Annotated in this window: 108 protein-coding genes and 2 pseudogenes (2 of these 110 cut by a window edge); 64 read left to right on the top strand and 46 right to left on the bottom strand. The window is 67.5% G+C overall.

What is annotated here, in order from left to right; all coding sequences use genetic code 11:
• Together NLF94_RS16200 and NLF94_RS16195 are read left to right on the top strand one after the other, a co-directional pair.
• Positions 1-757 carry the 3' portion of a glycosyltransferase family 2 protein gene (locus tag NLF94_RS16200; protein ID WP_254838671.1) on the top strand. 398 nt of this gene lie to the left of the window's left edge, so the window shows 757 of its 1,155 coding nt (coding positions 399-1,155); its start codon lies beyond the left edge, outside the window; its stop codon occupies positions 755-757.
• 131 nt (positions 758-888) lie between these two features.
• Complete coding sequence (locus NLF94_RS16195) at positions 889-2,091, top strand: glycoside hydrolase family 55 protein (RefSeq protein ID WP_254838670.1); 1,203 nt, start codon at positions 889-891, stop codon at positions 2,089-2,091.
• Here NLF94_RS16195 and tnpC read toward each other — a convergent pair.
• From tnpC to nreA, 3 genes are all read right to left on the bottom strand, one after another.
• On the bottom strand, positions 2,080-3,465 hold the full coding sequence (gene tnpC, locus NLF94_RS16190; protein WP_434085400.1) for an IS66 family transposase: 1,386 nt from the start codon (positions 3,463-3,465) through the stop codon (positions 2,080-2,082). The genes NLF94_RS16195 and tnpC overlap by 12 nt on opposite strands.
• Before the next feature lie 461 nt (positions 3,466-3,926).
• Complete coding sequence (locus NLF94_RS16185) at positions 3,927-4,076, bottom strand: hypothetical protein (protein ID WP_254838668.1); 150 nt, start codon at positions 4,074-4,076, stop codon at positions 3,927-3,929.
• A gap of 45 nt (positions 4,077-4,121) precedes the next feature.
• Positions 4,122-5,405 carry a DNA repair protein NreA gene (gene nreA, locus NLF94_RS16180; RefSeq protein WP_254838667.1) on the bottom strand — a complete coding sequence of 428 codons (1,284 nt, stop codon included), beginning with the start codon at positions 5,403-5,405 and terminating at the stop codon, positions 4,122-4,124.
• A gap of 127 nt (positions 5,406-5,532) precedes the next feature.
• Here nreA and NLF94_RS16175 point away from each other — a divergent pair, with 127 nt between their 5' ends.
• Entirely contained in the window at positions 5,533-5,952 is a 420-nt protein-coding gene (locus tag NLF94_RS16175) for a DUF5518 domain-containing protein (RefSeq protein ID WP_254838666.1), read from the top strand.
• Positions 5,953-5,971: 19 nt separating this feature from the next.
• Here NLF94_RS16175 and NLF94_RS16170 read toward each other — a convergent pair whose 3' ends face one another.
• Positions 5,972-6,937, bottom strand: a complete 966-nt coding sequence (locus tag NLF94_RS16170; protein ID WP_254838665.1) for a transcription initiation factor IIB — start codon at positions 6,935-6,937, stop codon at positions 5,972-5,974.
• 161 nt (positions 6,938-7,098) lie between these two features.
• Here NLF94_RS16170 and rnhA point away from each other — a divergent pair, with 161 nt between their 5' ends.
• Positions 7,099-7,689, top strand: a complete 591-nt coding sequence (gene rnhA, locus NLF94_RS16165) for a ribonuclease HI (RefSeq protein WP_254838664.1) — start codon at positions 7,099-7,101, stop codon at positions 7,687-7,689.
• On the top strand, positions 7,682-8,230 hold the full coding sequence (locus tag NLF94_RS16160) for a DUF7108 family protein (protein ID WP_254838663.1): 549 nt from the start codon (positions 7,682-7,684) through the stop codon (positions 8,228-8,230). The genes rnhA and NLF94_RS16160 overlap by 8 nt, the downstream gene beginning before the upstream one ends.
• On the opposite strand, the gene NLF94_RS16155 is transcribed toward NLF94_RS16160, so the two are convergent.
• Entirely contained in the window at positions 8,231-8,590 is a 360-nt protein-coding gene (locus NLF94_RS16155) for a PadR family transcriptional regulator (RefSeq protein ID WP_254838662.1), read from the bottom strand. It lies immediately after the preceding gene.
• Between the two features lie 133 nt (positions 8,591-8,723).
• Here NLF94_RS16155 and NLF94_RS16150 point away from each other — a divergent pair, with 133 nt between their 5' ends.
• On the top strand, positions 8,724-9,263 hold the full coding sequence (locus NLF94_RS16150; protein WP_254838661.1) for an inorganic diphosphatase: 540 nt from the start codon (positions 8,724-8,726) through the stop codon (positions 9,261-9,263).
• Between the two features lie 205 nt (positions 9,264-9,468).
• Here NLF94_RS16150 and NLF94_RS16145 read toward each other — a convergent pair whose 3' ends face one another.
• On the bottom strand, positions 9,469-9,885 hold the full coding sequence (locus NLF94_RS16145; RefSeq protein ID WP_254838660.1) for a DUF4260 domain-containing protein: 417 nt from the start codon (positions 9,883-9,885) through the stop codon (positions 9,469-9,471).
• A 155-nt stretch (positions 9,886-10,040) separates the two neighbouring features.
• Between NLF94_RS16145 and NLF94_RS16140 the strand changes: the two genes are divergently transcribed.
• From NLF94_RS16140 to NLF94_RS16125, 4 genes are all read left to right on the top strand, one after another.
• Complete coding sequence (locus NLF94_RS16140) at positions 10,041-10,793, top strand: metallophosphoesterase family protein (RefSeq protein ID WP_254838659.1); 753 nt, start codon at positions 10,041-10,043, stop codon at positions 10,791-10,793.
• Complete coding sequence (gene ppk1 / locus NLF94_RS16135) at positions 10,790-13,036, top strand: polyphosphate kinase 1 (protein ID WP_254838658.1); 2,247 nt, start codon at positions 10,790-10,792, stop codon at positions 13,034-13,036. The genes NLF94_RS16140 and ppk1 overlap by 4 nt, the downstream gene beginning before the upstream one ends.
• Positions 13,037-13,439: 403 nt before the next feature.
• Positions 13,440-14,783: an alkaline phosphatase family protein gene (locus NLF94_RS16130; RefSeq protein ID WP_254838657.1), complete on the top strand. Its 1,344-nt coding sequence runs from the start codon at positions 13,440-13,442 to the stop codon at positions 14,781-14,783.
• A gap of 84 nt (positions 14,784-14,867) precedes the next feature.
• Positions 14,868-15,656 carry a CPBP family intramembrane glutamic endopeptidase gene (locus NLF94_RS16125; protein ID WP_254838656.1) on the top strand — a complete coding sequence of 263 codons (789 nt, stop codon included), beginning with the start codon at positions 14,868-14,870 and terminating at the stop codon, positions 15,654-15,656.
• Between the two features lie 379 nt (positions 15,657-16,035).
• Here NLF94_RS16125 and NLF94_RS16120 read toward each other — a convergent pair.
• The 4 genes and pseudogenes from NLF94_RS16120 to NLF94_RS16105 form a co-directional block, all read right to left on the bottom strand.
• Positions 16,036-16,731, bottom strand: a pseudogene (locus NLF94_RS16120) (RNA-guided endonuclease TnpB family protein); the annotation flags it as partial.
• 5 nt (positions 16,732-16,736) lie between these two features.
• The gene (locus NLF94_RS16115; protein WP_254837548.1) at positions 16,737-17,843 is read right to left on the bottom strand and encodes an IS630 family transposase; all 1,107 of its coding nucleotides are present in this window, start codon (positions 17,841-17,843) and stop codon (positions 16,737-16,739) included.
• 37 nt (positions 17,844-17,880) lie between these two features.
• Positions 17,881-18,243 (bottom strand): annotated as a pseudogene (locus NLF94_RS16110) (transposase); the annotation flags it as partial.
• Positions 18,244-18,417: 174 nt separating this feature from the next.
• Positions 18,418-18,750: an AbrB/MazE/SpoVT family DNA-binding domain-containing protein gene (locus NLF94_RS16105; RefSeq protein ID WP_254838655.1), complete on the bottom strand. Its 333-nt coding sequence runs from the start codon at positions 18,748-18,750 to the stop codon at positions 18,418-18,420.
• A gap of 192 nt (positions 18,751-18,942) precedes the next feature.
• Here NLF94_RS16105 and NLF94_RS16100 point away from each other — a divergent pair, with 192 nt between their 5' ends.
• A complete protein-coding gene (locus NLF94_RS16100; protein ID WP_254841439.1) occupies positions 18,943-19,494 on the top strand; it encodes a MaoC family dehydratase in 552 nt (183 codons plus the stop codon).
• Here NLF94_RS16100 and NLF94_RS16095 read toward each other — a convergent pair.
• The 3 genes from NLF94_RS16095 to NLF94_RS16085 form a co-directional block, all read right to left on the bottom strand.
• Positions 19,491-20,351, bottom strand: a complete 861-nt coding sequence (locus NLF94_RS16095) for an alpha/beta fold hydrolase (protein WP_254838654.1) — start codon at positions 20,349-20,351, stop codon at positions 19,491-19,493. The two genes, NLF94_RS16100 and NLF94_RS16095, sit on opposite strands and share 4 nt — an antisense overlap.
• Before the next feature lie 69 nt (positions 20,352-20,420).
• Complete coding sequence (gene cgi121, locus NLF94_RS16090; RefSeq protein WP_254838653.1) at positions 20,421-20,933, bottom strand: KEOPS complex subunit Cgi121; 513 nt, start codon at positions 20,931-20,933, stop codon at positions 20,421-20,423.
• Positions 20,933-23,185 carry an ATP-dependent DNA helicase gene (locus tag NLF94_RS16085; RefSeq protein WP_254838652.1) on the bottom strand — a complete coding sequence of 751 codons (2,253 nt, stop codon included), beginning with the start codon at positions 23,183-23,185 and terminating at the stop codon, positions 20,933-20,935. The genes cgi121 and NLF94_RS16085 overlap by 1 nt, the downstream gene beginning before the upstream one ends.
• A gap of 150 nt (positions 23,186-23,335) precedes the next feature.
• On the opposite strand from NLF94_RS16085, the gene NLF94_RS16080 reads away from it, so the two are divergent.
• On the top strand, positions 23,336-25,639 hold the full coding sequence (locus NLF94_RS16080; protein WP_254838651.1) for a hybrid sensor histidine kinase/response regulator: 2,304 nt from the start codon (positions 23,336-23,338) through the stop codon (positions 25,637-25,639).
• A gap of 28 nt (positions 25,640-25,667) precedes the next feature.
• On the opposite strand, the gene NLF94_RS16075 is transcribed toward NLF94_RS16080, so the two are convergent.
• The 3 genes from NLF94_RS16075 to NLF94_RS16065 all read right to left on the bottom strand — a co-directional run bounded on the left by NLF94_RS16075 (position 25,668) and on the right by NLF94_RS16065 (position 29,339).
• Positions 25,668-26,399 (bottom strand): DUF547 domain-containing protein, encoded by a 732-nt coding sequence (locus NLF94_RS16075; protein WP_254838650.1) that lies wholly within the window; start codon positions 26,397-26,399, stop codon positions 25,668-25,670.
• Positions 26,400-26,574: 175 nt separating this feature from the next.
• Positions 26,575-26,949 carry a hypothetical protein gene (locus NLF94_RS16070; RefSeq protein WP_254838649.1) on the bottom strand — a complete coding sequence of 125 codons (375 nt, stop codon included), beginning with the start codon at positions 26,947-26,949 and terminating at the stop codon, positions 26,575-26,577.
• Positions 26,946-29,339 carry a penicillin acylase family protein gene (locus tag NLF94_RS16065; RefSeq protein ID WP_254838648.1) on the bottom strand — a complete coding sequence of 798 codons (2,394 nt, stop codon included), beginning with the start codon at positions 29,337-29,339 and terminating at the stop codon, positions 26,946-26,948. Before NLF94_RS16065 ends, NLF94_RS16070 begins: the two co-directional genes overlap by 4 nt.
• 161 nt (positions 29,340-29,500) lie before the next feature.
• On the opposite strand from NLF94_RS16065, the gene NLF94_RS16060 reads away from it, so the two are divergent.
• Positions 29,501-29,743 (top strand): ferredoxin, encoded by a 243-nt coding sequence (locus NLF94_RS16060; RefSeq protein ID WP_254838647.1) that lies wholly within the window; start codon positions 29,501-29,503, stop codon positions 29,741-29,743.
• Positions 29,744-29,915: 172 nt separating this feature from the next.
• On the opposite strand, the gene mdh is transcribed toward NLF94_RS16060, so the two are convergent.
• Positions 29,916-30,830 carry a malate dehydrogenase gene (gene mdh / locus NLF94_RS16055; protein ID WP_254838646.1) on the bottom strand — a complete coding sequence of 305 codons (915 nt, stop codon included), beginning with the start codon at positions 30,828-30,830 and terminating at the stop codon, positions 29,916-29,918.
• A gap of 196 nt (positions 30,831-31,026) precedes the next feature.
• On the opposite strand from mdh, the gene NLF94_RS16050 reads away from it, so the two are divergent.
• The 6 genes from NLF94_RS16050 to NLF94_RS16025 all read left to right on the top strand — a co-directional run bounded on the left by NLF94_RS16050 (position 31,027) and on the right by NLF94_RS16025 (position 38,297).
• Positions 31,027-32,340, top strand: coding sequence for an MFS transporter (locus NLF94_RS16050; protein WP_254838645.1), 1,314 nt, complete (start codon positions 31,027-31,029; stop codon positions 32,338-32,340).
• 26 nt (positions 32,341-32,366) lie between these two features.
• Positions 32,367-34,250, top strand: coding sequence for an excinuclease ABC subunit C (locus NLF94_RS16045; protein ID WP_254838644.1), 1,884 nt, complete (start codon positions 32,367-32,369; stop codon positions 34,248-34,250).
• Between the two features lie 159 nt (positions 34,251-34,409).
• Positions 34,410-35,495, top strand: a complete 1,086-nt coding sequence (locus NLF94_RS16040) for an SPFH domain-containing protein (protein ID WP_350355884.1) — start codon at positions 34,410-34,412, stop codon at positions 35,493-35,495.
• A gap of 96 nt (positions 35,496-35,591) precedes the next feature.
• Entirely contained in the window at positions 35,592-35,906 is a 315-nt protein-coding gene (locus NLF94_RS16035; RefSeq protein WP_254838642.1) for an HVO_A0114 family putative DNA-binding protein, read from the top strand.
• A 58-nt stretch (positions 35,907-35,964) separates the two neighbouring features.
• Positions 35,965-37,005 (top strand): nicotinate-nucleotide--dimethylbenzimidazole phosphoribosyltransferase, encoded by a 1,041-nt coding sequence (locus NLF94_RS16030; RefSeq protein ID WP_254838641.1) that lies wholly within the window; start codon positions 35,965-35,967, stop codon positions 37,003-37,005.
• Positions 37,002-38,297, top strand: coding sequence for a cobyrinic acid a,c-diamide synthase (locus NLF94_RS16025; RefSeq protein ID WP_254838640.1), 1,296 nt, complete (start codon positions 37,002-37,004; stop codon positions 38,295-38,297). The genes NLF94_RS16030 and NLF94_RS16025 overlap by 4 nt, the downstream gene beginning before the upstream one ends.
• Before the next feature lie 5 nt (positions 38,298-38,302).
• Here NLF94_RS16025 and NLF94_RS16020 read toward each other — a convergent pair whose 3' ends face one another.
• Together NLF94_RS16020 and uvrB are read right to left on the bottom strand one after the other, a co-directional pair.
• On the bottom strand, positions 38,303-39,028 hold the full coding sequence (locus NLF94_RS16020; protein ID WP_254838639.1) for a hypothetical protein: 726 nt from the start codon (positions 39,026-39,028) through the stop codon (positions 38,303-38,305).
• 38 nt (positions 39,029-39,066) lie between these two features.
• Entirely contained in the window at positions 39,067-41,121 is a 2,055-nt protein-coding gene (uvrB, locus tag NLF94_RS16015) for an excinuclease ABC subunit UvrB (RefSeq protein WP_254838638.1), read from the bottom strand.
• Between the two features lie 130 nt (positions 41,122-41,251).
• On the opposite strand from uvrB, the gene hjc reads away from it, so the two are divergent.
• Entirely contained in the window at positions 41,252-41,764 is a 513-nt protein-coding gene (gene hjc, locus NLF94_RS16010; RefSeq protein WP_254838637.1) for a Holliday junction resolvase Hjc, read from the top strand.
• Between the two features lie 180 nt (positions 41,765-41,944).
• Here the strand turns inward: hjc and NLF94_RS16005 are convergent, their stop codons facing one another.
• The gene (locus NLF94_RS16005; RefSeq protein WP_254838636.1) at positions 41,945-43,204 is read right to left on the bottom strand and encodes a DNA cytosine methyltransferase; all 1,260 of its coding nucleotides are present in this window, start codon (positions 43,202-43,204) and stop codon (positions 41,945-41,947) included.
• A 226-nt stretch (positions 43,205-43,430) separates the two neighbouring features.
• Here NLF94_RS16005 and NLF94_RS16000 point away from each other — a divergent pair, with 226 nt between their 5' ends.
• Positions 43,431-44,303 (top strand): helix-turn-helix domain-containing protein, encoded by an 873-nt coding sequence (locus tag NLF94_RS16000; RefSeq protein WP_254838635.1) that lies wholly within the window; start codon positions 43,431-43,433, stop codon positions 44,301-44,303.
• A gap of 225 nt (positions 44,304-44,528) precedes the next feature.
• Here the strand turns inward: NLF94_RS16000 and NLF94_RS15995 are convergent, their stop codons facing one another.
• From NLF94_RS15995 to NLF94_RS15985, 3 genes are all read right to left on the bottom strand, one after another.
• Positions 44,529-45,329 (bottom strand): DUF4396 domain-containing protein, encoded by an 801-nt coding sequence (locus NLF94_RS15995; protein ID WP_254838634.1) that lies wholly within the window; start codon positions 45,327-45,329, stop codon positions 44,529-44,531.
• 311 nt (positions 45,330-45,640) lie between these two features.
• Positions 45,641-45,934 (bottom strand): type II toxin-antitoxin system RelE family toxin, encoded by a 294-nt coding sequence (locus NLF94_RS15990; RefSeq protein ID WP_254838633.1) that lies wholly within the window; start codon positions 45,932-45,934, stop codon positions 45,641-45,643.
• On the bottom strand, positions 45,915-46,190 hold the full coding sequence (locus NLF94_RS15985; RefSeq protein WP_254838632.1) for a ribbon-helix-helix domain-containing protein: 276 nt from the start codon (positions 46,188-46,190) through the stop codon (positions 45,915-45,917). Before NLF94_RS15985 ends, NLF94_RS15990 begins: the two co-directional genes overlap by 20 nt.
• A 170-nt stretch (positions 46,191-46,360) precedes the next feature.
• Between NLF94_RS15985 and NLF94_RS15980 the strand changes: the two genes are divergently transcribed.
• Positions 46,361-47,119, top strand: coding sequence for a 23S rRNA (uridine(2552)-2'-O)-methyltransferase (locus NLF94_RS15980; RefSeq protein ID WP_254838631.1), 759 nt, complete (start codon positions 46,361-46,363; stop codon positions 47,117-47,119).
• On the opposite strand, the gene NLF94_RS15975 is transcribed toward NLF94_RS15980, so the two are convergent.
• Genes NLF94_RS15975 through NLF94_RS15965 form a run of 3 tightly spaced genes read right to left on the bottom strand, consistent with a single transcriptional unit; the run spans position 47,116 to position 48,289 of the window.
• A complete protein-coding gene (locus tag NLF94_RS15975; protein ID WP_254838630.1) occupies positions 47,116-47,352 on the bottom strand; it encodes a preprotein translocase subunit TatA in 237 nt (78 codons plus the stop codon). The genes NLF94_RS15980 and NLF94_RS15975 overlap by 4 nt on opposite strands.
• Before the next feature lie 39 nt (positions 47,353-47,391).
• Entirely contained in the window at positions 47,392-48,120 is a 729-nt protein-coding gene (locus NLF94_RS15970) for a queuosine precursor transporter (protein WP_254838629.1), read from the bottom strand.
• Entirely contained in the window at positions 48,107-48,289 is a 183-nt protein-coding gene (locus NLF94_RS15965; protein ID WP_254838628.1) for a ribbon-helix-helix domain-containing protein, read from the bottom strand. Before NLF94_RS15965 ends, NLF94_RS15970 begins: the two co-directional genes overlap by 14 nt.
• Positions 48,290-48,446: 157 nt before the next feature.
• Between NLF94_RS15965 and NLF94_RS15960 the strand changes: the two genes are divergently transcribed.
• Positions 48,447-49,094: a hypothetical protein gene (locus NLF94_RS15960; protein WP_254838627.1), complete on the top strand. Its 648-nt coding sequence runs from the start codon at positions 48,447-48,449 to the stop codon at positions 49,092-49,094.
• A 75-nt stretch (positions 49,095-49,169) separates the two neighbouring features.
• Here NLF94_RS15960 and NLF94_RS15955 read toward each other — a convergent pair whose 3' ends face one another.
• On the bottom strand, positions 49,170-51,383 hold the full coding sequence (locus NLF94_RS15955) for a twin-arginine translocase subunit TatC (RefSeq protein ID WP_254838626.1): 2,214 nt from the start codon (positions 51,381-51,383) through the stop codon (positions 49,170-49,172).
• Positions 51,384-51,484: 101 nt separating this feature from the next.
• Between NLF94_RS15955 and tatC the strand changes: the two genes are divergently transcribed.
• Both tatC and lipA read left to right on the top strand, forming a co-directional pair.
• Positions 51,485-52,246 (top strand): twin-arginine translocase subunit TatC, encoded by a 762-nt coding sequence (gene tatC, locus NLF94_RS15950; protein ID WP_254838625.1) that lies wholly within the window; start codon positions 51,485-51,487, stop codon positions 52,244-52,246.
• Positions 52,247-52,449: 203 nt separating this feature from the next.
• Complete coding sequence (gene lipA / locus NLF94_RS15945; RefSeq protein WP_254838624.1) at positions 52,450-53,394, top strand: lipoyl synthase; 945 nt, start codon at positions 52,450-52,452, stop codon at positions 53,392-53,394.
• 159 nt (positions 53,395-53,553) lie between these two features.
• Here the strand turns inward: lipA and NLF94_RS15940 are convergent, their stop codons facing one another.
• Both NLF94_RS15940 and NLF94_RS15935 read right to left on the bottom strand, forming a co-directional pair.
• Positions 53,554-54,489 (bottom strand): sodium:calcium antiporter, encoded by a 936-nt coding sequence (locus NLF94_RS15940; RefSeq protein WP_254838623.1) that lies wholly within the window; start codon positions 54,487-54,489, stop codon positions 53,554-53,556.
• Position 54,490: 1 nt separating this feature from the next.
• Positions 54,491-54,664 (bottom strand): hypothetical protein, encoded by a 174-nt coding sequence (locus tag NLF94_RS15935; RefSeq protein ID WP_254838622.1) that lies wholly within the window; start codon positions 54,662-54,664, stop codon positions 54,491-54,493.
• 180 nt (positions 54,665-54,844) lie between these two features.
• Between NLF94_RS15935 and NLF94_RS15930 the strand changes: the two genes are divergently transcribed.
• From NLF94_RS15930 to NLF94_RS15900, 7 genes are all read left to right on the top strand, one after another.
• Positions 54,845-55,735, top strand: a complete 891-nt coding sequence (locus tag NLF94_RS15930) for a mechanosensitive ion channel family protein (RefSeq protein WP_254838621.1) — start codon at positions 54,845-54,847, stop codon at positions 55,733-55,735.
• A gap of 158 nt (positions 55,736-55,893) precedes the next feature.
• Positions 55,894-57,336 carry a DUF8147 domain-containing protein gene (locus NLF94_RS15925; protein ID WP_254838620.1) on the top strand — a complete coding sequence of 481 codons (1,443 nt, stop codon included), beginning with the start codon at positions 55,894-55,896 and terminating at the stop codon, positions 57,334-57,336.
• 132 nt (positions 57,337-57,468) lie between these two features.
• Entirely contained in the window at positions 57,469-58,275 is an 807-nt protein-coding gene (locus NLF94_RS15920) for an alpha/beta fold hydrolase (RefSeq protein ID WP_254838619.1), read from the top strand.
• A 179-nt stretch (positions 58,276-58,454) separates the two neighbouring features.
• The gene (locus tag NLF94_RS15915; protein ID WP_254838618.1) at positions 58,455-58,664 is read left to right on the top strand and encodes a hypothetical protein; all 210 of its coding nucleotides are present in this window, start codon (positions 58,455-58,457) and stop codon (positions 58,662-58,664) included.
• Positions 58,665-58,743: 79 nt separating this feature from the next.
• A complete protein-coding gene (locus NLF94_RS15910) occupies positions 58,744-59,169 on the top strand; it encodes a DUF5791 family protein (protein WP_254838617.1) in 426 nt (141 codons plus the stop codon).
• Positions 59,170-59,171: 2 nt separating this feature from the next.
• Positions 59,172-60,044: an SDR family oxidoreductase gene (locus NLF94_RS15905; protein WP_254838616.1), complete on the top strand. Its 873-nt coding sequence runs from the start codon at positions 59,172-59,174 to the stop codon at positions 60,042-60,044.
• Between the two features lie 45 nt (positions 60,045-60,089).
• Positions 60,090-61,256, top strand: coding sequence for a DHH family phosphoesterase (locus NLF94_RS15900; RefSeq protein ID WP_254838615.1), 1,167 nt, complete (start codon positions 60,090-60,092; stop codon positions 61,254-61,256).
• An 818-nt stretch (positions 61,257-62,074) separates the two neighbouring features.
• Here NLF94_RS15900 and NLF94_RS15895 read toward each other — a convergent pair.
• Entirely contained in the window at positions 62,075-63,094 is a 1,020-nt protein-coding gene (locus NLF94_RS15895) for an NAD(P)/FAD-dependent oxidoreductase (RefSeq protein WP_254838614.1), read from the bottom strand.
• A 212-nt stretch (positions 63,095-63,306) separates the two neighbouring features.
• Between NLF94_RS15895 and NLF94_RS15890 the strand changes: the two genes are divergently transcribed.
• Complete coding sequence (locus tag NLF94_RS15890) at positions 63,307-63,732, top strand: hypothetical protein (protein ID WP_254838613.1); 426 nt, start codon at positions 63,307-63,309, stop codon at positions 63,730-63,732.
• Between the two features lie 67 nt (positions 63,733-63,799).
• Here NLF94_RS15890 and NLF94_RS15885 read toward each other — a convergent pair whose 3' ends face one another.
• The 8 genes from NLF94_RS15885 to NLF94_RS15850 all read right to left on the bottom strand — a co-directional run bounded on the left by NLF94_RS15885 (position 63,800) and on the right by NLF94_RS15850 (position 70,109).
• On the bottom strand, positions 63,800-64,879 hold the full coding sequence (locus NLF94_RS15885; RefSeq protein ID WP_254838612.1) for a PAS domain-containing sensor histidine kinase: 1,080 nt from the start codon (positions 64,877-64,879) through the stop codon (positions 63,800-63,802).
• Positions 64,880-65,005: 126 nt separating this feature from the next.
• Positions 65,006-65,344 carry a DUF8112 family protein gene (locus NLF94_RS15880; protein ID WP_254838611.1) on the bottom strand — a complete coding sequence of 113 codons (339 nt, stop codon included), beginning with the start codon at positions 65,342-65,344 and terminating at the stop codon, positions 65,006-65,008.
• Between the two features lie 99 nt (positions 65,345-65,443).
• Positions 65,444-66,037: a helix-turn-helix domain-containing protein gene (locus NLF94_RS15875; protein ID WP_254838610.1), complete on the bottom strand. Its 594-nt coding sequence runs from the start codon at positions 66,035-66,037 to the stop codon at positions 65,444-65,446.
• Between the two features lie 59 nt (positions 66,038-66,096).
• Entirely contained in the window at positions 66,097-66,381 is a 285-nt protein-coding gene (locus tag NLF94_RS15870; protein ID WP_254838609.1) for a helix-turn-helix domain-containing protein, read from the bottom strand.
• 158 nt (positions 66,382-66,539) lie between these two features.
• Positions 66,540-66,998, bottom strand: a complete 459-nt coding sequence (locus tag NLF94_RS15865; protein WP_254838608.1) for a hypothetical protein — start codon at positions 66,996-66,998, stop codon at positions 66,540-66,542.
• A gap of 127 nt (positions 66,999-67,125) precedes the next feature.
• A complete protein-coding gene (locus tag NLF94_RS15860) occupies positions 67,126-68,562 on the bottom strand; it encodes a PAS domain-containing sensor histidine kinase (RefSeq protein ID WP_254838607.1) in 1,437 nt (478 codons plus the stop codon).
• Between the two features lie 159 nt (positions 68,563-68,721).
• On the bottom strand, positions 68,722-69,099 hold the full coding sequence (locus NLF94_RS15855) for a hypothetical protein (protein WP_254838606.1): 378 nt from the start codon (positions 69,097-69,099) through the stop codon (positions 68,722-68,724).
• A gap of 179 nt (positions 69,100-69,278) precedes the next feature.
• Positions 69,279-70,109: a DUF6159 family protein gene (locus NLF94_RS15850; RefSeq protein ID WP_254838605.1), complete on the bottom strand. Its 831-nt coding sequence runs from the start codon at positions 70,107-70,109 to the stop codon at positions 69,279-69,281.
• Between the two features lie 176 nt (positions 70,110-70,285).
• Between NLF94_RS15850 and NLF94_RS20815 the strand changes: the two genes are divergently transcribed.
• A complete protein-coding gene (locus tag NLF94_RS20815) occupies positions 70,286-70,414 on the top strand; it encodes a hypothetical protein (protein ID WP_256558638.1) in 129 nt (42 codons plus the stop codon).
• Positions 70,415-70,439: 25 nt separating this feature from the next.
• Here NLF94_RS20815 and NLF94_RS15845 read toward each other — a convergent pair whose 3' ends face one another.
• Positions 70,440-70,862, bottom strand: coding sequence for a hypothetical protein (locus NLF94_RS15845; RefSeq protein ID WP_254838604.1), 423 nt, complete (start codon positions 70,860-70,862; stop codon positions 70,440-70,442).
• On the bottom strand, positions 70,859-71,491 hold the full coding sequence (locus NLF94_RS15840) for a hypothetical protein (protein WP_254838603.1): 633 nt from the start codon (positions 71,489-71,491) through the stop codon (positions 70,859-70,861). The genes NLF94_RS15845 and NLF94_RS15840 overlap by 4 nt, the downstream gene beginning before the upstream one ends.
• Before the next feature lie 156 nt (positions 71,492-71,647).
• On the opposite strand from NLF94_RS15840, the gene NLF94_RS15835 reads away from it, so the two are divergent.
• The 11 genes from NLF94_RS15835 (at position 71,648) to NLF94_RS15785 (ending at position 84,835) form a co-directional block, all read left to right on the top strand.
• Positions 71,648-72,739 (top strand): aldo/keto reductase, encoded by a 1,092-nt coding sequence (locus NLF94_RS15835; protein WP_254838602.1) that lies wholly within the window; start codon positions 71,648-71,650, stop codon positions 72,737-72,739.
• Positions 72,740-73,008: 269 nt separating this feature from the next.
• Positions 73,009-75,387: a heavy metal translocating P-type ATPase gene (locus NLF94_RS15830; RefSeq protein WP_434085365.1), complete on the top strand. Its 2,379-nt coding sequence runs from the start codon at positions 73,009-73,011 to the stop codon at positions 75,385-75,387.
• A gap of 147 nt (positions 75,388-75,534) precedes the next feature.
• Positions 75,535-76,725, top strand: a complete 1,191-nt coding sequence (locus NLF94_RS15825) for an MFS transporter (RefSeq protein ID WP_350355832.1) — start codon at positions 75,535-75,537, stop codon at positions 76,723-76,725.
• A 61-nt stretch (positions 76,726-76,786) separates the two neighbouring features.
• Positions 76,787-77,911: a glycosyltransferase family protein gene (locus NLF94_RS15820; protein WP_254838601.1), complete on the top strand. Its 1,125-nt coding sequence runs from the start codon at positions 76,787-76,789 to the stop codon at positions 77,909-77,911.
• Positions 77,912-77,990: 79 nt separating this feature from the next.
• Positions 77,991-78,341 (top strand): DUF8109 family protein, encoded by a 351-nt coding sequence (locus tag NLF94_RS15815; protein ID WP_254838600.1) that lies wholly within the window; start codon positions 77,991-77,993, stop codon positions 78,339-78,341.
• A gap of 875 nt (positions 78,342-79,216) precedes the next feature.
• Entirely contained in the window at positions 79,217-79,975 is a 759-nt protein-coding gene (locus NLF94_RS15810; RefSeq protein WP_254838599.1) for an IclR family transcriptional regulator, read from the top strand.
• A gap of 79 nt (positions 79,976-80,054) precedes the next feature.
• The gene (locus NLF94_RS15805; RefSeq protein ID WP_254838598.1) at positions 80,055-81,053 is read left to right on the top strand and encodes a TIGR03617 family F420-dependent LLM class oxidoreductase; all 999 of its coding nucleotides are present in this window, start codon (positions 80,055-80,057) and stop codon (positions 81,051-81,053) included.
• Between the two features lie 63 nt (positions 81,054-81,116).
• The gene (locus NLF94_RS15800) at positions 81,117-81,569 is read left to right on the top strand and encodes a MaoC/PaaZ C-terminal domain-containing protein (RefSeq protein WP_254838597.1); all 453 of its coding nucleotides are present in this window, start codon (positions 81,117-81,119) and stop codon (positions 81,567-81,569) included.
• A gap of 394 nt (positions 81,570-81,963) precedes the next feature.
• A complete protein-coding gene (locus NLF94_RS15795) occupies positions 81,964-83,055 on the top strand; it encodes a thiolase family protein (protein ID WP_254838596.1) in 1,092 nt (363 codons plus the stop codon).
• Entirely contained in the window at positions 83,055-84,221 is a 1,167-nt protein-coding gene (locus NLF94_RS15790) for a thiolase family protein (RefSeq protein WP_254838595.1), read from the top strand. Before NLF94_RS15795 ends, NLF94_RS15790 begins: the two co-directional genes overlap by 1 nt.
• 149 nt (positions 84,222-84,370) lie before the next feature.
• Positions 84,371-84,835 carry a Zn-ribbon domain-containing OB-fold protein gene (locus NLF94_RS15785; protein ID WP_254838594.1) on the top strand — a complete coding sequence of 155 codons (465 nt, stop codon included), beginning with the start codon at positions 84,371-84,373 and terminating at the stop codon, positions 84,833-84,835.
• Positions 84,836-84,847: 12 nt separating this feature from the next.
• Here NLF94_RS15785 and NLF94_RS15780 read toward each other — a convergent pair whose 3' ends face one another.
• Positions 84,848-85,624: an enoyl-CoA hydratase/isomerase family protein gene (locus NLF94_RS15780; protein ID WP_254838593.1), complete on the bottom strand. Its 777-nt coding sequence runs from the start codon at positions 85,622-85,624 to the stop codon at positions 84,848-84,850.
• Positions 85,625-85,745: 121 nt separating this feature from the next.
• On the opposite strand from NLF94_RS15780, the gene NLF94_RS15775 reads away from it, so the two are divergent.
• The 7 genes from NLF94_RS15775 to NLF94_RS15745 all read left to right on the top strand — a co-directional run bounded on the left by NLF94_RS15775 (position 85,746) and on the right by NLF94_RS15745 (position 95,335).
• Positions 85,746-86,729 carry a DUF7064 domain-containing protein gene (locus NLF94_RS15775; RefSeq protein ID WP_254838592.1) on the top strand — a complete coding sequence of 328 codons (984 nt, stop codon included), beginning with the start codon at positions 85,746-85,748 and terminating at the stop codon, positions 86,727-86,729.
• Positions 86,730-86,843: 114 nt separating this feature from the next.
• Complete coding sequence (locus tag NLF94_RS15770) at positions 86,844-88,502, top strand: class I adenylate-forming enzyme family protein (protein WP_254838591.1); 1,659 nt, start codon at positions 86,844-86,846, stop codon at positions 88,500-88,502.
• Positions 88,503-88,673: 171 nt separating this feature from the next.
• A complete protein-coding gene (locus NLF94_RS15765) occupies positions 88,674-90,785 on the top strand; it encodes a hydantoinase/oxoprolinase family protein (protein WP_254838590.1) in 2,112 nt (703 codons plus the stop codon).
• Positions 90,775-92,778, top strand: a complete 2,004-nt coding sequence (locus NLF94_RS15760) for a hydantoinase B/oxoprolinase family protein (RefSeq protein ID WP_254838589.1) — start codon at positions 90,775-90,777, stop codon at positions 92,776-92,778. The genes NLF94_RS15765 and NLF94_RS15760 overlap by 11 nt, the downstream gene beginning before the upstream one ends.
• Positions 92,779-92,818: 40 nt before the next feature.
• A complete protein-coding gene (locus tag NLF94_RS15755) occupies positions 92,819-93,157 on the top strand; it encodes an acetone carboxylase subunit gamma (RefSeq protein WP_254838588.1) in 339 nt (112 codons plus the stop codon).
• A 15-nt stretch (positions 93,158-93,172) separates the two neighbouring features.
• A complete protein-coding gene (locus NLF94_RS15750) occupies positions 93,173-94,777 on the top strand; it encodes an AMP-binding protein (protein WP_254838587.1) in 1,605 nt (534 codons plus the stop codon).
• Positions 94,778-94,873: 96 nt separating this feature from the next.
• Positions 94,874-95,335, top strand: a complete 462-nt coding sequence (locus NLF94_RS15745) for a MaoC family dehydratase (protein ID WP_254838586.1) — start codon at positions 94,874-94,876, stop codon at positions 95,333-95,335.
• Between the two features lie 30 nt (positions 95,336-95,365).
• On the opposite strand, the gene NLF94_RS15740 is transcribed toward NLF94_RS15745, so the two are convergent.
• A complete protein-coding gene (locus NLF94_RS15740) occupies positions 95,366-95,761 on the bottom strand; it encodes an acyl-CoA thioesterase (protein ID WP_254838585.1) in 396 nt (131 codons plus the stop codon).
• Between the two features lie 32 nt (positions 95,762-95,793).
• Positions 95,794-96,813, bottom strand: coding sequence for a zinc-binding dehydrogenase (locus NLF94_RS15735; RefSeq protein WP_254838584.1), 1,020 nt, complete (start codon positions 96,811-96,813; stop codon positions 95,794-95,796).
• Between the two features lie 146 nt (positions 96,814-96,959).
• Here NLF94_RS15735 and NLF94_RS15730 point away from each other — a divergent pair, with 146 nt between their 5' ends.
• Complete coding sequence (locus NLF94_RS15730; protein WP_254838583.1) at positions 96,960-97,409, top strand: VOC family protein; 450 nt, start codon at positions 96,960-96,962, stop codon at positions 97,407-97,409.
• A gap of 13 nt (positions 97,410-97,422) precedes the next feature.
• Here the strand turns inward: NLF94_RS15730 and NLF94_RS15725 are convergent, their stop codons facing one another.
• Positions 97,423-98,376: an MBL fold metallo-hydrolase gene (locus NLF94_RS15725; protein WP_254838582.1), complete on the bottom strand. Its 954-nt coding sequence runs from the start codon at positions 98,374-98,376 to the stop codon at positions 97,423-97,425.
• A gap of 159 nt (positions 98,377-98,535) precedes the next feature.
• Between NLF94_RS15725 and NLF94_RS15720 the strand changes: the two genes are divergently transcribed.
• The 11 genes from NLF94_RS15720 to NLF94_RS15670 all read left to right on the top strand — a co-directional run bounded on the left by NLF94_RS15720 (position 98,536) and on the right by NLF94_RS15670 (position 110,804).
• Positions 98,536-99,843 (top strand): ABC transporter substrate-binding protein, encoded by a 1,308-nt coding sequence (locus NLF94_RS15720; protein ID WP_254838581.1) that lies wholly within the window; start codon positions 98,536-98,538, stop codon positions 99,841-99,843.
• 3 nt (positions 99,844-99,846) lie between these two features.
• Positions 99,847-100,665 carry an ABC transporter ATP-binding protein gene (locus NLF94_RS15715; RefSeq protein WP_254838580.1) on the top strand — a complete coding sequence of 273 codons (819 nt, stop codon included), beginning with the start codon at positions 99,847-99,849 and terminating at the stop codon, positions 100,663-100,665.
• A gap of 1 nt (position 100,666) precedes the next feature.
• Complete coding sequence (locus NLF94_RS15710; protein ID WP_254838579.1) at positions 100,667-101,422, top strand: ABC transporter ATP-binding protein; 756 nt, start codon at positions 100,667-100,669, stop codon at positions 101,420-101,422.
• Positions 101,419-103,428 (top strand): AMP-binding protein, encoded by a 2,010-nt coding sequence (locus NLF94_RS15705; RefSeq protein ID WP_254838578.1) that lies wholly within the window; start codon positions 101,419-101,421, stop codon positions 103,426-103,428. Before NLF94_RS15710 ends, NLF94_RS15705 begins: the two co-directional genes overlap by 4 nt.
• Positions 103,421-104,788, top strand: a complete 1,368-nt coding sequence (locus NLF94_RS15700; protein ID WP_254838577.1) for a branched-chain amino acid ABC transporter permease — start codon at positions 103,421-103,423, stop codon at positions 104,786-104,788. The genes NLF94_RS15705 and NLF94_RS15700 overlap by 8 nt, the downstream gene beginning before the upstream one ends.
• Positions 104,789-104,885: 97 nt before the next feature.
• A complete protein-coding gene (locus tag NLF94_RS15695; RefSeq protein WP_254838576.1) occupies positions 104,886-105,947 on the top strand; it encodes a branched-chain amino acid ABC transporter permease in 1,062 nt (353 codons plus the stop codon).
• Positions 105,948-106,052: 105 nt separating this feature from the next.
• Positions 106,053-106,979 (top strand): MBL fold metallo-hydrolase, encoded by a 927-nt coding sequence (locus tag NLF94_RS15690; protein WP_254838575.1) that lies wholly within the window; start codon positions 106,053-106,055, stop codon positions 106,977-106,979.
• A gap of 142 nt (positions 106,980-107,121) precedes the next feature.
• Positions 107,122-107,892 carry an SDR family NAD(P)-dependent oxidoreductase gene (locus NLF94_RS15685; RefSeq protein ID WP_254838574.1) on the top strand — a complete coding sequence of 257 codons (771 nt, stop codon included), beginning with the start codon at positions 107,122-107,124 and terminating at the stop codon, positions 107,890-107,892.
• A 128-nt stretch (positions 107,893-108,020) separates the two neighbouring features.
• Positions 108,021-108,476 carry a nuclear transport factor 2 family protein gene (locus NLF94_RS15680; RefSeq protein WP_254838573.1) on the top strand — a complete coding sequence of 152 codons (456 nt, stop codon included), beginning with the start codon at positions 108,021-108,023 and terminating at the stop codon, positions 108,474-108,476.
• 130 nt (positions 108,477-108,606) lie between these two features.
• Positions 108,607-109,080 (top strand): MaoC/PaaZ C-terminal domain-containing protein, encoded by a 474-nt coding sequence (locus tag NLF94_RS15675; protein ID WP_254838572.1) that lies wholly within the window; start codon positions 108,607-108,609, stop codon positions 109,078-109,080.
• Positions 109,081-109,133: 53 nt separating this feature from the next.
• Positions 109,134-110,804, top strand: coding sequence for an acetate--CoA ligase (locus NLF94_RS15670; RefSeq protein ID WP_254838571.1), 1,671 nt, complete (start codon positions 109,134-109,136; stop codon positions 110,802-110,804).
• 175 nt (positions 110,805-110,979) lie between these two features.
• Here the strand turns inward: NLF94_RS15670 and NLF94_RS15665 are convergent, their stop codons facing one another.
• Together NLF94_RS15665 and NLF94_RS15660 are read right to left on the bottom strand one after the other, a co-directional pair.
• Positions 110,980-112,575, bottom strand: coding sequence for a sodium:solute symporter family transporter (locus NLF94_RS15665; protein ID WP_254838570.1), 1,596 nt, complete (start codon positions 112,573-112,575; stop codon positions 110,980-110,982).
• A protein-coding gene (locus NLF94_RS15660) for a hypothetical protein (protein ID WP_254838569.1) crosses the window boundary here: on the bottom strand, positions 112,568-112,722 show its 3' portion. 1 nt of this gene lie beyond the right edge of the window; 155 of the gene's 156 nt are visible here — the last part of the coding sequence; the start codon is cut by the window's right edge — 2 of its three bases fall inside, at positions 112,721-112,722; the stop codon is at positions 112,568-112,570. Before NLF94_RS15660 ends, NLF94_RS15665 begins: the two co-directional genes overlap by 8 nt.

The following is a 112,722-nucleotide window of genomic DNA, read 5'->3' as shown; positions in this document are numbered from 1 at the left end:
CTGGTACGGGTTCATCGACGACGACAACCGCGTCCTCGACGACGCGTTCCTCTACGAGATTCCCCACTACGAGGAGCGCGGCTACCGGGCGATGAACCCCGTTCTCCTCCCGCGCCGGGGCCGGTCGGTGACGACGTTCATGGCCGACCACATCCGCTTCGTCGACGACCTGTCCATCTACCGTCTGTTCACCGGCGTCCTCGGAAAACCCTACCTCGGGTTCCACGGCGAGTTGCTCTGTGCCCGCGGCGACGTCCTCGCGGAGATCGGCTTCGATCGGGAGACGATCGTCGAGGACTTCGCCTTCGCGCTCGAGTTGGTGAAACGGGACGTCCCGGTCTGGCAGAGCGCGACCCGCGTGAGCATTCTCAGCCCGCACGACGTCACGTCGTTCCTGAAGCAACGGTCGCGCTGGTATCTCGGTATCGCCCGGTACCTCCCGAAGGCACCGGTCGCGAGCCGGGTCGTCGTCGGTGCTCGCATCCTTACCTGGACCGTCGCCGTCGCGTCCAGCTGGGTGTTCCTCCCGCTGTGGCTCCTCGGGTACGGGCTCGCGTTTCCGACGTGGGTCGTCGGCCTGCTCGCGGCGGGCAGTCTCATCTACGTCAGCACCATCGGACTGGGCGCACGGCGAGTCGGCGGTCTCGAAGGCGCGGGCCTGCTGCTACTCACGCCGGTCTACGCGACGCTCGAACACGTCGTGCCCCTGTATGCGCTCTGGACCCGCGACAGCGAGTTCGTCGTCATCGACAAGTGAGACATGCGCGCGCTCGGACACCGGATCGGTCGGAAACGACCCGATCGGCACGGATGGCGGGACCCGAGCGGACCGGTCGCCGGTAGAACCACGGTACCCCCGGTCGAACGGTACGACACCGGACAGACCACATGGTTCGAGAGGGTATCGACCGTCGGCGACGAGCGACGCTCCGAGCGGTCGCCGCCGGAATCGGCGTCCTCCCGGTCGGGCGGGGCGCCCGATCCCTCCGGACGGACGAGGAACCCGAGTGGAGGGCGTCGATGAGAGGGACCGTGAAACCGACCGGCGCCGATTTCCTCGTCACCCGGGACGACGGAACGTCGTACGTCTTCCGACGGGGGACCGACGATCCCGCGTTCGGTGGCTCCGGCAGCGACGCCATCCAGTACGCGATCGACGCCGGTGAGGCGACCGGAACGGGCACCGCCATCGAAGTCGCACCGGGAACCTACGAGCTCGATCGGCCGGTGACGCTGGCGGGGGCGACGTGGGTCGCCGGAAGCGGCCCCGCGACGACCCTCCGTGCTGCCGACGGGCTGAACGCGGACCTCCTGACGATCCCGTCGGGTGCCGAACACGTCCGCGTTTCCGACCTCCGGATCGACGGCAACCGGTCCGGCAACGAGCGGGGGGACTGTCTGGTCGTGGTCGGGTACACATGGCGACCGGTCGTCGAACACCTCGTCGTCCGGAACGGAGCGGGCGACGGCGTCCGGTTCGAGGGCGGGCCCAACGGGGAGTACTCCTACGAACCGACGCTCACGGACGTCGACGTGGCACGCTGTGCCGGCGACGGGTTCGTCTTCGGGTACACCGGGGACCTGTTCGGCGTGAACCTGTACGCCGAAAGCTGCGAGAGCTACGGGTTCACGATGGCGGACGCCGGCGGGACGCTGATCCACCCCCACGCGTACGACACGAGGGGCGAGGCAGGTATCCGAATGATAGAGAGCGCGAAGGACGCCACGCTCGTAGGGGCCCACAGCGAGCGCAACCGGCGACACGGCGTGCTGATCAAGGGCGACCGGGTCACCCTCCGGAACGCGTTCGTCGCCAACAATTCGCGCGACGACCCCGGTTCCTACAGCGGGGTCGTCCTCGACGGGGCACACCGCAGTAGGGTCGTCGAGTCCGCACTGCTCAACGACGACGATTACGACCGTACGCAAGGACACGGCCTCGTCGAAACGTCGGACAGTCGTGACAACCTGATCTCGTTCAACCTCCTTCACGGCAACGCCGCCGCGGCCGTCGACCGGCCGTCACGGTCGACCGGGTCCACGTACCGGTTCAATCGGGGATACCGGACCGGTACGTGTTTAGCCCGATGACTCAACGACCGGCACAGCCTGATCTCGTGAAACCATCTCGTTGTTTCGAGAGACTCGCTTGAGTTCGTCGTAGGGATTGCGTCCCTGCTGGCGCCACGTCGCCAGCAGGGACAGCACCGTCTCATGAACGAACATCCCGCGGTCGTTGCGGAGTGTTCCGATAAGTTTCCGGAGAACCACTGGTTCACGGAGCGCGTTTTCGGCGGCATTGTTGGTCGGAGAGACCGCTGGCTCACCGACGAAGGTGAGCCAGTGGTCGAGGCCACCTTCGATCTTTCCGAGCAGTGTTGCCACTGGTCCGTCGGGAACTGACCGCTCAATCAGCGATTCAAGCTCTCTTCGTGCAACACACTGGAGCTCTGCTCGCTCACGAATGGACAAGTCGCTCTCCAGCCGCGTCTGGAGAGCGACGTACAACTGCTTGAGAGACTCGTAGATCGGTTTGCCTTCGGGGTGCTTCTCGGCGGCATCTTTAGCCTCCCGCAGAATATGAGCCCAACACCGCTGTAGATTGTCGCTGAAGGCCGGATAGGCCGTCCACCCATCACAGATGACCGTTCCCGCGAAGTCCTCGCCGAGGACTTCCGCGGGAACATCGCTTCCACGACTCTCTCTAACAGCGTAGAGCGTGTGGTTCTCGGTGGTGAACGTCCAGATCCATGCTTGCTCACCATCCCGCTTGATGCCTGTTTCGTCGATGTGGACAACGTCGGCCTGCCAGATCTGGCGGCGGATCTGCTCGTATTCACAGCGACCGGCGCGCGCAGCGCGCTCGGTCGCGTGCCATGCGGACGCGCCCGACAACTCCAGTTCATGTAGCTGCTCGAAACGGTCTGCAATCTTCCGATAGGGGAGGCGGTAATCGTACCTCGACAGTGCAGATTGGGCGATAACGTTCACCCCGAACTGCCCCTCATCGGGGCAGTCGGGGTGTGTAGCGACTGTCTCAGTCCCACAGGAGTCGCACTGGTAGCAGTGGCGGTTGTATTGCGTGACTTCTGGTGGCTGTGGGTCCGGTATCTCCTCGACGAGTCGGGGGCTGACGCCCACCGACTCGTCGAAGTGTTGGCCACACTCTGGACAGCAGTCACAGGTAACCTCAACTTCTTCGTCCGGATCAGCCGTAGAGCGCCACTCCGGGTCGTGACCGTCCTTTCGTCCGGGAGCGCCGCCATCAGTTCTAACATCGTCGTCTTCGTCATCTTGCGAGGTCGGGGACTCGTCAGTCCCCGACCGTCGCTTACTCGGCGGTGTATGTGGATTCTCGTATTTGCGAAGCCGTGTTTCGAGTTCTTCGATTCGCTCTTGCTGCTCTTCGATCCGTTCGTCCTTTTGCTCAAGTTTCTCCTCCAGCTCGTCAATTCGCTCTTCCATCTGGAGAAACCGTGAGAGAAGTTCGTCTTTGCTGAGGTCATCCCACTCCACTATGACCACCTCAGCGTTACCTCAGCAGGGTCACCGGGATGGTCTCCGAGCGGAGACCATCCCTGGAGAAATTCAATTAGCCCTTGCTGAGGGTGCATATCCCCCCGATTGGTCGCCTGTTACGAGATAGTGGCGAAATTCATCGGGGCTAAACACGTACCCGGACCGAAAACGGCGGTCGAACGACCGTCGGCGACGGCGACTCGATCACCCACGGCCTGGCCGACCGGCCGCGGCAGTACTGGATCAACTCGACGGAGCCGGGAACGTACGCGCACGTCGTCGACGCCACTCGAACGTATCTCGTCGTCGAGGCGGTACGGATACGGACGGGAGAGCCGTCGCAGGGCGACGTCGACGTCGTCTGGGGTGCATCGACGACGTGACGTACTTGTGCCGAAGCGACCCGCTCACCGCCCGAGCAGCCGCCGGAAGACGCCCCGCTCTGAGAGCGCCCGGTAGAGGTAGAAGCACGGAAAGACGAGGAAGACGACCGATAGCAGGACGACGAACAGCGCCGGCCCCGAGAGCAGCGCCGCGTGCGTGGAGGCGGGGAGCATACCCGACGGATACGCCGACGGCGGCTTAATCGCTTCGAGAACGGGTCAGGGCCGGTCGGTCCCGCCGGCGCCGAACGCCGAGAGGTCGGCCTGGACGCCGGCGGCCATCGTCGACTTCCGGCGGAGGTCGGCCATCGAGACGGGCAGTTGCGGCACCAGCTTTCGGACGGCGTCGTGGAACGTCTCCGCGACGGCCGGTTCGTTGTCGAAGGCGTTGCGGACCGACTCGCGTATCTGCCAGACGCCGACCGGCGCCCAGTACTCGTTGGTGGCGTGCCGCACCACGAACACCTTCGCCTGCCGGTCGCGGTCGGCGAAGTGCTCCAGGACCCCGAGGCGGGCGGCGTAGTAGGCGCCGGAGGTCTCGTCGACGTACCCCGTGCGACCCTCGTAGCCCTCGCGGTCGGCGGCCATATACAGTTGGCCGTCTGGGTCGGGGTTCCAGATGGAGCCGGGCGCCTTCAGTTCCAGCAACTCGAACTCCCAGTCGCCCGGCGCCGCGATTATCCAGTAGTCGTTGCCCACGTAGCGGTTGTGCCACACCTTCGTCTCGCCGATGGTCGGGGCGTTGCGGATCGTACCCCGCAGGTACTGCCCGACGGTGTCGTCGACGGCGGTGATGGACCACCGCGTCGGGACCAGCCGCCGGTTCTCGCCGACCCCGAGCGCGCCGACCGACAGCACGTTGTTGACGTCGTAGACGTCGAATCCCCGGCGGTAGAGGTAGGTGATGGCGCCCTCCGCGCGCCAGTCGTCGTCCGAGAGGGTCTTCTCGACGGCCCGGGGAACCGAGGGGTTCTCGGTCAGTCGGGCGGCCTCGGCGCTGGCGCGGGGGCCCCGCGGTGCGGCGATGTCCTCGAGGCTGCCGTCGAGGTCGAAGCCCGGCGACTCCGCCAGACCGAGTTCGACGTCGACGGGGCGGTCGGCGATGGCGACCTCCCTCTGGGTGCCGACGAAGCCGTCCCAGACATCCTCGACGTCGACGGTCGCCCGCCGCGTGGAGTTCAGAAGGCCCGTTCGCTTTGCGAAGACGTCCTCGATGGAGAAGTCCTGCCGGTACCACTCGCCGTCGGTCACGTAGGCGTCGGCGTCGTCCTCGTCGCCGACGGGCGCCAGCAGGCCCGTCGAGACGTTCGGATACGACGACCGGCCGACGAACACCGATGGCGCCGTCGAACCGACCACCGCGTCGTCGGTCAGCGTCTCGTCGAACCGGGCCCGTGCGGCGTCGAGGTGATCCGTGATGGCGTATGACTTCTCCTCGGCGAGTTTCCGCAACTCGACGGACTCCTCGCGGTCGAGTCCGTCGACGTACTCGTCGAGGCGCATGGCGGGGCTTCGTCGGGGACGGACAAAGGCTGTTCGGCGGCGCCGCGGTGCCGCGTTCGCCGCCCCGGACGCCGCCCGGTTCGCTGGCACCACAACGTCCAAGTGATGAGGTTCGAAAATTACCCGCATGGACCTCCGAAACGCGTTCGCGGAGGACGCCTGGCGCTACCCCGTCGCCGCCGGACTCGGTTCGGTTCCGTTCACGGTGCTGTGTGTCCGGGTCACCGAACTGCCGTCGATACTCCCCGTGTTTCTCGCCGGCGGTGTGGTCGGGTACGTGTTCGGCGGTCGGGGCGTCCCGGGTCGGCGGGTCGGGTGGCGAACGGGGCTGGTCGGTTCGGTCGCCGTACTTCCGAAATCGGTTCGGTTCGTCTCGACGATACCGGACTACTCGTGGTCACTTCCGTTCTCGCTCCTCGCGGGGTTGCTCGCGGTTCTGTTCGTGGGCATCTTCGTGACCGTCTTCGGCGGGTTCGGAGCCCTCGGCGGGCACGTCGGCGGCTGGTTGGACGGCAGTTCCGACGCGGCGAACGCCTCGCTCGGTTGAGTTTCGCGCCGGCCGGGCCTCAGGAGTGAATGCCCATCGCTTCGATCTGTTCCTGGTAGCGGTTCCGGATGGTGACCTCGGTCACCTGGGCGACGTCGGCGACCTCGCGCTGGGTCTTCTTCTCGTTGCAGAGCAGGGAGGCAGCGTAGATGGCCGCAGCGGCGTAGCCGGTCGGCGACTTGCCGGAGAGTAGGCCCTTCTCGGCGGTCGTCTCGATTATCTCGTTGGCCTTCGTCTGGACCTCCTCGGAGAGTTCCAGTTCCGAGCAGAAGCGGGGGACGTACTTCTTGGGGTCGACGGGTTCCATCTCGAGGCCGAGTTCCTGGGAGATGTAGCGGTAGGTGCGGCCGATCTCCTTGCGCTCGACGCGGGAGACCTCGCTGATCTCCTCCAGGGAGCGCGGGATGCCCTCCTTGCGGCAGGCGGCGTACAGCGCGGCGGTGGCGACGCCCTCGATGGAGCGGCCGCGGATGAGATCGTCGTCGAGCGCCCGCCGGTAGATGACGGAGGCGACCTCCCTGACGGAGCGGGGGACGCCGAGTGCGGAGGACATCCGGTCGATCTCCGAGAGGGCGAACTGGAGGTTCCGCTCGCCGGCGTCCTTGGTGCGGATGCGTTCCTGCCACTTGCGGAGGCGGTGCATCTGGGAGCGCTTCTTCGAGGAGATCGAACGGCCGTAGGCGTCCTTGTCCTTCCAGTCGATGGTCGTCGTCAGCCCCTTGTCGTGCATCGTCTGGGTCGTCGGCGCCCCGACGCGGGATTTTTCCTGTCGCTCGGAGTGGTTGAACGCCCGCCACTCCGGCCCGGGGTCGATGTGGTCCTCCTCGACGACGAGCCCACAGTCGTCACAGACCAACTCGCCCCGGTCGGCGTCCTTGACGATGTTATCCGAGGAACACTCCGGACAGACCGTCGCTTCGTCCTGATCGACACCCTCGCCCTCCTCCTCTCGCTCGCGCTCCCGTTGACGGGTGGGCCGTGTCATCGCGTTTTTATACTCACTCGATGAACTGCCTTAAACCCTCGCAAACACGTCATAATATCTGACACTAATCGCACTACTGGGGCGGGGCGGTTTCGGCGGAGTAGGCGGATACTAAACGGATATCGGAAAGGATAACACTCGGAAGCCGCCAGCGCAGAACGATGCCCGTCGTCGACTGCGACCCCGAGGTCGCCCGCGAACGGCTCGAAGACGCCGGTGTCGACGTCGAGGCCGGCAACACGGAGCACGAACTGTGGCGGGCGAGTCACGCGGGCGCGACGGCCGTCGCCTACGAGGACAAGGTCGTCGTCCAGGGTGGGGACCCCGCACGGCTCGTCGGACTGCTCCGGGAGGGCGGCGGGCGGGCCCACCTCTACTTCGACGGCGGCTCCCGCGGCAACCCCGGTCCGGCGGCGGTCGGGTGGGTCATCGTCACGAGCGACGGCATCGTCGCCGAGGGGTCCGAGCGCATCGGCCGGGCGACGAACAACCAGGCCGAGTACGAGGCACTCGTCCGTGGGCTTGCGGCGGCCGACGACTACGGCTTCGAGGAGGCCGTCGTCAGGGGCGACTCCGAACTGGTCGTCAGGCAGGTCCGCGGCGAGTGGGACACGAACGACCCGACGCTGCGCGAAAAACGGGTCCGGGCACGGGAGCTACTCGAGCGGTTCGGCGAGTGGTCCATCGAACACGTACCGCGGGAGATAAACAGCCGCGCGGACGAACTGGTCAACGACGCACTCGATGGCTGACGAGACGCCACTCCCCCAGGAGGTCGTGAACCGCGCGCTGACGCTCACCCGCCGGATGCGGGCGGCCGTCGACGACAACGAGCGGGCGGCCTACCGCACCGAACGGGACCGACTGCTCGGCGAGCACGACTACGTCCCCCGGGTCCGCGAGGACGACCCCGGCGAGACGCTGGTGCTGTACCCCGACGAGTGGGTCGAGGAGGGCGTCGTCCGGGTCGACCGCATCGAGGACACCGACCGCGCCGTCGAGCGGTCGCTGTCCGGGGTCGGCAGCGGCGACTGGGAGACCGTCGAGGAACACAATCGGAGCGTCGCCGAGCGGGTCCGCGAGGAGTACGGCGACCCTCACGGCGAAAACGCCCACGCCTTCGCCGACTTCATGAGCAACCACTACGCCAAGCGGGTCGAGGAGGCGACGCCGGCCGAACGCGAGGAGTTCCGCGAGGAGTACTTCCGGCGGAACGCCTGGCCGACCGAGGCCCAACGCGAGGCTGTCGAGGAGTCGCTTCGGCTGCTCGAAGAAATCGCGGTCTCGGGGTAGTTACTCGAACTGCTCGACCAGGTCGTGGAGTCGCGCGGCCCGTTCCCCGTCCGTCGCGACGTTCGAGAAGACCCACTCCAGCTGGCCGAGGACCGCCTCCAGCCCCTCGTCGGTCAGGGCGTACTCGTTGGTCCGCTTGTCGAGTTCGCTCTTCTCGACGAGCCCCATCTCGACGAGGTCGTCGAGGTTCGGGTAGAGCCGGCCGTGGTTGACCTCGCTGTCGTAGTAGTTCTCGAGTTCGCGCTTGATCGCGAGCCCGTATCTCGCGTCCTCGGCCAGGATGGTGAGGATGTTCTGCTGGAACGCCGTCAGGTCCCGTGCGATGCCCGGATCCGGGGTGGCTGTCTGTGCCTCTGACATACGAAAAAACACGTTCGCAACACACTTAACATTTATCAAACATCTATAAGTGCCTGGGTGTTCAACTGCAGGGTCGTTCCCGGGACGGGCGCGTGTCGAAAGCTCTTTGCGGCCGTCACGCGCAGGCCGACACATGGCTGGAGCGAACCTGTGGGAAGACCTCGAGACGGGGCCGAACGCGCCCGAGGAGATCTACGCGGTCGTCGAGTGCCTGAAGGGCGAGCGCAACAAGTACGAGTACGACAAGGACATCCCCGGCGTCGTTCTCGACCGGGTGTTGCACTCGAACGTCCACTACCCCTCGGACTACGGTTTCATCCCGCAGTCGTACTACGACGACGAGGACCCCTTCGACGTTCTGGTGCTCGTCGAAGACCAGACGTTCCCCGGCTGCGTCATCGAAGCCCGTCCGGTCGCGCTGATGAAGATGGACGACGACGGCGAGCAGGACGACAAGGTCATCGCGGTTCCCAGCGAGGACCCCCGCTGGGACCACATCGAGGACGTCGACGACATCCCCCAGCAGACGCTCGACGAGATAGACGAGTTCTTCGCAACGTACAAGAACTTAGAGGAGGGCAAGGAGGTCGAGACGCTGGGCTGGGAGGACCGACAGGCCGCCTACGACGCCATCGAACACGCCCAGGACCTCTACGAGGAGCACTTCGGATAGGCCGGCCAGCGGACTGCCGGTTCTCGCCGCCGCGAGCGACGAACCGACCACCGGCAGGTATCCGGAGCGGTCCGGAGCGGTCGGGATCGCTCGGTAGGCCTCCCCCGCGTCGCCGAGGTGGAGATGTCCCGGCGAGGACGGGTTCGTCCGGGACCCGGTGGCGACGGCCGACGGACGCTACGCCCTCGCGGGCGGGCCGGGACGGTCAGTCGTCGCCGGTGACGGCGCTGGCGACCGGGTCGTCGGGAACGTCGGCCCCGGGACGGCGGTCGGCGTCGGCCGACAGGTGCGTGTCCCCGAACCCGGTGGGGTACTTGAGGCCGTAGCCGACCGCGCGGTCGACACCGATGTGGGCGGCCCACACGAGCGCGATCCACTGGAGCGGCGGCACGGCGAGTCCCACGCCGACGGCGCCGAGTGCCAGCGGGCCGAGGTAGGTGTGGACGGCGTTGTAGAGTCGGCTTCCGGCGTGAGCGCCCGCGAGGTACCCGACCATCGAGAGGTCCGGCGCCAGCGCCAGCACCGCGAACAGCCACAGCGGGCCGCCGGCCGCGTAGTACGCCGCGATTGCGGCGAGAGCGACCGCGAGACCCTCGGCACGGAGCAGTAATCTCGGTTCCATGCCGGATAGACGACGGCCGAGGAGAAGAACTCGTAGTGAGCCGTGATAGCAGCGCGGGAGAGCGACCGCCCCGTCGCTATACTCCCCCCAACCGGTATATATCGGTACACAGCAATCATAGCAACCCACTTTCCGGCTACTGTCTCACTGACCGTATGCGACCAGCAAGTGCCGACGGGACGGCCGTCGCGGGCACCGACGGTGCCGGGGAGACGGCGCCGGCCGGCGCGACGTTCGCCGACCCGCTCGCGGGACTCCACCGACGGTTCGACGCCGCCCGCTTCGACGACATCTACGTCGTCGGCGACGTTCACGGCTGTATCGACGAACTCCGCGACCTCCTCGACCCCCTCGACGTGGATTCCGACGACCTCGTCGTGTTCGTCGGCGACCTCGTCCGGAAGGGGCCGGACAGCGAGGCGGTACTGGAGTTGGTCGGCGCCTCGCCGAACATGGTGAGCGTCCGTGGCAACAACGAACAGAAGTTCATCGACGGCGAGGAACCGCCCGAGCGACTCGGTGACGGTATCGACCGCGTGGCGTCGATGCCGGCCGCCGTCTCCTTCGACGAGGCACTCGTCGTCCACGGCGGCGTCGACCCGCGTCGGCCGCTGGCCGAGCACGCGCTCGTCGACCTGCTGGAGACGCGTGCTATCCCGCCCGAGAACGGCTACGAGGGGCCATTCTGGTTCGAACTCCACGAGGGACCGCCGCGGGTATTCTTCGGCCACACCGTCCTCGAGGCGCCACTCGACCGCGAGTGGGCGGTCGGCCTCGACACCGGCTGCGTCTACGGCGGCGAACTGACGGCCTACGACTACCGCGCCGGGGAGTTCGTGAGCGTCCCGGCCCGGGAGACCTACCGGCACCGCGACTCGGACAGCATCGTCGACCCGCCCGGACGATGAGCGACGGGGGGCAGGGGGACGGAGCCGCCGACGGAACCGCCGCGGGCACCGGGGAGCCCGCCGACGCGACGGAGCCGGACGGCAACGAACCCGGGGACGACGCGAGCGAGCCGACCGTCGACCTCTCGGACCCGGCGCTGTACCTGAACCGGGAGCTGAGCGAACTGGCGTTCCAGCGGCGGGTGCTCCGGGAGGCCGAAGACGAGCGAAATCCGCCCCTCGAGCGGGCGAAGTTCCTCGCCATCCTCACGAAGAACCTCGACGAGTTCTTCATGAAGCGAGTGGGAGGCCTCAAACAGCAGATGGCTGCCGGGGTGACCGAGCGGACGCCGGACGGGATGACGCCGGCAGAACAGTGGACGGCGGCCTTCGAGACGGCGGTGCCGATGTTCGAACGGCAGGACGAGTGCTGGCGGGATGCGGTGCGGCCGGCGCTGGCGGAGGCGGGCGTCGAGGTGGTCGACATCGAGGCGCTGACCGACGCGGAGCGAGCGAACCTCCGGGAGCGGTTCGAGGAGTCGGTGCTGCCGACGCTGACTCCGCTGACGTTCGACCCCGCCCACCCATTCCCGTTCATCTCGAACCTCAGCCTCTCGATGGCGGTGCTGACTCGCCGGTCGGACGAGGAAGAGCCGACCTTCTCGCGGGTGAAGATACCCGAGAACCGGCCGCGGTTCCTCCGGGTGGACGAGGGGCGGTTCGTCCCCATCGAGGCCGTCGTCGCCGCCAACCTCGAGTTGCTCTTCCCGGACGTCGAGGTGGTCGACCACGCGATGTTTCGGGTGACGCGCAACGCCGAGGTCCGGCGCAACGAGGAGGTCGCCGAGGACCTCATCGAGGCCATCGAGGGGGTCCTCCGGGACCGCCGGTTCGCGACGGTCGTGCGGCTGGAGGTCGCCGCCGGCATGAGCGACCGCGCCCGGGCGGTCCTCGTCGAGCAACTCGACCTCGACGCCGAGGAGGTGGTCGAACGCGAGGGACTGCTCGACCACGAGGACCTGTTCGACCTCGTCGAGTTGGACCGCCCCGAACTGAAGATCGATCCGTGGACGCCACAGCCGCACCCCCGGCTCGTCGACGTTGAGGACGAGGGCGAGGTCTTCGCCGAGATACGCCGGGGCGACCTGCTGGTCCACCACCCGTATCACTCCTTCGAGGGGACCGTCCAGCGGTTCCTGCAGGCGGCCGCCCACGACCCCGACGTGCTCGCAATCAAGGCGGCCATCTACCGGACGGCCGACGACTCGAAGGTCATCGAGGCGCTCATCGACGCCGCCAAGAACGGCAAACAGGTCGCCGTGATGGTCGAGTTGAAGGCCCGCTTCGACGAGGCGAACAACCTCCGGTGGGTCCGCCGCCTCGAGGAGGAGGGCATCCACGTCGCCTACGGCACCATCGGCCTAAAGACACACACGAAGACATCGCTCGTGGTCCGGGAGGACGACGACGGCGTCCGGCAGTACGCCCACGTCGGTACCGGCAACTACCACTCCGAGACCGCAAAGACCTACGAGGATCTGGGCGTGCTGACCGCCGACCCCAGCATCGGGCACGACCTGGTGAAGCTGTTCAACTTCTTCACGGGCCACGCGATGCACGACTCCTACCGGAAACTGCTCGTCGCCCCGGAGAACATGCGCGAGCGGTTCACGGAACTCGTTCGGCGGGAGGCCGCCCACGCCCGCGACGGCGACGGCGGTCGCATCGTCGCCAAGGTCAACCGCCTGGAGGACCCCGACATCGTCGAGGAGCTGTACCGCGCCTCGATGGCCGGCGTCGAGGTCGACCTCGTGGTGCGGGACATCTGCCGGCTCCGCCCCGGCGTCGAGGGCGTCAGCGAGACCGTCACGGTTCGCAGCATCGTCGGGCGGTTCCTCGAACACTCTCGGGTCTTCTACTTCGAGAACGCCGGCGACGAACGGTTCTACATCGGTAGCGCCGACTGGATGGAACGGAACCTCGACAACCGCGTCGAAGCGGTGACGCCCGTCGAGGACGACGACCTCCGCGAGCGCCTGCGGGCCATCCTCCGTCTGAACCTCCAGGACAACCGACGGGCCTGGGAGATGGCACCCGACGGCAGCTACACCCGGTGTCGGCCCGGCGACGAGGCGGTCGTCGACACCCACGCCCGGCTGATGCGGGAGGCCCGCGACGCCGCCGAGCGGGCCAGAACCGACGACGGCGTCGTGTTGGACCTGGTGGACTCGCTGGCGCCCGAGGAGTTCGAGGGGCCGCCCTGAGTCGGCCCCGCCGACGACGTGTCCGGGGATTCCCCGGAGACATACGAAGGCAGATGAAATAATTGAAAGTAATCCTTCCTCGAATCCGCTACGTAACTTGGTTTTCGACTGCTTGATTCCCTACAGTAATACACAGAATTACGACGATACATTATGTTTATAGTGTGATATATGGGGCTGGAGGACCAACCGTCGGGCATGAGCGCCGAAGGGCAGTCCCCAATGGGGATGCGTCACATGACCGTCGTGCCCGAGAACTTCGACACCGTCGAGGAGCCGGACGTCGAGAACGACGGCGAATAGCCGACTCGCGGTCGCCGACGCGTTTGCCGCGTTCGCCGACAACCGACCCTTCTGGCAGCAGAAACGAAAGTTCTTGTAGGCGCCTGCCCCAGACGCCGGTATGGGACTGTTCGATCGACTTCGCGGCGGCGAGGGGCCACGAGTCGCCTTCTTCGGTATCGATGGGGTGCCGTACAGCCTCGTCGCGGACAACGAGGAGACCTTCGAGAACCTCAACGCCATCGAGGACGCGGGCGCCGGCGGCGCCATCGACTCCATCGTCCCGCCGGAGTCGTCGGCCTGCTGGCCGGCGCTGACGACCGGCGTCAACCCCGGCGAGACCGGCGTCTACGGCTTTCAGGATCGGGAAGTGGGTAGCTACGACACCTACGTTCCGATGGGCCGGGACGTCCAGGCGACGCGGCTGTGGAGTCGGGTCGGCGACGCCGGCCGCGAGGCGACCGTGATGAACGTGCCCGTGACCTTCCCGCCGGATCGGGACGTCCAGCGGATGGTCAGCGGCTTCCTCTCGCCCGGCGTCGACAAGGCGGCCTACCCCGACGAACTCCGCGAGACGCTGGAGGGACTCGACTACAAGATCGACGTCAACGCCAAACTCGGCCACGACGACGACAAGAGCGACTTCATCGAGGACGCCCACGAGACGCTGGACGCCCGGTTCGAGGCGTTCAAACACTACATCACGGAGGACGACTGGGACCTCTTCTTCGGCGTCTTCATGACGACCGACCGGGTCAACCACTTCCTGTTCAAACACTACGCCGAGGACGGCGAGTACAAGCAGGAGTTCCTCGAGTTCTACGAGAAGGTCGACCGCTACCTGGGCGAGTTACGCGGGATGCTCGACGACGATACCACGATGGTCGTCGCCTCCGACCACGGCTTCACGCCGCTTGACTGGGAGGTCAAGTGCAACGTCTGGCTCGAGGAGAACGGCTGGCTATCCTACGAGGACGACGACCACGACAGTCTCGAGGACATCGGCGACGACACGAAGGCGTACTCGCTGATCCCCGGCCGGTTCTACGTCAACCTCGAGGGCCGCGAGCCCCGTGGGTCCGTTCCCCAGGAGGAGTACGAGCAGGTCCGCAGCGAACTCAAGGCCGAACTCGAGATGATGGAGGGACCGGACGGCACCCCCGTCGCCGACCGCGTCGTCACGAAGGAGCAGGCCTTCCGCGGCGACCACGACGACATCGCGCCGGACCTCGTCGTCGTTCCGAACCACGGCTTCGACCTGAAGTCCGGGTTCAAGGGCGGCGCCGACGTCTTCGACACCGGTCCCCGCAACGGCATGCACAGCTTCGACAACGCCTGTCTGTTCGTCGACGACGACGACGCCCGCATCGACGACGCCGACCTCTACGACATCGCGCCGACGCTCCTGGAACTCCTCGATTTGGAGGTCGACCGCGGCGAGTTCGACGGCGCGAGCCTGGTGTAGGGGCAGCCGGGCTCGTCGCCCTGCGGCCCCGACCGGCCCGCCGACTCCGTGCCCTATTTACAGCCCTGCGCCCACAGTTCCGGCATGGAATCCCCTCCAGCGGACGGCCGGGCAACGGAGTCACCGCTGCGAACTGTCGGCGCCGCGGTCGGTCTCGGCGTCGCGGGTATCGTCGCTCTCGCCGTCGTCTCGATACCGGTCGGCCTCCTCGGCGGAGCCGCCGGCCTCGCGTTCGGGACGGTGTTCGTCGTCTCGATCGTCCTCGGGCAGTACGTCGGCTTCGTCGGTCTCGGGCTGGCGTACCTCCGGGGCCGCGGCCTCGAGTGGCCGGCCGTCCGCTCGTATCTCGGCATCAGACGGCCGTCACTGCGGGACCTCGGCGTCGTCGTCGCCGGCTATCTGGCCATCATCGGGGTTCTGGTAGCCGTCCTGGCGGCCGTCCTGCAGTTCCTCCCCGAACCCGCGGAGAACCAGGGGGCGGCGGTGTTCGCGGACAATCCCGAGCTGATACCGGTCGGGATCGTCGTGATGTTCCTCGTCGTCGGTCCCTCCGAGGAGCTACTCTACCGGGGTATCGTCCAGAACCGGCTCCGCGAACGGCTGTCGGCCGTGCCCGCGGTCGCCATCGCCGGGAGCATCTTCGCCGTCGTCCACGTCGCCGCCCTCGCCGGCAGCCCCTCGGCGGTCGCGGTGACCGTGCTGGTGTTGCTCGTCCCCGGCCTCGTGCTCGGGGCCGTCTACGAGTACACCGGCAACCTCGTCGTTCCCTGGCTGCTGCACAGCACGCACAACTCCGTCCTGCTCACGCTGCTGCTGGTGGGCGACGTCACGAACGCGCCGACCGGCCTCCTCGCGGCCGCCGTCGCGTTCTGAGCCCGAACGGGCGTTCCCGGCGACCTCGAAGCCGGGGCGGATGTGGTGTTCTCGGCTCGCAAGCGCCGGTCTCGGACGGCGTCGCACGGACTGCTACGACCCGTCTCGGCCTCACTCCACCTCGGTCCCGGTGCGTTGACATCCTCCCCGCCCTAAAGGGCGAGGATTCCCCGAAGGGGATATTCAGGTTGCGCGTGTCCTCGGGCCTCAAGTACGCTTTCGCGTGGGCCGTCAACGGTCGCCACCGAGTTGTGACCAACAGTGTGCTTTCCAGCGCGTACAGCCCTGTCAATGGGGCCTTCCTCCCCGCATACAGCGGGCGTCAACGACGGCTGGCTATTCAACCAGCGAGGCCGCACGGTTCGCCTCACCCGAAGTGTTAGGCCGTGCATGGTTCACCCTCCCGTTGAGCGATATTCTCCGAAGCGTTCAGGTCGGCGTGCCGTCCACGACCACACTCCGAACACGAAAAGTGGTTGCCATCACGCGTCCCCACCGAACCGCACTCCGAACACTCCTGACTGGTATGGTACGCATCAACCTTCTCAACGCGAATCCCAGCACGTTCGGCCTTGTACGTGATGAACTGTTGGAGTTGGTGGAAATGCCACGAGTGAACGCCCGACCACGAACTGTTCTCACGGATACCTTCGAGGTCTTCCATCCTGATAACCGGATTCTCGAACTGTTCCGCGAATGTGATGAGGCGACGGGAGAGTTTGTGGTTCAAGTCAGTGATTCGACGCTGTTCTTTATCACCCACACGGTTGCGCGCGCGAAGCGCACCCGCTTCCTGTAGCGAATCGCGCAGGGAACGATATTTGCGTCGAACGTACTTCGCCTCACCACCAGACACCAGCATCGACTCACCCTCACCGTAGGCCGTCGCTGCGAGGATGTCTCGTTCGCCAATATCAACACCGATGGGCGTCTCACCAGTCGGCTCCGTCTCGTACTCGATATTGAACGTACAGTACCAGTCCTCGCCACGACGGTACACTTGTAGTCGGGTCTTCTTAGCGTCCCCCTCAACCAGTCGGTCTACGGGGTCGGAAATGTCGTCGTACACCCCTATAGTGATTAGCGGATCTTATTGAGGAATCCACTGAGGTGATTGTCAATCCACGATGCAGCGAAGCTCAGTTGCTCGGTCAGTTCTTCGAACAGATCGTCAAGGAGTGTTCGGTACTCGTCTTCATCTTCGACAATCAGCGGTGATGACTCCCACTTGAGACTTTTCCAGACTGGCTCGATTGGATTGAGATGCGGCGATCCAACCGGAAGGAATACGAGATCAATTCCTAGTTCGTGGGCACGCTTGCGAGTGTACTTGCAAATGTGAGATGAGAAGTTATCTAAAACGAGCAGAATCCGGGTACGCGGATTCTGCTCGCGGATCGTCTCGAAGCACTCACAGATCTGTTCTTTCTCCTGGTTCGGCGGAAACGACAGTACACTCTCACCGTTGAGTGCATAGAACCCGGCCGCTGGTGTGTCGATTTTCACCAGCGGCCGGGTGATGTGTGGGTCATCAACTGTGTACATCCGCTGAGAATTGTCCCACGGCTGTGGATGTGACAGGTCGAAAAACCCGATGACTGTGCCACCATCTGTTCGAATATCCTCGTCACGGTCCCAGTCTTCGTCGTCTTGATCTTTCTCTCGTTTGTTGTGAGGCTGATCGTCGGCATCCTCGTCGAACGCGTACTCGACGCGTTCGTCGAGAATCCCTTCGGCGTCGTCTGGTCGATCAGGACGTTTCGTCCGTGGAATAGCGTACGAGAGGCCGAGGTTGTCCAGAAACGTCGGTAGATAGTGTGGATGATACTCGATATTGAATTCCTCGTTGAGGAGATGCTGAATCTCCTGTTTTTTCCAGGGCTGGCCCTCACGGAGTCGCTCGATCAGTCGCTGCTGTTCGGCCTCGCCGAGCTTCGGGGGCCTGCCGCCCCCGAAGTTCGGCGTGAGTTTGCCCAGTCCTCCTTCATTCCAGCGTTCGACCCAGTTGTCAGCTGTCCCCTCTGATCGCCCAACGTCATCAGCGGCTTCAGCGAGCGTCGCTCCCTTGTATAGCCGTTTGATGAACACGAGCCGTTCGTGTTGCTTCACGTCGTCAGTTTCCGTGAGCAGTCTATCCAGGTCTTCCTCGCTCAGGTGGCGTACAACTTCTTTCTCACGGCCAGTCATTACATCGAAAAGACGGTTTTCCTCAATAACTTCCCCGAATGACTATCGGGGTGTACCACCATTGGGAGACACACGGGAAGCCAACGACGACCGTGCCGTTCTCGGTCGTTTCAAGTTCCCAATTCTGGTTGTTGACGGCGAACGGTTGACTCTCTCGGTAGCGAACCTCTCCGTCCTTGTTGTGGTCGGATTTCGCCTCTCGGATGGCTTGGTTCTGGATAGCCGAGTAGAGGTTGTTGTCGATGCTGGCCGTGGTCACGGACTTGTCAAAGTCGCCGTTCTCCCATCCATCGATGCAGAACTGCTTGGTATCACGGTAGAGGCGAGTGGCGTGTTGCCACTCTTTCCGCCGTGAGAGGGATGGGTTGTGGAACTTCGCGGTGACAGTCACCGTGACCATTACAACTGTAAATGTATGCGCTGTTTTAAGAATTTGTTGGAATATCAGGCCGTGCTATCGTCGGTGGGTTGTGTCATCGGCTGTCGGATTCATCCCCGCCCTGAACGACGGGGCTTTCTCCTCGCACTTCCGTAACTGACGGACCGCTGGCGGTACCACCCCCGGCGGTCAGGATCAGTCCTCGTCGCGGTTCCGCTTGACCGGCACGACGACGGTCTGGACGATGTCGCCCTCCTGGATGTCCAGCGCCTCCCGCTCGGCGTCGGGAATCGAGATTCGTCCGCCGCTCTGGATGCGGGTCTTGAACGTCGCCATCTGTGTCATGGCGCCCATCTGATCGGAGAGGTCGCCGAGATCGGGGGTCCCGCCGCCGGCGCCGGCGCCGAGCAGCAACTGCTGGAGCGCCTCCTGCTGTTGGCGAGTCGCCGTCTCCGAGACGTCTTGGATGTTCTTCAGGAGGTTCGGGGGCCACATGAGCCCGTCCCTGTCGTCGTCCTCGTCGGTCATCGTTGTCCGCTGTCGGGGCTCCAAACAGATAAGCATTCCTATAGGAACCACATGAAGACGTAGAGTACCATCTGTTGACACTCACTCCCCGTAACAACAGCACCCTTTAGTAGAGGTGGCCTGTAGTTCGGGCACATGAGTCACGGTTCGCCCTCGTCGGTGTTCGAGATGTGGTCGGAGACGTCGGCCCGGATGTTCGACAGCGCGATGCGGGCCAACCGGGCGGCAATCGAGGCGTTCAGCCCGCCGGCCGACGGATCAGACGAGGCGACCCCACCCGCCGCCGACGCCGAGGACCGTATCGATCCCGGCGAGGACCTCGCCGAGTGGACCTCCGAGGTCCACGTCGACGGGGAGCCGACCGTCGGCGACACCGTCCGGTTCAGCAAGACCCTCTCGGAGGACGATGTCGACCGCTTCGCCGCCGCCTCCGGCGACACGAACCCCCTCCACCTCGACGAGGAGTGGGCCGAGGAGACCCGCTTCGAGGGCCGAATCGTCCACGGGACCCTGGTTGCCGGTCTCATCAGCGCCGCCCTGGCGCGGTTCCCCGGCAACGTCGTCTACCTCTCGCAGGACCTCGAGTTCCGCGCGCCGGTCCGCATCGGCGACCGGGTCACCGCCGAGGTCACCATCGTCGAGGCGCTCGGCGACGACCGCTACCGGCTCCGGACGGTCGTCGACGGCGGCGACACCCGCATCATCGACGGCGAAGCGGTCGTCCTCATCGACTCGTCCGCCTAGAGGAACGACCGGACCCGCCGGTTGAACCGCTCGGGGGTCTCCCTGGAGGGCCAGTGCCCACAGCCCTCGAAGGCCGCGAGCGTTCCGCCCGTTCTGGCTGCCGCCCGCTCGGACCACGACGCCGGCAACAGCGGGTCCGCCGTCCCGTGGACGAAGAGCGCCGGCGCCGACAGCTCCGAGAGCCGGTCCAGATAGCAGGTCCGCAGCCCGTCGTAGCGGAACTCGCTTCGCTGCCAGCTCGCCATCGCCCGCCCGACGGAGGCGTCCTGAATCGCCTCGTAGACGTCCTCGACGTGCTCGTCGCTCGGACCGCCGCCGCCGGTCAGCGCCTGCAGGTGAGCCCGGACCGAGGCGCGGGTCGCGCCCACGGTCCGCCACAGGCCGCTCGCGGCGCCCGGCACCCGCAGGAAGGTACTCGCCGCCGGGCGCCAGGGGGCGTCCCGCCCGAGCCCGTAGCCGTCCGCCAGCACCAGCCGCTCGACGTCGTGCTCGATGGCGTAGCCCAGGGCGACGCCGCCGCCCATCGACGCCCCGACGAGCGGCGCCCCCTCGATGTCCAGCGACGCGAGAAACGACTCCAGCACCTCGAGGAAGAACTCGTGGGTGTACCGGACGCTCGGCCGGTCGCTGTCGCCGTGGCCCGGGAAGTCCGGCGCGTAGACGCGGTACTCCTCGGCCAGCGCCGGCAGCGTGTGCCGCCACGACACTTCCGCCGCGTCGAGGCCGATGCCGTGCAACAGCACGACCGGCGCCCCTTCGCCGGCGACCCGGTAGTGAACGTCCGTCTCGACTCGCCCCCGGCGACCGTCCGTCACCTCGACGCTGACGACCCCCGAATCGGTGCTCCCCTGCTGCATACGGCCGGTAACGGGCCGGGCCTGAAACGGTTGTCTACTCCGGCGATTCGTCGGGGCGACGGCGGCCGCTCATCGGTCGACGACCAGGAGTGCGACCCGCTCGAGGACGAGCGCCTCCAGTCCGCGGTCGGTCGCATCGAGTTCCGACGCGCCGACCTCGAAGAACTCCCTGACAGTCGCCTCGTCGTACTCGCCGAGCGTCTCCGCAGGTTCCAGCGTCCCGCGGACGGCCTCGGCGGCGGCCGCCTCGTCGCCGCTATCGACGAGGACGACGACCGGCGTCTCGCCCTCGTCGACACCCATCTCCAGCGCACGATTTATCTGGCGGCGGCCGGCCGCGTACAGCAGGATTTCGACGCTCCGCTCACGGGCGATACCCTCGCCGCGTCCTCGCTCCCGGTCGGCCAACTCGACGGCCCGCTCGAGGTGGCGCTCGGAGACGACGTAGCGGGCGTCGAACGCCTGGACGGTCGCCCCGTGCTCGTCGGCGACCGCATCGAGGCGGTCGACGAACGCCTCGACGTCGGGGAACGGCTCGCCGCTCTCGTCGCCGATCTCGACGATACCCTCGACGAGGCGCATCAGAAGTCACCCAGGTTGGCCTGTCCCCGGCCGTCCTCGGCCGCCGACTCGTCTTCCTCGGGGGCGGCCGAGGCGTCCGGCACGACGCCGTCCATCTCCGGGTGCTGGTGGCCCGCCGCCTCGAGGACGTTCTCGGCGGTCTTCTCGCGTCCCCGGAGCGCGCCGAGGACGACCGACTTGTCGGCCTCCCGGAGGTCCGCCCGGGTCTCGATGCCGGCCTCGAAGAGCCGCCGGGCCCGCTTGCGGCCGACGCCCCGGACGCCCGCCAGGTCGATGAGTTCCTCGCCGACGCCGTGCTGGACGCGCTTGCGGGCCTCGCGGATAGCCGGGACGCTGGCGAGGTCGAGTTCGCCCGCCAGCGACTCGGCGGCCCCGAGCAGCCACTCGGCGGTGTCGACCTTTCCGCGGATGTCGCCCGGGCCGACGCCGTACTCCTCGGCGATCTCGTCCTCGTCGACCTCGCTGGCCCAGTCCTCCAGCATACGGGCGGTCTTCAGCGCCGACAGCCAGTCCTCGAAGCGCTCCTCCTCGAACTCGCTGGGCAGGTCGCCGCAGAACTCCGATTCCCGCTCGTAGGCCACCATCGTGTACTCCTCGTCGTCGCCCGACCGGAGGTACAGTTCGTACATGTCCGGCGTCCGGGAGACGAGGTGGTACAGCCCCAGCGCGGTCGGCTCGGCGGTCGCCTCCAGGCCGTCGATTATCTCGGCGGCGCTCATCGGGTCGAGGTAGAGCCGCGAGACGGTGTGCCCCAGGTTCGTCGCCTCCAGGCGCTCGTCGCCGCCGCCCTCGACGAACCCGTTGGCCTCGAGGTACTCGAGCGTCGTGTCGACGACCCGCTCTAAGTTGTCCGTCCCGCCGCCATCGCGGTACTGGGTGGCGTACAGCGTCTGGTCGAGGAACTCCAGCAGCGCCGCCCGCGAGTCGGCGAACCCCGAAGCGACCGTCGCCAGCAGGTGCGTCCGCATCGACGGCTCGCGGGCCAGTTTCGACTCGACCGGCTCGGGGTCGGCCCACACGTACCGGTCGAGCAACTCGTCGAGTTCGTCGTGGCTGTTGGCCAGCAGCAGCGCCTCGCCGTAGGGATCCCGTCCCGGCCGGCCGGCCCGGCCCATCATCTGGTGGACCTCCAGCACCGACAGCGGTTGCATCCCGCCGGCCTCCCCGGAGTAGCGCCGCCAGTCCCGGACGACGACCCGCCGCGAGGGGGTGTTGACGCCGGCGGCCAGCGTCGGCGTCGCCGCAATCACCTTGATGAGCCGCTCGCGGAAGGCGTCCTCGACGATGGAGCGGTGCTCGGAGGCACAGCCGGCGTGGTGGAAGGCGGCGCCCGCCTCGACGCAGTCGGCGAGGTCCTCGCTCGTCTCGGTGTCGGAGACGCCGCGCAGTTCCTCGGCCAGTTCCGCGAGCCGCTGGCGCTCCTCACGGTCCAGCCGGCCCTTCGTCGTGTTCGCCAGCCGCTTTGCGGCGCTCTCGGCGTTCCGCCGGGAGTTGACGAACACGAGCGTCGAGCCGTCGTCGGCGAGCGTGTCCCGGACGATGGCGGCGGTCGGTTTCTCGCCCGACTCGACGCGGAGCTCCTGCTGGGAGCCGTCGCCGTAGTGGACCGCCTGCCCGTAGTGGACGCCCTTCCGGAGTTCGATGGGTCGCCACGTCGAGTCGACCAACTCGGCGTCGAGCCACTCGGCGACGTCGGCGGCGTTGCCGACCGTCGCCGACAGCGCGACCACCTGCAGCGCGGGGTTGATGCGGCGGAGTTTCGCAAGCGTTACCTCGAGCGTCGGTCCCCGGCCGGGGTCGTCGACGAGGTGGACCTCGTCGGCGACGACGCAGTCGAGGTCGTCGACCCACGGCGCGCCGTTCCGAACGAGGGAGTCGACCTTCTCGCTGGTTGCGACGATGACGTCTTTGTCGGCCAGCCACTCGCCGGTGTCCTCGTAGTCGCCGGTGGCGACGCCGACGGAGACGCCGTGCTCCTCGAAGATCGAGAACTCCTCGCGCTTCTCGCTGGCCAGCGCCCGCAGTGGGACGATGTACAGCGCCTTGCCGCCCCGCTCGACCGCCGACAGCATCGCTAGCTGGGCGACGAGCGTCTTGCCGCTGGCGGTCGGCACGGAGGCGACGAGGCTCTCGCCGTCGGTCACGCCGGATTCGACGGCCTCGGCCTGCGGCGGGTACAGCGACTCGATGCCCTCCGCCCGGAGGTGGTCGGCGAACCACGGGGGAACGCCCGACACGTCGGCGACGTCCATTGCTGTCGGGTAATGCGTCGTCGGGTTTAAATCATCGCTCCTCGGTTCGGGCGTCGGCTCCCGTCCGTTCGGATTCGGTTCTCGCGTCCGCGGATTCGACTTTCGTTCTCGCTTTCAGGTTTATACCGCGGCGGGCCGAACGCCCGGGTCATGAGTGGTTGGGACGGCTCCATCGACGTCCTCCACGTCGACGACGACCCCGGTCTCACCGAGGTGGCGGCCAGGTTCCTCGAGCGGGAGGATTCGCGGCTCGACGTCGAGACCACCACGGGGGCGCGGGAGGCGCTCGATCGTCTCGCCGATCGGGAGTTCGATTGCGTCGTCTCCGACTACGACATGCCGCGGATGGACGGACTTGAACTCTTCGAGAGCGTCCGCGAGACCCATCCCGACCTCCCCTTCATCCTCTTCACCGGGAAGGGAAGCGAGGCGGTCGCGGGCGAGGCGGTGTCGGTCGGCGTCACCGACTACCTCCAGAAGGGCGCCGGCACCGAACAGTACGGTCTGCTGGCCAACCGCATCACGAACGCGGTGAGCCAGTTCCGCGCAGAGCGGCGGCTCGAGGCGGAGCACCGCCGATTCCACGTCCTGTTCGAGCGGCTCACCCAGCCGACCGTCGAGGTGGAACTCGACGGCGAAACCCCGGTCGTCCGGCGGGTCAACCCCGCCTTCGAGGAGGTGTTCGGCTACTCGGCCGACGAGATCGTCGGCGAGTCGCTGGACGAGTACATCGTCCCCGACGACCGCGAGGAGGAGGCCCGACGAATCAACAGGCGAGTCCGGGATGGCGGCCGGATATTCTCGAAGGAGGTGACGCGGGTGACCGCCGACGGCGAGCGGGAGTTCCTCCTGCAGAACGCCGTCTACCGGGAGGGGTCCGCGGGGTTCGCCATCTACACCGACGTCACCGGCCGGGCGGCCAGAAAGCGGGAACTCGAACGGAAGAACACCCGGCTCGCGGCGCTGTTCGAGAACTTCCCCGAGCCGACGGTCGCCTACCGCTACGAGGACGACGAGCCACACGTCGTCGACGTCAACGAGGCGTTCGTCGAGACGTTCGGCTACGACGAGGAGCGGGCCGTCGGCGAGCCGATAGACGATCTCCTCGTCCCGCCGGACCGTCACGAGACGGCCGAACGCATCGACGAGCGGGTGCGGGCCGGCGAGACCGTCGACGAGCACCTCCGTCGCCGGACCGCCGACGGGGTCCGGGAGTTCCGCTTCCGCAACGTCCGGCTGGTCGACGACGAGACCATCGACGGCTACGCCATCTACGCCGACGTCACCGAACGAGCGGAGGAACTGACGACGCTCCGACAGCTCCAGCACCGCGCCCAGGGAGTCATCCGGGCGAACGACCGGACACGCGTCGCCGAAATCGCGGTCGACGTAGCCAAAGGGACGCTGGACCTGCCCTTCGCCGGCGTCCACTTCGTCGACGACGAGGGGGCGGTGCTCGAACCGGTCGCGGTCACCGACGAGGGCCGTGACCGTGCGGGGGAGGCGCCCGCCTACGAGCGGACCGACCCCGACCGGACCATCGACCGGGTCAACTGGGGTGTCTTCGAATCGGGCGACCCGGCCGTGGTGGACGACCTCCGGGAGTACGAGGCGGTCGACGAGACCGAAACGCCGACCCGGAGCGGGGTGATTCTCCCCCTCGACGACCACGGCATCCTGTTTGCGGCGTCCCCGGAACCGAACGCGCTGACCGAGTCCGACAGGCATCTCGCGGACATTCTTGCGACGATACTCACGGCGGTGCTGGACCGCGCCGAGCGCGAACGGGCGCTCCACGAGCAGAAACGGCTCCTCGAGGACCGGACCGACCGCCTCGACGAACTCGTGAGCGTCATCAGCCACGACCTCCGGAGCCCGCTGAACGTCGCCAAGGGTCGTCTCGACCTCGCGCGGAACGACTGCGAGAGCGCACACCTCGAGGACGCCGCCGGCGCGGTCGAGCGGAGTCGGGCCATCGTCGAGGACCTGCTTGCGCTCGCCCGCGAGGGCGACCGCGCCACCGAGACGGGGGCGGTGAGCCTGGCGCCGCTCGTCGAGGACTGCTGGCAGAACGTCCCGACCGGTCGGGCGACGCTCTCGGTCGAGACCGACCGGACCGTCGAGGCCGACCGGAGCCGGCTCCGGCAACTGCTCGAAAACCTCGTCGGGAACAGCGTGGAGCACGGCTCGGCGGGCGAGGACGGGGGCGTGACCGTCACGGTCGGCGCCGTCGAGGACGGGTTCTTCGTCGCCGACGACGGTCCCGGCATCCCACCCGACGACCGGGCGGACGTCTTCGAGAGCGGCTACTCCACCGGCGAGGACGGGACCGGCCTGGGCCTGAGCATCGTCGAACAGGTCGCCCGCGAGCACGGCTGGGAGGTCGCCCTGACGGAGAGCGACGACGGCGGCGTCCACTTCGAGTTCACCGGCGTCGAGTTCGTCGACGACTGAGGGACCCGTCGCCGGACGGCCGAGCCCGCTACGCGAACTTCCCCTTCGCCCGCTCCCAGCTCCACGAATCGTACCGAAGGGTCGGGTCGGCGTCGCCCGGCACCGCCCCGTACTCCCGGAGGAACGCCCGGATGCCGCTCGCCCCGCCGAAGTCGCCCCGGTACCACAGGAAGAGTCGGGGGACGCGCGCGACGCCGGCCTCGGGGTCGTACTCGACGCCGGCGTCGAGGTACGTCTCCGTCGCCAGATCCAGTTGGTCGTCGACCCGCGCGGGTTCGTAGGCACGAATCGCCGGACAGCTCTCGGCCCCGCAGTTCAGCGCGAAATGGATGCGCGGGTCGCAGTCGATCCGGTAGCGACGCTCGAAGGGCCACGGGACCCGCGGCAGGTAGCCGAGACCGTACTTCGAGCGGCCGCCCCGGAGGATGCCCTGCTCGATAGCGTCCAGTCCCAGTCCCCGGCCGGCGACGGTGACGGCGTCGGCCCGGAAGAACCGCAGGCCACGGAGCGGGCTCTCGTACAGGCCCGGTCGGCGCTCCAGGAGGAGTTGCGTCCCGGCGTTGTAGAGGTTCGTCCAGAAGGCGAGCGCCGTCCGCCGGTCGGTCCGGACCGGCGCCAGGTCGTCGTGATCGTAGCCGGCCAGCGCCGCGAGGTGTGGGTCGGGGTCGTCGCCGGTTCTGGTTGCGACGAGCAGGTCGGCCGCGACCGTCGTCGGCGACGCCTCCGCGGCGTCGCGTTCGTCGACGGCGGAATCTGCCATGTGGGTCGGTCGGCCGAGAGCCGCAAAAGGCTGCCGCGGGCTGGCGCGGCCCGTGCCCGACGGCTCATAGTGATTACTGCGAGTCCTTACCACCGCGATGGTCCGCTTCCGTGACGATGGACGCTAAGTCGGCGTCTTTCGACACTGTTGCTGAAACTATTCGGAGTAACCACTATCAGACGACGCCGCGGAGCAGCGACCCCCAGGCGGGTGCGAGGAGGCCCGCCCCGATGGTGACGTAGACGGGCGGGCGCAACGCGAGGAACTCCCCGACCCCGGTCGGGTGCGTGAGGACGGTGACGGCGACGGCGAGGGCGCCGACGACGAGGCCCCATGCCACCGCGCGCGGCAGCGACCGACTGACGAGTCCAACCAGCGCGCCGGCGACGAACAGCCCCAGCCAGTGGACCCAGGCGACGGCGAGGCCGACGACGGCGGCGACGACCAGCGCGACGGCGCGCTTCCGCGGGTCGGTCCGGACCGCCGTCAGTGCCGCTGGCGTCCACGAGGGGTCGCTCGCGGTCCCCGCTTCGCCGTCCGGGCGGGTCATTCCTCGCCCTCCCGGAACTCGACCGTTCGGCCGTCGTCGGGCGTCTCGAAGGCCATCGACTTGTACTCGCCGTCGGCCCACATCCGGAGCTGGTCGTCGTAGTGCTCCGAGAAGTACGACCCGCTCTGGCCGCCGGGGACGACCGACAGCGACGGCCCGTCCATCGGCGAGATCTGTCGCCAGCTACTGCCCGCCCCCGCGCCGTCGTGGACGTTGAACACGGTGAATGCGGTGCCGTCGGTCGGGTATCGCGGGTAATTCAGCGCGGACACCTGGCCGCCGAAGGGGTGGTCGATCTCGGTCCGGTGGCGGTCGCCGTAGACCTCCCAGCCCTCGGAATCTATCTCCTCGACGGCGGCGGCGGCCGCCTCCGCGATGACGCCGGCGCGGTCGCCGTCGAAGAACGGGTCGTCGGCCGGCAGGGTCACGAGCGTCCACTCCTGGGGCCACCAGCCGTCGTCGAGACCGAGGTCCTCGAAGTCGTCGCCCCACGTCGCCTCCCGGAACTGCTCGTAGAAGCGGTCGAAGAAGAGCGCGGCCGCCGAGTCGCGTTCCATCCGGTAGTCCCAGTCGGCCAGCGCGTCCAGCCACGGGTCGGCGCCGTCGTCCACGCGGTCGCGGGCGTCCAGTATCGCCGGCACCAGTCGCCGCGCGCGGTCGTCGAGGGTGTCGTTCTGGAGCGACCGCATGAACTCGGTGTCGACGGGGTCGCCGCTCTCGATGCGGCGGTCCAGTCGCTCGTAGATGCGCAGTCCCCGGAAGCCGGAGGCGTACTCCTGGCCGATGGGGTAGGTCGGGTCGTCGACGACCCGCTGGTTGGCCGTCCCGACGTAGTCGGGGTCGCGGACGCCGGGCTTGTCCTCGAAGGGGACGAAGCCGCCGGCGTCCCAGTCGCTCTGCCCGAACGGCTCGAAGCCGCTCCACTCGGCTTCGCCGGCCGACCCGTCGAAGACGCGGTCGCCGTCGACGACTTCGCCGTCGACCCGGCGGATCGGGATGCGGCCCGTCACCTGGTAGTACACCTCCTCGTCGTCGACGTACAGCGCGTTCTGGGTCGGGACCTCCATCTTCCGGAGCGCCTCGCGGTACTCGTCGACGTTCGTCGTCTTCGAGAACTCGTAGATGGCCGCCGACTCGCGGGTGCTTGACATGCCGGTCCAGGCGACGCCGACGTGGTGGGTCTCGCCGTCTATCTCGCGGTCGAGGAAGGCGCCGTGGACGGTCTTTTTGACCTCGACCTCGCGGTCCTCGCCGCCGGCGACCTCGATGGTCCGCGTCTCGGCGTCGAACTCGCGCCACTCGCCGCGGTAGCGGTACTGATCGCCGTCGGTCTCGTAGGTGTAGTGGTCGACGACGTCGGCGCCGACGTTGGTGAATCCCCAGGCGCCGTGGTCGTTCTCGCCGACGATGACGAACGGGATGCCGGGGAACGTCGCGCCGCGAACGTCGACGTCGGCGTCCGCGACGGTGATCCGCTGTTCGTACCACACCGGCGGCGCCATCAGCGACAGGTGGGGGTCGTACGCCAGGATGGGCGACCCGCTCTCGGTGTGTTCGCCGCCGACGGCCCAGTGGTTCGACCCCCACCGCGGCGGCGGTTCGTGGGCCGACAGCCACTCGGCCGTCGCGGGGTCGACGCGCCGGCGCGACCGACTCGCCGCCCGGTCGCCGGTCCCGCTGACCGTTCCCGCCGTCCCCTCCCGGAGTATCGGTGCGCCGTGCTCGAAGGGTCGTCCGTAGAGCCGGCGGTAGTCGTCGGCACTCAACCGCTCTCTGAGCACCTCGCGCCGCAGCGCCCGGAAGCTACCCGTCAGCCCCCAGGAGATCTGCGTCCCGACGAGCAGGCTGTCGAGGGGTTCCCACTCGCGGGAGTCGTAGCCGGCCAGCGCGAACTCCAGCGGGTCGGGACCCGCATCCATGTAGGCGTTGACGCCGTCGGTGAACGCCTCGGTGAGCGCCTCCGTCCGGGTGCCCGAAAGGGCCTCCATCGAGGCCTCGGCGGCCCCCCGGAAGTCCATCTTGGCGTGAAAGCGGTCCGACTCGACGGCACGCTCGCCGACCGCCGCCGCGAGCCGACCGTCCATCAGCCGCCGGACGAGGTCCATCTCGAAGAGCCGGTCGGCCGCCTGGACGTAGCCGACGGCGAAGTACGCCGCCGGTTCGGTGTCGGCCTCGACGTGCGGGACGCCGTACTCGTCGTAGGTGACCGTCGCCTCGCCGTGGGGACTGGCGACGGTTCCGGGGACCTCGCCGCGGGTGTCGCGCCAGGCGCGGCCGCTCGGCGGTGCGAACGAATCGAGCAGGTCGCCGGCGGACGAGAGGGCGGTGCCGCCGGCGCCGGCCCCGACGATGGCACCGAGGAGGGCCCGGCGGGTTACGTCGCGGTTCATGGCTCTCACTCACCCGGCGCGGTGAAAAACGGTTGGGGTATCACGGGTGGGTACCCCCGGCGTCTGCGGGTCGTCCGTCCCTCGACGGGTGGACGGCCCCGTCGTCGTCCCCGACCCTGGCGGGCGCCACGCCTTTGGCCGTCTCGGTCCAACGGGGGGGTATGAAGGTCAGATTCGACCGCGACACCTGCATCGGGATGTTCCAGTGTACCGCCGAGTGGGACGCCTTCGAGAAGGACACCGACGCCGGCAAGGCCGACCTCGACGGAAGCGAGGAGGTCGAACCGGACGTCTTCGAGCGGGAGGTCCCCGAGGGCGCGGAACTCGACGCGAAGTTCGCCGCCCGCTCGTGCCCCGTCGACGCCATCGAAATCTACGACGAGGACGGCGAGCAACTCGTCTGACCGTTCCCGCGCCTGACACAATCCTTAACAACTGGGATGGAGATTATTTCGGGTAGAGCACAGCCATGACCGGCAGCACCCGTAGCCGCGATCCGGAGCGCCTCTGCGAGTGGGCGTCGCTCACCGGCGACCGGCTGCCCGAGGAGTACCCCTGCGCCCCCGAATCCGAGGACTAGGCGATCTCGTCGTACTGGTCGGAGAGCTTCTCGGCGGCGTCGTCCATCAGCTCGGTCTCGTAGTCGTCCAGTTCCCACTCGACGACCTCCTCGATGCCGTCGGAACCGAGCCTGACGGGCACGCCGAAGGCGGTGTCCTCGTAGCCGTACTCGCCGTCGAGCACCAGCGACCCGGGCAGCACCTCGCCGGTGTCCCGGAGGACGGCCTCGACCATGTGGGCGACGCCGGTGGCCGGGCCCCACTGGGTGGCGCCCTTCCGCTCGATGACGTCCATCGCGGACTGCTGGAGGTCCTCGAGGATCTCTTCGCGCTCGTCGGCGGAGAACTCGGGGTCGGTGCCGTCGACGCGCACCTTCGAGAAGACGGGGACCTGGGCGTCGCCGTGCTCGCCGAGGATGGTCGCCTCGACGTTCCGGACGGGCGCGTCGAACCGCTCGGAGAGGACGTACCGGAACCGCGCCGAGTCGAGTCGGCCGCCGAAGCCGATGACCTTCTGCCGGTCGCGGTCGCCGGATTCGTAGAGGTGCCGGTTCAGCAGGTCGACCGGGTTCGAGGTGGTGATGGAGACGTAGTCGTCGTTGTACTCGTCGAGCGACGAGCCGATGTCCTCCATGATGGGCGCGTTGTCGCCCGCCAGGTCGATGCGGGTCTGTCCCGGCTGACGGGGGATGCCGGCGGTGATGACGACGACGTCGGAGCCGGCGGTATCCTCGTACTCGCCCTGCCGGACGGTGGTGTTGGAGTCGTAGGCGATGCCGTGGTTGGTGTCGGCCGCCTGGCCGACGGTCGTCTCCCGCTGGTCGGGGATGTCGACGAAGACCAGTTCGTCCGCGATGTCCCTGAGTGCGATGTTGTACCCCGCGGCGGCGCCGACGGTGCCGGCCGCGCCGATGACGCTAACCTTTGTCATAATCGTTCGGAGTGGGTCACGGGAACCGATTAACTCTTGTCTTTCGCGCCGAGGAGCGAACGGCCGTATGCCCGCAGTCGTCGCGGTCGCTGCGTTCGTCGTGGCGGCCGACGGCGCCTCACGGACGCCGCTCGTCGACCGCGGTCGACCGACGGCATCCGACACGCCTTAGGGTCGACCCCTGCGAGTACGGACAGTGGTCGACCGACGCCTCCGGCGCCTCTGGACCGTCCCGGAACGACGGCGCTGGCTCGCCTTCGCCGCACTCGCGGCGGCGTACGCGCTCGTGTCGGTCTACCGGCTCTCGACGGCCGTCCTGGCCGACGAACTGACCCGCGCCTTCTCGGTGACGGGGACACAGCTCGGGACCCTGCACGCCGCCTTCTTCTACGTCTACGCGGCGATGCAGCTTCCGGCGGGCGTCTTCGCCGACCGGCTCGGCGCTCGCCGGACCGTCGCCGTCGGGACGGTCGTGATGTCCGCCGGCGGGCTGGCATTCGCGGCCGCCGACTCCTATCTCGCCGCCTTCGCCGGCCGCGCGATCGTGGGACTCGGCGGAAGCGTCCTCTTCATCGCGATCCTCCGGTTCTGTGCCAACTGGTATCGGCCGGGGGAGTTCGGCCGCATGAGCGGACTCACCGTCGCGGTCGCGGGCCTCGGCGGTGTGGTGGCGACGACGCCGCTCGCCGTCGCCGTCGACGCGATCGGGTGGCGACGGACGATAACGGCGCTGTCGGCGGTCGGCGTCGTCCTCGCCGCGACCGCCTTCGTCCTCGCCCGCGACTCGCCCACCGACGCCGGACTCGCCCCCGTCGGCGGCGTCGAGACACCCGGGGCGCCTTCGCTGGCCGACGTGCTCCGGAACGCCAGGGACGTCCTCGCCGAACCCGAGACGTGGCTCGGTGGCGTGGTGCTCTTCGCCGGCACCGGCGTCAACATCACCGTCTTCGGCCTGTGGGGCATCCCGTATCTGGTCCAGATGTACGACGTCTCGGCGACCGTCGCCTCGACGTTCACCCTGCTTGGGAGCGCGGGGATTTTGGTCGGGCCGCCGGCCGTCGGGACCGTCTCCGACCGCCTCGGCTCCCGGACCGGGCTCGTCGTCGCCGGGATGTCGCTGTACACCGCCGCCTTCGCCGTCCTCGCCGTCGCCGGTCGGCCCCCGCTGTTCGTCGTCGGTGGTGTCTTCTTCGCGGGGGGTGCGCTGTCGGGGTCGTACGTGCTCACCTACGCCGTCGTCAAGGAGCGGCACGCGACGGCCGCCTCGGGTGTCTCGACCGGCACGGTCAACACCATGGCGTTCGGCGGTGCCGCGGTCCTGCCGACCCTGATGGGGCTCGCGCTCGACGCCTACTGGACGGGAGAGACCATCGGCGGGGCACGCGTCTACACCGAGTTCGGCTACCGGGTCGCCTTCGGACTGGCCGCGCTGACCGGTCTCGTCGCGGTCCTCGCCGCCGTCGGCCTCCACCGTCGAGCGACCCGGGGCGGTCCCGACGCGTCACCCTGATACCGCTCGACGCCAACGTACCGACGATGGACGCCGAGGCGGTCCGCGAGCGCGCTGGCGAACTCCCGCGAGAGCCCGGCGTCTACCTCTTCGAGGGCGGCGACACGGTGCTGTACGTCGGGAAGGCGGTCGACCTGTGCGACCGGGTGCGCTCGTATGCCACCCCCCGGAGCGAGCGGGTCCGCCGGATGGTCGAGGCGGCCGACGGAATCGACTTCGCCGTCACCGACACCGAGACGCAGGCCCTGTTGCTGGAGGCCAACCTCATCAAGCGCCACCGGCCGCGGTACAACGTCCGGCTGAAGGACGACAAGTCCTACCCGCTGGTGCAGTTGACCGACCACGAGTTCCCCCGCATCGAGGTGACCCGCGACCCCGACGACGGGGCGATGGCCTTCGGTCCCTACACCGAGAAGGGCCGCGTCGAGACAGTCGTGAAGGCGCTCCGCTCGGTCTACGGCGTCCGGGGCTGTTCGGACCACAAGTACTCGGGGCGCGACCGGCCCTGCCTGGACCACGAGATGGGGCTGTGTACGGCGCCCTGTACCGACGAGATAGACGCCGCGAGTTACGGCGAGGACGTCGAGTCCGTCGTCCGGTTCCTGGAGGGCGAGACGGGTGCCCTGGCGGAACCGCTCCGCCGGGAGATGGAGGCGGCGGCCGAATCGCAGGCCTTCGAGCGGGCGGCGGCCCTCCGGGACCGGCTGGACGCCGTCGAGTCGTTCCACGAGGGCGGCGGCGAGGCCGTCGCCGACCGGACCGAGGCGACCGTCGACGTCCTCGGGGTCGCCACGGAGGGGGGGTCGGCGACCGTCGCCCGACTCCACAGCGAGGACGGCAAACTGGTCGACCGCGAGCGGCACCGGGTCGAGCGCGAGGCCGACCAGCGGGAGGCCTCGGAAGTGGCGAGCGGGGAGCGCCAGCGACCCGCGAGCGGCGAGGACGAGCGACGCGAGTCCTCGAAGAGTGCGAGCGGTGACGGAGGAGCCGCGAGCGGCGAGGCCGACCAGCGGGAGGCCTCGGAAGTGGCGAGCGGGGAGACGGATGTCCCGGCCGTACTCGCGGCGTTCGTCCCGCAGTTCTACGCCGACCGGCCGCTGCCGGACGCGCTGTTGCTCCCGGAACCTCACGGCGACGAGGAACTGGCCCGCTGGCTGGAGAGCGAGGGCGTCGACGTCCGCGTCCCCGGCGCGGGTCGGGAGGCCAAACTCGTCGAGTTGGCGCTGAAGAACGCCCGCAGACGTGGGGGTCAGGCCGACGGCGCGGCGGCGCTGGCCCGGCGACTCGGTCTCGACCGGCCCGAGCGAATCGAGGGGTTCGACGTCAGCCACGCCGGGGGGAAAGCGGTCGTCGGCAGCGACGTCGCCTTCGTCGACGGCGCCCCCGAAAAGCGCGACTATCGGCGCAAGAAACTGACCGAACGGAACGACGACTACGCCAACATGCGCGAACTGGTCGCCTGGCGCGCCCGGCGGTCGGTGGAGGGCCGCGACGACCGGCCGGTCCCGGACCTGCTGTGCATCGACGGCGGCGAGGGGCAACTCGGGGCGGCCCGGGACGCGCTGGCCGAAACGGGGTGGGACGTCCCGGTCGTCGCGCTGGCGAAAGACGAGGAACTCGTCGTCACCGCCGACGGCGTCCACGACTGGGACGACGACGACCCGGCGCTGCACCTGCTGCAGCGGGTCCGCGACGAGGCTCACCGCTTCGCCGTCCAGTACCACGGGACGGTCCGCGACGAAGTGTCGACGCCGCTCGACGAGGTGCCGGGCGTCGGTCCCGAACTCCGAAAGCGGCTCCTCCGGCGGTTCGGCAGCGTCGACGGCGTCCGGGCGGCCACCCGCGAGGAACTGGTCGACGTCGAGGGCGTCGGCGACGACACCGCGGCGGCCATCGACCGGGCGCTGTAGTATCCCCGCTATCCCGGGGTCGCGTCCGTCTCGGTCGCTGGAGCGGCCCCGCCAGCGCCCCCGGCGCAGGGGTTGAAGTGCGAACGGCCCCAACGTAACCGTATGTCCGACAGCGTGGCCCGCGAACTCGGCCGACGGAGCGTGGGCATCTCGACCCGTGTGGTCGTCTCGGTGCTCGCCCTGCTCGCGGTCGGCGCCGCCGTCGCCCTCGGCGTCGTCGAGTTCGATCCCCTCCTGGTCGCGGGCGTCGCGCTGTTGCTCGTCGCAATCGCCGCCATCACGAGCGCGGTCGAGATCGTCGAGGCCTACGAGAAGCGGGCGCTGACGGTGCTGGGCGACTACCGGAAGCTGCTGGAGCCGGGCATCCACGTCGTCCCGCCGTTCGTCTCCCGGACCTATCGCTACGACATGCGGACCCAGACGTTCGACGTGCCGCGCCAGGAGGCCATCACCCGCGACAACTCGCCGGTGACGGCCGACGCCGTCGTCTACATCAAGGTGATGGACGCGAAACGCGCGTTCCTCGAGGTCGAGGACTACAAGCGCGCGACGTCGAACCTCGCCCAGACCACGCTCCGGGCCGCCATCGGCGACATGGAACTCGACGAGACCCTCTCCCAGCGCACCCGCATCAACGGGAAGATCCGGCGGGATCTGGAGGGCCCGACCGACGAGTGGGGTATCCGCGTCGAGGCCGTCGAGGTCCGCGAGGTCACCCCCTCCCAGGGCGTCAAGTCCGCGATGGAACAGCAGACCGCCGCCGAGCGGAAGCGGCGGGCGATGATCCTGGAGGCCCAGGGCGAGCGGCGCAGCGCCATCGAGCGCGCCGAGGGCGACAAGCAGTCCAACATCATCCGCGCCCAGGGCGAAAAGCAGAGCCAGATCCTCGAGGCGCAGGGCGACGCCGTCTCGACGGTGTTGCGCGCCAAATCCGCCGAGTCGATGGGTGAACGCGCCGTCATCGAGCGGGGCATGGAGACGCTGGAGGAAATCGGCAAGGGCGAGTCGACGACGTTCGTCCTCCCGCAGGAACTCACCTCGCTGCTCGGCCGCTACGGCCGGCATCTCACCGGCGGCGACGCCGACGGCGCCGGACCGACCCTCGACTCGCTGGAGTTCGACGCCGAGACCCGCGAGATGCTCGGACTCGACGACATCGCGGAACTGGCGGCTGGCAACGGCGACGCCGACGCCGACCTCGCGGTGGAGACCGGCGACGCCGAGCGGGACGGGGACGAGGAGTGAGCACGCCGCGGTCTACGGTCGCGTATCCCCGACGGCCGCTGGCCGACCGCTGTCTCGAACCACAACGTTTTGTCGGCGGGCCGTGGGAGCCGAAGCATGACCGTCGAGGTTCGTCTGGTCGGCCCGGAGGGCGTGGAGACGGAGACGTTCGATCCCGAAGAGGCCGACGCCCTCACCCGCCCGACGACCGTCGAGTTGCTGCGAGCCGTCGCACGCGAGGAACCGGCGAGCATCCGCGAGACCGCCCGGCTCGTGGACCGCGACGTCCGACAGGTCCACGACAACCTCTGGGAACTCGGCCAGCTCGGGCTGGTCGAGTTCGACCGGAGCGGTCGCGCGCACCGCCCGGTCGTCGACTACGACCGGATCGAGATCGAGGTGACGCTCCGAGACCGCCCGGAACCGCCGTAGCGAGTCGTCCCGGTCGCCACCCGCAGACTCAAGTTCGCCCCCACGAACACGGACGGTAGTGACCCGTCTCGTGCTCTGTGCGGGGGCGACCCGGACGGCGGAAATCGACGGTATCAGCGCCGCCGGCGCCGAGCCGGACCTGCTCGCGCACACGCCGAGCGCCGACGCCGAAATCCTGGTCTACGGGCGGCCGGTCCGGGCACCGGTCGTCCCCGTCTCGCCGACCGGCTGTCCGACGCCGGCGGTCGTGACCCGGGCCGTCGTCGAACGACTCGGCGTCGACACCACCGTCGTCGACGCCGGTCTCCTCGAACCCACGGGCGCGCCCACGGTGACCGTCGGTGCGCGCGCCGGCGCGGACCTCCGCGAGACGGACCCCGTTCCGACCGCACCCGGCGCCTTCGCCGCCGCCCGGCAGTTCGGCCGGAAGCTCCCCGACGACGAAATCATCCTCGCCGAAACCGTTCCGGGCGGGACCACGACCGCTCTCGGCGTCCTGCGTGCGCTCGGCGAGGCGGACGTCCTGGGTCGGGGAGACGACACCAGAGCCGTCTCCTCGTCGCTTTCCGACAATCCGCTGGCGCTGAAGCGCCGGGTCGTCGCCGAGGGGCTGGACGCCTCGGGCCTCGAACCGGGCGGGGCCGCCGGCGACCCGCTCGCGGCGCTCCGGCGGATGGGCGACCCCGTGCTGGCGGTCGTCTGCGGCCTCGCGGCGGGCGCTCGCGAGACGGACACGGCCGTCACGCTCGCGGGCGGGACGCAACTGGTGGCCGCCGCGGCCTGTCTCCGGCACCGCGGCTACGAGGGGCCGCTCGCGCTCGCCACCACTTCCTTCGTCGACGCCGATCCGGCGGTCGACCTCGACCGGGCTGCCGACCGCCTGGACCTCCGGCTGACCGTCACCGACCCTGGGTTCACCGACGACCACCCCGCGATGGCCGCCTACGAGCGCGGCGAGGCCAAGGAGGGCGTCGGGATGGGCGGCGCCCTGGCGCTCGCCGACCGGGCGGGCCTGCCGATGGCCGAGGTCCGGGCCGGCGTCCGCGAGGGCTACGACCGCCTGCTGGCCGACGGCGAGCGGGAGGCGCCCGGGCGGTGAAGGGAATCGTCCTCGCGGGCACCGCCTCCGGCGTCGGCAAGACCGTCGCCACGCTCGCGGTCTGTCGGGCGCTCCGGGCGGCCGGCCGCGACCCCCAGCCGGCCAAGACCGGCCCGGACTTCATCGACCCGAGCCACCACGCCGCCGTCTGCGAGCGGCCGTCCCGCTCGCTGGACCCGTGGCTGGCTGGCGCGGAGGGCTGCCGGCGCAACTACTGGCGCGGATCGGGCGACGTCTGCGTCGTCGAGGGGATGATGGGGCTGTACGACGGGACGCACTCGACGGCCCGCGTCGCCGAGACGCTCGGCTTGCCGGTCGTCCTCGTCGTCGACGCCGCGGCGGGCATGGAGAGCGTCGCCGCCGAGGCGCTCGGCTTCCGGGCGTACGCCGCCGAGGCCGGCCGCGACGTCGACGTGGTGGGCGTCCTCGCCCAGCGGGCCCACGGCGGCCGCCACGCCGACGGCATCCGCGAGGCGCTGCTGGACGACCTCGCGTACTTCGGCCGGGTGCCGCCGCTCGAGGGCCTGGAGGTACCCGAACGGCACCTCGGCCTCCACACGGCGAGGGAGGCCCCCGTCGACGAGGCGGCGCTCGCGGCGGCCGCCGAGCACGTCCGTGTCGACCGGTTGCTCGACGCCGCGGCGGTGCCGCCGCGTCCCGACCCCGCGGACTCCGGCCCCGCCGTCGACGCGACGGTCGCCGTCGCCGACGACGCCGCCTTCGCCTTCACCTACCCGGCCACCGTCGAGCGCCTCCGGAAGCGCGCGACCGTCGAACCGTTCTCGCCGGTTGCCGGCGACCCCCTGCCGGACTGCGACGGGGTCTACCTCCCCGGCGGGTACCCGGAACTGTACGGCGCCGACCTGGCGGCCAGCGACGTCCTCGACACGCTCGCCGCCAGGGCCGCCGACGGGCTCCCCGTCCTCGGCGAGTGCGGCGGCCTGATGGCGCTCTCGGAGACGCTGACCGACGCCGACGGCGAGACCCACGAGATGGCGGGCGTCCTCCCCGCCGAGGTGCGGATGTGCGACCGCTATCGGGCGCTGGACCACGTCGAACTGGTCGCCGACCGCCCGACGCTCGTCGCCGACGCGGGCGAGGCCGTGCGGGGCCAGGAGTTCCACTACTCCGAAACCGACGTCGCGGCCGACGCCACGCTCGCATTCGACGTCCGGCGGGGCGACGGCGTCGCCGACGGTCGGGACGGCCTCACCGAGTACCGGACGCTCGGCACGCACGCGCACTTCCACGCGGCGTCCGGCGTCTTCGATAGCTTCCTCGAGGCGCTCTGAGGGCGCTACCGGCGGAACCCCTCGTCGAGGTCCTGGGAGGCGTAGGTCTCGGCACGCCAGGCCGCGTCCAGCGCCGCCGTGACGGCGAGGCCGACCGCCAGGACGGCGACGGCCAGTGCCGTGGGAGTGATCCCGAGGTCGGCGAGGGCGCCGCCGACGTAGCCGCCGCCCGTCGCCAGCAGCGTCGCCCCCAGCGCCCCGGCCCACAGCCGTTCCCGGCCGGGCCGGGGGGTCACCCGGTTGGCGCGGTCGACGGCCCGCGCGAGCCCGGTCGGCGAATCGAGGACGACCGCCGGCACGACGTACGGCTCACAGCCGGTCACCACCTCGGTCGGCGCCACGTCCTCCTCGGTCAGGACGTACTCGGCGAGGCCGGGCACGGCGACCCTGGTCTTCACCCAGCGGGCCAGCGCGGCGGCACCGTCCAGCACCGCCGTCACCGACGCGCGGAAGGCGGCGGGCTGGTCGCGGGTGCGCCGTCCGACGGCGTAGGCGACGCCCGCACCGAACGGCAGCCACGCGACCGCGACGAGGGCCGCCAGGACGAAGACGACGACGAGATAGAGGAGGTCGCCGAGACCGATCAGGAAGCCGGGACCGGCCGCGGCGGCCCGGGCGCGGACGAACGAGGCAGCCAGCCAGCCGGCGACGGCGAGGCCGCCGACGACCGCGGCGCCGAGGAGCGTCCACGCGAGGGCGACCGACGAGCGCAGGTAGACGCCGAGAGCCATACCGGAACCACGCGCCGTCAGGGACTAAAAGACACGGCTCACGACTCCTCGTCCGGCGCCGGGACGCCCGCCTCCTCGGGCGCGTCGAGTTCGTCGAACGTCTCCCGCAACTCGCGGATGCGGTCGCGGATGTCGGCGGCGAGTTCGAACTCCAGGTTGTCGGCGGCCTCCGACATCCGCCGTTCGAGCCGTTCGACGAGTTCCTCGGCCTCCTCGACGGAGTCGGCCTCGACGCCGGAGACGCCGCCGGTGTCCGTCTTCGCGCCCGGCAGGTTCGTCTCGCCGACCGCCTTGTCGATGGTTCGGGGCTCGTGACCGTGTTCCTCGTTGAACTCCCGCTGGATGCGGCGCCGGCGGCGCGTCTCCTCGATTGCCGACGCCATGGCGTCGGTCGTCCCCTCGGCGTAGAGGACGACCCGGCCCTCGACGTTGCGGGCGGCCCGCCCCATCGTCTGGACCAGCGTCGTCTCCGACCGGAGGAAGCCCTCCTGGTCGGCGTCGAGGATGGCGACCAGCGACACCTCGGGGATGTCCAGCCCCTCCCGGAGCAGGTTGATGCCGACGAGCACCTGAATCTCGCCGAGTCGCAGCGACCGGACGAGTTCGTGTCGCTCCAGGGTATCGGTCTCGTCGTGCATGTAGGCGACGTCGACGCCGGCACCCTCCAGGTACTCCGTGAGGTCCTCGGCCATCCGCTTGGTCAGCGTCGTCACGAGGACGCGCTCGTCGTCGCCCGTCGCCTCGATGCGCTCGAGGAGGTCCTCGATTTGCCCCTCGGCGTCGGCCACCTCGATTTCGGGGTCGACGAGGTGGGTCGGCCGGACGATCTGCTCGACGACCTGCTCGCTGTGTTCGCGCTCGTAGTCGCCGGGCGTCGCCGAGACGTACAGCGTCCGGTCGGTCTTCGCCTCGAACTCCTCGAAAGTCAGCGGCCGGTTGTCGTAGGCGGTCGGCAACCGGAAGCCGTTCTCGACCAGCGACTCTTTCCGCGAGCGGTCGCCCTCGTACTGGCCCTTGATCTGCGGGATGGTCTGGTGTGACTCGTCGACGACGGTGAGGAAATCGTCGGGGAAGTAGTCGAGCAGGGTGTAGGGCGGTTCGCCGCTCTCGCGGTCGGACATGTGCACCGAGTAGTTCTCGATGCCCGAGCAGTAGCCCGTCTCCCGCAGCATCTCGACGTCGAAGGTGGTCCGCTCCTCGATGCGCTGGGCGGCCACGAGGTCGCCCTGCCGCTCGAAGTAGCTCACCCGCTTTTCCTTCAGGTCCTCTATCTCCTCGATGGCCCGTTCGAGTCGTTCCTCGGGGATGGAGTAGTGCTCGGCGGGGTGAACCAGGGCGGCGGGTTCCTCCGAGACCGCCTCGCCGTTCAGCACGTCGACCTTCGTGATGCGGTCGATTTCGTCGCCCCACAGTTCGATGCGGAGGGCGTGGCGGCCGTACATCGGGTACACCTCGACGGTGTCGCCGCGAACCCGGAAGGTGCCCTGCTGGAAGTCGACGTCGTTGCGCTCGTAGTTTCGGTCGACCAGTTCCGCGAGCAGGCCCTCGCGGCCGACCTCCTGGCCTACCTCGACCCGCAGCGCCATCCCCTCGTAGTTGCCCGGGTCGCCCAGCCCGTAGATGGCCGACACCGAGGCGACGACGATGACGTCGTCGCGGGTAAGCAGCGACCGCGTCGCGGAGTGTCGCAGGCGGTCGATTTCCTCGTTGATGGACATGTCCTTGTCGATGTAGGTGTCGGTCTGCTCGACGTACGCCTCGGGCTGGTAGTAGTCGTAGTAGGAGACGAAGTACTCGACGGCGTTGTTCGGAAAGAGGTTCCGGAACTCCTCGTACAGTTGCGCCGCGAGGGTCTTGTTGTGGGCCAGCACGAGCGTCGGCTGCTGGAGCTGTTCGACGACCCACGAGACGGTGTTGGTCTTCCCGGAGCCGGTGACGCCCAGCAGGGTCTGCTTCTCGGCGCCCGACTCGAAGCCCTCGACCAGTTGCCGGATGGCCTCCGGCTGGTCGCCGGCGGGGTCGAACGGGGCGTCGACCTCCAGCGGGCGGTCGAGGTCGGGTCGGTCCGGCTGCAGCGGCCCGGTGTCGCTCATTGTGGGTCCCAGGGCGTCGGCGCACTTGAGGCGCACGCTCGGGGGCGATGTCGGGGAACGGGCGGCCGTCGTCTCCAGTTCCGCCGCGTCGTCGGCCCCTTTATTGCGGTCCGCTCCCCAACTCCCGCCGATGTCGAACTCGAACGCGAAGGGCGACCGCCGCGAGCGGGAACTCGTCAACGAACTCGACGGGGCCGGCTTCGCGGTGATGCGGGCGCCCGCCTCCGGCAGCGCCACCGAGCGCGAACTGCCGGACGTGCTGGCCGGCGACGGCGAGCGGTTCTACGCCATCGAGGCCAAATCCTCCGCCGGCGACCCCATCTACCTGACCGGCGAGGAGATAGAGGCGCTCGTCTACTTCGCGCGGAACTTCGGCGCGAAACCCCGCGTCGGCGTCCGGTTCGACCGCGAGGACTGGTACTTCTTCCACCCCGGTGACCTCTACACGACCGACGGGGGCAACTACCGCGTCAAGAAGGAGACGGCGCTGGCCGAGGGCACCGACTTCGCGGAGTTCGTCGGCGACTCCGAGAAGGTCACTCTCGAGGAGATAGCGGTCGACGACGGCGGTCCCGACCGGGAGGTACTGGCGGCGCTGGCACGCGGTGACCTCTCCGTCGAGGACGCCGCCGAGATGCTCTGAATCGCGGTCGTGAATGCCAACGGTCATCTCCTCGGTGATTTCCGTTGGCCGTCGTCAAGTCCTTCGACGACCGCACCAAGCAGTTCCTCGTTTCGAGGGGATGTCGGGCGAGAAAGCACGGGAAGCGTTCGGTTCGTTCGAGGGAAACGTACTGCGACCCGCTCGGTCTGATAACGCGAATCAGGTTTGGATGGTCTGTTCTGGCGCTGCTCCGATCACGCAGGCTTCGTAGTCCGTTTCGTACGACTCATCGTACATTCCGAGAACATGCTCGGCGAGGACACGTCCGAGGAGCGGCGGGACTGCGTTCCCTATTTGTTCGACGATGTCACTTCGGCTGCCGGAGAACTCGAAAGAGTCGGGGAAACTTTGGATTCGAGCCCCCTCACGAGGGGTAAGGGCGCGGTTCTGGTAGGGGTGGATGCATTTGTTGGAAGCGGGATGGACGAAGTTCACTGTCATCGTCACCGACGGAAGATTCGGATCGAGACGCGAGTAGCTGGAACTGTACCCGCTAGTGATGTAGTCTTCAACGTTATCGACTGTATCGGAAGCTTCGAGGTTCTCGATGGTTGTCTGTTTGTTCGGGCCGCTGTTCTTGATAATCGTCATCATTTTCTCGCCGTGGTTGGTTGCCTTGTGGAGCCGTAATTCGCCCGAACCTCGGCGCATCGATTCCTGATACTGGTTTTCCGGTGGCTTCGTATATCCGGTAGCTTCCCCACCGGCTTCGAGTTCCGGGAGGTCGCCAATAGCGTCCATAATCGTCCGCGCTTCAGGGAGTGACTCGCTGTCGCGGAAGTTTTCCAGCGTAGGTTGCGTGGTGATGACCTTCGACTTGTCCCGATACCCGATCGTTCTCCCGTCTGCTTGGTGGGTCGGGCTGGGGAATTGGATATTGCGCTCGTCCGCTGCCCCAATCATAATTAGCCGCTCTCGTCTCTGTGGGAGGCCGAAGTTGGCTCCGTTCAGGATTCGCCAGTCAGTACTGTATCCGACCTCACGAGCATCATCGAGGATTCGTGCGATGGTCTCTCCATCGTCATGTGTTGCGAGTCCGACGACGTTCTCCATGATGAAGAAGTCGGGTTCGTAGTGGGCGACGTACTCTATGAAGTCAGTGTAGAGGCCGTTCCGGTGGTCTCGTACGTCGTCGCCCCGATCAGGACGGATGGATGAGAACCCTTGACACGGAGGGCCACCAACGATGATCTGTACGTCCTCAGGAGTCACTCCCGTTTCGGCCTCGGTTTCGTCGGCCGGCCATTCCCGTATATCCTCGTTTACAACTTCGGCCCTGGGATGATTCTGCTTGAACGTCTCTGTAGCGACGTTCTTCTTATCAAAACCGAGGAGAACGTCGAACTGGCTCGATGGATGTGTCTCGAACCCGTACGTGAACCCACCCGTACCGCAGAACAGGTCGATGACTCCTCTCATGGGTCACAGTGAGACGATTGTCTCAACATAGTTTAAACGTTTAGGACTCGGTCGAGCATGCGGGCACTCCATTAACTGAACGTCTGTTTGCACTCTCTTAATACTCTTCATGGTCGAGTCCTCGACTGTTGCTCGACTCTCCTTAATGTAGAAATTGACTGATTGCGGCGCGAATGAGACAATCGTCTCAAGTATTTTTAACGAGTATCGGCCCGCCTCGGTGTGTATGAGTGAGGATTTTAAGTCAGGATTCGGACGCAGAGTGAAGGAACTTCGGGAACTGCATGGTGGTTCTCTGGAGGAAATCGCTGAGGACGCGGGTATCCATCGGACGATGCTCGGCAAAATAGAGCGTGGTGAGCGTGAGCCGAGCATTTCTATCGCTATGGGTATCGCCGATGCTCTGAACGTCACCATCACCGAGCTGACGAACCCCGAGTCTTTCAGGACACCCGAAAAAGAGCAGGTGATCGAGGATGCGGAAATCATGGACGAGCTCCCGATTGACGGTTCGGCGATTCTCACCGGTGTCGAGCAGACGTACGAGAACTTGGACACCATCGATTTCGCACTGCAACGTCGGGGTCTCGACCCACTGGCCGAGCAGTTCGACGAGTATGCAGCACTGTCTACTGTGATTGGAGAGTTCTTCGCGTCTGGTGTCGCGGAAGCATCGGATGGGTTGTACGAGGTCAATGCGGGCGACTTCCCCGACCTCATCAGCACGGGGAAGCGGAGTGGTGTTCCCGGTATCGAGGTGAAGGTGGCGATGGAGACGAACCAGCCGAAGGGCCATCTGCCCAAGCCGGGGATGTACGTCGTCGTTCGGTACGTCCTTGCCGAGCGTGACAAGACCTATGAGCGTGATGAGCGGAAGGATACAGCTTGGATTTGGGAGGTTCGCATGGGTCGGATGGATGAAGAGCAGTTCAACGAGAGTGACACAGAAGGTGACTCGGGGAAGACAGCGACGTTCTCTGCTGCGGCTCTGTGGAACTTCGACTGTGTCTATCTCGATCCCGACTTGATTCCGTACGCGCGGTATGAGAGCAAAGATGCCGAGGCACTTCGAGCTGTTCAGGGGCAAGAAACGCTCTAATACGTCTTTTCGAGTATTGGTACAACGCCGAGACTATGTCGCCTCACCGAATTCGATTGCCCCCAACACACCGTCTACGGCGGGTGCGGCCATATCACGCATAATCGAGCGAAGCGTGCCGGATTGTCGGTGCCCACAGCTGACCCGTCCCGAAGTGCGCCGTTTCCCACAGAACGTTGTGAAGAATCCGGTACGGGACGAATGGCACTGAATGACGACCGGCGTTCAGTCGCCACGCGAGGCCCGCCCGCTCGACCCCTCGCCGGCGCTCGGAGTACCGTCCATCTCGGCGGGGTTGCCCATCCCATCCTTGACGCCCACGGCGATGAGCGCGACGTTGACCGGGTACGCGGCGGCGAAACCGATCGTGAGCGAGAACAGCAGCGCCGTCCAGAACAGCGGACGCGTCCATCCCGCGCTGCCGGCCACCAGCAGGTCCGTCCCGATGGCGACGATCTCCATGACGGTGATGCTGGGCGTCTCGGTCCAGAGCGCGTCCTCCACGGCCTCGCCGAAGCCGACGCCCTCCTGCATCAGCGGGCCGACCGTGAGACCGAAGCCGGCGAGATACGCCAGCGCGAACGTCGTCACCACCACCCAGAACGTCGGGAAGCTGAGGATGATGGTGGCGGCGGTGATGCCGACCACCTCGCCCATCCCACAGCCGGAGTAGCAGTGCGACGTCGAGCGGAAGCCCTGTTTCCACAGCGAGTCGCCGTCCAGTTGCGTCCGTCCCGTGTACCAGTAGACGACCAGTCCCACCGGCCCAGAGTAGAGGACGACCAGCGACCAGACGAACTTCATCAGGGACGGGAGGTTCCGGTTTCGCGTCCAAACGTCCCGCCACAGCACCCCCAGCGAGAGGACGTTGACCGCGAGCCAGACCGCGAGCGTCCACCAACTGGAGAGGACCGGCCGGACCACGTCCCGGGCGGGCGCCAGTGCGTGCTCTACCTGTATGCCCCAGCGGACGAGCCACTCGGGTACCGGCGAACTCGCCAGCGCCACCGTGGTCTGTTCGAACACGGCCGTGTGTAGTAGCCGGACGTTTTTTTCCTTCTGGCTTGCGAAGCGAAGGCTCGGCCGGAGTAAAATTTACGATCGAAACCGGACGGTGCGGCCGACCGCCCGCTCCGACCCTGGCGAGCGCCACGACCGACTCGACCGTCGGGCACCCGGTCCCATCCGATGTGGCTTTCCGGGTCGACAGCGTTCCTCCGTGTATGAACGACAGTTCGTCCGCGGTTCCGGCGCCGATCGTATCGAGCAACCGGGTGACGGGTCGATGACCGGCAAAGACGAGTACTACAACTACCCATAACGGCCTGTTTTGCCTCCTAATCGTCGCCTTTGTACGCTCCTTCTCGCTGCCGAATACTCTCGACGCGGAGTGTTCGTTCTTCTCGAAGGCGCCGACACCCGAGTCGGTAATCCCCGACTCGTAACTTCTGGAACGGCGAGTTCGTCAGCGGTTCGAGAAAATCAGCTGGCTCTCGCCACTCGGAGGACACTACCTCGTCTAACTTCGACGTAATTCGCTGCTTGGATTCGGAATCCAGTTGTGCGAACTGGTCGTCCGCTCGTGGGGAGAACGCCCAGTCCCACTCCTCGTCATTCGCCGTCGATCCCATGCTTCTGTTTGACCTCGTCGCTCGAAAGGCCCTCTCCCGCGTCGAACTGCGCCTCACTGATGGCGAGGTCTTTCCAGAAGCCCGCACCTTCGGGGTGGTTCACCGCATCGCGGAGAGCGTACCGAATATACTCGCTTCGACTGTTGAAGCCACGCTCCCGCCACGCCTCGTCCACGACTTCGAGGAACGAATGCGAAATCCGGAGATTGATCCGGTCGATCTCGGGATCGGCGTCGTCCGACTCCGTGTCTGACATACGCCTGTACGTCTATCGTACGTACACTAAACGGTGTTGCCGGGACGCGAGTCACCGGACACGCGTTTTCGTCCCGTCAATCCGGCACCCCTTTCAGCGTCGACGGCCTGTCTAGGGTATGACCGATATTTCGTGCGGTTACCGCGGCAGAGACGCGACAGGAGGCACCCATGGCGGGTAAAGACGAATACTACAACCGGGCCAAACAGGAGGGCTACCGGTCGCGGTCGGCCTACAAACTGCAGCAACTGGACCGGACGGCCGACCTGCTGAGCGAGGGCGACACCGTCGTCGATTTGGGCGCCGCGCCCGGCGGGTGGCTCCAGGTCGCCGCCGAGCGCGTCGGCGAGTCGGGCACCGTCGTCGGGGTCGACCGCCAGCGCATCGACCCGGTCGACGGCGTCGAGACGGTCCGGGGCGACATGACCGAGGAATCCACCCGCGAGGACGTCGTCGACCTCGTCGGGGAGGCCGACGTGGTCGTCTCGGACATGGCGCCGAACATGACCGGCGAGTACGAACTCGACCACGCTCGGTCGGTCCACCTCGCGCGGACGGCCTTCGAGACGGCGCTGGAACTCCTGGCGCCGGGCGGCGACTTCGTGGCGAAGGTGTTCGAGGGGCCCGACACCGACGACCTCCGGGCCGACGTCGACGCGGAGTTCGAGTACGTCCGCACCGTCCACCCCGACGCGTCGCGGGACTCCTCCTCGGAGCTGTATCTGGTCGGGAAGGGTCGCATCACCGCCCCGGTCGCCGAGGGGGACGAACTCGCCGTCGACGTCGAGGACGTCGGCGACGAGGGCGACGGCATTGCGAAAGTCGAGGGGTACACGCTGTTCGTCGGCGGGACCGACGCCGGCGAGACCGTCGAGGTCCGCGTGACCGACGTCAAGCCGCGGTTCGGGTTCGCGGAGCGACTCGACTAGTTCTCGCCGGGGTCGTCGCCGGTGTGGTCGCTACCGTCTTCGTCTTCCAGGCGGTCGACTCTGGCCTCGAGACGACCGACCCGTCGCTCCAGTTCCGCCCGTCGGTCCGAGTCGCCGCCCGCCCGGGACAGAAGCAGGACGACGAGCAGCACCGGGAGTGCGAGCACGACCAGTATCAGGAGGATGACAACTATTTCGGGACCGCCGGGGATGCCGAGTTGCAGTGGGACCATATCGAGGAGGTCCGCTCGGCTGTGACAAACGCCTTTCCCCTACTGCAGGACGCCCGTGCCGGGTTCCTCCGACCGGCGAACGAGGGCGGTGATGAGGTAGACCAGCGGCGTGTCCGCGAGTGCGATGAGGAGTTTCAGGAGGTACTGGCCGACCGCGAGCGAGACGACGACGCTGGCCGGGAGTTCCGGCCCGATGCCGACGTACCGCGGCAGGACCCAGAATGCGAGGCCGACGAAGATGACGGTGTCGATGGCCTGACTCGTCCCCGTCGAGACGATGTTGCGGAGCCAGAGGTGCCGGCCGTCGGTGTAGTCGGCCAGCGCCGAGAAGACGACGACGTCGTAGTTCTGGCTGACGAGGTAGGCCACGAGGCTGCCGGCGACGATGTTCGTGGCGGCGCCGAGGACCGTCCGGAAGGCGGCGGGGTCGATGCTGGAGGGGGCGGCCGGCGCCAGGATGGTGCTCCACACCAGCGCGAGCACGAGGAAGTTCATCAGGAAGCCGACGTTGACGAGCACCTGGGCGGCCCGGCGGCCGTACAGTTCGGTGTAGCAGTCCGACGCGAGGAACGTCAGGGCGTACGCCAGCGCCGCGCCCGGCAGCGCCAACTCGGCGCCCGTCACGGGCAGCGAGACGGGCAACTCGAAGGCCAGCACCTTCGCGGCGGTCACCTGTGCGGTCACGAGCGCGGCCACGAACAGCGCCGACAGCGCGACGGCACCGGCCGGAATCGCCGGCGCGGCGCCGTACCGGTTACTCGTCGTCATCGTCCTCCAGGCGGCCGTGTCGGGCGTCTATCTCGTCGAGGATGTCGAGGTTCTTCCGTATCGAGGCGCGGATGGCGTCGCTCCGGTTGACGTACTTGCCGTCCTCGCCGACGTGGTCGTCTAGGTCCGCGAGCAGTTCCCCCGGAATCTCGACGCTTATCTTGGGCATATCTGTGGAGTGTGTGGAGAGTACTCTTTATTTTCTCGGTCGAGCCGCGTTCCCGCTCTTTCGGGCGTTGGTGGATGTTCGACCCCCCGAACCGGGCGCGACGAGCGCCCGTTCGTTTCCGACAGACGTAATCGTCCGCCGTGGGGATCCGTTCGTGATGCCCTCCACGGAGGATGTCGAACGGCCACCGGCGGTTCTCGCCGTCGTCGGGCGATACCTGAGACGCGAGCGGCCGCTGAGCGCGCTCCTCGCGGTCGTCGTCGTGTCCGTATTCGTCGGGACGTACCTCGTGACCTCGCTACTGGCTGCGGTCGTCGTCGGCGCGATGCTGGCGGTGGCCGTGCGTGTCCCGCTCCTTCGGCCGCACGGAACCGTTCGCCTCGAAACCGACGCCGACCCGGAGACGGTCGTCGATTCGTTCGCGGCCCCGACGCCGCCGGTGCTCCCCTTCCAGTGGGGCGTCGCCGACGAGGTGACCGCGGACGGGGAGGCAGTCACGTATCACGTCTCGTACCTGTTCGGCCTGCGGTCCGTCGACATGACGCTCCGGACGCGGACGGAGGCCACCGCGGCGGGAGCGCGTCGAGTCGAACTGGAACTGACGGCCGACGGCCGGCCCTGGTCGACGTACGACGCGACGATTCGTCGGGACGGCGACCGGACCGTCGTCGACGTCGAGTACGCGGCCGACCGGCGTTTCGGTCCTCGACGCCTCCCACAGCGGATCGTTGCGGATCGATACCGCGACGAGGCACTCGCGGTCCAGGGGTACTCCGTCGTCGAACGCGACGAGGGGTACGTCTGAACGGATCGGTCGTCCGCCGTCGCCGTTCCCGAACTCGACGTGACCCCTCGGTGTACCGAACCCGCACGCCCCTCGTCAGTCCGCCGGTTCGGCCGGCCCCGGGGTCCGTCTGCCGCCCAGCGTGACCAGCCACAGGACGCCCAGACCGACCATGTAGGCGGCGACGAGTGGGATACCGAGCAGGAACATCGTGAAGACGCCGCGGGGCGAGAGGAACGCGGCGGCGCCGAGGACCCCGAGCGTGACCTCCCGCCAGCGGCCCCGCATGAACCGATAGGGGACGAGGTTGCCCTGGTGGAACAGCAGCATCGAGACGGGTATCATCGCCAGGATGCCGATACCGACGGTGAGGAAGAAGATGAGCCAGCCGTAGTTGTTGATGCGGTAGGAGATTATCATGCCGGCGTCGAGGACGTCGGCGGCGAGCCACGAGATGACCGCCGGGGCGACGTAGAGGAAGCCGAAGAGGCTGCCGGCGACGAGGCCGGCCAGCAGCGTCCCGCCCCACACGAGCAGGACGCGGCGGTCGCCGCGGGCGAAGCCGCGCTCCTTCAGGGCGGGCCACGCGTAGTACAGAAGCAGCGGCAGGGTGGCGGCGGCGCCGAAGATGACCGACACCTTGATCATGAAGATGAGCGCCTCGACGGGGTGCAGCGTGACGATGTCGACCTGTGCGGCCGCCTCGGGGCTCATGCGTGCGGTGAACTGCTCCTGGAGGATGCCGATGCCGCCGCGGTAGAGTCCGACGAACGTCGCCGCCATGACGATCATGAAGAGCCCGACGAGGCGGAACGACTTCGAGGTGAGACTCTCGGCGATGAACGCGAGGTCGTAGGCGTAGCCGCCGATGTCGTCCTCGTCGATGTCGTCCTCGCTGAAGGCGTCGAGCATGCCCGCGCCACGGCGGGCGAGGATGCCGGCCTCCTCGTCGTCGTCCGTCTCGTCGGCAGCAGGGGTCGCGGCCGCCCCCGCATCGGACGGCTCGCCGTCCTCGAAGTCCGAGGGGGCGGCGTCGCCGTCGGGATTGACGTTGTCGAAGCGGTCGAGGATGGCCTGTGCCAGTTCGGGGTCGTCGTCCTCCATCGCGTCGCTGGCGAGTTCAAGGGCCTCCTCCTCCTCGAGGCGGGCGAACGCCGCCGCCGGAGCCGCCCGGATGCCCGCCTCGTCGAGTATCGAGAGGTCGATGTCGGCCGGGTCGCCCTGGGAACCGCCGGGGAGACCGTAGTCGTCGGGTTCGAGGTCCTCGAGGCCGTCGTAGATCAGGTACGCCAGTCCGACGACGGTAAAGAGGACGCCGTAGACGAGGCCGCTGACGACGAGGTAGGTGGTCTCGGCGAGACCGTAGGCCTCGCCCGCGGGGAGGAACCGGTAGCTGGAGTCGACCGCCGCCAGCCCGCTGTTGACGAACCGGTAGCCGCCGGCGTCGTAGAAGACGTAGACGACGGCGGCACCGACGACGAACAGCCCGGCGAGCAGGTTCCAGTTGGTTCGCGCCGTGGCGGGCACGTCGATGGCGTCGCTGGACCGTTTGGCGGTGACGATGACCTTCGTCAGGTACAGCGAGATGCCGTACAGCGTCACGAGCGGGACGGCCCACATGATTTGCGTGAACGGGTCCGGCGGCGAGAACAGCGCGCCGAAGACGAAGATGGCGACGACGGCGTACTTCCACCGGTCGCGGAACGTCTCGTAGGGGACGATGCCGCTGTAGGCGAGCGAACTCATCGCCAGGGGTAGCTGGGCGGCCAGCCCGAAGGACAGCGACAACAGGAAGATGAACTGCGCCCACATCGAGATGGAGTACTTCGGCTCGAAGCCCGCCGCGTCGGCGTTGCTGGCCAGGAAGTCCAGCATGAGCGGGAAGAAGAGATTGTACGCGTAGGCGATGCCGCCCGCGAACAGCAGGCCGCTGACGAGTCCGAAGCCGGCCACCTTCCAGCGGGCGACGTTTTCGGGCCACCGTCCCCGGCGCCGGAGGGCGTCCCGCGAGTAGTAGATCAGCGGCGGAATCGTCAGTATGATGCCGACGACGAGGCCGATCTTCACCTGCAGGAGGATGACCTCGAAGGGGTTGATGGCGACGATCTCGATGTTCGGGTTGGCGTTCAGATCGGCCTTCAGGCGCTGCCAGACGAACGCACGGAGGAGATAGATGGTTCCGACGAGGCCGATGACGAAGAGGATGAACACCTTCTGGAGATGCGTCTGTGCGGTCGACAGCATCGTCCCGACGTGCTGGCGTCCCTCGGCGACCGTCTCGGCGACGTCGTCGTCAACGGCGCTGGACACGACGGGAGGTAGTCAACTCGGAGTTATCAACCTTTTCGATACGTCGCGGGGGCCGGCGGGCGACGAGAAGGCTTACAAACGACGGGTGCCGACGGCCCCGTATGGCAGAGACCGTCGAGGGCGGCGAGGGGTTCGCCAGCGACGGCCCCGCGTCCGACGAGGAGATGCCGCTCGCGGACCACATAGAGGAGATGGTCCGCCGTCTCGGCTACGTCATCGTCGTGATGGCGGCCGTCTCCGGGGTCGTCTTCCCCTTCGGCGAGACCATCATCAACTTCCTGTGGTACTCGGTGCTCCCCGGCGGTGACGTCGCCGCACCCCGCGTGTACCACCCGCTGGCGCTGATTCTCGCACGCCTGAAGGTCGCTACCCTCGCGGGCTTCATCGTCGCGCTGCCCGTGTTCGTCTACCAGACGTACCTCTTCATGCGCCCCGGCCTCTACGAACACGAGCGCCGGTATTACCTCGCGTCCGTCCCGACCAGCCTCGTTCTGGCGGGCATCGGCGTCCTCTTTGCGTACTTTCTCATCCTGCCGGCCCTCTTTACGTACTTCCTGACCTACTCCCAGAGTGCGGCCACCATCGCCTTCGCGCTGACGGATACGTTCGACCTCATCGTCATGATGCTGGGGCTGTTCGCCGCCATCTTCCAGATCCCGCTTTTCGTCATGCTCGCGGTCATGATGGGGCTGACGACGCGGGCGTGGCTGGTCGACAAGCGGCTCTACTTCTGGGGGGCGTTCCTCGGCATCGCGTTCCTCTTCAACCCCGACGTGACCGGCATGGCGCCCATCCTGGTCACGGCGACGATGATCGCGCTCTTCGAGTCGACGCTACTCCTGCTCCGGTGGGTCGGTCGCTGACCCGCCGGTCCGCGTGAGCCACCGGTGGGCGCCTCCGCGGCGGGTCAGCCGGACGGGTGGATGGGATTCCGGACGCCGAGTGACCCATCGAACCCGACGCTGATCGACCACCGCAGATCGGTTTGGCCCGGAACACACGCCCGGTACGGTACGGAAGGCCAACACAACCGCACGCTTTTGTCGCCGGAGGCGAACGGTAGCGTATGAGCAGTCGGCGCCGCAAGCCGGAGTGGCTCACGTCCCGTCCGCCCAGCGGCGAGCGGTTCGCCGAGATCAAGGAGACGCTGCGGGAGCGGGACCTCCACACCGTCTGTGAGGAGGCCAACTGTCCGAACCTGGGGGACTGCTGGAGCGGCCGCAACGGCCCCGGCACGGCGACGTTCATGCTGATGGGCGACCGCTGTTCGCGGGGCTGTAACTTCTGTGACGTCGAGACGGGCGGGATGGAGGCACTGGACCCCGACGAGCCGGCGAACGTCGCCGAGGCCGTCGCCGAAATCGGCCTGGAGTACGTCGTTCTCACGTCGGTCGACCGCGACGACCTCGCGGACGGCGGCGCGGGCCACTTCGCGGAGACGATCCGGGAGATAAAACGCCGGGACGCCTCCATCCTCGTCGAGGCGCTCGTCCCGGACTTCCAGGGCGACGCCGGCGACGTGCGGAAGATCATCGACGCCGGCCCGGACGTCGTCGCGCACAACGTCGAGACGGTCGAACGGCTCCAGTGGCCGGTCCGGGACCGCCGGGCCGGCTACGAGCAGTCGCTGTCGGTGCTCGAAGTGGTCGCCGACGCGCCGGATGTCTACGCCAAGACCAGCCTCATGCTCGGCGTCGGCGAGTACGACCACGAGGTCTACCGGACGCTCGGTGACCTCCGGGAGGTGGGCGTCGACATCGTCACGTTCGGGCAGTACCTCCAGCCCTCCCGGTCGCACCTGGAGGTGTTCGACTACGTCCACCCCGACAAGTTCGATGTCTGGAAGACGGTCGCCGAGGGGGAGTTCGACTTCCTCTACTGTGCCTCGGGGCCGATGGTCCGGTCGTCGTTCAAGGCTGGCGAGTTCTTCGTCGAGGCGCTCGTTCGGGACGGGAAGAGCGTGGAGGAGGCTCGCGTTGCGGCCGAGCAGCGCGAGGCCGCAACGGACTGAGCGAGCGGGAGGAGCGAGAGCGGGACGCGACGGGAGGGAGCGTCCCGGAAAGACGAGCGGTGAGCGTAGCGAGCCGCGAGTCGAGCGACGACTCGGCCGGAGCAGTCGCCCTCGAATGGGGCGCCCGGGCGTCGGAACCCACCGACGCGGTACGGGTCGCTACTGTCCGGGAAACAGCAGCAGCCGGCCGGTCACGAACACGAAGTACAGACCCAGAAGGTACGCGCCCTCCCGTCGGCCGAGTTCCCCGTCGCGGTAGTACAGCGTCCAGCCGAGCAGTCCGGCGCCGGCGAGAAGCTTGAACGGGAGGTCCCAGAGGATGACGGCGGGCGGCACGTAGTACGTCGAGACCGCACCGCCCAGCCCGATGCCGACGAGCGGATTGACGATGTTGCTCCCGACCAGCGTTCCGAGCGCGACGTTCGGGGCGCGCCGACGGATGGCGTCGATCACGGCGGTCAACTCCGGGAGCGCGGCGACGATCACCTCCACGACCGAGAGCACGAGGGTCGCAGCGAGGAAGACGACGACGAGCAGGCCCGCGGCGACGGCGGCGTCGTGGCGGGGGTTCCGACTCGGCGGTTCCCGGAGGCTCGGGGGTTGCCGCCGCCGGGACACCCGCAGGCCAACGTACCCGAGATACAGCGCGAACAGGACCGCGCCGTCCAGCCGGCTGATCGAGCCGTCCCACGCCACGACGAGGGTCACGAGAAACGTCGCCAGCATCGGGACGTAGCTGTCGCGGACGAACGTTCGGTCGATCCGGATACTCCCGTATCCGACGAGGAAGACGCCGACGAGCAGGAACTGCTGGATGGTCGAGGAGCCGGTGTTGCCGCCGATGACGACCGCGGAGGTCACCCGGTAGTCGAGCGTCCCCGAGAGGATGCCCAGCGACGCGACCAGATGAGAGCTCAGTTCCGGTAGGCTCGTCCCCACCGCGAGGACGGTCACTCCGATCAGAACCTCGTCGATGTCGTAGTACTCGGCGAGTGCCAGCAGTCGATCGATCGCCCGGCTCGCGGCCGTGACGAGGGCGTAGAGGGCGACCGCACCGACGGAGATCTGGGCCAACAGCCCGCTCGGAACCGGCATATCAGCGTTCGGAGAGCCAGGTGTCGTCCCAGGACAGTTCGTGGTCGGGATCGAACGGTTCGGCGGTCCAGACCGGGCATCGCTCGCACTCCCATATCCGACGGACCGCACCCTGGCGAGAGACGACGCCGAGGGACGCCCAGACGTGTGTCTCGCAGATCTCCTCTCCGGACATTGATGCCGGGGACGGCCGTCGCCGACAAAAACCTAGTCGACCCGTCGAGCCTCCGACCGGGCACCGGCGGCCGTCGTCGTCGGGTTCCGTGCCGTCCCGACGTGGGACCGCCACCGAACGGTCGGCGCCCGGCGGGACCCCCACCGGGTTTGACTATCGACCCGTTCGAACACCCGTGGCATGATCGGTCAGGTTTCTTCACCGAATTGGCTGACGGACGTACTGTCGGCGTACGACCAGGTGCTGTCGGAGCTGTTCTGGTTCGTCGTGGGCTTCGGCGTCGTCTACCTCGTGGGCCGACTCGTTCTCGTCCCGCTGGTCACCCGACTCGTCAGGGCGCGCAACCGAAACAACCCCACCATCGAGTCCGCGACCGAGACGTATCTGCGGGTGGCACTGATCGGGTTTGCGACCCTCACGGGCACGATAGCCGCCGGCTACGGGGGCGTGCTCTCGGAGTCGGCGGTCATCATCGCCGCCATCACGTTCGCCCTCGGCATCGCCGGCCAGCAGGTGTTCGGGTCGCTCATCAGCGGGATGTTTCTCGTCGCCGACCCCGACTTCAACGTCGGCGACTGGATCTCCTGGCCGGGCGGCGAGGGAACCGTCGAGGCCGTCGACTTCCGCGTCACGCGGGTCCGGACGCCGGACAACGAGACCGTCTCGGTCCCCAACACCGAACTCACGAACAACGCGCTCACCCGGCCCTACGGCCGGGATCGGTTTCGGGTCACCGAGCAGGTCTACGTCGCCTACTACGAGGACACCGAACGCGCCCTGATGGAGCTACAGCGACTCGCCGCCGACGACGAGTCGGTACTCGACGACCCCGCGCCGAACGCGCGCATCCTCGAACTCGGGGCGAACGCCATCACGGTGCAGGCCGAGTTCTGGATCGACGACCCGATCAACCGGGACGTCCTGACGGTCCGCTCGGACTTCCGCCGGCAGGTGAAACGCCGGTTCGACGAGGCGGACATCACGCTCGCGCCCCCCTCCGCACAGCAGCTCTCGGGGGAGCTCACGGTGAGAGACCCCTCGGTCGGATCTTCGACCTCGAACGGCGGGTGAACGTCGAGTCCGTCGTCACGCCAATGGGGGCTCCAGCGGTCCTCCGGGTCGACGACCGGATCCCGACCCCGCCGGCCGGAAACGGGTCCCTACGATCGGTTCGGCACGTCCTATCGGGTGACTACTGATGTGTCGCGCCGGTGTATCGGGCCGCGTCCATGCTCTCTCGTCGGACGATTCGCAACGGCGCGGTCGGGGCGGTGGTCGGGAGCGTGCTGGGGTTCGTCCCGCTGGTGCTTTTGGTCGCGCCGTTGCTCGGCGGCGGCGTCGCCGGGTATCTCGAACGCGACGGCGCGAGGGGCGGTGCGGTCGCCGGAATCGTCGCCGGGGCTCTGATGGCCGCGTTCACGGCCCTCGTCACGGCCGTCGTCACCGCCGTCCGGTTCGGCGCCCTGCCACTCCCGTCGCCGGGCGTTCCCCTGGCGGGGCTGGCGGTGGCGGCCGCCCTGTCGCTGTTCGCGTCGCTCGGCCAGGTCCTCGTCGCGGCGGTCGGCGGCGGACTGGGCGGCATCCTCGAAGCCGACCGTCGGCGGACCGCTGCCCGCGAACCGCTCGCTGGCGACGGGCGCTCGCGCTCGTGGGCGCGGGTCGCCGGCAGCCTCCTCGTCGGCCTGGTCACGTTCGGCGTCGTCGCCGTCGCGCTGACCGCCGCCCTCGACCCGCTTATCTGGCCGTCGCTGCTCGTGAGTCTCCCGGTCGGGTTCGTCGCCGGCGTCGCCGTCGCGGTCCTCACCAACCACTACCTCGCCCGGGCGGCCGCGGGCCGCCTCGACTGGCGACCGGTCGCAGCCGGCGCGGTCGCCGTGGTGGTCGTGTTCGGCCTCCTCGTCGGTGGGCTGTCGCTGCTCGGCGAGCAGCGCCGGCTGGAGTCGGCCGAGAGCACCTACCAGTACGAGGTAACCGTCGCGGCCGACGAGACGCTGGAAAACGCGACCTTCTACGTCCCCGTACCGACCGAGAACGGTAGTTCCCGGCTGGGCGAGCGGTTCGTCGAGAACCCCCAGTACGACAGGTACACGCCGGCCGTGCGGGGGTACGACCCCGACCCCGACTCGGTGAACTTCTCGTACGAACTGGTCGACACCGAGCGCGGACGAATGTTGGCCATCTCCGCCGACCGGATCGCCGTCGAGAAGGTCTACTACCGCGAGGCCGGAAACGAGACGATGGGCTGGTACGAGCGGATTCCCGCCGCCGAGTACGACCCCGACGACCCGGACATGGGCGTCCAGAACGACGGCAGCTTCACGTTTACCGTCACGCTCGTCGCCGACGAGTCGGTCGACACCGCCGATCCGTTCGACGACGAACCGCTGCTCGCTCCGGGGGCCGACCGGACGGCGGTCGACTGCCGCACCGGTAGGTCGGCCACGCACCGCTGTTTCGAGTACGACGGGCAGGTGTACGCCGACTACGAGGCGAACGAGACGGCGACGGTCTACGTCTCGGCGCAACTCGACGGCCGCAACGAGTGGTTCTCCGGGGGCTGGTCCGGCAACGAGTACCGCGAGTGGTCCCGGGTCGAACTCCGCGGCCCGCAGTCGGGGTGGGTCCTCACGGACGGCGAACTCGAGGTCGGCAGCGGCAACTACCGCAACTGACGACCGACGACCGACGATCGGGCGAACGATGATCGGACGAACGATGATCGGACGAACGATGATCGGACGAACGGTGACGAAACGAACGGTGACCGGACGCGAACTCCTCGACGACGCGGGGGCGGTCGGTCGGTGATCGACGTCGTCGAGGACTCCGTCTACGTCGGCGGACCGGTGGACGGCCGTCCGATCGCGTTCGTTCACGGTGCCGGCCTCTCCTGGCGGATGTGGCTGCCCCAGCTCCGGGCGCTCGAAGCGGAGTACCGCGTGATCGCGCCGGACCTGCCGGGACACGGCCGTCGGGCCGACGAGCGGTTCACCTTCGAGGCCGCGGTCGGCATCCTCGAGGACCTCCTGGGGACACACGCGGCGGAGCCGGCGCTGGTCGTCGGCCAGTCGCTGGGCGGGTACGTCGCCGCCGAGTACGCTGCCGGGCGGCCGGGTCGGGTCGCCGGCCTGGTGCTTTCGGGTGCCAGCGCGGACTACCGGGGCGCCCTCGGAGCGACGACGTGGCTCGCCGGGCTGTTCAACCGGGTCCGGGCGGCGGTCGACCCGCTCGAACGCCGGTTCCGCGAGGGCGTCGCGGCCGACCTCGAGGACGGCCCGCTCCCGCCGGAGGTCGTCGTCGCTATCCTCGAAGGCGGCGTCTCGCTGGCCGGCTACGGACAGGGAGCGATGGCGCTCGCCGGTCTCGACCTGGCGGCGAAACTGCGCGCCTTCGACGGTCCGATGCTGCTGTTGAACGGGACCGAGGACCGTCTCAACCCCGACGCCGCGAGGACGCTTGCGAGGTCGCTGTCCGCAGCGGAGGCCCGGGAGATTCCCGCGGCGGGACACACCTGCAGCGTCGAGCGCCCCGACGAGTACACCGCCGCAGTCCGCGAGTTCGCGGCCGAGACGGTCTGGAACCCCGACGCGAGATGGGGGTCCCGAGGGTGACCGTCGTCGCGCCGCTGCGTCCCCCGTCCCGCCGCCGAGACGGGGAAGGAAAGCGAACGCCGTCCGAAAGGGTTGATAATCATTCAATTCTATTGAAGATATAGACGGTATTATGAACAGTCATCGCAACGACCGGGGAAAATTTGAAGAGCTTCCAGAGGGTTGTGGTACGTGGTAGCATGGATACGAGCGTAACGATGCGGCCGGTCGACGCGGTTTCGGCGGATTCGCGGGTCCGACACGTCGACGAACTCGACTGGCCCGCCAAATCCCACCTCTCGCAGTTCGAACCGGACGAACCGGTCGACGTCGACGAGTCCGTCGCCGATACGTTCCGTCGCTGTGACGTCGTGAAGTTCACCGAGTACTACGAAGTGACGGTCGACTGAAAATCCCGGAAGTGGCAGGTCTGCGGCGTCGAAAACCGGGAGTCTTACGAGCCGAGCGTGCGAACTTCCCCGTACTCGAATGTTTCACGACATCGTCGACGATCCCGGTTCGCTCACGCCGGCGGAGCTCCGGGAACTGTACGAGGCCGAACTGCTCGCCGTCCTCGAGAGCCACGGCGTCGCCGAGGTGGCCGCACGCTCGGGCGTCGACGAGTCGACACTGCGGGCCCTCGAGGCGGACGACTCCCCCGAGTTGACCCTCGAGGAGGCCGCGGCGGTGCTCGCGGTGCTGGAGGAGACGCCGGACGCAGAAACTATTGCGACGACCTCCCGGGACGCGTTGCTGATGGGGATGACGACCGCGGTGCTGGACGTCGAGGCCGTCGAGTCCGGCCTCGGCGGGCGACTGGAGGCCCGCGAGATCCAGTCGAAGGTGGAGGGTCGGTTCCCCATCACCCTCGAGGAGTTCGCGCTCCTCCAGCAGTACATCGAGAGCAAGACGTAGCCATGCGCGTCGGAATACTCGGCTGCGGCTACGTCGGCCTGGAACTCGCCCGACAGCTCCGGGGCGACCACGACGTCGTCGGCGTCCGCCGGTCGGACGAGGGGATGGCGGCCGTCGAGTCGACCGGCGCCGAGGCGGTTCGTGCCGACGTGACGAACGCCGACGACCTGGCTGCGGTGCCCGACGTCGACGCCCTGGTCTTCGCGGCCTCCTCGGGCGGCCGCGGCCCCGAGGCCGCAGAGCGGGTCTACGTCGAGGGGCTGCGGACCGTGATCGAGACCTTCGGCGCGCGCGAGTCGCCGCCCGAACGGCTGGTGTACACCTCCAGTACGGGCGTCTACGGCGACCACGGCGGCGACTGGGTCGACGAGACGACGCCGCTGGACCCGACGACCGAGAAGACGCGCGTGCTCGCCGAGGCCGAACGGATCGCCCGCGAGGTCGCGCCCGAGTTCGGCATCGACGGCGCCGTCGCCAGGTTCGCCGGCCTGTACGGCCCGGATCGCTACCGACTGGATCGGTACCTCGATGGCCCGGTCACCGAGGGCTACCTGAACATGATCCACCGCGACGACGCGGCCGGCGTCGTCCGGTTCATGCTGGAGTCGACCGACGAGGACCTGCTACTCGCGGTCGACGACGAACCGGTCGAGAAGTGGGCCTTCGCCGACTGGCTGGCCGACGAGTGCGGCGTCGAGCGGCCGCCGAAGCGGACGAAGGCCGAGCGGCTGGAGGACGACCTCTCGGAGCCGGCCCGCCGTCGCATCCTGACGAGCAAGCGCTGCTCGAACGCCCGACTCCGCGAACTCGGCTACGAGTTCTCGTATCCGACCTACCGGGAGGGCTACCGGGCGGCCATCGACGCCCGCCGGTAGCCGTCGCCCGAAGAAACTTATTCCAGGGGCGGTCAACCCTGAGGTATGCAGAACCGGGTCGCCGACGAAGCGACAGCCGTCGGCAGTCGGTTGCTCGAGGCGGCCCTCCAGCGGCCGGAACTCGCTGCTGCCGTGGTCGTCGCCGCGCTCCTGACCCTGGTCGCTGGTCTCTACCTGTGGCGGCGCCTCTCCCGGACGAAGGGCGACCGGTTCGTCGCCGCCCTCGCCGACTCCGATTCGGTGTCCGTCCTCATGCACCCGAACCCGGACCCGGACGCGATGGCCTCGGCGCTGGCGGTCGCCGCCCTCGCCCGGTCGGTCGACACCGGCGCCACGATACAGTACGCCGGTCAGATCCGCCACCCGGAGAACCGCGCCTTCGAGACGGTACTGGAGTGTGAGTTCGACCACATCGAGACCGACATCGACCTCGCGGCCGACGACGTCGTCCTCGTCGACCACAACGAGCCACGCGGCTTCGCCGGCGCGGAGGGACTCGACCCCTACGCCGTCGTCGATCACCACCCCGGCAACGGCGAGGGGCAGGCGTTCACCGACGTCCGTTCGGACCGCGGTTCGTGTGCGAGCATCCTCACCGAGTACCTCCGCGAGCAGGGGTACGAACGCGCCGGCGGCGAGACGGGGCTGCCCTCGAAACTGGCGACCGGCCTGCTGTACGGCATCCAGGCGGACACGACGTCGTTCACTCGCGGCTGTACCCCGGCGGAGTTCGACGCCGCCGCCTTCCTCTTTCCGGCCGCCGACGCGGACGCGCTCGATCGGATCGCCAACCCGCAGGTCGACGGCGAGACGCTCGACGTGAAGGCGACGGCGATCCAGCGACGCCGGGTGGACGGCTCCTTCCTCGTCAGCCACGTCGGCCGCGTCGACAACACCGACGCGCTCCCCACCGCCGTCGAGGAACTCGTCAGACTCGAGGGCGTCACCGCCGCCGTCGTCACCGGCGAGCGGAACGGCACGCTCCACGCCTCCGGCCGGTCGCGCGACGACCGGGTCCACATGGGGAAGGCGCTGGACGCCGCCTTCGAGAGCTTCCCGGAGGCCGACGCCGGCGGCCACGCCCGCATGGGTGGCGGCCAGATACCGCTGCCAGACGGCGGGAAGGTGGCGCTGCCCGAGACGGCCGCCGCCGAGGACGCCCCGCGAGAGCTGGAAGCGCGGCTGTTCGCCGCGATGAACGGCGAGCTGTGAGCGGTGGGCGTGTACGGATCGCGGTAAACCGGCCGGATGCGGGGACGCCTACGCCTCTCCGGGCTCGGTGGTTGGCAGGTTCCGCTCGACGGACTCGATGCCGTCTCGGGTGCCGCGCCCGTCGTCGTACCCCTCGGCACAGTCCCGCGGGATGTTCCCGTTGCGGTGCTGGGGCTGCCGGGAGTGGTCACCGGCGCTGTCCCCGTAGAGTTCGAAGGCGACGTGGCCGATGTCGAGGACGTCCGCCTCGGGTGCGTACTCCCGACCTCGCTCGATACACTTCCAGCTACCCTCGGAGCAGGTTCATCACCTCGTCGTTGACTCCGGGCTCGACGGCGACGGGGTACCGATTGCCCACCTCCGGGACGGTATCGGTCGCGCTGACTCGGTTCCCCTCTGTCTCGGGAATTATCAGGCTCCCGCGGAGACGGGTGACAGTATTTAGGTCACGACCGGCGGCCGGCGACCCGGATGCGACCTCGATTTCGAGTATCTCGAGCGCTCCGGCAACATCTCGCTCAACCAGGAACTGAAATTCATAGAGCGCGTCAACGAGCGGGGGCGAAGAGGGTCACCTTCCCGCCGACGAGTTCTCGAAGACGTCCGTCCACCGCATCTGAATGGGCGAGCGGTTCCACTGTTCGACGAAGGTCGACCGCGACTCCGAATTCCTCGAAACCTGATGGAACTGGGCCAGGAGCGGGCAACCGAATCCCTCGACGAGCAGCCCTGAGAACGGACGAGGGGAGGCGGTGAGTGCCTCGACCGGTTCGGTCGGAACGTACCACCGGAACGGGGCGCCATCGAACGGTTACCGGTCACTCGTACGTGTGGAAGTCGACTGCCTGTTCGAGGAGTTCGTCCGGAATGCCGGGGACTGCCTCGGCCCGGACCGGGCCCTCCTCCTCGAGCAGATCGGGGTCGCGGGGGAAGTCCCGCAACTGAAAGTGGATGTCGATGCCGGCCTTCGCGCCCTGTCCGAGCGCGACCGGCACCTGGTTGTGGCCGGGCGTACAGTCCCCGACGGCGTAGATGTCCTCGACCGAGGTTCGCCCGTGGTCGTCGACCTCGATGGTACCGTCGTCGTTGATGTCACAGCCGAGTTCCCGGGCGAGACCGTTGTTGTAGTCGGCGCCGTACATCGCAAAGCCGCCCTTGTACTCGCGGACGGTTCCGTCCTCGAATTCCAGGGCCTTCAGCCAGCCGTCCTCGCCGTTCCGGACGCCGGTAACGTCGTCGTGGACGACGTCGATGGGGTGGCCCTCGAGCATCGCGGCAGTCTCATCGCCCCACTCGGGGTCGTCGCCGCGGGTGAGCAGGTCGACCTCGTCGGTGAAGTTCAACATCAGCGCGGCAACGTGGGCGGCGCTCTCGCCGTAGCCCATCACGTACACCGACTGGTCGACGAACATGTGTGCATCACAGTGCAGGCAGTAGTGGAGCCCTCGCCCCGTCCGGGGTAGCGGCGGGTCGGGCCGGATGTCGTTGAACCCGGTCGCCAGGACGACACGGTCGGCCGCGTAGGTGGCGTCGTTGCCCGACAGCCGGATGCCGTCGGCGTCGTCCCGCGAGCAGGTGGTGACCATGTCGCGGTGGACGTCACAGCCGTACGCCTCCAGTTGCTTCCGGCCGGTACCGAGAAACTCCCCGCCGCTGGTCTCCTCGGTGACGCCGAGGAGGTTGTGGACCTCCTGCATCATCGCCGCCCGCCCGCCTCCCCGGTCGACGACGGCCGTATCGTGGCCCAGTCTCGTGCTGTACAGCGCCGCGGTCATTCCGGCGGGGCCGCCGCCGACCACCACTACCTCGTGGTCGTAATCGTTCGTGGACTCGCTCATACGTCGGTCGGTTACGGCCGCGCACAGCAAATAGCTGTGCCCGGGGTCCGGACGAACTGCCTTCGGCGTCGAAACGACCCCGACGCGAGCGGGTGGTTCCTCCGGGATCGGAACGAACGTCTGCTGCCCCCCACGGGCTTCGTCGGTGTGTACGCTCGTTGCACGTTCGAATCGCGGATTAATACCACTCCCGTCCGGTTCGAACCGAACACATGGCATCAGTTATCGCCGGTCTCGCTGGCGGACTCGTCGCAACGATAGTGATGACAGTCGTGATGATGGTGATGGGTGACGGCGGCCCGCCGCCGACGGCGAGTCTGGTCGCGAAGTTCGCGGGCGGGGACCCGGAGGATTACGCCATGCCGGGCATGGTGTTGCACCTGGTGTACGGCGTCGTGGCCGGCGCCGTCTTCGCCGTCGGGGTCCCGCTGGCCGGGCTGGCGCTGGACTCCATCGCCGTCGCCGCCGGCCTCGGCCTCGCCTACGGTATCGTTCTCATGGTCGTCGGGATGGCCTTCTGGATGCGGGCGGTCATCGGGATGGAGCCCGACCGCGACATGATGACGATGTTCGGGACGGTCCACGTCGTCTACGGCGTGGTCCTGGGGGCGTTCCTCGGCGCCGGCGTCCTCGCGTAGCGGCGGTCGTTCCGGACCCGCTCGGCCGTCCATCTCTATCGGTCGCCGGGCGACGCCGAACCCGTCTTCAGGCCCCGTCGACGACGATCTCGAACCGAGCGCCACCCGTCTCGGCATCGTCGACGCGTATCTCCCACCCGTGAGCGTCCACGATCTCGTCGACGATGGCGAGGCCGAACCCGGTTCCGTCCTCGGTCGTGGTGTGACCCCACTCGAGGACGGTTCCCCGTTCGTCCGGCGGGATTCCAGGCCCGTCGTCTTCGACGTAGAACCCCGCCTCGCCCGCGGTTTCGAGCGGTCCGACGCGGACCGTCACCGACGATCCGCCGTGGGCGTGAGCGTTCTCGAAGAGGTTCGCGAGGAGTTCGCGCAGCCTGTCCCGATCCGCGCGAACGTTCATCGACGATTCGACCTCGAGCGTCGCCGGGTCGAGTTCGCAGTCGTTCCAGACGTCGCGCGCGAGGCGTTCCAGATCGATTTCGGTTCGCTCCCCGACCAGGTCGCCCTCTCTCGTCAGTTGCAGGAGTTCCGTCAACATCTCGTCCATCCGGTCGACTGCTCCCTCGATGGCGTCGAAGTGCTCCGCGTCTCCCGTTTCCCGTGCGAGCTTCGCGTGCCCCTCGATGACCGTGAGAGGGGTCTTCAGGTCGTGTGAGACGATGCTGGCGAAGCGGTCCAGCCGCTCTATCTTCTCTTCGAGTTCCTGCCGGTGTCGGACGCGGTCGGAGACGTCCCGAAGCATCGCTATCATCCGCTTCGGCTCGCGTCCGTCCGCGGGAGGGTTCAGGGCCGCTCCGGATATCTGGGTCGGAATCTCGCGACCGTCCTTCGTCAGGCAGGTCAGATCGTCGGTGAACCCGCTTCCCTGCTCGGTGACCTGCGAGATGAACTCCTCGCGAACCCGGTCGATGTCGTCCGGGTGGATGTCGTCGGGAGCCATCGACAGCAGTTCGCGCCGGCTGTATCCCAGCATCTCACACGCCGCCGGGTTGACGTCGACGAACGCTTCGGTCTCGATGTCGACCAGCATGACGGCGTCGTTGCTGTGTTCGAAGACCTTCCGGTACCGCTCGTCGGCGGCCGCCCGACTCCTGGCATCCTCCGACTCGGTCGTGACCTCCCGCGTTCTGTCTTCCTCGTCGTGCATGACCTGAAACCGTTCGCTGCGTGTCGACGGAGTCCAACCGTTCCGTCCTCGGCCGTTCTAGAGCGAACGTCGGAACGTAACTATTTCGCCCTCCTCACGGCGTGTGACCGAACGCTCGGACGGCTCTCACGCATCCGCCTTCGGCGAGCGGTCGATCAGACGGGCGCTCTCGGCGTCGAGGACGAGCGCCATCGGGGCCGGCACGGCCTCGATGGAGACCAGTATCTGCTCGGCACCGGCTCGTCGTTCGTCCTCGGTGAACGAACGGCGGCCACACCCGGCACAGACGACCGACGGGACGTCCCAGCCCGCCGCTTCGGAGCTCCGTTCGATCCGAACGACGAGGCGGTCGCCGGGTGCGTACTCCCGTCCACAGCTCGGACAGGCGTCGCCAAACCCCCGACCGACGTCGTAGCCGTCCAGTACCCGCCCCGCGCTCGCCGGAATCCTGTCTTCCGCTACCATCCGTTAGACGAGAGGGGGCACGACACGAAAGCGCGCCGCGTCCGTGCGGTGCCGTCGAACATGCAGTCGGTCCCACACGTTACCGCGGTTCTGAAGGACTTACTCGTCGGCGAACGATTCCCAGAACACGTCCGGCAGCTCCCTGTCGGGGTTCTCCTCGAGGTAGTCCTGTTTGGTCAGGTTCGCCTCCTCGATCAGCGACGCCGCCTCGCCGGCCCACACGTAAAAACCGACGAGCGTCTCCCGGCGCATCCGCTCGAGGTCGACCGAGTGGTACGCCTTGACGATGCCGCCGTCCTCGCGGTTCAGCTCCGAGCGCCGCAGTAGCCCCAGCTCGACCAGCTTGTTCAGGTAGCGCGTGACGGTGCTGCGGTCGTAGCCGAGCGTGTCGGCGACCTCGCTCGCCGAGAGGGGACCGTCGCCGATGACGCACAGACAGATGTCCAGTCCGGTCTTCGGGAGACCGAAGGCGTCGAGCAGCACCTGCCGGACCTCGGGCGGTTTGACCCGCATCTCGACGTCGGTCACCGGCTCCATCGGCCGGTCGTGACACGACATCGGCGGGTCGTCGCGCCCGAGCGCGAGTACGGTGTTGTCACAGTCCGGACACTCGAAGATCGTGTACTGGCTCGAAGACGGATCGTACTGGACGTGCTCGGAGTCACCGCCGGTGCCGTCCGCGGCGTCTGACATCGGATCACAGGCCCCCGTTCGGTATGTCGTTCGGAGGGGCTCAGTATAATTGCCGGGGGTCACTCGCCCCCGTCCCCGCCGGCGTCGTCCGGCGAGGGGGGAACGACAACCACGCTCTCGGCGCCCAGTTCGAGCAGCTCCTCGCCGGTCACGGTAACACGGACGCCCGCATCGGGCGCCCGGACGGCAAGATCGCCGGCAGCCAGTCGGGTGACGTGCTCGGCGACGGTCGCCTCGTTCGCATCGAGGGCGGCGGAGAGCGCCGCGACGGTCGTGGTCCGGCCGGTTTCGGCGTCGCTCATCGCGGCCAGACACGCGAGCACGTCGCGTCTGCGTACGGTCATTCGGTGTCCTCGTAGGGAGCCCGGGCCCCAGCTCCGGCGTCTCGTTTCGGCGACGTGGGCGAGCGGCGCCGACGCGGGTCCACCCCTCGCTCGCGTGGGTACGGCCGATGGGGGTCGCGTACCGTCGAGGTCGATGGACGGGTGGCGGGCCTGCGTGGTCAGTCGTCGGCGGGCGAGGCGTCGCCGCCGGAGGCCGCTGCGGTCTCCTGGGCGCGCTGCATCTCGTAGCTCAGCCGGTGCGGCATCAGGCTGAGGACGCGGACGATGGCCGCCAGGGCGACGAAGATGCCGACGAGGATGTGGCCGATGCCGCCGAGTTTGAGCCACAGCAGCATCGACGGGAAACTGTGAATCGCGGCCAGCTGGGAGTTGAGCGCACCGTCACCCGCCCGGTCGGGGCCGCCGCCAGCGAGACTGTGCTGGGTCTGTTCGCCGAAGAACGCGTCCAGCAGCGGGTGGAACTCCGTCAGCTCGAGGAACAGCGCGAAACCGATGAGCAGGTACCCCACGACCGCGAAGACGGCGCCGACCATCAGCATCTTCTTGACCGAACTGATGGTGGATTCTATCTCCGCGGCGGGGAGTCGTTCGATGTTTTCGACTGTGTCGCTTGCCATGATTGCACGTGATTCTTCGACAGCTACGGTATAGAAGGCGACTGAAGCGTGCAACGTGGCTCCAACGAACCAAAAATTATAAATACCAGTTCCCAGTCGCGAACCGGCGTTCCGGACCCGGGGTCGGCTACGCCGATTCCACGGCGGTGAACGTGGCGCTCTCCGCACGGGGGAGGCGCAGCCTCACCACGGTTCCCTGCGGCTCCCGGTCGTCGATGGTTATCTCGCCGCCGAGGTCCGCGACGACCCAGCGGGCGAGCCAGAGTCCGAGGCCGCTGGAGTGTTGCAGCGGCGTCTCCGAGTTCGTCTCGAACACCTCCCGTTCCATCTCGGGGAGGCCCGGCCCGTCATCGGCAATCTCGAGCGTGACGAACCGGCCTCCGGCGTCGCGGTCCCCGGCGTCGTCGGCGATGGTGACCCGGACCATGGGGTCGGCCGCGTCGTTGTGCTCGACGGCGTTCTCGAGCAGTTCGTCGATGGCCATCCCCAGGGCGTTCGACCCACGCACCGTGGCCTCTCGCAGGTCGGCCTCGACCGTCGCGCCGTCGAGGTCCGCGAGCTCGCGTTCGACCACGGTAGCGAGATCGAGGGACCGTCGCTCGGTGCTATCCCCGAGGGCATCCTCGACCCGTCGGGCGGTCGACCCGCGCTCGGCCATCGCCAGCGCGCGCTCGCGGATGGTCTCGGCCTCCGGCGAATCCGACAGCAGGTCGGCGTGTCCCGAAATGATGGCCGCGTCAGTCCGGAGGTCGTGTCGAAGCACCCGGTTGAGCACCTCGAGGCGCCGCAACTGGAGCTTCCGGTCGGTCACGTCGATCCATATCGAGAACCCTTCGGAACCATCGTAGGGAACGGTGATGACCTGGAAATCGCGGAGCCCGTTCGCGGTCACCCGTTGCGCCTCGGACGTGGCGGCCGCCCCGTCGGGCGGGTCGTGGCTCCGCCGGCCGGCTTCCGAGGCCGCTCCTCCGGGCGCGACGAGCGCTCCGAGCGACCGCCCGCGTGCCGTCGCCTCGTCGACGCCGAAGACCTCCGCGAAGGCTCCGTTCGTATCGAGGACGACCGCCGAGTCGCCTTCGAGACGGTAGTGGGCCGCCGGGTTCGGCAGGTTGTCGAACAGGCTGGCGAACCGGTCCCGTTCCTCGTTCATCGCCGCCCGGTACCGTCGCCCTCGGGCGTCGTACTGGCCGACGAGAAAGCCGACCGCGGCGCCGACCGTGACCAGGTCCGCGACGAGTGGACCGCCGTCGAACCCCGCGAGCACGAAGTCCAGATGCAACGAGACGAGCACCCCGATGGTGCCGAAGGCGGCCGTCATGAGGAGGACCCAGCCGCCGGTCCGGACCGCCGTCTCGGGGGCGACCGAACCGAGCGAGAGCCACCCACCCGCCACGATCAACAGCAACGAGACGACAAGCAGGACGACCGTCCCGAGAAGGGCCACGGCCGGGGCTCCCATCGAGCCCACCAGCACGGTCGCGTGCCACCAGCTCAGCACGACGCCGACCGAGGACACCACTGCCGTGGCTGCCGGCCCGCTGGAGGGCCCGCTCAGGCGAGCCACGAGCCGCCGCGTGACCGACGGTCGAGGCTGTCCCCCGACCCGTCCACCCCGTTCGTCAGGTCGTGTGATACTCGAACTGGAGCGTCCAGCAGCATAAGTATCAGGCGGTCGTGTGGAACGCGCCATATCCTCCCCGTCCGATTCGGGCGTTCCCGGTGGCTACCTGAAGTCGACGCACTCGCTTGCGACCTCGACGCTGCCGTCGGTGAGCCTGACCCGTCCGTCGAATAGCGCACAGGTTCCGGCGTCCCAGGCCACTTGGCCCTCCCAGTCGTCCCCGGTGACGGTCGCCTCGTGGCGGCCGTCCGTGCCGCCGACCACCTCGAAGGCGCGCGCCACTCCGCCCTCGACCCGGTCGGAGGTGTCCTCGTAGGTCGTCCCGTCGTCGTCGACGACCACCACCCGGACGATGATCGGCTCCGTCCCCTCGTTCTGGACGGTGAGGTCCAGCCGGCTACGCTGCTCGCTGCCGAACAGTCCCGTACACCCGGCCACCGAGGTCGCCGCTGCAGCCGCTACGAAATGCCGACGGTTCATGATCCGTTCACGCCCGCCGGCTATTTGAACCACGTCGACATCGACCGTCGCTGTGCGTCTGCAGTGGCGACGTTCCCGCGTCGCCGGCGTACGATCGCCCGGTAGCTCGGATCGGGGTCGACGGAACACCTCTCTCGTCGAACGTCCTCCGATCGACGTTCGACACCGACGCGGCGGCGTCACGGCCTGCTTAGCTCGGTGAAGTCCATATCGTCGAAGTACTCGGGGGCGGTACGTTCGGTCGCGTAGACGTACAGCGCAGTCTTGGCGACACCGGTGAGCGCCTTCCCGACCAGCAACCCGACCACGACGGCAGCGCCCCCGATCAGGACGGTCGAAACGAGCTGGAGCGCCCCCGTTCCGGACGTAACGACGAACGTCACGCCGCCGAGTGCGACGCCGCCGAGCACCAACAACAGCGTCACGACGTCGATGGTTCCCATCGCACCGATAGACTCGCCCCATGTGTCTTTGAACGTCCTCGCGCTCTCTTCGAACATCTCCGTCGGCGAGGGGTCGCGGAAGACGATCACCGGGACGACGAAGTACGTCATTACGCTCCACGCCACGGCGAAGACGGCCGCGGCGATCTGGGCAACGAGGTTGTCCTGGCCCTCGATCATCCGGAGAACCACGCCGATAACCGCCGCCGCGAGCGACCAGACCAGCAACGGTAGCTTTCGCTGCCAGGCGGCGGCCAACGCGTCACGTATCGACGGCTCCTCGCCGTGGAAGACCGTCCGGGTGGCCGACACCAACGCGGCGGTGAAGAACGAGGCGAGGAACGTCTCGACGAGATACGCGACGAACAGCGCCGCATAAATCGCCGGACCGGGTTCTTCGAAGAGCGGGCCGGCGACGAGGAGGCTTCCGAACAGCGTAATCAGAAAGGCGATTCCCGACAGTCCGCCGAGGAGCGGAAACACGAACAGCTTCGGGTGGGCTCGCAACACGCGGCCGCTCCGTCGTGCCATGCCGAACCCGATCCTGAGACGGTCGATTATGCCCATGCTATTCTCGATTCGCTCGTCATCGTAATAAAACGCTCCGTTGGTCGCCCGGTGCCGGGTGTGTACGACAGCGTTCCGAGGCGAATATCGACCCGTTCGCCGGCGCACGCTCGAGCCGGAGAACGGGCGGTTTCGCGCACAAAGACATAATTGTCCCCGAGTGGAACGGACCCGACATGCACGGACCGGAACACTGGTTCGGCCTCGTCCGGGCCTGGATCATCGTCGGGGTTCTGATATACTGTTTCTGGACCCTGCTCGAACTCGTCCACAGAGGAGCACGGCGGATGGGGCTCGCCCCGTGACCGGCTGGCGTCCGGGGTCGTGCGGTCAGGTGATCCAGGTCAGCCGTATCCAGACGCCGAGGCCGAGCCCGTAGACCAGGTGGTAGACGAGGGGTGCGACGAGCCGCGAGCGATCCGGCGAGGGCCCGACCCGGGCGAAGAGAACCCGGACGGCGAACAGGAGTGCGCTCCAGGCGACCGCCATCCCGAACGCCTCCCCGACCGTCGGCGGCACGGCGAGTACTCCGAGCACGTACAGTTCGAGCGCGACGAGAGCACCGCCGCCGACGCCGCCGTAGGCGACCCGGGTTGCGCCGTCCAGCCACCGGGCTGCCACCGTTCGGACCCCCAGTGCGTCCGTCGTCCGGGCCGCCCACGCGGACGGTTCCGTATCGACGGATCGGGTCACGGTTGCGGCGAGGACCCCGACCAGGAGGCCGCCGAGCAGCCCGTTGAGTACCGTCGTCATCCGCCGTCGACCCCGACGGTGACGTCGTCGACGTAGTGGGTCGCGTCGCCCTCCCAGATGACGGCGGTCCCGAGGGCGAGGTACAGTCGGTCGGTCGGGAGTTCGGGCGTCGTCCACTCGAAGGCGTACTCCCGCCAGCCGTCGGCCAGCCACAGCGGCTCACGGAGGCCGCCGTAGGGCGTCTCCCCGAGCGCCGTCGTGTTCACGCCCGGGTTGGGGAAGTCCGCCTCGACTTCGGGCCGCTCGGGACCGAGCCGCACCACGGCGTCCCGGAGCGTGTTGAACGACTCCGACTCGCTCCAGAACCGTGCGGTGACCGCGATCACGTCGCCCCGGTCGGCCTCGACCGACACCGGGTGGACGCCCCAGGTCACGCCGTCGTCGTGGTCGCCCTCGTTCCAGATGCGAAGGGAGCGCTCGCCCGAAGCGGCCTCGGCGTCGGAGACGCCGAGTTCCCACTCGAACGCCGCGAGGTCGACCTCGGGGCCGATGGCGGCACCGCTCTCCCAGTCGCCGAGGCCGTTCTCGAACCTCTCCTCGAAGGCCGGCCCGCCGGACCGATCCGTACAGCCGACGAGGGCAATCGCCCCGGCCGCTGCCCCCGACCGGAGTACGTCGCGTCGTCGCATGGCTCGTCCTGACGACCGTGCGGATATAGTTACGGAAGACATATCGGGCGGACCGTCCTCCGGTCTCCCGTCGCTCGCCCGGCGCCGACGGACCGTCCCTGCCCGTCGGCCGCATCCGTGCGGGGTGTTTTTGTCGTACACTCGCCAAGGGGTGGTATGGCAACGGAATCGGCGACGTGGGCCTACCGCGACCGCTTCCACGAGCGGTTCGCCCGGACGTACTTCCGGCGGTTCGCGGACTGTCTCGTCTCCTCGGTCGGGGTCGGCACGTACCTGGGCGAGGCGACCGACGCCGCCGACGAGCGCTACCACGAGGCGCTCGTCGAGGCCTTCGAGAGCGGCGTCAACGTCGTCGACACGGCCGTCAACTACCGCCACCAGCGCTCCGAGCGGGTCGTCGGCCGGGCCGTCGAGACCGCCGACGTCGACCGCGAGGCGCTCCTCGTCGCCACCAAGGGCGGGTTCGTCCCCTTCGATGGCGAGCGGCCCCGCGACGCGGCCGCCTACATCGAATCGGAGTACGTCGCCCCCGGAATCGTCGACGCCGACGACCTCGTGATGGGCAACGCCATCGCGCCCGACTTCCTCGAGTGGAGTCTCGAGCGGTCGCTGTCGAACCTCGACCTCGACGCCGTCGATCTCTACTACGTCCACAACCCCGAGGCACAACTGGCCCGGTTCGACCGCGAGAGGGTCTACGACCGCCTCGAGGACGCCTTCACGCGACTGGAGGAGCGGGCCGCCGCCGGCGACCTCCGGCACTACGGCGTCGCCACCTGGGAGGCCTTCCGGGTGCCGCCGGACCACGAGAAGTACCTCTCGCTGCCCGAGGTCGTCGCCCGCGCCCGCCGCGCCTCGGACCGTGCGGGGACGGCCGCCACGCACTTCCGGGCCGTCCAGTTGCCGTTCAACGTCCACATGGCCGACGCGTTCACGCTCGAGGCCCACGAGGGGGCCGACGGCGCCCGGAGCGCGCTGCAGTTTGCGATGGACGCCGGCCTGGACGTGTTCACCTCGGCGTCGATCCTCCAGGGCGACCTCGCCTCGGCGGGCGAGATTCCGGAGGCGGTCGACGCCAGACTGGCCGGCGACACGCCGGCACAGCGGGCGATCAACTTCGCCCGCAGCGCCCCCGGCGTGACGAGCGCGCTCGTCGGAACCGGCTCCCCGGAGCACGTCGCCGAGAACGTGGCCGCCGGGAGCTTCTCGCCGCTCGGCGCCGACGCCTTCGACGAGGTCTTCCAGTAGCGGTCGTCGAGACCGGTCCGCCGCCGGGACGCTTCTTCGATGGGGCTGGCGAGGGTGCGTCCCGACGCCTCTCCGGGACCCGCCCTCGTCGGCCGCCGGGCGATCTGTCGGCAACGTGGCTCGACAGTTCCGGTGCTGACCGTCGCCGCCCCGGAGGACCGACGACGCCGTATTTGTTAACTAAATTTAAGTATATTAATAACTCTTATTCCAAATCCCCGGGTTATTAGCAGCTATATTAATAAATCCGGGACGACTACTTCGACTCGATGAACGGTACCGACGCGGACCGCGACGAGGGGCGTCGTGGACGCGCCCACGGGGATTCGGCGGACGCGATGGGCGAGGACGCGACGGTCCGGCTCTCGGTTCCCGATATGGACTGTGCCTCCTGTGCGGGGAAAGTGGGGAGCGGCCTGGACCGGGTCGACGGCATCACCGGCTACGAGACCCACCCCACCACGGGTCGAGTCGTCGTCTCCTACGACGCCGAAACCGTCTCCGAGGCCGACCTCGTCGCCGCCATCGAGAGCGCGGGCTACGAGGTCGCCGACAGCGACGGCGGCGGGACCGACGAGAACGGCGGCCACGATCACGGGAGTGCCGACGGGGTCTGGCGGAGCAGGCGGGCGAAGAAGACGGGCGTAGGCGCGGCCTTTCTGGCGGGCGGGCTCGTACTGGAGTTCTTCCTCGCGGGAGTCGACCCCGAACTGGCGAGCGTCCTCGGCGAACCGCTCTCGGTTGCGGACGCGCTGTTTCTGGTCGCCGTCGGGGTCGCCGGACAGTCCATCGTCCGGAGCGGCTACTTCTCGGCGAGGAACCTGAACCTGGACATCGACTTCCTGATGACCGTCGCCATCCTGGGGGCGCTCGCGGCCAGCCTGGCCTTCGGTGAGGCCCTCTACTTCGAGGCCGCGACGCTGGCAGTGCTTTTCAGCTTCGCGGAACTCCTCGAACGGGCCTCGATGGACCGGGCGCGGGACTCGCTGCAGGAACTGATGGATCTCTCCCCCGACGAGGCGACGGTCAAACGCGGCGAGGATACCGAGACGGTCCCCGTCGAGGACGTCGCCGTCGGCGACGTGGTCGCGGTCAGGCCGGGCGAGAAGATCCCGATGGACGGCGACGTGGTCGCGGGCGACAGCGCGGTCAACCAGGCCCCCATCACCGGCGAGTCGGTGCCGGTGGACAAGACGACCGGCGACGAGGTGTACGCCGGCACGATAAACGAGGGGGGATACCTCGAAATCGAGGTCACGTCGGCGGCCGGCGAGGACACCCTCTCGCGCATCGTCGAGATGATCGAGGACGCCCAGTCCAACCGGACCGAACGGGAGCAGTTCGTCGAACGGTTCGCCGCCTACTACACCCCCGCAGTGGTCGTCTTCGCGGTACTCGTGACGCTGGGCGGGCCGTTCGTACTCGGAACGACGTGGCCACAGGCCGTGGTCAACGGGCTGACGTTGCTCGTGTTGGCCTGTCCGTGTGCGTTCGTCATCTCGACGCCCGTCTCGGTCGTCTCGGGGCTCACGTCGGCGGCCAAGAACGGCGTCCTCGTCAAGGGCGGGTCGCACCTCGAAGCGATGGGTGCGGTCGACGCCGTCGCCTTCGACAAGACGGGAACGCTCACGAAGGGCGAACTGACGGTAACCGACGTGATACCGCTCAACGGCAACACCGAGACGGAGGTGCTGCGGTGCGCTCGCGGCCTCGAAAAGCGGAGCGAACACCCGATCGGCGAGGCGATCGTCCAGCGGGCCGACGGGGCCGACGTCGCCGAGCGCGACGTCGAGGCCTTCGAGAGCATCACCGGCAAGGGCGTCCAGGCCGAACTCGACGGGACGCCCCACTACGCGGGCAAACCGGGGCTCTTCTCCGAACTCGGGTTCGACCTCTCGCACGTCCACGCGACGACGGACGGGGGTGTCGTCACGCGGACGAGCCAGCGGCTGTGCGAGCGAAACGACTGCCTGAACCTGCTCGCCGACACCGTTCCCGAACTCCAGTCGGAGGGGAAGACGGTCGTCCTCGTCGGAACCGAGGACGAACTGGAGGGGATCATCGCCGTCGCCGACGAGATTCGGCCCGAGGCCGCGGCCGCCATCCAGCGACTCGAGTCGATGGGTGTCGAGCGGACGGTGATGCTCACCGGCGACAACGAGCGGACCGCGGCGGCCATCGCGGAGGCGGTCGGCGTCGACGAGTACCGTGCCGAGTTGCTCCCCGACGAGAAGGTCGCTGCCGTCGAGGAACTCGTCGAGGCTTTCGACGGCGGCGCCGCGATGGTCGGTGACGGCATCAACGACGCCCCGGCGATGGCGACGGCGACAGTCGGCGTGGCGATGGGCGCTGCCGGGACCGATACGGCACTGGAGACGGCCGACGTGGCGTTGATGGGCGACGACCTCTCGAAGCTGCCGTACCTCTACGAACTCGCCGGCGAGGCCAACGGCGTCATCCGTCAGAACATCGGGGCGAGTCTCCTCGTCAAGGCCGGCCTCGCGGTCGGGGTCCCCTTCCAGTTCGTTCCGATCTGGCTGGCAGTGCTGGCAGGCGACGCGGGGATGACCGTCGGCGTCACGGGGAACGCGATGCGGCTCTCGCGGATACGGGCGGACGGTGGGACGGCCGAGGCCAGCGAACGATGAGATCGGGACCGCCGTGGTTCCCCCGGACCGACCCGTCGTGAGGGGGTGACGACGTGGACACGCCCCTGCCGCAGCGACGACCCGAGAGTACGGCGCGGGGCGTCGCCGGGTCGGTCCATTCAAACCGCGTCGCGTCGAACTCCCGTCGTGTCCCGCAGAGAGCTGTTCGGCTCCCTCTGTGCGATGGTGTTTCTGGTCAACCTCGCACGGGTGGTGTTCGCGCCGCTGGTCCAGCCCGTCGCCGCCGACTTCGGCGTCACGGCGGCGTCGCTCGGGGTCGTCACCAGCGCCGCCTGGCTCGGGAGCGCCGCTCCCCGGCTGCCGACCGGCTACCTGCTCACGCGTGTCGACCGCCACCGCGTCGTCGCGGCGACCGGGGCGATGCTGGTCGCCACCTCTGTCTTCACCGGTCTCTCGGACTCGCGGCTCGACCTCGTGGTCGGGGCGTTCCTGATGGGCCTCTCCAGCGGCACCTACTTCATCGCCGCCAACCCGCTGGTGAGCGAGCTGTTCCCCGACCGCCTCGGGCAGGCGATCGGCGTCCACGGGATGGCCAGCCAGCTGGCGGCCGTCGGCGCGCCGCTGGCGGTCAGCGCCATCCTCCTGGTCGGCGAGTGGCGGACGACCTTTCTCTGTATCGCCGCCGTCGCGGCGGTCGCCACCGTCGTCCTCGTGGTCGCCGCCCGCCGGACGGACCTGCCGGACGCCGGCCGCGAGGACCGCAGCATCCGACGGGCGACCCGCGCCCAGTGGCCGATCGTCCTCACTGGCATCGCCCTCCTCGGCGCCGCCGGCTTCATGTGGAACGCCGTGTTCAACCTCTACGGCGACTACCTCGACGTCGCCAAGGGCATCGACCCCGCGACCGGCCGGACGCTTCTCTCCCTGATGTTCGCCGCCGGCGTCCCGGCGTTCGTCGTCACCGGCCGGCTGGCCGACCGCGTGCCGAACGTCCCGCTGTTGCTCGCGCTGGTCGCGGCCACGGTTGTCGGCGTCCTCGCGCTCACCGTCGCGGAGGGACTGCTCGTCGTCGCGGCCGTCAGCGTCGCTTTGGGCTACGCCGTCCACGGGCTGTTCCCCGCGACGGACGCCTACATGCTGTCGTCGCTGCCGGACCGCCACCGCGCGAGCGCCTACTCGGTGTACTCGGCGTCGATGATGTTCGTCCAGGCGCTCGGCTCCGGCGCCGTCGGGACCGCCGTCGCCGGCGGCGTCGGCTACACCGTCGCCTTCCGGACCGTCGCCGCCGGGGTCGGCGTCGTCTTCCTCGGGCTGGTCGCCCTCTACGCGGCGGGGTGGCTGCCGGCGGGCGGCGACGAGTCCCGGTCACCGGCCTGAGACCCCGCACGGCGTGCCGGAACGCCGGCCTTTTTCGAGCCGGCGGCCCTCCTAGACGGCGATGGAGTACGTACAGGAGCGGGTGACGACCCTCCACGACTTCGACGGGGCGGTCCCGTCGGCGCCGACGAACCGTGCGGCCGTCGTCGTGCCGATGACCGAGCGGGAACACGCCGGCCTGGCCGCCGAGCGGGTGCTGTCGACGCTGGAGTCGGTCGACCCCGAGCGGGTCGTCGTGCCGCTGCGGGCCTCCGCCGACCGGGTCGGCGCCGTCGCCGAGTGGCTCGCCGGCTTCGAGTTGCCGCTGGAGCTTCTGTGGTGCGACGGGCCCCGACTCGCGGAACTGCTCGCCGAGTCGGGTCTCGACGGCACCCGGGGGAAGGGCCGGGACGTCTGGCTCGCGCTGGGCGTCGCCGCCGAGAGCGACTTCGTCGTCGTTCACGACGCCGACGCGACCACCTACGACACCCGCCACGTCCCGAAACTCCTCTTTCCGCTCGCCAACGGCCACGCGTTCTCGAAGGGCTACTACGCCCGCGTCGAGAACGACCGCCTCTACGGCCGACTGTTCCGGCTGTTCTACCGGCCGCTGGTCGAGGCGCTGGCCCGCGAGTCGGACGCCCCGATCATCGAGTACCTCGGTGCGTTCCGGTACGCCCTGGCCGGCGAGGTCGCCACGACCGGCGCCCTGGCCCGCCGGATGCGGGTCCAGCGAGACTGGGGGCTGGAGGTCGGCACGCTCGGGGAGGCGTTCCGGCTGGTCGGCGCCGACGGCGCCGCACAGGTCGATCTGGGCATCCACGAACACGACCATCGGTCGGTCTCGGGACCGAGCGGCCTCTCGGACATGGCCGACCGGGTCGGCGCCGCGCTGCTGCGGGCCGTCGAGGAGAACGGCGGTGACCCGGCGTACTCGACCCTCGAGGCCCGCTACCGGGCGGCGGTCGAGCGCCTGGTCGACGGCTACGAACTCGACGCCGCCTTTAACGGCCTCGAGTACGACCGCGAGGGCGAACTCCGGCAGGCCGACGCCTACGCGGACGCCATCGCACGGCCGGGCGAGGACACCCGTCTGCCCCCCTGGCGGGCGGCCGCCGTCACCCCCGCGGAGGTCGCCGAGGCCGCGGCCGCCGACCTCGTCGAGATGACGGCCCACGCCGTCGATACCGAGCGCGACGTACGGTGAGCGAACTCGAGTCTGACGGCTGACGTATGGTTAACCCACACCGTAACGATTACGTGTGTAAGCGTATCAGGTTGTGAAAATGCGATATAGAACGGTGCTGGAACAGAAGGTAGACGAGTGGGAAGACGGACACGGTGTCGTCCAGATAGTGACGCCCGAATCGGAGGAGGACAACCAGCTCCGGTTCTGCTACTACAAGGAGGACGAGTTCGTCAATCGGCCGCTGACGATCGCCCCGACACAGGAGGCCGCCGATCGGACCGGCGAGGTCGTCGAGACGATGGCCAGCCTCGCGCGGACGTTTACGGCCGACGAGATCGAGGCACTCGTCGAGGAACTCGGCAAGGAGAAGGTCCTCGAGCTGTCTGTCCTCATCGAGGAACTCGGCAAGAGCCGGCTCATGGAGATCCTCGACGAAGAGATCGAGTGACGTTCTCCGCGCCGTGAACGGCGGGATGCTCTCGCTGCTGAAGATAGAGTCCGACCGGGACGAGCGAGGATCGACGGGGGCTAGCTTCCGGTATCGAGGACCACGGTTCGCCACACCGAAATTCTCGCCGACGATCACCGCCGACGGCGGTGTTGCTGTTCTACTGACGGGTTATACAACTGAAAACACATAAAATACGCTTACGTGCACAAGCGTCAGAAGTTATGAGGATAGAGGAAATACCTCGTGATCGGCGGAACGCGACGTCTGGCCGCGAACCCCCACCGGTAGCCGCCGATCGGATGCGGTCCCGGTCGAGTCCCCGGGTGCGGTCACGCCCGATCGTTCCTCCCTAATCATAACAACTTTATTGTTGTTATAGATTCTTCCTCGAACCGCCTCCACGGGCCGTCGCGTGGCGGGTGATGTCGGTAGAGCCGGTCGCGTCGGCGGGCGCTTCGGGTCCGGTCGGCTGCACGGAAACTGTACGTATATATCGGATACGCTTCCCTCTAATCTCACATTAAAATACGTTATATAACAATATAGTGGCGGATCTCCGCGGATCACATTTTATTCCTCCTATTTATATCGAATATTTTTATATGTAAGATAGAAAGCTAGAATAATATCCGTATATACCGGAAGTTCTGAGGGCTCCGTGTGGGGTGGTTTCGCGGATCCTCCTCCGCAGACCGGGGATCGTCCCGGAGCGGACCGTGAACGGGCCGTACGAAGCGTCGACCGGCGCTCCTCGGCTCGATGGCTACCGGGCACGGCGATAACGCCCGTGCAGAACCGTTCAACGAGCTGATCTCTCCCCCGATTTCCGGTAGTATCGGAATATTGAATAGGGTCGAACAGTATGGGTGAGTATGGCACTCAAAACCCTCGAGACGACACACGAGATCATCGACAAACTCGTCAAGCTCGATGGGGCCCGAGTGACCGAGCTGGCCGACCGGATGGACAAACCGACCAGTACCGTCCACGATTATTTGGACGCGCTCTACGATGGCGGCTACGTCATCAAGGAGGATCAGGTGTACCGGGTGAGTTCGCGGTTCCTGTACATCGGTCAGCGTGCTCGGAGCCAGCACAGGGTGTACAACGCTGCGAAACATCAGGTGAGAGAACTCGCCGACCGGACCGGCGAGTACGCCAGTCTCGTCGTCGAAGAACAGGGATACGGCGTTCTTCTGTACAACGTCCAGGGCGAAAAAGCGGTCGACATCGATACACCCGACGGGATCAGGACGTCGTTACACTCGTTCGCGCCCGGGAAGTGTATCCTGGCGAACCTCCCCGAACGACGCGTCGAGGAGATCATCTCGGAACACGGACTGAAGGCGAGGACGCCCAACACGATCACCGACAGGGAGAAGCTATCCGAGGAACTCGAACGGGTCCGCAAACAGGGGTACGCCATCGATCAGGAAGAGCAGTTCGAGGGAATGCAGGGCGTCAGCGTCCCGATCATGGATCTCGCGGAGAACGTCCGGGGTGCCGTGAGCGTGTACGGGCCGATCGGTCGTGTCGGCGACCCCCAGGAACAGGAGCGCCTCCGGGAGGCCGTCTTCGAGGCGGTGAACGTGATCGAGGTGAACCTGAAGTATCCCTCCGACTACCCGTAACGCCGACGCCACGACTCCCGTCGGCCCGTCGCTCGGAAGCACGAACAGAGTTAAGGAGACCGGCGCTCTCCGAGCGGGTATGCGAATCGATGCGAACCTCATGGACCCGCCGTTGGACCGCGTCGCCGAAATAACGGACGTCGCAGAGGAGATGGGGTTTGACGGCGCCTGGGTGACGGAGCTGACCCACTCCCCGTTCACGCTCATGACCCGGGCCGCCGCGGCGACCGACGAACTCGACATCGGGACGGCCATCGCGCTCGCGTTTCCCCGGAGCCCGATGGTCACGGCGTACACCGCGTGGGACCTCCAGCGGTCCTCCAACGGCCGGTTTCTCCTCGGACTCGGGACGCAGGTGAAGGGCCACATCGAACGCCGGTTCGGGATGACGTGGGATTCGCCCGGGCCCCGTCTCCGCGAGTACGTTCTGGCACTGCAGGAGATCTGGGACGCCTGGGAGGAGGGCCGGCCGCCCGACTTCCAGGGCGAGCACTACTCGATCACGCTCTGTCCGCCGAAGTTCGTCCCGGACGTCCCGGACGACCCGAGGGTTCCGATCTACGTCGCAGGGGTAAACGAGTACAACGTCCGCCTCGCCGGGGAACTCTGTGACGGCCTCCACGTTCACCCGTTCCACTCGCCGGAGTACGTCGAAGAGGAGGTCGTTCCGCACGTACGCGAGGGGGCTCGATCCGCCGACCGGAGCCTCGACGACGTGACACTCGCCACCTCCGTCTTCGCGGTCGTCGGTGACACCGAGGCGGAGCGTGAACGGTGCCGCGAGGAGGTCCGCGAGGAACTCGCCTTCTACGCCTCGACGCGAACCTATCGGAAGATACTCGCCGTCCACGGCTGGGGGGACGTCTCCGATCGCCTCCACGAACTGTCGGTGAACGACGAGTGGGATCGGATGCCCGAACTCGTGACCGACGAGATGGTCGACGCGTTCTCGGTCGAGGGGCGGTGGGACGAACTACACGACCGTATCGAAGCGCGGTACGAACACCTCGACCGGGTCGCGGTTTACACCCCGTTCCGGGGAGAGGACCACTGGCGGCACCTCAGCCCTTCGGCGTAGGCCGTCCCCCGCCGGGATCGTCGACGAAACGCTTATGTGCTTTATCGAGCGACGGACGACGGGATGACGGATCCGGAGCTGCACTTCGAGGACTTCGAGGTCGGGGACCGCTACGAGTTCGGCAGTCACGAGATCACCGAAGCCGAGATAACGGCGTTCGCCGAACGGTACGATCCCCAGCGACCCCATCTCGATCCGGAGATGGCCGAGGAGACGGAGTTCGGCGAACTCGTCGCCAGCGGGCTGCACACGCTGTGTGTCTGCTGTCGGATGGCCGTCGACGAACTCTTCGCCCGGACGGCCGTCGTCGCGGGGATCGGCTTCGACCGGCTCCGCTTTCTGCGCCCCGTGCGACCGAGCGACGAACTCTCGGGGTGGGTCGAGGTCGTTCGGACCGAACCCTCGGACGATCACCGGGGCGGGTACGTCGATTTCGAACTCGTCGGCGTCGACCAAAACGACGACCCCGTCGTACGGTGTGTCGACCTCGTGATCGTCGAAAGCCGCGGTCGATAGGCTGGCGTCCGAACCCGCCGCCCCCGCCGTTCCTGTCCCGTTCGAACGTCCCGACGAACGCCGCGTTTCCGAACGAACGCATCTCCAACGCCGCGTTCGGCCGCGTCACGAACACGCGGTCCGACCCGACCGGTCCGGACGCGGGCCGCTCTCCCCGCTGGCGGCATCGTGGGCACTGTCCGGATGCAAGCGCGTTCGCCGAAGATCCCGCGAACGATGGGGTCGGCCGACGCCCGGCGCGTTCGAGGCGGTCTCGGCCCCTCCAGCGTCTCCGGACGCCACCGATGCGTGCTCCCGAAAATATATATTGAGAACGGGTTATGAGTAACATGGATCGACAACAATGTCAAGAGTTGGTATTATCGGATACTCTCTCGACGGGTTCCACGACAGCGTGGACGCCCGTGGGGACGAACACATCTTCCCAGTGGTACGGGCGGCTCTCACCGATGCGGGCCTCGAGCGCGACGACATCGACACGGTCGTCAACTGCGGTCACGACGCCTACGACGGGGCGACGATCAGCAGCGGGATGAAAGCGTGCCCGTCCGGAGGGTACGAAAAGCCGACCGTCCGCATCCAGAACGGCGGTCTGTACTCCATCCACCAGGCCGTCGCACAGATTTACGCCGACAAGGCGGACGTCGTCGTGGTCTCCTCGGAGGACTCCGTCGAGACCGACCCCGCCGCGGTCAGCACCATCAGTCAGGAGTCGCTGTACCACCAGGATCTCGGCGTGAACTACCTCCAGACGTTCGGCATGCTCGCCGAACAGCATCTGGAGAACCACGACGTTACCGAGGAGGATTACGCCAGAGTCGCCGAGAAAAACTACCGCGCGGCGGCGAACAATCCCCACGCACACCGAGACGAACCCCACTCGGTCGAGGACGTCCTCGACTCGTCGAAGGTCGTCTCGCGGCTTCGTGAACTCGAGGTCGCGCCGGATTCGAAGGGGGCGGCGGCGCTGGTCCTCGCATCCGAGGACGTCGCGGGCGACGATGCCTACGCGTGGGTGGAGGGATCCGGCCTCTCGTCGAGCCGGACCCGCGTTCACAGCCTCGACGATCGGGTCTCGGGCTCCGCGCTCCGTGCGGCGGCCCAGCGGGCGTACGACCGGGCCGGCATCGACGCCCCCCGCGAACAGGTCGACGCCGTCGAGCTGTTCAACCCGGTCGCTCCGATGGAGATACTGGGGTACGAGGCCCTCGGTCTGTGCGAGGAGGGAGAGGGAGGACAGTTGCTCCGGGACGGCGTCACCGACGTCGACGGCGACGTGCCGGTCAACGCCTCGGGCGGCGCGCTCGCTACGAACCCCCTGAACACCGGCGGGCTCCTCAGAGCGATCGAGGCGATCAGGCTTCTCGAGGATGATTCGGACATGGTAGATACCGACATAGACACGGCGGTTGCGACCGACAGTGACTGTACGCTCGGCGAATTCGGCCGGACCGATGCGGTTCTCGTCGTCGGGGGTGGTGACTGATGGGACTCGACACGAACATCGTCGGGGTGGGGTACTCCGACCCCGATACGTTCACCGATCACCGTGAGTCGAGAACCCACAAGGAGACGATGGGGTACCAGGCGGTCAGTTCCGCACTCGAACACGCGGGTATCGGGATCGACGACCTCGACGCGACGGTGTTTACCTCCGTGGACGGCTTCGAGGGCACGAACCGTATCGAGCGGACGATGGAGACGTTCGGGCAGGACACCAACACACCCCTCTTAAGCGTCAACACTGGGGGAACCGGCGGCGGGAGCGCCTTCAAAGCCGGCTACGAACTGGTCAGTTCCGGGATGCACGATCTCGTGTTGGTGTACGGCTCCTCCACCTGGGACTCCGCCGTCGACGCACAGCAGATCCTGAACACGGCTGCACCCCCGCTGTACGAGAAGCCGTTCATCGCCGCCGCGCACATGGGGGCGTTCTACGGGACCGGCTACATGGAGAAACACGGCGCGACCGAGGAGGACTTCGCCAGGGCGGCGGCGAAGAACTACCAGGCAGCGGCGAACAACCCCTACGCTCACCGGCGCGAACCGTACACCGTCGAGGACGTTCTCGACTCGCCGATGGTCGTCTCACCGCTCCGGCTGCTGGGCACCTGCCCGGTTTCCGGGGGGTCGGTGGCGCTGGTTCTCGCGTCCAAGGAGACCGCCCAGGAGCTGACCGACACGTCCGTCCACGTCGAGGACATCGACACGATCTCGAACACGTACCTGACCGGATACCGCGAGTACCAGGGCTTCGAGAAGCTGGACAAGCTCGCCGACCGGGTCTACGGGCGTACGGACGTCGAGGACCCGCTGTCCGAATTCGACGTGGCGGAGCTGTTCAACCCCTACATTCCGTTCGAGCCGATCGAGTACGACGCGCTCGGCTTCTGTGAACCCGGCGGGGGTCCCGAACTCCTGCGGGAGGGGGTCACCGACATGGACGGCGAACTGCCGGTCAATCCGTCGGGTGGCCCGCTGTGCACCAACCCCGGGATCGCCGCGTCGGTCGCACGGCACGCCGAGGTCGCACTCCAGATCATGGGCGAAGCGGGCGACAGACAGATCGACGACGTCGAACGAGGTATCGCTCACTCGTGGGGCGGAAACGACGGTCAGTTCCACTCGCTGGCCGTCCTCTCGAGGGACTGACCTCGCCTCTGTTTTCTCTGCGGCTCCGGCGACGACGCCCCAAACGTTACGTTTGACCCTCTGTCGGTAGTGGTACCCGTAGCTTCGGTCGACCCGACCGACCACAATCTATAATATCCCGAGTGCGGTATGATGACGTAGACTCACACATGCCAGAGTCCGAGTCATACAAGAAGGAGTACAGTTGGAACCTCGATTTCGCGGTGAACTTGGGTGATGTCCACCGACGATTCTTCGAGGGGCTCGAGGAGAAACAGATGGTCGGCAACGAGTGTCCCGAGTGTGGAAACGTCTTCATTCCGCCGCAGCCCCACTGCGACGAGTGCCTCGTCGAGACGACCGGCTGGCGGGAGACCGACGGCCACGGTGTCATCGACAGCTACGTCGTGACGTACTTCAAGTTCCGCAACATGCCCGACCCGCCGTACGTGACTGCCGCGATCCGCGTCGGCGAGTCCGAGACGAGTATGCTACACTTCGTCGGTGGCATCGACTACGACGACGGCGAGGAACTCATGGAGAAGGTCGAAACCGGGATGGACGTCGCACCCGTCTGGAGCGACGACCGCGACGGTTCGATCGAGGACATCGAGTACTTCGAACCGGTCGAGTAATCGCCGCCCGCCTTACGACCCCTCGAAGTTCGGCTCCCGTTTCTCGCGGAACGCCTCGAAACCTTCCTTCGCGTCGTCCGTCTCGAACAGGACGCTGACACCCAGATTGGCCACGACCCGATCCTCCCCGCCGCGGTGACGGTTGGCGATCTTCTTGATGACCGTCAGCGCGACCGGGGCGACCCTGTCGAGCTGTCGGACGTACTCGTCGACCACGTCGTGGACGGCCTCGACCGGGACCGCCGCGTTGAAAAGGCCCATCTCGACCACTTCGGCGCCGGTGAAGGAGGCCCCGGTCATCATGATCTCCATCGCGCGATAGTGTGAGACCTGCTCCGTGAGCCGGACGTAGGCGACGCCCGGCGCGATGCCGATCTTCGACTCCGGCGTCCCCATCTCGACGTCCTCGCCGACCACGACGAAGTCACTGACCAAGGCGAGTTCGAACCCGCCGGCCAGCGCCATGCCGTCGATCGCGGCGATGACCGGCTTCTCGAGTTCCTCGACCGTCTCGAACAGCACCCGGAAGTCGGACCCACCGAAGATCCGACCGCCGAGGGCCTCTTTCGCGTCCCGCTCGAAGGACGTGATGTCGGCGCCGGCACAGAAGACGCCGTCCTTGCCCGTAAGAACTACCGCCGCCGACTCGTCGCGCTCGGCCGCCTCCAGCGCCGCCGTGAGGTCGGCGATCATTCCCTCTGAGAGCCGGTTCCGTTTCTCCACGTTGTCCAACGTTATGACGGTCTTCGGGCCGGCGCGCTCGACGTCGACGTATTCGTGCTCGTTCATACCGTACTCGGTGTGGACTGGGGGAGACGTATTAAACGTTGCCGGGCGGGAACGTCGACGTTCGTCGGTACCGTCCGGAACGCACCGAATCTATAAGTTCTGGCCGAGTGAATCCGCGAGCATGGCTAACGAGTCACCGGACCCGAGCGAGGAGTTCTGGCACGAACCGCTCTCCGACGACCCGCTCTGGCGGGAGAGCTACTACTTCGACTTCTACGACCCCGATACGGACCTCGCGTACTTCTCCAGCATCGGCAATCGGATGAACAAGGGCAACATGGGCTCCGTCGTCGCGTTCGTCTGGGGCGACGAGACGTACGTCCTGAAGGACTACTCCCACCCGACCGAAAACGAGGCCATTCAGGTCGGGGGGTTGCTCTACGAGGCCGAAACTCCCAACGAGGAGTGGCGGATCCGCCACCTGGGGCAGATCAACGAGTTCGAACCGGAGTCGGGCGCGCTGCGGATGACGGCCGAGGAGTTCCCCAGTCGGGACCATCCGCTCCACACCCTCGATATGGACCTCACCTTCGAGGGGTTCCACGACCCACAGTACTACGACCCCGACGAGGAGGCCAGGGAGCTTTTCGACAACCTCTATCACGGTCACTCCGACCAGGGCGGGATCGTGACCGGCGAAGTGACGCTCGGCGACCGGACGGTGCAGGTCGACGGCGTCGGCGAGCGGGACCACTCGTGGGGCATCCGCGACTGGCGGGACCCGGACGGCTGGCAGTGGACCAGTGCGCTGTTCGACCGGGAGACCGCGGTCAACTTCTGGAAGGTCCGCCGCGACGGGGCGACGGCGGTCGAGGGGTACCTCCACCTCGACGGCGAGAGCAACCACATCGAAAGCGCCGCGGTCGACGCCGAGTTCCGGGACGACGGCCTCACCCAGGAGGCCTTCGAGATCGAGGTCACCGACGACGCCGGCCGGACGTTCTCCTTCGGCGGATCGACGCTGACCGTCGTCCCCGTCGACTTCGAGTACGCCGAGGAGGTAACGACGATCCGGCGGACGCCGACGAGGTACGAGTCCGACGGCAAGAAGGGATACGGGTGGAACGAGTACGCGACGACGCTGCCTCAATCGGAGTACGAGTAGTCCCCGGTCGTCGGGACGCCGAGCGGTCTCGCCCCGGTTCGCCGGTCGCACGAAGTGACAGGGTTCCGAGTGTTCGAGAAAAGGTTAACCGAGCGTAATGGCCAATTGAAACTGATGTCACGGGCATACGAGGACGTACAACAGCGGCTCGCACCGGAGATGCGGGACATCGAGTCGGTCGGAGAGGTCCTGGGGACCGCGGCCGATCTGTGGGGCGAGGCGCCGTACATGACCTACGCACCGACCGGCGAATCGTTTAGCTTCGCGGGGATGAATCGGCGGGCGAACAGGGTCGCAAACGCGCTCGCGGAGATCGGCGTCGCTGCCGGCGACCGCGTCGGGCTGTATCTCACGAACGGCCCGGAGTTCGTCGTCTCGATCTTCGGGTGTGCGAAACTCGGGGCGATAGAGGCGCCGATCAACTGGCAGTACCGGAAGCGGGAGGTGGTCCACGCCATCGAGAGCGCCGAGATCGAGACGGTCGTCGCCGAGGCGGACGACGGGATGGTCGACGTCCTCCTCGAGGCGGCGCCGGAGACCGACGCGCTACAGCGGGTGGTCGTGACCGGCGACCACCGTTTCGAGGAAATCGAGGCGCTGTCGGGCGTCGATGTCTATCGGCTGGCCGACCTCGAGTCGGCGGTCGGCGACGCCGCGCCCGACCCCGGCGTCGGTCGGGAGGACCCGGTCTCGATCCTCTACACCTCGGGAACGACCGGGCTCCCGAAGCCGACCGTTCTCGCAAACGAGTCGTTCCTCCTGGCCGCAAAGAGCATGCTCGGGGTCCCGTTCGACGACGACGACGTCAACTACAACCCCTATCCCCTGTTTCACGCCAACAACCAGTGTTACTCGATGCTGGCGTCGGCGATCCACGGCTCGGAGTACGTCCTCTCGGACGCGTTCAGCGCCGGGGAGTTCTGGGAGGAGGTCACCGAGAACGGCGTGACGTCGTTCAACCTCATCGGGGGCGTCCCCAAGATCCTCGATTCCCGGTTCGAGGCCGACGAGATTCCCGAAAACGACATCGAACTCGCCGTCGGCCCGATATCGACCGAGCTCTGGGAGGGCTTCGAGGAGAAGTTCGACCTCACCGTGATCCAGATTTACTCCCAGACTGAGAGTCCGACCCTGCTCGTGAACTACCCGGACCTCGAGGAGATAGCGGTCGGCGCCATCGGGAAGCCGATGTTCCCCGACCTCGGACACGAGGCGTGGGCCCAGGCGGACGACGGCAGCCGGCTGGGAGCGGGCGAGGAGGGCGAACTCGTCCGGACGGACCCCGGATCGATGATCGAGTACTGGGACCAACCGGAGAAGACCGAGGAAACCCTCCGCGACGGCCGGATCTACTCGGGGGACATCGTCAGGACCGACGAGGAGGGCTACTTCTACTACGTCGACCGCAAGAAGTTCATGGTCCGGCGGAGCGGCGAGAACATCTCCGCACAGGAGGTCGAGAACGTCCTCGACGAGCTCCCCGGCGTCTCGGAGTCGGCCATCATCCCGGTCCCCGACGAGATACGGGGCGAGGAGGTCAAGGCCATGGTGATGCGCGTCGACGAGAGCGTAACCGAACGGGACGTCGTTCTGCGGGTCGGCCGGACGCTGGCTCCGTACAAGGTCCCACGGTACGTGGAGTTCGTCGAGGAGTTCCCCCGGACGCCGACCGAGCGCATCCAGCGGGTGAAGCTCGCCGACCGCGAGAAGGACCGGACGGATCACGGGTGGGACCGCAGCGAGGCGTTCCCGGACTGGCAAGAGGAACTCTGACCGCGGCGACGACCGCACGGCACCCCCGTTCGTTCGGGCCCGTCGCGCCGCCCGCCCGCGAGTATAATATACTATAATTTATATCTTCGCAAACGTTTATTAGCGGCCGCCGAGTCGATGTCGGACGGGAGGAAAAATGACACGAGCTACCAGACAGCACGGAGCCCACCCATGAAGTACGTCGGATCGGTCGACATCGGCGGGACGTTCACGGACTGTACGTTGATGGACGCCGAGGGCAACGTCTACACGAGCAAGGCCCGGAGTACGCCGGAGGACGACTTCCGCTCGGGGTTCTTCGAGAGCATCGATCGGGCCGGACGGAAGGCCGGCGAGGACATCGACGATCTGATGGAGCAGCTGACGCGGATCACGCACGGGACGACGGTGGCGACCAACGCCATCGTCGAAGACGAGAGCGCCGACATCGGCCTGCTCACGACGCAGGGCCACGAGGACACGCTCACGATGATGCGCGGCCGGGGGCGAGTGACCGGCGAGCCGCCGGAGAACACGCTCCGCGTCGCTGAGATGCGGCGGCCGGACCCGCTCGTCCCCCGCGAGCGGACGGCGGGCGTGACCGAGCGCGTCGACGACGAGGGGGACGTGGTCGTCGACCTGAACGAGGCGCAACTGGAGGCCGCCCTCGACGACCTCGCGGCCGAGGACGTCGACGGGCTGGCGGTGTCGTTCCTCTGGTCGTTCAAGCATCCCGACCACGAACGCCGGGCCGCCGAAATTATCGAGGAGACGCTCGACGAGGACGTCTACCTCAGCCTCTCACACGAGGTATCCCCCACGCTCGGCGAGTACGAGCGGACCGTGGCGACGGCGGTCAACGCCAAGGTCGGCCCCCTGATCGAGGAGTACCTCGAGAACCTCGAGACGACGCTGCGCGAGGAGTACGACTTCACGGGGACCTTCCTCCTGATGGGGGCAAACGGCGGCTGTTACACGCCGTCGCAGGCGATGGACCTGCCCATCATGCTCATCGGGTCTGGCCCGGTCGGCGGGCTGAAGGGCTGTGAGCGCCTCGCCGAGGAGACCGACGAGATGGCAAACGTCCTGGCGACCGACATGGGCGGGACCTCCTTCGAGCTGGGTGTCCTTCAGGATCGACGACCGCTCGTCCAGGAGGAGACGATGGTCCAGAAGTACGTGTACAACGTCCCGAAGCTGGACGTCGAGTCCATCGGTGCCGGGGGCGGGTCGCTGGCGACGGTCTCGGAGGGCCAGATCAGCGTCGGCCCACAGAGCGCCGGCGCCGACCCCGGGCCCGCCTGCTACGACCGGGGCGGCGACCAGCCGACCGTCACCGACGCGGACCTCTATCTGGGGTTCATCGACCCGGAGACGACGTTCGGGACCGGCGAGCTCTCGCCGTCGACCGAGCTGGCGGAGGCGGCGCTTGAACGCGCCGGCGAACGGCTCGGCCAGTCCCCGACACAGTTCGCCGCCGGGGTCTTCGAGGTGACGAACACCAAGATGGCGAACCTCATCGAGAAGAACGTCATCGGCCGCGGGTACGACCCGCGGGACTTCAACGTCATAAGCTACGGGGGCGCCGGGCCGATCCACGCCTCGGGGTACGCCGACAAACTCGACGTCGAGTCGATCCTCGTCCCCGGCGAGATCTCGCCGGTCTGGTCGGCCTACGGGATTCTCAACACCGACATTAGACAGGAGGTCGAACAGCAGGTGGTCCACCTCCAGCCGTTCGACGCCGAGGACGTCGAGTCGGAGTACCAAGAACTCGAATCGCAGGGCCGGGAGATGCTGGACGCCGAGGGGGTCGACCCCGAGGACGTCTCCTTCGAGCGGTACGCGCTGATGCGTTTCGAGGGGCAGTACCACGAACTCGAGATTCCGGTACCGTCGCCCGTCACCGACGCGTCGGCGCTGGCCGAACGGTTCGAATCGGAGTACCGCCAGCGGTACAGCGCCGCCGCGCTGTTCTCGGAGGCGCGCGCGGAGATACAGGCCATCCGCGTCGAGCCCGTCGCGGAGGTCGAGACGTTCGAGCGCGCGACGGCGCCCACGACCGACCAGGTCCCCGACGCCGCGGCCAAGGGGACACGGGAGGTCTACTGGCCGGCGTCCGAACGAACGATCGAGACGGAGGTGTACGACGGCACCAAACTCCAACCGGGCAACGTCATCGAGGGACCGACAGTGATAGACATGTCGAACACGGCGATCGTCGCCAACGGCAACCAGACGGTCAGACAGAACAGCTATCGTGACTTCGTGATCGAGGCGGGAGGTGACGACCATGGCAGCTGAGGAGAGCACCGACGTCTCGGCCGACCTCGACATCTCGGAGTTCGACGGCGTCCAGAAGCCCTACATCCCGCCGGGTGACCTCGACGTCCCCGGCGACGTGCCGATGCACACCGACACCGTCGACGAGGTCGATCCGGTCACCTACGAGGTCGTCCGCCACAGCCTCTGGAACAACAACCTCGAGGCCGGCGAGACCATCGAGAACCTCGCGGTCTCGAAGATCACCCTCGAGACGCGGGACTTCAACACCGCGATCAACCTCGAGGACGGCGGCTTCGTCTACTACGGGCCGTACCTGCAGTACTTCGCCGGGGTGCTGGACTGGAACATCAAGTGGATCCTCGAGAACCGCTCGGAGGACCCCGGCATCGAGCCCGGGGACATGTTCCTCCAGAACGACCCCTGGGTCGGCTCGCCCCACCAGCCGGACGTGGCGCTGCTGTGTCCGGTGTTCCACGACGGCGAGCTGTTCTGCTGGGTGTCGAACGTCATGCACCAGAACGACGTCGGCGGCACCGTCCCGGGGAGCTTCTGTCAGAACGCGCCGGACATCTACTCGGACCCGACGCCGATCCCGCCGATCAAGATCGTCGAGGACGGCGAACTTCGGGACGACATCGTCGACTACTACGGCCGTCACTCCCGGCAGCCGGAGCATCTCGGCCTGGACCTGCGGGCCGCCATCGCGGGGAACAACCTCGCAAAGCGGCGCGTGAAGGACCTCATCGAGAGCTACGGCGCCGACACGGTCAAGTCGGTCATGCACGAGGTGTCCGACAGCTCCGAGAACGCCCTCGAGGACAAACTCGACGCGATCCCCGATGGCGAGTGGCGCGCCCGCTCGTTCCACGAGGCGGCGATGACCGGCGACGACCACGTCTACGAGGTCGAGGTCGGCCTCCGCAAGGAGGGCGACCGGGTCGTCTTCGACAACAAGGGGACCCACGAGAACGTCGAGGGTGCGATCAACTTCTCGCTGGCCGGCTTCCGGGGCTGTCTGTTGACGATGCTGAACCTGCTGATGACGCCCGGCGAGATGGGCGCCGTCGGCGGGGTCGCACGGCGCGTCTCCTTCGACCCCGAGCCCCAGACCCTCTCGTGTCCCGACTACGGGCACGCGCTGAGTCCCTCGGGGCAGTACAACACGATGCTGCACCTGGCGGCGGCGAATCGGGTCATAGCGAAGATGATGCTCTCCTCCGACGACGAGGACCTCCGGCGGAAGGCACTGTCGACGACCCACGCACAGTGGAGCATGTGCATCAACGAGGGGACCAACCAGCGGGGCGACTACTTCGTCGGCCCGATGCTGGACCAGATGGTCGGCACCTCGGCGGCGACGCCCTACGAGGACGGCCAGTTCGCCGACGGCGTCCCCTACGTCCCCGAGGGCATCGGCCCGAACGTCGAGACCTACGAGCGGGACTGGCCGCTTCTGTACCTCTACCGACGGGAGCAGCCCAACTCCGGCGGGAGCGGCTACCGCAGGGGCGGCACCGGCGGCGAGATCGCCTACATCCAGCACAAGGGCGGGTTCGTGCCCGGCGTCTACACCCACGACACCCAGCCGAAGACGCTGGGACTGATGGGCGGCGGCCCGGCCTCGCGGATGCAGCTGCAGTTCGTCCGCGACGCCGACTACGAGGAGCGGTTCGACCGGGGCGAACTCCCCGAGAGCGCCGACGAACTGGAGGGCGACGTCGACTACCCGCCACCGAAGGGGTTCGGCACCGAACTCGGCGAAAACGACGTCGTCGAGCTGGCGTGGATGGGCGCCGGCAGTTACGGCGACCCGCTCGACCGCGAGCCCGACCGCGTGGCGGCCGACGTCGAGGAGGGCCACGTCACCGAGGCCTACGCCCGCGAGGAGTACGGCGTCGTTCTGACCGACGACGGCGACGTCGACACGGAGGCCACCAGCGAGCGACGGGCCGAGATCCGCGAACAGCGGCTCGACGAGGCCAGAACCGACTTCGAGGAGCTGACGGAGTGACGATGACGCATCCAACGACACACGAGCACACGGTGATACTATGAGCACGAACGACGCCAGGAGCATCGAGGAGGTACGGGACGGAGACGACCGGACGGTCGGCGACTACCTCGCCGTCGAGGACGGGTCCTTCGCGTGTGCCAAGTGCGGCCACGACCTGGGTCCGGTCGACGGCAACTACAAGGAACACCTCGCGTTGCGCGAACGCGACGTCGAGGACCTCGGCGACCTGTGGATCGATCCGTCGATCCTGCTCGACGAGGACATCGTGTTCCGGGAGTTCCTCTGTCCGGGCTGTGCGACCCGTCTGGCGACCGAGTCCTGTCGACGCGACGACCCGATCGTAAACGGCCTCCGGCTGGATCCGGAGACGCTGTAGTCGACGGGACTCGACATGGCTGACCCATACACCACAGGAAGTCTCCGGGGGGACCCCCCCATCGAGGACCGGCACGTCCAGGACACGATCGGCGCGCTGGTGCGTCGGAGCGCGCGGCGCCACCCCGAGAAGGAGGCGTTCCGCTTCCGCGGGGAGTCCCACAGCTTCGCCGAGGTCGACGAACTCACGAACCGGTTCGCCAACGGGATCCGTGATCTCGGCGTCGAACAGGGCGACCGGGTCGCCGTGCTCGCCAAGAACTCCTTCAAGTTCCTGGTGACGTGGCTCGGGACCGCAAAGAGCGGCGCCGTCCACGTCCCGCTGCACGGCGAGCTCAAGGCCCACGAGTACGACTTCTTCGTCGAGAAGGCGAGCCCGCGGCTGCTCGTCGTCGACGAGGAGCTCCTCGAACGGGTCGGCGACCGCATCGACGAGTGGGACGTGCCGTACGTCCCCTTCAGCTACGAGCCCGGCGAGTCGGTCGATCCGGCCGTCGTTCCCGAGCCGGCACCGGCGGCGGGGTTCCACGACCTACTGGAGGAGGCGGACCCCGGCGACCCCGGCGTACCGATCGACCGCGACGACGTCGTCCAGATGCTCTTCACGAGCGGGACCACCTCCCGGCCGAAGGGGGTGATGCACTCGCACTCGAACTTCGTCTCGCAGTACTTCACCTGCGTCTCCGAGATTCCGGTCAGACGCGACGACCGGACGCTCGCGGTGATGCCGATGTTCCACGTCGCCCAGCTTCACAACATCACCATGCCGGGGCTCTACGTCGGGGCCTCGCAGGTCATCCTCCGGGAGTTCGACCCGGAGACCATCCTGGAGACGATGGAGGGCGAGGACATCACGATGGTCCTGCTGTTCGCCTCGCTGTACCGCCAGATGGCCGACCACGACGACTTCGAGGCGTACGACCTGAGTTCGTTCCGGCGTGCGGTGTACGCCTTACAGATGTCCGGCGAGGAACTGCAGGAGCGCTTCGACGTCCCGTTCGTGAAGCTGTTCGGCATGACCGAGACCGCGTCGGTGACGACCGTTCTCGACCTGGAGAACCACCCGGAGAAACTCGGTTCGATCGGCTATCCCGCCGGGAACGCCGAGGTCGCGCTCATGGACGAACGCGGGAACCTCCTCGATACCGGCGAGGTCGGCGAGATCGTCTACCGGGGCGGACAGGTGATGGACGGCTACTTCCGCGAACCCGAGCGGACCGAGGAGGCGTTCGAGCACGGCTGGTTCCACAGCGGCGACCTCGGTCGGTTCGACGAGGACGGCGTCCTCTGGTTCGTCGATCGCAAGAAGGACGTCATCAAGACCGGCGGCGAGAACGTCTCCAGCGTCGAGGTCGAGGACACGCTCCGGGCCCACCCCGACGTCGCCGAGGCGGCCGTCGTGGGGCTGCCCCACGAACGGTGGGACGAGGCGATCACGGCGTTCGTGACGCCGAAGACCGACGACGTCAGCGAGGCGGAACTGCTCGAGCACTGCAAGGCCGAACTCGCCGGGTACAAGGTCCCGAAATCGATCGTACTCGTCGAGTCATACCCCGAGAGCGCCTCGGGCAAGATACGGAAACACCAGCTCCGCGAGGAGTACGAGGACCACTACGGCTGACCGGCCTCGCGGCGCCGGGACCGCCCGTCGAGGCGCTTCGGTTCCGCTCTTTCGCCGGACCCGAACGTTAATACGTGCCGTCTCGATGGCGCGAGTATGGCGGGCAACCCCTGGCAGAGCTACTACGACGAACTCGTGGTGGGCGAGGAGTACACGTCCATCGCACGGACCATCACCGAGACCGACCTCGTCGCCTACGCGAACGCGACCGGCTGTTGGTTCCCCCTGCACACCGACCGGGAGTTCGCGGAGCGGACCCGGTTCGGCGAACCGGTGGTGCAGGGGACCTTCCTGCTCGGTCTCGCGGAGGGGCTGTTGTTCACGAACCGACCGTCCGGCATCCGCGCCAACGCCGGGATCGACGACGTCTCCTTCGAGCGGCCGGTCTTCGTCGGCGACACGGTCCGGTTTCGGGTCCGGGTCCTCGACACGGAGGACGTCGACGAGGAGACCGGCATCGTGACGGTCGAGATCCGTGGCCTGAAAGAAGACGGGGACGCGTTCCTCGAGTACGAAAACCGGCTCCTGATGGTCACCCGCGAGGCCGCCGACGAGTAACCGTCGGTCGTTTCGCCGACGTCAGTGAGATCACTCGGGGGCGAACCGCCGGCGAACGTCGGGTTCGATGGCCCGCGACTCGCCAGTCTCGGGGTCGATGTACACCTGGACGGTCGTCGCCCGGGCGGCCGGGTTCCCGTCGGCGCGGATCTCGTACTCGATGGTGAAGCTCGAGGCGCCGACGTCCGAACACCGCAGATGAACGGTCAGGTCGTCGCCGCGTTCGACCGGTTCGAGGTAATCGATCTCCATTCGCGCGGTGACGATGTCCTGTATCTCCTCGGCGGCCCGCCCGAGAACCTCCTCGAAGTAGCCGGTCCGGGCCTCCGTCAGGTACGTCGGGAAGACGCCGTTGTTGACGATTCGCTGCGTGTCGATGTCGCGGTACCTGATATCGATCGGGTAGGTGTACTCGTAATCGGTCATCCGTTCGGGATACTCCTCGCGGGACTAAGGCGCTACGGTTCGACGACGATCTTTCCGAACACGCCCCGGTCCGCCAGCTTTCGCTGGGCGTCCGGGAGTTCTTCCAGCGAAATCACGCTGTCGACGACGGGCTGGAAGGCGCCGTCGCGGTAGCGGTCGACGACGTCGTGGAACTCCCCGAGCGTCGCGCCGGTCGATCCGATCACCTCGAGTTGCTTCCAGAAGACGTGCGGGAGCATGGCGGCCTCGGCGTCGCCGGTCGTGGCGCCGAACGTGACGAGGCGACCGCCGCGGACCAGGCTCTGTACGCCCCGTCGGTAGGTGTCGCCCCCGATCGATTCCAGGACCACGTCGACTCCCCGGCCGTCGGTCAGCTCGTCGACCGCCTCCTCGAGGGCGACATCCGTGTAGTCGATAACGTGGTCCGCGCCGAGTTCGCGCAGTCGGTCGGCCTTCCAGTCGGCGGACGTACAGGCGATCACGCGGGCGCCGGCCTCCGTTGCGACCTGGACCGCGGCGTGGCCGACGCTCCCGCTCGCGCCCGTGACGAGGACGTCCTCCCCCTGGTCGACGTCCGCCCGCGTCACGAGCGCCCGCCAGGCGGTCCCGAACCCGGTCGGGAAGGCGGCGGCCTCGGTGAACGGGATGTCGTCCGGGATCGGGACGGCGAACCGGGAGTCGACGGCGACGTACTCCGCGTGGCCACCGTCGCGGCTGATGCCGAGCCCGCCGTAGTCGGGACACATCGTGATGTCGCCGTGGAGACAGTGCTCGCACCGACCGCAGTGGGTCGTGTTCCAGTACAGCACGACGCGATCGCCGACGTCCCGGTCGGCGTCCGCGCCGGCCTCGACGACCTCTCCGGCGACGTCGACGCCGGTCACTCGCGGGACGTCCCCCTCCATGCCCTGCCGGAGCCAGATGTCGACGTAATTTACGGCGCTGGCACCGACCTCGACGAGGACGTCGGTCGGGCCGACCTCCGGTTTCGGGACCTCCCTGATTTCGACCACGTCGAGGTCGCCGGTGTCCGTCGTGACTGATGCACGCATACCGGCCAGTCTCCCCGGAGGGTAATATGGCTTGCTCCGGCGTCGGTCCCCCGGGGTAGACGGATCGGGACCGTCGCCTCCGAACGTCGATCGGCCGGCGGTAGCCCCGTGTAAACCTATATAGTGGGTGCCGTCGTGTACGGCCCATGGTCGACGTTCTGGAGATCGACAGGGTAGTCATCGCGTCGGGCGACATGGAGGAAACCGTAGAACAGTTCGAACGACTCGGGCTGTCGTTCGGCGAGGGGATGTCGTTCCAGCTCGGGGAGGAGGCGCTGTCCGGCCGCATGGACTACAGCGGCGTGGACATCATCTCGCCCGCATCGGACGGCGAGATCGCCCGGTTCGTCGAGGAGGAGGGCCCGGGGCTGTACGGCATCTCCCTGCGGGTCTCCGACGCCGAGGCCGCTCGGCAGCACCTCGCCGAGGAGGGGATCGAGCCCTTCCAGCAGTACCAGGAGGGGGAGTTCCTGGAGTTCTTCTATCACCCGCGGCACTTCTCGGGCGTCATGGTCATCGTCGCCGAGTACCCGGCCACCCACCCGCTGGAGGCGTTCGTAACGACCGAGCGGCGCGGCTCGGACGCGGCGGAGTGAGCCCGGGCGGGTGCTAGGCGGAGAGGTCGATCCGGTAGGTCCGCGGTTCCGGCCGCTCCTCGAGGCGGACGGTCAGGGGGTCGTCGTCGACCCGCTCGACGGCGCCCCGTCGCGTCAGGTACCCCATGTGGGCGGCCGCCTCGCCGACGCCCATCTGGGCGTGGACGCCCTCCATCTCGCCGAACAGCGCCGTCGCCACCGTCCACGGCGTCGACGGCTCCGCCCGATCGAGCAGGATCGAGCAGATCCGCCGGTTGCGCTCCTCGTGGTGTTCGACGATCTCCTCGATCCGCTCGTCGAGTTCGAACGCCTCGCCATGTCCGGGGAACGCCACGTCGGCCGATCCGGCGAGACGGCCGAGCGAGCGTAGATACGTCTCCAGCGGCTCCTCGACTCGCACGTCGGAACCGCCGACGTTGGGCGTGTACGTCGGGAGGACGACGTCGCCCACGAAGGGCCCGTCCCGGCCCTCGTAGGCGACGTGGCCGCAGGTGTGGCCCGGCGTGTGGAGGACGTCGAGACCGGCGACCTCGTCCCCGTCGGAGAGTTCCACGACCGGACACTGCGACATGCCGGCACCGCTGCTGTCCCGCCGTCGGACCGCCTCGACGACGTCGCCGGGCGTCCCCCACCGCTCCAGCGTCCGGGCGGCCCGGCGCCGGCGCCGGGGGCGGCTGCCCGCGTAGTCGCGGACGATGGCGGCGTCGGCCGGGTGGACGTACACCGACGCCCCCGCCCGGTCGGCGAGGCGGGGGGCCAGCCCGGAGTGGTCGCCGTGCCAGTGGGTGACGAGGACGTGATCGACGTCCTCGATGTCCAGGCCGGTCCGCCGGATACCGGCGGTCAGCCGCTCCCAGGAGTCCGCCGTCGGGGGGCCGGGATCGACGACCGCACCGGCGTCGGGGAGCACGTACGCGCTGTTGGCCCCCTCGAGCGTTCGGGGGGCGCCGAGTTCCACACGGTGCATGCACCGACACCACCGCGGCCAGCACCGAAACGTTTGCGCCCGCCAACGCCGGGTGTGACGGGTCGTCCGCCGGTTCGTCGTGTACCGGCATCCGTTCGGTGCCGGCAGGCGGTGGGACTGACCGAAATCTTCATTAATATTCCCTGATTTGCTTGGCCCATGCGGGACGTTCTCAACAGACGGGAGTACCTGAAGCTGACCACCGGCGCTACCGGCGTGTTCGCCCTCAGCGGGTGTACGGGCAACGGCAACGGTGGCGGCAACGGCAACGGGAATGGCAACGGCAACGGGAATGGCAACGGTAACGGCAACGGCCAGTCGGCAGTGCCGCTCCCGTCGATAACCAACCGGAGCGGTCCGGGGTCGGAGAACGGCATTCCGATAGCGGAGGCCGAGGGCGACCTGATCCAGTACATAAACGACGAGGATCTGCTGGACATCGACCTCGAGTACCACGACAGGGACGCGGCCTACGATCCGACCCAGATACTGGAGGTCTACGAGGCGTTCAAAAACGAGTACGAGCCCGGGATGATACTCGGCGACGGGAGCCCGTCGGGGCACACGCTCGCCGAGACGACGGCGGCCGACGAGATACTCCAGATCATCCCGTTCGGGACGCTGAGCCCGGCGGTCGGGGTCGAGAACTCCTACCACGCGACGATCTCGAACGACTACATCACACAGAACCGCGCCGCCCTGGAGCTCATCGCCCAGGAGGACCCCGGCGCGAAGGTGAACCTCATCGTCCCGCCGGGGAATCCGGCGGGCGTCGAGTCGGCGCCGGCGCTGCAGTACGCCGAGGAACTCGACCTCGAGAGGGGCGAGGTCGTCGACCACGAACTCCAGGCGGCCAGCGCGGACTCGCTCATGGAGCGGATGGCGGCGAACGACGTCGACTGGGCGGTCCACACCACCGGTGCGCCGGCGCATACGGTCGTTCTCTCCTCGCGGGCCGAGGTCTACCCCGAGTTGAACCTGGTCGGCGTCGGCCCGGCGTGTACGGAGCGACGCGCCGCCCAGAGTCCCGACCTCTACGAGGGCACCTACTGGATCAGTTCGATGAAGACGTTCGACGAGGTGGCCTTCGGCGACGGGCCGGGCGCGGACGTCCTCCAGACGGTGTGGGAGCGGTACCGCGACGAGGACCTCGAGAACGCCGACCCGGAGGTCGCCGTCGTCGACTACATCCGGGGCATGGCCATGGTCGATCTCGCACGCCGTATCCTCGAGATTACGCTGGAGCGGGACGCGGACCCGGAGAGCGGCCCGGACCTCCGCGAGAGCCTCTACATGATCGAGGACTACGCCGGCTGGGAGACGATGGCGCCCCGGACCTACACAGAGGAGGACCCGCGGGGGAACATGGCTGCCCGCGCCTACGTCGCCGGCGACGGCGAGTGGGAGTTCCTGAACGAGATCGTCCTCGAGCGGGATGACGAGTGGCTCCCGAGCGAGATGCTCTGAACGATGCCGGAGGGCAACGGTAGCGACGAGCCGCTCGTCGTAATGGACAACTGCGAGATCGTCTACGACGAATACTTCCTGGCCTGCCAGGGAGTCTCGGTCGACGTCACCGAAGGCGACGTCGTCGCCCTCATCGGTCCGAACGGCGCCGGAAAGAGCACCATCCTGAAGATGATCTCGGGGATCGGCCAGCTCGAACGGGGACGCGTGACGCGCGGGAGCGTCCACTTCGACGGCGAGGACGTGACCAACGCCGGCCCCCAGGAGATGGTCGACCGGAACGTCACCCACGTCCTCGAGGACAGACACGTCTTCGAGACGCTGACCGTCGAGGAGAACCTCCGGTGTGGGCTCTACCGCAACGACAAGCGGTTCCGGTACGACCCCGAGGACTACGAACTCGCCTTCGAGTACTTCCCGCGGCTCGAGGAGCGACTCGACACCAAGGCGGGCTACATAAGCGGTGGCGAACAGCAGATGCTCGTGATAGCGCGGGCGCTGTTGCACAGCCCCCGGCTGCTCATACTCGACGAGCCGTCGCTCGGGCTCGCCCCACAGCTCGTCGACGATATCTTCGAGACGATCGAACGCATCAACCGCGAGGAGGAGGTGACGATGATGATCGCCGACCAGAACGTCGACAAGGTACTCGACGCCGCGGACTACGGCTACGTCGTCGAGAACGGCCAGATCGAGCTCCACGACCGAGCGGAGGAGCTGCTGCAGCGCGAGGAAATAAAGGAGTTCTTCATCGGACACGACGAGGGAGAGGACCCCTACGCCGATATCAAACACTACAAGATCCGAAAGAGGTGGGTGTGACGTGTCGGCACTATCGTGTGACGGGCTCAAGCTGTCGTACGGTTCGGTTCTGGCTGTCGACGACGTGTCGTTCTCCATCGAGGAAAACGAGTGGGTGTCGATCGTCGGGCCGAACGGCGCGGGCAAGACGAGCCTGCTGAACCTCCTCAACGGGTTCAACGAGCCCGACGAGGGGCGCATCTACCTCCAGGACGACGACATCACCCTCCTGCCGCCGTGGAAGCGGGCCAGGCGGGGGCTCGGCCGGACGTTCCAGCAGGGCGAACTGTTCGAAGACGAGGACGCCGTCGAGAACATGCTCACCATCCGGGGACTCACACGGCCGGTCCGGCTCTGGGAGGCGCTGCTGTGGGTCGGTCCCGGTCGCCGCAAGGAAGCGGAGAACGTCCGGGCGGTCGAGGAGATGATCGACTACCTCGAGCTGTGGGAGTACCGACACGATCCGGTCGGATCGCTCCCGCTCGGCATCCAGAAACGCATCAGCCTCGGCCGTTCGCTGATGCTCGACCCCGACGTCATCCTGCTCGACGAGATCATGAGCGGGCTCACCTTCGACGAGAAATACGACATGGTCCGGTTCATAAGCGACCTCTGGGAACAGGAGGGACTGACGATCATCATGATCGAACACGACCTGCAGGTGGTCACGAGCGTCTCCGAGCGCATCGTCGCGCTCAACGAGGGACGGGTGATCGCGGACGGCCCGCCGGAGACGGTCGCAAACGACCCCCACGTCAAGGAGGTGTACACCGGATGACCGGCTCGACCGGCCGCGAACTCGAGAGCGACCAGGAGAGTACGCTCCCGATCGTCGACCGGACGGACGCCCCCGAGGGAGCCCTCGAAGTGGAGGACGCCGTCCTGCTGGGGACGCTGCTGGAGAACGGACGGGACCACCCCGACGAGGTCGCGCTCCGCTGGAAACACCACGGCATCTGGACCGAGGTGACCTGGTCGGAGTACCTCGACCGGGTCCGGTTCTGCACGCTCGGGCTCGAAGATCTCGGGTTCGGCGACGGCGACGTGCTGTTTACCATCGGGTACAATCGGCCCCAGCAGCTGTGGTCGTGGTTCGCCGCCCAGGCGCTCGGCGGTATCCCGGCGCCGAACTACTCCGAGATGCTGCCGGACGACATAGCGACGCAGATCAACCTCACCGAGGCCCGGGTCGCCTTCGCGGAGGACCAGGAGATGGTCGACAAGATACTCGCCTCGAAGGACGACCTCCCGTCGCTGGAGGCCATCGTCTACCGCGACCAGAAGGGGATGTTCCGGTACGACGAGCCGGACCTGGAGCTGATCGCCTACGAGACCCTCGAGGACCGCGGTCGGGAGCTCGCAACCGGCGGCATCTCGGACTTCGAGGAGCGCGTCGCAACCCTCGAGCCGACCGACACGATCATGCTGGCTCCGACCTCGGGGACGACCGGCACGCCGAAGCGAACGCGGCTGACGAACCGCAACTTCATCAACGTCGCCCGCTCGTTCCTCGAGGTGGATCCCCTCGAGGCGGGCAGCGACTACTTCTCGGTGCTGCCCATGCCCTGGATCGGCGAACAGGTCCAGCTGATGGCGATGGCGCCCTACGAACGGTGGGTCGTCAACTTCGCCGAGGAGGAGGAGACGACGACCGAGGACTTCCGGGAGATCGGCCCGGAGTTCTTCCTCGCGTCGCCGGCGATGTACGAGGAGTTCGTCGCCGACGTGAAAGCCCAGATAGAGAACACGACCCGGTTCAAACGGTTCGTCTACGAGACGGCGATGGACATCGGTCACCGCTACGCCTCCTACGTCAGCGGCGAGAACAGCGACGAGGAGGTTCCGACGACCCTGCGGGGTCTCCACTGGCTGTCCTACTGGGTCGCCTACCGGCCGATCCTCGACAAGCTCGGCCTCAAGCAGGTGGACAACATCTACACCGGCGGCGCGCCGCTGGGAGAGGAGCACTTCCAGTTCTACCACGCACTCGGCCTGGAGATCAAGCAGGCGTGGGGCCAGACGGAGGCGTGTGCGTACGTGACGGTCCACCGCGAGGGCGACGTCCGGATGGACACCGCCGGACAGCCGCTTCCCAACATCGAGGTCGGGGAGCTGGACACCGGCGAACTCGTCGTCCGCGGGCCGACGACGACGCCGGGCTACTACCGACAGCCCGACAAGACCGAAGAGACAATCGAGGACGGCTGGATCCACACCGACGACTTCGGGACGATCACGGACGACGGACACGTCAAGATCCTCGACCGGATGGACGACGTCATCGAGATGGTCGACGGGACGACGGTCGCGCCGGTCGGCATCGAAACCCGGCTGAAGTTCAACCCGTACATCAAGGAGGCGATGGTCATCGGCGACGACCGGCCCAACCTGACGGCGATCCTGAACATCAGATACGACAACGTCGCCGAGTGGGCCGACCAAAACGACATCCAGTACAGCGGTTACAGCGAGCTCTCACAGCACCCGGCGGTGACCGACCTCCTCGAGGGCATCGTCCGGGAGACCAACGCGGAACAGGAGGTGACCATCGACCGGTTCGTCTCGCTGTTCAAGGAGTTCAACCCCGACGACGGCGAGATAACCCAGACCCGGAAACTGCGCCGGGAGCCGATCAAGGAACGGTACGACACGCTGATCGAGGCGCTGTACTCGGACCGAACGGAGGTCGAGATGACCCTGACGATCACCTACAGCGACGGCAGACAGGAGGAACAGACGGAGACGATGGCGATCACGACCGTCGGGGAGGGTACCGATGAGTGACTACCTGACCTCGCCACGCGACCGGAAGGCGGCGCTCGGGCTGTTGGCCGTGGTCGTCGTCGTGGCGGTAGCGTTCGTCGGGTTCGGTGCCAGCGCGGGCCACTCGACGGCCGCGTTGGCCGTGTTCGGGGTCGCCGCCGTCCTGACCGCCGGCACCGCGCTCCTCATTCACCGGGACAGCCCCGCAGGATGGGGGTTCGGCCTCCTTGTGGTCGGGCTGTTCATCTGGTTGCAGTTCTGGTATACGACCTTCAGCAACGGGCAACTGGGTCGGGAACTGATCGGGAGCCTGAACCTCCTGACGGCCGTGTCGGTGCTCGCGCTGTCGGTGCTGGTCGAGAACCGGAACTACTACTGGGGGCCGTTCGTCGAAGGACGGGGCGACGCCTGGAAGGTCGGCGTCGGCATCGCGGTGGCGGTCGGACTGATCGGCGTCGTCTACTTCGCCGGGGCGACGTTCACCACCGACTGGCGGCGGCTGGGCCGACTGGCGCTGCGAGGGCTCGGCCAGGGGTCGCTGTACGCGCTGCCGACCATCGGGTTCGTCCTCGTGTACAAGGTGACCGACGTGCTCAATTTCGCCCAGGGCATTCTCATCGTCCTCGGCGCGTTCACCGTCGTCATCTTCACCGACTGGGGGCTGTCGGTCCCGGCCGCGCTGGCGCTGTCGCTCGTGGCCGCCGTCGCCCTCGGCCTCTTCCTCGAGCGGTTCGTGTTCCGGCGCTTCGTCGGCGAACCGGCGCTATCGTACGTCCTCGTCACGATCGCCCTGATCTCCGTGATCGGGGGCGTCGTCGAGGCCATCGTCGGGGGGCGACTCTACTTCGGCTACCCCGACGCGATCCTTCTGGAGTCGGTGATGCTGCCGTTCGGGTTCGACATCCGTGGCTCCTTTGCGATCGGCATCGTCGCGTCGCTCGTCATTCTGGCCGCTCTCGTGGCCTTCTTCAAGTACACCGTGCTCGGGGCCGGGCTCCGAGCGGCCGCTGCCGACCAGCAGGCCGCGGTGCTGCTCGGCATCTCCATCTCCCAGGCGACGAAGATCGCGTGGGTTCTCTCGATTGCGATCACGATCATCGGCGGTATCCTGATCGGGATGTCGCTCGGCGGTGCGACGTTCAACTTCGAGATCATCATCGTGCTGATCTTCGCGGCCGCGATCTTCGGCGGTCTGGACAGCCTCATCGGCGCCTACATCGGGAGCATCGCCGTCGGGACGCTGGAGGTCCTGGGGGGGTTCTACTACACCCCCATCTACGGATCGGGGTTCGACCCGGTCCTGCCGATGCTGTTCCTGCTGGGCGTTATCATCGTGAAACCGTACGGACTGCTGGGAACGGAGCGGATCGAACGACTATGACACCAACGACTGGACGACACGTCCGACGAACGGGACGGCAACGCGCCGACGAACTGTCCGCCGACCGACCGACGGCACCGGCCGGGGGTGAGCGGTAATGCCCTGCGGCGAGTACTTCACCGAGTACACGGGACGGATGGGGCTGATCCGCTGGCGGATCGAGTGGGCCGCGCTGTTGCTCGGGCTACCGGTACCGCTACTCCTGCCCTTCTTTCTGGAGTCCATCCCGATCCTGTCCCGGACGAACGTCATCCAGATATTCATCGTCGCGGTCGCCATCCTCGGGCTGAACATCATCGTCGGGTACGCCGGCGAACTGGTGCTGGCACAGGGGGCGTTCATGGGGATCGGCGCCTACACGACCGTGAACCTCCTCGAGTTCGGTATCGGGCTGTTGCCCGCCGTGCTCGCGGGCGGGGCCCTGACGTCGGTCATCGCGCTCGTCGTCGGGCTCCCCTCCTACCGCGTGAAGGGCTACTACGTGGCGATATCGACGCTCGTTCTGCAGTTCATCGCAAACTGGTTCTTCACGAACGAGAACGCCGAGTGGCTGACCGGCGGCTCCCAGCACACCATGCCGGTCGAGATCGGGCTGATCGGCGGGGCCTTCCGGATCCAGTCGGGCAGCCTCGAACACTACTACCTGATGTTCGGTATCCTGCTCGCAGTGCTGCTCATGACCGTCAACCTGAGCCGGAGTTCGATCGGCCGCTCGATGCGCGCGGTCAGGGACAACGACCTCGCTGCCGACGTCCTCGGGCTGCAGGTGTTCAAGACGAAGCTCCTCGCGTACTTCGTCGGCGGGTTCTTCGTCGGCCTGGCCGGCGGCCTGTGGTCGTTCCACATCGGCCTCGTCGATCCCGGCCACTTCAACTTCCTCGTCACCATCGAACACTACACCATCCTCATCCTCGGCGGGCTCGGGTACGCCTGGGGTGCCCTGATCGGGACCAGTATTCTCCTGCCGTTCGACTCGCTCCTGTTCGAGTACGCGCCCGTCGTCCTCGAGCTGATCGGGGTCGACATCGCGGTCGGCGGCGTTCGCAACGCCGTCTTCGGGGCGCTCATCATCGGCGTGTTGATGGTCGAACCGAAAGGGGTGATCTCGTATCTCGCGAAGGTGAAAGAGTACTTCAGGAAGTGGCCGTTCTCCTACTGAGACGGCCGATCGTTTCCCGTCCGTCCGTTCGAGGCGGCCGGCGCGTCCGAGTTCACGTCTCGTCGCCGTGGAACCTTTTATTCCGCCGCTCCACTAGCAAGCGACATGGAGTATGAGCGAATCCAGCTGCCACAGCCGTACTACGACCCGGTGAACCTCTATCGGATCGGGGATACGCTCGTCGACACCGGCCACGTCCACTCGGACTCCCGGGAACGTCTCCGCGAGGAACTGGCTGACGGCATCTTCGACGGCGTCGAACGCGTGTTACTCACCCACTGCCATATCGACCACGCGGGCGGGAGTATGTCGATCCGAACGCTCGCCGAACGTCCACACGTCGTCTCCCGGGGGACCGAACGGGTGTTGTCGCAGTACACGTCGTACCTCGAGGACGCCCGACAGGAGATGGTGGACCTCTCCGTCCGCTTCTTCACGGACGAATCCGACGAGGGCTCCGTTCAGGAACACAACGAGACGTACTTCCCTCTCGACCGGGAGTACCTCGAAGCGGAGTTGAACGTCGCCCGCGTCGTCGAGGACGGCGACACGGTCCGTCTGGGGGACTACGACTGTGAGGTCGTTCACACGCCCGGCCACGCGGCCGGACACATCGCCGTGTACCACGAACCGTCGGGAACGATGCTCTCGGGCGACGTCCTCGCACAGAACGGACACTTCCCCTACGGGGCCGTCCACTGGAACATCGACGACTACAAGCGGAGTCTCGAACGCGTCCGCGAGTACGATCCGTCCCGACTCCTGCCGGGTCACGGCGAGCCGATGGACGATCCACGGGCGCGCATCGAGGACGCACTGACGAACGTCGAACGAGTCGAGACGGCGGTCCTGCACACCGTCGAGTCCGAGGGGCCCCTCACTGCCCAGGAACTCGCGGTCAAAGCGCTCAACGCGACGAACAGCTCGGTCGACATGCTCACCCGTGTCGCGTCGGTGTACGCCGTCCACCTCGCCGAGCAGGGGCTCATCGATGTCGAACGCCGGCCATACGTCTTCGCTCGACCGATCTGATGGTGACCGCCCCGCCCCGCCGGCCGTCACCGCTCCGGTCGCCCGGCGTCGGCGGTCCACTCGCGGATCGGTCGACGACCGATCGGCCCGGTCGCGCGCCGACCGCCGGAAGGTTTTTTCTCCCGACCGGCGACCAGCGGGCATGCAGGAGACCACCGGGTTCGACGGGAAGACGGTACTGGTAACGGGCGGGAGTTCGGGAGTCGGACGCGAGATTGCGCTCCGGGCGGCCGACCGCGGGGCGGCCGTGGTGAACGCCGACCTCCGTCGGGAACCGCGTGCGGGGGAGGTGCCGACCGACGAACTGATCGAGGACCGCGGCGGGACCGCGGCGTACGTCGAGACCGACGTCACCGACCTCGAGGCGGTTCGAGCGGCGGTCGACCGGGCCGTCGAACTGACCGGCGGGATCGACGTCGTCGTGAACAACGCGGGTCGTGCGGAGTCGTACGCGCTGACCGAGACCACCCCGGAGAACTGGTCGGCGGCGCTCTCGGTCAACCTCACCGGCGTCTACCACGGCTGTCTGGCCGGCGTCGAGCGCATGACGGCCGAGGACACCGGCGGGGCCATCGTCAACGTGGCGAGCGTCTTCGGCGTCGTCGGGGCACCGAACAGCTGTTCGTACAGCGCCGCGAAGGGCGGCGTCGTCGCGATGACGAGACAGATCGCCCGCGATTACGCCGGCGAGGGGATCCGCGTCAACGCCGTCTCGCCGGGCTTCATCGACACGCCGATGCTCCGCAGGGACACCCACGATGGAACGATCCAGTACAGCATGGAGGCGGCGCCGATGGGCCGGGTCGGCGAACCACGAGAGGTCGCCGACGCCGTTCTCTTTCTTGCCAGCGACGGGGCGAGTTTCGTCACCGGGCAGAACCTCGTCGTCGACGGCGGCTACCGTACCTCCTGATTCCGCCGGGGCGTTCGCGGCCGAAGGCGACCCGCCGCGAGCCACCGCAAATCGGCGATCCGGGCGCCGTCGTCTCGCTACCGCCCACGGACCGACGGTTTAAGACCCGTCTCGCCGTCCGTGCCAACATGGCACTGGAAGACCGACTCGCGAGGATCGAAGACAGGATCGCCATCGCCGAACTCCGACACGAGTACTGCTATCGGGCCGACGACCGCGACTGGGACGGCTTCGCGGCGCTCTTCACCGAGGATGCCCACCTCGACTTCGGCCCCGTCGGGACGTTCGACGGCCGGGCGTCGGTCCGGCGCTTCGCCGAGGAGATCGTCGGTTCCGAACACCCCTTCCTCGTCCACATGCTCCACAACCCGGTGATCGACATCGACGGGGACACGGCGACCGGCCAGTGGTACGTCGAGGTCCCGTGCACGTTCGCGGACGGGAGTGCGGGGTGGATTCAGGGCCGGTACGACGACACGTACCGTCGCGTCGACGGGGAGTGGCGCTTCGCCGAGGTCCTCACGGAGTTCAACTACCTCGCCGACTACCACGAGGGCTGGGCCGACATCGTCGCCGAGACGTAACCCCCGGCGTCGGTCGCTCCTCGGGGCGTCGAAATACCGGTCACACTCCATCCGGATACCGACAAGTGGGGATCGGAACACCGCTCGACCCACAGTTTCAATACGCTATCAGCCGTCCGATCCCGCATTCATGCCGTACAGCTACGAGCCGCACGCCTTCGAGGACTACGAGGTCGGACAGACGTTCGTCAGCCCCGGCCGAACGATCACCGAGTCCGACGTCGTGATGCAGTCGATGCTGTCGGGAGACTGGACCGAGTTCCACACCAACGCCGAGTACGCCCGCGAGTCGGCCTTCGGTCAGCGGATCGCCCACGGTCCGTTGACGTTCTCCATCGCGATCGGGCTGATGTTCCGGTGTGGCTTCCTCGAGCGTACCTCCGGCGGCCTCGCCTCGATGGACGACGTCTCGTTCGTGAACCCGCTGCCGATCGACGAGACGATTCACGTCGAACTCGAGGTCGTCGACATCCACGACATCAGCCGCGAGGACGTCGGCATGATCGACATGGCAATGACCGTCGTCACCGAGGACGACACGACGATATTCGAGTGCGTGCTGACACTCTTGATCCGTCGTCGGTCGGAACTGGAGTGGGACTGAAAGACGCGAGTGCGGGGGCATAATTTTATTTGAACCCGTGTAGTCTGTTTCACATGGAGCGTTTAGAGGCGTACTACTTCCACGAGGAGGAATGGGACGACTATCAGGACCTGTACGACTCCTTCGAGTGGCAGGTCCCCGAGGAGTTCAACGCCGCCGACTACGTCTGCGACCGGTGGGCCGACGCCGACGAGGAGCGGACGGCGCTGTACTTCGAGGACGACGCGGACACGGCCGAGTCGTACACGTTCGCGGACATCCGCGACGAGGCCAACCGCCTGGCGAACTACCTCGCCGCACAGGGCATCGAGCGCGGCGACCGCATCGGGGTGAACCTGCCGCAGCGACCCGAGACGCTGATGGCACACATCGCGGCCTGGAAGCTCGGCGCCGTCTCGGTGCCGCTGAGTACGCGGTTCGGGCCGGACGCCCTGGAGTACCGCCTCGGCGATTCGGGGGCCAAGGCGGCCGTCATCGACGCCTCGAACATCGGCCCCTACCGGCAGATGAAGGACTCGCTGTCCGACCTCGATACGACGCTGACCGTCGGCGACGTCGAGGTGGCGGACGACGAGACGGATTTCTGGGAGGCCATCGAGGAGGAGTCGGCCGATTTCGAGAACGCGACCACCGCCGCCGAGGACGACCTGATCATCGTCTACACGAGCGGGACCACGGGGGCACCGAAGGGCGTCCGGCACGCCCACCGCGTGCTGCTCGGCCACCTGCCGTCGTATCTCACCGCCTGGTGTAACCTGGAGCTGAACGACGACGACGTGTTCTTCTCGCCGGCCGAGTGGGCCTGGGTCCTCGTGTTCGACTACGTGTTCCCGACGATGTTCTACGGGCTGCCGCAGGTGGCCTACGACGGTGGCGAGTTCGACCCCGAGGCGGCATTCGAGCTGATCGACCGCTACGACGTGACGAGCTACTTCGCACCGCCGACGGCGCTGCGGATGATGCGGGCCGCCGGCGTCGAGACGTACGACGCCGAGACCGTCCGGGTCGTGCCGACCGGCGGCGAGCCCGTCGGCGTCGACATCGTCGAGTGGGTCGACGAGCGGTTCGAGGGAGCGGTACTGAACGAGGTGTACGGCCAGACGGAGGCGAACCTGCTGGTCGGCTCCTGTGAGGCGCTGATGGACGTCCCGATCGGGAAGATCGGCGTCGAGTTCCCCGGCCACGAGGTCAGGCTGGCCGACCAGCACGACCCCTCCGAGACGGTCGCCCCCGGCGAGGTCGGCGAGTTCGCCGCGAAGTACGAGGGCGACCCCGTCTGTTTCAAGGAGTACTGGAACAAGCCGGACAAGACCGAGGCGAAGATCCGCGACGGGTGGGTGCTGACCGGCGACCTCGGCGTGAAGGACGAGGACGGCTACTACTCGTTCCACAGCCGCAAGGACGACGTGATCCTCACCGCCGGCTATCGCGTCGGCCCCAGCGAAATCGAGGAGTCGCTGGCCGACCACCCCGCCGTGGCCAACGCCGGCGTCATCGGCGTCCCCGACGACGAGCGCGGCGAGGTACCCAAGGCCTTCGTCGTCCTCGCGGGCGACGACGAGCCGACCGAGGAACTGAAAGGCGAACTCAAACAGTACGTGAAGGACAATCTGGCGATGTACGAGTACCCCCGCGAACTCGAGTTCATCGACGAACTCCCGAAGACCGTCACCGACAAGGTCCGACGCAAGGACCTCCGCGAGCGGGAAGGACTGGACGACTGACGGCAGGCGGTCGTCGGCGGTCGTCGTTTTGTGTCGGGCACTAACGCGAGGCGGTCGTCGTTTTCGCTGATCGCTACCACTGAAGCCCCCGCCGTCCTCGACGGGGGAGGCGGGGCGCTACCGTGATGGTCTCGGATCGTGCGAAAAACCCGCGAAAGCCGGACCGCTCGCGCCCTCAGTCGTCGCTCGGAACGCCCTCCGGCTGCGTCGAGGACGACCCGTCGCCGAGTTTCGGCGTGTCCATAGCGATCTGTGTCTCCCTGTCGAGGTCCTCGTAGGTGTTCGAGGAGGTCACGAGCGAGACGGCGATGAACACGACGACGCCGGCGACGGTAGCGACCTGTCCGCCCAGGAAGCCCATCGGCAGGGTCAGGAGGCCGAACTGGCCGCCGTACGCCAACACGAGCGTCAACACGAGGGCGGTGCTCCCGCCGGCGAGCAGCCCCTCGGTCGTGGCGCCCTTCCAGTTGTAGCCGAAGACGATGCCGGGCAGGAGCACGCTCACGAAGATGCCCCAGCCAGCAGCGCCGAGGACGAACACCAGCGAGCCGGAGCCGGCCGCCAGCGCGAACGCGCCGACGAGCACGGCCGCCGTCGTGATCCGTCCGTACAGGACCTCCTGGTCGTCGGTGAGGTCCTTGCCCATGTACTCGCTGACGACGTCGTGCATGATCGAGGCCGCACCGAGGTTCAGGAAGGCGTTGCTCGTCGACATCACGGCCGCGATGACCGCCACGAGGACGAACGCCGCGATGAACGGCGGCGCGAAGTTGATGAGCGCCAGCGGCATCGCGGTGTCGGGGTTGGGCACCTGGATGGAGCCGTCGATGACGGCCGCCCGCATGACCGGGCCAGTCCACCAGATCAGCGTCGTCACCAGGTACGCGCCGCCGGTGATCAGCGCGCCCCACTTGAGCGCGCCGACGGTCCGGGTCATGTAGAACCGCGTGATGAGGTGCGGCAGCGCCGGAATCGTGAACATGATGATGATCACCGAGAGGCTGAGCCCGATGGGCGCGACACCGCCGGCACCCAGCAGCTTCAGCTGCAGGAGCTGGGGTGCCTCCGCGGAGAGCGTTCCCATCGCCCCACCGAGGCCGCCCGGATAGTTGGTGAACAGGTACCAGCCGGTGAACAGCCCCGCCAGCGCCATCATCGCGCCCTGCACTGCGTCCGACCAGATGGCCGCCAGGATGCCGCCGAGGACGGTGTACAGCCCGACCACGATGAAGCTTATCAGCAGCGCCTCGAAGAACCCGACCGGCAGGATCAGCGAGCCGATGACGCCCAGCGCCGCGTACTGGGCGGCCAGGTAGCCGATGACGCCCAGGAAGACGGCGGTGGCGGCCAGCAGCCGCGCCCGTTCGTCCTTGAACCGGTGGTAGACGGCGTCCGGGGCAGTCATGGCGTTTTTCACCTCGCCCAGCACCCGCATCTTCCGCGCCAGGAGGAAGTACCCCAGCACCATCCCGAAGGGCGCGAACGTGAACCAGACGAGCGGTTCCAGCCCGAGCAGGTGGTACGTGCCCGGGGTCCCGACCAGTCCCCACCCGCTCTGGATGGACGCGAACGCCGACAGCGCGATGACCCACAGTCCGGCGCCACGACCGGCGGCGTAGTAGTCCTCCTCACTGTCCTGCGAACGCGAGGCGTACAGTCCGATCCCGATCATCACGAGCGAGAACACGACGAACAGCGCGATGGCCGCGTTCGACGAGAAGTCGATCGGCAACTCCTGCCCCCACGTCTGCAGCGGGATCCGTTCAATCATTGCGATCACCCTCGTCCACCATCGCCTGAATTTCCTCGGCCGGGAGCGGCTCGAACTGCCATCCGACGTACAGTGCCGAAACGATGAACAGCAGGATGATCGCGGCGTACGTTGCGACCGTCAGTGTTGGTATTCCTGATACTGCCA

The organism is Natronomonas marina, from assembly GCF_024298905.1.
GTDB lineage: Archaea > Halobacteriota > Halobacteria > Halobacteriales > Haloarculaceae > Natronomonas > Natronomonas marina.
Note: the sequence above shows the minus strand (reverse complement) of the source record. Positions and strands in the feature narration are given on the sequence as shown.

Bases quoted from the DNA above. Each gene is read 5' to 3' on its own strand.
- NLF94_RS15785 (WP_254838594.1), top strand. From the start codon at position 84,371: ATGCCAGAGTCCGAGTCATACAAGAAGGAGTACAGTTGGAACCTCGAT.
- NLF94_RS15765 (WP_254838590.1), top strand. From the start codon at position 88,674: ATGAAGTACGTCGGATCGGTCGACATCGGCGGGACGTTCACGGACTGT.
- NLF94_RS15885 (WP_254838612.1), bottom strand. From the start codon at position 64,879: ATGCACGACGAGGAAGACAGAACGCGGGAGGTCACGACCGAGTCGGAG.
- NLF94_RS15730 (WP_254838583.1), top strand. From the start codon at position 96,960: ATGGTCGACGTTCTGGAGATCGACAGGGTAGTCATCGCGTCGGGCGAC.
- NLF94_RS15735 (WP_254838584.1), bottom strand. From the start codon at position 96,813: ATGCGTGCATCAGTCACGACGGACACCGGCGACCTCGACGTGGTCGAA.
- NLF94_RS15790 (WP_254838595.1), top strand. From the start codon at position 83,055: ATGGGACTCGACACGAACATCGTCGGGGTGGGGTACTCCGACCCCGAT.
- NLF94_RS15815 (WP_254838600.1), top strand. From the start codon at position 77,991: ATGCGATATAGAACGGTGCTGGAACAGAAGGTAGACGAGTGGGAAGAC.
- NLF94_RS16080 (WP_254838651.1), top strand. From the start codon at position 23,336: ATGAGTGGTTGGGACGGCTCCATCGACGTCCTCCACGTCGACGACGAC.
- NLF94_RS15725 (WP_254838582.1), bottom strand. From the start codon at position 98,376: ATGCACCGTGTGGAACTCGGCGCCCCCCGAACGCTCGAGGGGGCCAAC.
- NLF94_RS15915 (WP_254838618.1), top strand. From the start codon at position 58,455: ATGGATACGAGCGTAACGATGCGGCCGGTCGACGCGGTTTCGGCGGAT.
- NLF94_RS16035 (WP_254838642.1), top strand. From the start codon at position 35,592: ATGACCGTCGAGGTTCGTCTGGTCGGCCCGGAGGGCGTGGAGACGGAG.
- NLF94_RS15665 (WP_254838570.1), bottom strand. From the start codon at position 112,575: ATGATTGAACGGATCCCGCTGCAGACGTGGGGGCAGGAGTTGCCGATC.
- NLF94_RS16045 (WP_254838644.1), top strand. From the start codon at position 32,367: ATGGACGCCGAGGCGGTCCGCGAGCGCGCTGGCGAACTCCCGCGAGAG.
- NLF94_RS15930 (WP_254838621.1), top strand. From the start codon at position 54,845: ATGATCGGTCAGGTTTCTTCACCGAATTGGCTGACGGACGTACTGTCG.
- NLF94_RS15805 (WP_254838598.1), top strand. From the start codon at position 80,055: ATGCGAATCGATGCGAACCTCATGGACCCGCCGTTGGACCGCGTCGCC.
- hjc (WP_254838637.1), top strand. From the start codon at position 41,252: ATGTCGAACTCGAACGCGAAGGGCGACCGCCGCGAGCGGGAACTCGTC.
- NLF94_RS15850 (WP_254838605.1), bottom strand. From the start codon at position 70,109: ATGGGCATAATCGACCGTCTCAGGATCGGGTTCGGCATGGCACGACGG.
- NLF94_RS15840 (WP_254838603.1), bottom strand. From the start codon at position 71,491: ATGCGACGACGCGACGTACTCCGGTCGGGGGCAGCGGCCGGGGCGATT.
- NLF94_RS15900 (WP_254838615.1), top strand. From the start codon at position 60,090: ATGCAGAACCGGGTCGCCGACGAAGCGACAGCCGTCGGCAGTCGGTTG.
- NLF94_RS16115 (WP_254837548.1), bottom strand. From the start codon at position 17,843: ATGACTGGCCGTGAGAAAGAAGTTGTACGCCACCTGAGCGAGGAAGAC.
- NLF94_RS16140 (WP_254838659.1), top strand. From the start codon at position 10,041: ATGCGACCAGCAAGTGCCGACGGGACGGCCGTCGCGGGCACCGACGGT.
- NLF94_RS20815 (WP_256558638.1), top strand. From the start codon at position 70,286: ATGCACGGACCGGAACACTGGTTCGGCCTCGTCCGGGCCTGGATCATC.
- NLF94_RS16020 (WP_254838639.1), bottom strand. From the start codon at position 39,028: ATGGCTCTCGGCGTCTACCTGCGCTCGTCGGTCGCCCTCGCGTGGACG.
- NLF94_RS16150 (WP_254838661.1), top strand. From the start codon at position 8,724: ATGGCTGGAGCGAACCTGTGGGAAGACCTCGAGACGGGGCCGAACGCG.
- NLF94_RS15670 (WP_254838571.1), top strand. From the start codon at position 109,134: ATGGAGCGTTTAGAGGCGTACTACTTCCACGAGGAGGAATGGGACGAC.
- rnhA (WP_254838664.1), top strand. From the start codon at position 7,099: ATGCCCGTCGTCGACTGCGACCCCGAGGTCGCCCGCGAACGGCTCGAA.
- uvrB (WP_254838638.1), bottom strand. From the start codon at position 41,121: ATGAGCGACACCGGGCCGCTGCAGCCGGACCGACCCGACCTCGACCGC.
- nreA (WP_254838667.1), bottom strand. From the start codon at position 5,405: ATGCGCCTCGACGAGTACGTCGACGGACTCGACCGCGAGGAGTCCGTC.
- NLF94_RS15775 (WP_254838592.1), top strand. From the start codon at position 85,746: ATGGCTAACGAGTCACCGGACCCGAGCGAGGAGTTCTGGCACGAACCG.
- NLF94_RS15990 (WP_254838633.1), bottom strand. From the start codon at position 45,934: ATGGGATCGACGGCGAATGACGAGGAGTGGGACTGGGCGTTCTCCCCA.
- NLF94_RS15700 (WP_254838577.1), top strand. From the start codon at position 103,421: ATGAGTGACTACCTGACCTCGCCACGCGACCGGAAGGCGGCGCTCGGG.
- NLF94_RS15695 (WP_254838576.1), top strand. From the start codon at position 104,886: ATGCCCTGCGGCGAGTACTTCACCGAGTACACGGGACGGATGGGGCTG.
- NLF94_RS16095 (WP_254838654.1), bottom strand. From the start codon at position 20,351: ATGCAGCAGGGGAGCACCGATTCGGGGGTCGTCAGCGTCGAGGTGACG.
- NLF94_RS16070 (WP_254838649.1), bottom strand. From the start codon at position 26,949: ATGACCCGCCCGGACGGCGAAGCGGGGACCGCGAGCGACCCCTCGTGG.
- NLF94_RS15925 (WP_254838620.1), top strand. From the start codon at position 55,894: ATGCTCTCTCGTCGGACGATTCGCAACGGCGCGGTCGGGGCGGTGGTC.
- NLF94_RS16000 (WP_254838635.1), top strand. From the start codon at position 43,431: ATGAGTGAGGATTTTAAGTCAGGATTCGGACGCAGAGTGAAGGAACTT.
- NLF94_RS15705 (WP_254838578.1), top strand. From the start codon at position 101,419: ATGACCGGCTCGACCGGCCGCGAACTCGAGAGCGACCAGGAGAGTACG.
- NLF94_RS15760 (WP_254838589.1), top strand. From the start codon at position 90,775: ATGGCAGCTGAGGAGAGCACCGACGTCTCGGCCGACCTCGACATCTCG.
- NLF94_RS15720 (WP_254838581.1), top strand. From the start codon at position 98,536: ATGCGGGACGTTCTCAACAGACGGGAGTACCTGAAGCTGACCACCGGC.
- NLF94_RS16195 (WP_254838670.1), top strand. From the start codon at position 889: ATGGTTCGAGAGGGTATCGACCGTCGGCGACGAGCGACGCTCCGAGCG.
- NLF94_RS15715 (WP_254838580.1), top strand. From the start codon at position 99,847: ATGCCGGAGGGCAACGGTAGCGACGAGCCGCTCGTCGTAATGGACAAC.
- NLF94_RS15685 (WP_254838574.1), top strand. From the start codon at position 107,122: ATGCAGGAGACCACCGGGTTCGACGGGAAGACGGTACTGGTAACGGGC.
- NLF94_RS15820 (WP_254838601.1), top strand. From the start codon at position 76,787: ATGGAGTACGTACAGGAGCGGGTGACGACCCTCCACGACTTCGACGGG.
- NLF94_RS15690 (WP_254838575.1), top strand. From the start codon at position 106,053: ATGGAGTATGAGCGAATCCAGCTGCCACAGCCGTACTACGACCCGGTG.
- NLF94_RS15740 (WP_254838585.1), bottom strand. From the start codon at position 95,761: ATGACCGATTACGAGTACACCTACCCGATCGATATCAGGTACCGCGAC.
- NLF94_RS16160 (WP_254838663.1), top strand. From the start codon at position 7,682: ATGGCTGACGAGACGCCACTCCCCCAGGAGGTCGTGAACCGCGCGCTG.
- NLF94_RS15975 (WP_254838630.1), bottom strand. From the start codon at position 47,352: ATGGTCCCACTGCAACTCGGCATCCCCGGCGGTCCCGAAATAGTTGTC.
- NLF94_RS16060 (WP_254838647.1), top strand. From the start codon at position 29,501: ATGAAGGTCAGATTCGACCGCGACACCTGCATCGGGATGTTCCAGTGT.
- NLF94_RS15905 (WP_254838616.1), top strand. From the start codon at position 59,172: ATGCGCGTCGGAATACTCGGCTGCGGCTACGTCGGCCTGGAACTCGCC.
- NLF94_RS16130 (WP_254838657.1), top strand. From the start codon at position 13,440: ATGGGACTGTTCGATCGACTTCGCGGCGGCGAGGGGCCACGAGTCGCC.
- cgi121 (WP_254838653.1), bottom strand. From the start codon at position 20,933: ATGCGCCTCGTCGAGGGTATCGTCGAGATCGGCGACGAGAGCGGCGAG.
- NLF94_RS15940 (WP_254838623.1), bottom strand. From the start codon at position 54,489: ATGCCGGTTCCGAGCGGGCTGTTGGCCCAGATCTCCGTCGGTGCGGTC.
- NLF94_RS15970 (WP_254838629.1), bottom strand. From the start codon at position 48,120: ATGACGACGAGTAACCGGTACGGCGCCGCGCCGGCGATTCCGGCCGGT.
- NLF94_RS16100 (WP_254841439.1), top strand. From the start codon at position 18,943: ATGTTCGACAGCGCGATGCGGGCCAACCGGGCGGCAATCGAGGCGTTC.
- NLF94_RS15780 (WP_254838593.1), bottom strand. From the start codon at position 85,624: ATGAACGAGCACGAATACGTCGACGTCGAGCGCGCCGGCCCGAAGACC.
- NLF94_RS16145 (WP_254838660.1), bottom strand. From the start codon at position 9,885: ATGGAACCGAGATTACTGCTCCGTGCCGAGGGTCTCGCGGTCGCTCTC.
- NLF94_RS15835 (WP_254838602.1), top strand. From the start codon at position 71,648: ATGGCAACGGAATCGGCGACGTGGGCCTACCGCGACCGCTTCCACGAG.
- NLF94_RS15965 (WP_254838628.1), bottom strand. From the start codon at position 48,289: ATGCCCAAGATAAGCGTCGAGATTCCGGGGGAACTGCTCGCGGACCTA.
- tnpC (WP_434085400.1), bottom strand. From the start codon at position 3,465: ATGGAAGAGCGAATTGACGAGCTGGAGGAGAAACTTGAGCAAAAGGAC.
- NLF94_RS16005 (WP_254838636.1), bottom strand. From the start codon at position 43,204: ATGAGAGGAGTCATCGACCTGTTCTGCGGTACGGGTGGGTTCACGTAC.
- NLF94_RS16065 (WP_254838648.1), bottom strand. From the start codon at position 29,339: ATGAACCGCGACGTAACCCGCCGGGCCCTCCTCGGTGCCATCGTCGGG.
- NLF94_RS15770 (WP_254838591.1), top strand. From the start codon at position 86,844: ATGTCACGGGCATACGAGGACGTACAACAGCGGCTCGCACCGGAGATG.
- NLF94_RS15985 (WP_254838632.1), bottom strand. From the start codon at position 46,190: ATGTCAGACACGGAGTCGGACGACGCCGATCCCGAGATCGACCGGATC.
- NLF94_RS15870 (WP_254838609.1), bottom strand. From the start codon at position 66,381: ATGACCGTACGCAGACGCGACGTGCTCGCGTGTCTGGCCGCGATGAGC.
- NLF94_RS15865 (WP_254838608.1), bottom strand. From the start codon at position 66,998: ATGGCAAGCGACACAGTCGAAAACATCGAACGACTCCCCGCCGCGGAG.
- lipA (WP_254838624.1), top strand. From the start codon at position 52,450: ATGAGCAGTCGGCGCCGCAAGCCGGAGTGGCTCACGTCCCGTCCGCCC.
- NLF94_RS16185 (WP_254838668.1), bottom strand. From the start codon at position 4,076: ATGCTCCCCGCCTCCACGCACGCGGCGCTGCTCTCGGGGCCGGCGCTG.
- NLF94_RS15855 (WP_254838606.1), bottom strand. From the start codon at position 69,099: ATGAACCGTCGGCATTTCGTAGCGGCTGCAGCGGCGACCTCGGTGGCC.
- NLF94_RS15810 (WP_254838599.1), top strand. From the start codon at position 79,217: ATGGCACTCAAAACCCTCGAGACGACACACGAGATCATCGACAAACTC.
- NLF94_RS16075 (WP_254838650.1), bottom strand. From the start codon at position 26,399: ATGGCAGATTCCGCCGTCGACGAACGCGACGCCGCGGAGGCGTCGCCG.
- NLF94_RS15935 (WP_254838622.1), bottom strand. From the start codon at position 54,664: ATGTCCGGAGAGGAGATCTGCGAGACACACGTCTGGGCGTCCCTCGGC.
- NLF94_RS15880 (WP_254838611.1), bottom strand. From the start codon at position 65,344: ATGGTAGCGGAAGACAGGATTCCGGCGAGCGCGGGGCGGGTACTGGAC.
- NLF94_RS16170 (WP_254838665.1), bottom strand. From the start codon at position 6,937: ATGACACGGCCCACCCGTCAACGGGAGCGCGAGCGAGAGGAGGAGGGC.
- NLF94_RS15980 (WP_254838631.1), top strand. From the start codon at position 46,361: ATGGCGGGTAAAGACGAATACTACAACCGGGCCAAACAGGAGGGCTAC.
- NLF94_RS15830 (WP_434085365.1), top strand. From the start codon at position 73,009: ATGAACGGTACCGACGCGGACCGCGACGAGGGGCGTCGTGGACGCGCC.
- NLF94_RS15895 (WP_254838614.1), bottom strand. From the start codon at position 63,094: ATGAGCGAGTCCACGAACGATTACGACCACGAGGTAGTGGTGGTCGGC.
- NLF94_RS16105 (WP_254838655.1), bottom strand. From the start codon at position 18,750: ATGACCGACGAGGACGACGACAGGGACGGGCTCATGTGGCCCCCGAAC.
- NLF94_RS15845 (WP_254838604.1), bottom strand. From the start codon at position 70,862: ATGACGACGGTACTCAACGGGCTGCTCGGCGGCCTCCTGGTCGGGGTC.
- NLF94_RS16085 (WP_254838652.1), bottom strand. From the start codon at position 23,185: ATGGACGTCGCCGACGTGTCGGGCGTTCCCCCGTGGTTCGCCGACCAC.
- NLF94_RS16175 (WP_254838666.1), top strand. From the start codon at position 5,533: ATGGACCTCCGAAACGCGTTCGCGGAGGACGCCTGGCGCTACCCCGTC.
- ppk1 (WP_254838658.1), top strand. From the start codon at position 10,790: ATGAGCGACGGGGGGCAGGGGGACGGAGCCGCCGACGGAACCGCCGCG.
- NLF94_RS15675 (WP_254838572.1), top strand. From the start codon at position 108,607: ATGCCGTACAGCTACGAGCCGCACGCCTTCGAGGACTACGAGGTCGGA.
- NLF94_RS15875 (WP_254838610.1), bottom strand. From the start codon at position 66,037: ATGTCAGACGCCGCGGACGGCACCGGCGGTGACTCCGAGCACGTCCAG.
- mdh (WP_254838646.1), bottom strand. From the start codon at position 30,830: ATGACAAAGGTTAGCGTCATCGGCGCGGCCGGCACCGTCGGCGCCGCC.
- NLF94_RS15750 (WP_254838587.1), top strand. From the start codon at position 93,173: ATGGCTGACCCATACACCACAGGAAGTCTCCGGGGGGACCCCCCCATC.
- tatC (WP_254838625.1), top strand. From the start codon at position 51,485: ATGGCAGAGACCGTCGAGGGCGGCGAGGGGTTCGCCAGCGACGGCCCC.
- NLF94_RS15680 (WP_254838573.1), top strand. From the start codon at position 108,021: ATGGCACTGGAAGACCGACTCGCGAGGATCGAAGACAGGATCGCCATC.
- NLF94_RS15755 (WP_254838588.1), top strand. From the start codon at position 92,819: ATGAGCACGAACGACGCCAGGAGCATCGAGGAGGTACGGGACGGAGAC.
- NLF94_RS15800 (WP_254838597.1), top strand. From the start codon at position 81,117: ATGACGGATCCGGAGCTGCACTTCGAGGACTTCGAGGTCGGGGACCGC.
- NLF94_RS15745 (WP_254838586.1), top strand. From the start codon at position 94,874: ATGGCGGGCAACCCCTGGCAGAGCTACTACGACGAACTCGTGGTGGGC.
- NLF94_RS15910 (WP_254838617.1), top strand. From the start codon at position 58,744: ATGTTTCACGACATCGTCGACGATCCCGGTTCGCTCACGCCGGCGGAG.
- NLF94_RS15890 (WP_254838613.1), top strand. From the start codon at position 63,307: ATGGCATCAGTTATCGCCGGTCTCGCTGGCGGACTCGTCGCAACGATA.
- NLF94_RS15960 (WP_254838627.1), top strand. From the start codon at position 48,447: ATGCCCTCCACGGAGGATGTCGAACGGCCACCGGCGGTTCTCGCCGTC.
- NLF94_RS16155 (WP_254838662.1), bottom strand. From the start codon at position 8,590: ATGTCAGAGGCACAGACAGCCACCCCGGATCCGGGCATCGCACGGGAC.
- NLF94_RS16125 (WP_254838656.1), top strand. From the start codon at position 14,868: ATGGAATCCCCTCCAGCGGACGGCCGGGCAACGGAGTCACCGCTGCGA.